Annotated in this window: 104 protein-coding genes, 3 rRNA genes, 3 pseudogenes and 2 riboswitches (2 of these 112 only partly in view); of the genes and pseudogenes, 54 read left to right on the forward strand and 56 right to left on the reverse strand. The window is 71.7% G+C overall.

Features of this window, described 5'->3' with window-relative positions:
• From JEK78_RS20570 to JEK78_RS20630, 13 genes are all read left to right on the forward strand, one after another.
• Positions 1–1,521: ribosomal RNA gene (locus JEK78_RS20570) — 16S ribosomal RNA — on the forward strand; it begins 4 nt to the left of the window's first position.
• A gap of 341 nt (positions 1,522–1,862) precedes the next feature.
• Positions 1,863–4,989 (forward strand): 23S ribosomal RNA (locus JEK78_RS20575).
• A gap of 82 nt (positions 4,990–5,071) precedes the next feature.
• Positions 5,072–5,188 (forward strand): 5S ribosomal RNA (gene rrf / locus JEK78_RS20580).
• The 16S, 23S and 5S rRNA genes sit together here, the layout of an rRNA operon.
• Positions 5,189–5,299: 111 nt before the next feature.
• Complete coding sequence (locus JEK78_RS20585) at positions 5,300–5,908, forward strand: CDP-alcohol phosphatidyltransferase family protein (RefSeq protein WP_200261651.1); 609 nt, start codon at positions 5,300–5,302, stop codon at positions 5,906–5,908.
• Positions 5,909–6,019: 111 nt separating this feature from the next.
• A complete protein-coding gene (locus JEK78_RS20590) occupies positions 6,020–8,515 on the forward strand; it encodes a mannose-1-phosphate guanyltransferase (RefSeq protein WP_200261652.1) in 2,496 nt (831 codons plus the stop codon).
• A 164-nt stretch (positions 8,516–8,679) separates the two neighbouring features.
• Entirely contained in the window at positions 8,680–9,582 is a 903-nt protein-coding gene (locus tag JEK78_RS20595) for a DUF881 domain-containing protein (protein ID WP_200261653.1), read from the forward strand.
• A complete protein-coding gene (locus JEK78_RS20600) occupies positions 9,579–9,911 on the forward strand; it encodes a small basic family protein (RefSeq protein ID WP_200261654.1) in 333 nt (110 codons plus the stop codon). The genes JEK78_RS20595 and JEK78_RS20600 overlap by 4 nt, the downstream gene beginning before the upstream one ends.
• Before the next feature lie 5 nt (positions 9,912–9,916).
• Complete coding sequence (locus JEK78_RS20605) at positions 9,917–10,726, forward strand: DUF881 domain-containing protein (RefSeq protein ID WP_242483156.1); 810 nt, start codon at positions 9,917–9,919, stop codon at positions 10,724–10,726.
• A gap of 493 nt (positions 10,727–11,219) precedes the next feature.
• Entirely contained in the window at positions 11,220–11,756 is a 537-nt protein-coding gene (locus JEK78_RS23720) for an FHA domain-containing protein (RefSeq protein ID WP_277953052.1), read from the forward strand.
• 42 nt (positions 11,757–11,798) lie between these two features.
• A complete protein-coding gene (locus JEK78_RS20615) occupies positions 11,799–12,539 on the forward strand; it encodes a MerR family transcriptional regulator (protein WP_200261657.1) in 741 nt (246 codons plus the stop codon).
• A gap of 141 nt (positions 12,540–12,680) precedes the next feature.
• Complete coding sequence (locus JEK78_RS20620) at positions 12,681–13,154, forward strand: bifunctional nuclease family protein (protein WP_200261658.1); 474 nt, start codon at positions 12,681–12,683, stop codon at positions 13,152–13,154.
• A gap of 195 nt (positions 13,155–13,349) precedes the next feature.
• Positions 13,350–13,976 (forward strand): MerR family transcriptional regulator, encoded by a 627-nt coding sequence (locus JEK78_RS20625; protein WP_200261659.1) that lies wholly within the window; start codon positions 13,350–13,352, stop codon positions 13,974–13,976.
• Between the two features lie 124 nt (positions 13,977–14,100).
• A complete protein-coding gene (locus JEK78_RS20630) occupies positions 14,101–15,540 on the forward strand; it encodes a DNA polymerase IV (RefSeq protein ID WP_200261660.1) in 1,440 nt (479 codons plus the stop codon).
• Here the strand turns inward: JEK78_RS20630 and JEK78_RS20635 are convergent.
• Complete coding sequence (locus JEK78_RS20635; RefSeq protein WP_200261661.1) at positions 15,462–15,833, reverse strand: PRC-barrel domain-containing protein; 372 nt, start codon at positions 15,831–15,833, stop codon at positions 15,462–15,464. The two genes, JEK78_RS20630 and JEK78_RS20635, sit on opposite strands and share 79 nt — an antisense overlap.
• A 122-nt stretch (positions 15,834–15,955) precedes the next feature.
• Positions 15,956–16,053, forward strand: a riboswitch (glycine riboswitch).
• A gap of 175 nt (positions 16,054–16,228) precedes the next feature.
• On the opposite strand from JEK78_RS20635, the gene gcvP reads away from it, so the two are divergent.
• Positions 16,229–19,111 carry an aminomethyl-transferring glycine dehydrogenase gene (gcvP, locus tag JEK78_RS20640; protein WP_200261662.1) on the forward strand — a complete coding sequence of 961 codons (2,883 nt, stop codon included), beginning with the start codon at positions 16,229–16,231 and terminating at the stop codon, positions 19,109–19,111.
• A gap of 109 nt (positions 19,112–19,220) precedes the next feature.
• On the opposite strand, the gene JEK78_RS20645 is transcribed toward gcvP, so the two are convergent.
• The 5 genes from JEK78_RS20645 to JEK78_RS20665 form a co-directional block, all read right to left on the reverse strand.
• Positions 19,221–20,240, reverse strand: a complete 1,020-nt coding sequence (locus JEK78_RS20645) for an ABC transporter ATP-binding protein (RefSeq protein ID WP_242483437.1) — start codon at positions 20,238–20,240, stop codon at positions 19,221–19,223.
• An 89-nt stretch (positions 20,241–20,329) separates the two neighbouring features.
• Entirely contained in the window at positions 20,330–21,205 is an 876-nt protein-coding gene (gene modB, locus JEK78_RS20650) for a molybdate ABC transporter permease subunit (RefSeq protein WP_200261663.1), read from the reverse strand.
• Positions 21,202–22,023: a molybdate ABC transporter substrate-binding protein gene (gene modA, locus JEK78_RS20655; protein ID WP_200261664.1), complete on the reverse strand. Its 822-nt coding sequence runs from the start codon at positions 22,021–22,023 to the stop codon at positions 21,202–21,204. The genes modB and modA overlap by 4 nt, the downstream gene beginning before the upstream one ends.
• A gap of 223 nt (positions 22,024–22,246) precedes the next feature.
• The gene (locus JEK78_RS20660) at positions 22,247–22,453 is read right to left on the reverse strand and encodes a DUF5999 family protein (protein ID WP_200261665.1); all 207 of its coding nucleotides are present in this window, start codon (positions 22,451–22,453) and stop codon (positions 22,247–22,249) included.
• Positions 22,454–22,834: 381 nt separating this feature from the next.
• Positions 22,835–23,419, reverse strand: a complete 585-nt coding sequence (locus tag JEK78_RS20665; RefSeq protein WP_200261666.1) for a hypothetical protein — start codon at positions 23,417–23,419, stop codon at positions 22,835–22,837.
• A 555-nt stretch (positions 23,420–23,974) separates the two neighbouring features.
• Between JEK78_RS20665 and JEK78_RS20670 the strand changes: the two genes are divergently transcribed.
• The 5 genes and pseudogenes from JEK78_RS20670 to JEK78_RS23545 all read left to right on the forward strand — a co-directional run.
• Positions 23,975–25,492 (forward strand): glutamate-cysteine ligase family protein, encoded by a 1,518-nt coding sequence (locus tag JEK78_RS20670; protein WP_200261667.1) that lies wholly within the window; start codon positions 23,975–23,977, stop codon positions 25,490–25,492.
• A gap of 240 nt (positions 25,493–25,732) precedes the next feature.
• Positions 25,733–26,554 carry a type II CAAX endopeptidase family protein gene (locus JEK78_RS20675; protein WP_200261668.1) on the forward strand — a complete coding sequence of 274 codons (822 nt, stop codon included), beginning with the start codon at positions 25,733–25,735 and terminating at the stop codon, positions 26,552–26,554.
• Positions 26,555–26,705: 151 nt separating this feature from the next.
• Positions 26,706–27,347: a PadR family transcriptional regulator gene (locus JEK78_RS20680; protein WP_200261669.1), complete on the forward strand. Its 642-nt coding sequence runs from the start codon at positions 26,706–26,708 to the stop codon at positions 27,345–27,347.
• Positions 27,348–27,487: 140 nt separating this feature from the next.
• On the forward strand, positions 27,488–28,513 hold the full coding sequence (locus JEK78_RS20685) for an EamA family transporter (protein ID WP_200264280.1): 1,026 nt from the start codon (positions 27,488–27,490) through the stop codon (positions 28,511–28,513).
• Positions 28,514–28,594: 81 nt separating this feature from the next.
• Positions 28,595–28,894 (forward strand): annotated as a pseudogene (locus tag JEK78_RS23545) (EamA family transporter); the annotation flags it as partial.
• A gap of 235 nt (positions 28,895–29,129) precedes the next feature.
• Here JEK78_RS23545 and JEK78_RS20690 read toward each other — a convergent pair.
• Both JEK78_RS20690 and JEK78_RS20695 read right to left on the reverse strand, forming a co-directional pair.
• On the reverse strand, positions 29,130–29,564 hold the full coding sequence (locus tag JEK78_RS20690; RefSeq protein ID WP_200264281.1) for a pyridoxamine 5'-phosphate oxidase family protein: 435 nt from the start codon (positions 29,562–29,564) through the stop codon (positions 29,130–29,132).
• A gap of 264 nt (positions 29,565–29,828) precedes the next feature.
• Positions 29,829–30,311, reverse strand: a complete 483-nt coding sequence (locus JEK78_RS20695) for a Rieske (2Fe-2S) protein (protein ID WP_200261670.1) — start codon at positions 30,309–30,311, stop codon at positions 29,829–29,831.
• A gap of 190 nt (positions 30,312–30,501) precedes the next feature.
• On the opposite strand from JEK78_RS20695, the gene JEK78_RS20700 reads away from it, so the two are divergent.
• The 6 genes from JEK78_RS20700 to JEK78_RS20725 all read left to right on the forward strand — a co-directional run bounded on the left by JEK78_RS20700 (position 30,502) and on the right by JEK78_RS20725 (position 35,008).
• Positions 30,502–31,257 (forward strand): HipA family kinase, encoded by a 756-nt coding sequence (locus tag JEK78_RS20700; RefSeq protein WP_200261671.1) that lies wholly within the window; start codon positions 30,502–30,504, stop codon positions 31,255–31,257.
• Complete coding sequence (locus JEK78_RS20705; RefSeq protein ID WP_200261672.1) at positions 31,254–31,652, forward strand: DUF3037 domain-containing protein; 399 nt, start codon at positions 31,254–31,256, stop codon at positions 31,650–31,652. The genes JEK78_RS20700 and JEK78_RS20705 overlap by 4 nt, the downstream gene beginning before the upstream one ends.
• A gap of 259 nt (positions 31,653–31,911) precedes the next feature.
• Positions 31,912–32,673 carry a 3-oxoacyl-ACP reductase FabG gene (fabG, locus tag JEK78_RS20710; RefSeq protein ID WP_200261673.1) on the forward strand — a complete coding sequence of 254 codons (762 nt, stop codon included), beginning with the start codon at positions 31,912–31,914 and terminating at the stop codon, positions 32,671–32,673.
• A gap of 18 nt (positions 32,674–32,691) precedes the next feature.
• The gene (locus JEK78_RS20715; RefSeq protein WP_200261674.1) at positions 32,692–33,459 is read left to right on the forward strand and encodes an SDR family oxidoreductase; all 768 of its coding nucleotides are present in this window, start codon (positions 32,692–32,694) and stop codon (positions 33,457–33,459) included.
• A gap of 162 nt (positions 33,460–33,621) precedes the next feature.
• Positions 33,622–34,305 (forward strand): uracil-DNA glycosylase, encoded by a 684-nt coding sequence (ung, locus tag JEK78_RS20720; protein ID WP_200261675.1) that lies wholly within the window; start codon positions 33,622–33,624, stop codon positions 34,303–34,305.
• 196 nt (positions 34,306–34,501) lie between these two features.
• Entirely contained in the window at positions 34,502–35,008 is a 507-nt protein-coding gene (locus JEK78_RS20725; RefSeq protein WP_200261676.1) for a hypothetical protein, read from the forward strand.
• A 647-nt stretch (positions 35,009–35,655) separates the two neighbouring features.
• On the opposite strand, the gene JEK78_RS20730 is transcribed toward JEK78_RS20725, so the two are convergent.
• The 8 genes and pseudogenes from JEK78_RS20730 to JEK78_RS20765 form a co-directional block, all read right to left on the reverse strand.
• Positions 35,656–36,168, reverse strand: coding sequence for a DinB family protein (locus JEK78_RS20730; RefSeq protein WP_200261677.1), 513 nt, complete (start codon positions 36,166–36,168; stop codon positions 35,656–35,658).
• 132 nt (positions 36,169–36,300) lie between these two features.
• Positions 36,301–37,836, reverse strand: a complete 1,536-nt coding sequence (gene lnt, locus JEK78_RS20735) for an apolipoprotein N-acyltransferase (RefSeq protein ID WP_200261678.1) — start codon at positions 37,834–37,836, stop codon at positions 36,301–36,303.
• 67 nt (positions 37,837–37,903) lie between these two features.
• Positions 37,904–38,374 (reverse strand): nuclear transport factor 2 family protein, encoded by a 471-nt coding sequence (locus JEK78_RS20740; RefSeq protein WP_200261679.1) that lies wholly within the window; start codon positions 38,372–38,374, stop codon positions 37,904–37,906.
• Between the two features lie 228 nt (positions 38,375–38,602).
• Positions 38,603–38,755 carry a hypothetical protein gene (locus tag JEK78_RS20745; protein WP_200261680.1) on the reverse strand — a complete coding sequence of 51 codons (153 nt, stop codon included), beginning with the start codon at positions 38,753–38,755 and terminating at the stop codon, positions 38,603–38,605.
• A 25-nt stretch (positions 38,756–38,780) separates the two neighbouring features.
• Positions 38,781–39,044 (reverse strand): integrase core domain-containing protein, encoded by a 264-nt coding sequence (locus JEK78_RS20750; protein ID WP_200261681.1) that lies wholly within the window; start codon positions 39,042–39,044, stop codon positions 38,781–38,783.
• 176 nt (positions 39,045–39,220) lie between these two features.
• Positions 39,221–39,409 (reverse strand): annotated as a pseudogene (locus JEK78_RS20755) (MarR family transcriptional regulator); the annotation flags it as partial.
• Between the two features lie 322 nt (positions 39,410–39,731).
• Positions 39,732–40,607 (reverse strand): undecaprenyl-diphosphate phosphatase, encoded by an 876-nt coding sequence (locus tag JEK78_RS20760; protein ID WP_200261682.1) that lies wholly within the window; start codon positions 40,605–40,607, stop codon positions 39,732–39,734.
• Between the two features lie 329 nt (positions 40,608–40,936).
• On the reverse strand, positions 40,937–41,827 hold the full coding sequence (locus tag JEK78_RS20765; RefSeq protein WP_347341193.1) for a VTT domain-containing protein: 891 nt from the start codon (positions 41,825–41,827) through the stop codon (positions 40,937–40,939).
• A gap of 297 nt (positions 41,828–42,124) precedes the next feature.
• On the opposite strand from JEK78_RS20765, the gene tuf reads away from it, so the two are divergent.
• The 5 genes from tuf (at position 42,125) to JEK78_RS20790 (ending at position 46,645) form a co-directional block, all read left to right on the forward strand.
• The gene (gene tuf / locus JEK78_RS20770; RefSeq protein WP_200261683.1) at positions 42,125–43,294 is read left to right on the forward strand and encodes an elongation factor Tu; all 1,170 of its coding nucleotides are present in this window, start codon (positions 42,125–42,127) and stop codon (positions 43,292–43,294) included.
• A gap of 168 nt (positions 43,295–43,462) precedes the next feature.
• Positions 43,463–44,308 carry a fused MFS/spermidine synthase gene (locus JEK78_RS20775; RefSeq protein WP_200261684.1) on the forward strand — a complete coding sequence of 282 codons (846 nt, stop codon included), beginning with the start codon at positions 43,463–43,465 and terminating at the stop codon, positions 44,306–44,308.
• Between the two features lie 136 nt (positions 44,309–44,444).
• Positions 44,445–44,906, forward strand: a complete 462-nt coding sequence (locus JEK78_RS20780; RefSeq protein WP_200261685.1) for a DUF4442 domain-containing protein — start codon at positions 44,445–44,447, stop codon at positions 44,904–44,906.
• A 114-nt stretch (positions 44,907–45,020) separates the two neighbouring features.
• On the forward strand, positions 45,021–45,776 hold the full coding sequence (locus JEK78_RS20785) for an acyltransferase (RefSeq protein ID WP_200264283.1): 756 nt from the start codon (positions 45,021–45,023) through the stop codon (positions 45,774–45,776).
• A gap of 296 nt (positions 45,777–46,072) precedes the next feature.
• Entirely contained in the window at positions 46,073–46,645 is a 573-nt protein-coding gene (locus JEK78_RS20790) for an XRE family transcriptional regulator (protein WP_200261686.1), read from the forward strand.
• A 264-nt stretch (positions 46,646–46,909) separates the two neighbouring features.
• Here the strand turns inward: JEK78_RS20790 and JEK78_RS20795 are convergent, their stop codons facing one another.
• Positions 46,910–47,320 (reverse strand): CoA-binding protein, encoded by a 411-nt coding sequence (locus tag JEK78_RS20795; RefSeq protein WP_200261687.1) that lies wholly within the window; start codon positions 47,318–47,320, stop codon positions 46,910–46,912.
• Positions 47,321–47,505: 185 nt separating this feature from the next.
• On the opposite strand from JEK78_RS20795, the gene JEK78_RS20800 reads away from it, so the two are divergent.
• The 3 genes from JEK78_RS20800 to JEK78_RS20810 all read left to right on the forward strand — a co-directional run bounded on the left by JEK78_RS20800 (position 47,506) and on the right by JEK78_RS20810 (position 52,427).
• Positions 47,506–48,132 (forward strand): YigZ family protein, encoded by a 627-nt coding sequence (locus JEK78_RS20800; protein ID WP_200261688.1) that lies wholly within the window; start codon positions 47,506–47,508, stop codon positions 48,130–48,132.
• A gap of 91 nt (positions 48,133–48,223) precedes the next feature.
• A complete protein-coding gene (locus JEK78_RS20805) occupies positions 48,224–49,387 on the forward strand; it encodes an exonuclease SbcCD subunit D (RefSeq protein WP_200261689.1) in 1,164 nt (387 codons plus the stop codon).
• Positions 49,388–49,430: 43 nt separating this feature from the next.
• Positions 49,431–52,427: an SMC family ATPase gene (locus JEK78_RS20810; protein ID WP_200261690.1), complete on the forward strand. Its 2,997-nt coding sequence runs from the start codon at positions 49,431–49,433 to the stop codon at positions 52,425–52,427.
• Positions 52,428–52,502: 75 nt separating this feature from the next.
• Here JEK78_RS20810 and JEK78_RS20815 read toward each other — a convergent pair whose 3' ends face one another.
• A complete protein-coding gene (locus JEK78_RS20815) occupies positions 52,503–54,191 on the reverse strand; it encodes a DUF885 domain-containing protein (protein WP_200261691.1) in 1,689 nt (562 codons plus the stop codon).
• A 135-nt stretch (positions 54,192–54,326) separates the two neighbouring features.
• The gene (locus JEK78_RS20820; RefSeq protein WP_200261692.1) at positions 54,327–54,809 is read right to left on the reverse strand and encodes an Lrp/AsnC family transcriptional regulator; all 483 of its coding nucleotides are present in this window, start codon (positions 54,807–54,809) and stop codon (positions 54,327–54,329) included.
• Between the two features lie 59 nt (positions 54,810–54,868).
• Here JEK78_RS20820 and JEK78_RS20825 point away from each other — a divergent pair, with 59 nt between their 5' ends.
• Positions 54,869–56,089, forward strand: coding sequence for a PLP-dependent transferase (locus JEK78_RS20825; RefSeq protein ID WP_200261693.1), 1,221 nt, complete (start codon positions 54,869–54,871; stop codon positions 56,087–56,089).
• Between the two features lie 17 nt (positions 56,090–56,106).
• Here JEK78_RS20825 and JEK78_RS20830 read toward each other — a convergent pair whose 3' ends face one another.
• Positions 56,107–57,402: a GNAT family N-acetyltransferase gene (locus tag JEK78_RS20830; protein ID WP_200261694.1), complete on the reverse strand. Its 1,296-nt coding sequence runs from the start codon at positions 57,400–57,402 to the stop codon at positions 56,107–56,109.
• 218 nt (positions 57,403–57,620) lie between these two features.
• On the opposite strand from JEK78_RS20830, the gene JEK78_RS20835 reads away from it, so the two are divergent.
• A complete protein-coding gene (locus JEK78_RS20835; RefSeq protein WP_200261695.1) occupies positions 57,621–58,061 on the forward strand; it encodes a hypothetical protein in 441 nt (146 codons plus the stop codon).
• Positions 58,062–58,199: 138 nt separating this feature from the next.
• Here the strand turns inward: JEK78_RS20835 and purB are convergent, their stop codons facing one another.
• The 7 genes from purB to bioB form a co-directional block, all read right to left on the reverse strand.
• Positions 58,200–59,642, reverse strand: coding sequence for an adenylosuccinate lyase (gene purB / locus JEK78_RS20840; RefSeq protein ID WP_200261696.1), 1,443 nt, complete (start codon positions 59,640–59,642; stop codon positions 58,200–58,202).
• Positions 59,643–59,719: 77 nt separating this feature from the next.
• Positions 59,720–60,493: an SGNH/GDSL hydrolase family protein gene (locus JEK78_RS20845; protein ID WP_200261697.1), complete on the reverse strand. Its 774-nt coding sequence runs from the start codon at positions 60,491–60,493 to the stop codon at positions 59,720–59,722.
• 113 nt (positions 60,494–60,606) lie between these two features.
• On the reverse strand, positions 60,607–61,620 hold the full coding sequence (locus tag JEK78_RS20850; protein ID WP_200261698.1) for a hemolysin family protein: 1,014 nt from the start codon (positions 61,618–61,620) through the stop codon (positions 60,607–60,609).
• Complete coding sequence (locus JEK78_RS20855; protein ID WP_200261699.1) at positions 61,617–62,963, reverse strand: hemolysin family protein; 1,347 nt, start codon at positions 62,961–62,963, stop codon at positions 61,617–61,619. Before JEK78_RS20855 ends, JEK78_RS20850 begins: the two co-directional genes overlap by 4 nt.
• 253 nt (positions 62,964–63,216) lie before the next feature.
• Complete coding sequence (bioD, locus tag JEK78_RS20860; RefSeq protein WP_200261700.1) at positions 63,217–63,933, reverse strand: dethiobiotin synthase; 717 nt, start codon at positions 63,931–63,933, stop codon at positions 63,217–63,219.
• A gap of 1 nt (position 63,934) precedes the next feature.
• Positions 63,935–65,221 (reverse strand): adenosylmethionine--8-amino-7-oxononanoate transaminase, encoded by a 1,287-nt coding sequence (locus JEK78_RS20865; RefSeq protein WP_200261701.1) that lies wholly within the window; start codon positions 65,219–65,221, stop codon positions 63,935–63,937.
• Positions 65,214–66,371, reverse strand: coding sequence for a biotin synthase BioB (bioB, locus tag JEK78_RS20870; RefSeq protein WP_200261702.1), 1,158 nt, complete (start codon positions 66,369–66,371; stop codon positions 65,214–65,216). The genes JEK78_RS20865 and bioB overlap by 8 nt, the downstream gene beginning before the upstream one ends.
• Positions 66,372–66,586: 215 nt before the next feature.
• On the opposite strand from bioB, the gene JEK78_RS20875 reads away from it, so the two are divergent.
• Together JEK78_RS20875 and JEK78_RS20880 are read left to right on the forward strand one after the other, a co-directional pair.
• Positions 66,587–67,735 carry an 8-amino-7-oxononanoate synthase gene (locus tag JEK78_RS20875; RefSeq protein ID WP_200261703.1) on the forward strand — a complete coding sequence of 383 codons (1,149 nt, stop codon included), beginning with the start codon at positions 66,587–66,589 and terminating at the stop codon, positions 67,733–67,735.
• Between the two features lie 251 nt (positions 67,736–67,986).
• Positions 67,987–68,487 (forward strand): ATP-binding protein, encoded by a 501-nt coding sequence (locus JEK78_RS20880; RefSeq protein WP_200261704.1) that lies wholly within the window; start codon positions 67,987–67,989, stop codon positions 68,485–68,487.
• A gap of 1 nt (position 68,488) precedes the next feature.
• On the opposite strand, the gene JEK78_RS20885 is transcribed toward JEK78_RS20880, so the two are convergent.
• From JEK78_RS20885 to JEK78_RS20925, 9 genes are all read right to left on the reverse strand, one after another.
• Positions 68,489–68,962, reverse strand: a complete 474-nt coding sequence (locus JEK78_RS20885) for a C40 family peptidase (protein WP_200261705.1) — start codon at positions 68,960–68,962, stop codon at positions 68,489–68,491.
• 3 nt (positions 68,963–68,965) lie between these two features.
• A riboswitch (cyclic di-AMP (ydaO/yuaA leader) is annotated at positions 68,966–69,180 on the reverse strand.
• Positions 69,181–69,754: 574 nt separating this feature from the next.
• Positions 69,755–70,975 (reverse strand): ornithine--oxo-acid transaminase, encoded by a 1,221-nt coding sequence (rocD, locus tag JEK78_RS20890; protein WP_200261706.1) that lies wholly within the window; start codon positions 70,973–70,975, stop codon positions 69,755–69,757.
• Positions 70,972–71,811, reverse strand: a complete 840-nt coding sequence (gene ddaH / locus JEK78_RS20895; RefSeq protein WP_200261707.1) for a dimethylargininase — start codon at positions 71,809–71,811, stop codon at positions 70,972–70,974. Before ddaH ends, rocD begins: the two co-directional genes overlap by 4 nt.
• A gap of 124 nt (positions 71,812–71,935) precedes the next feature.
• Complete coding sequence (locus JEK78_RS20900) at positions 71,936–72,472, reverse strand: Lrp/AsnC family transcriptional regulator (protein WP_200261708.1); 537 nt, start codon at positions 72,470–72,472, stop codon at positions 71,936–71,938.
• Positions 72,473–72,613: 141 nt separating this feature from the next.
• On the reverse strand, positions 72,614–72,781 hold the full coding sequence (locus tag JEK78_RS20905) for a hypothetical protein (protein ID WP_200261709.1): 168 nt from the start codon (positions 72,779–72,781) through the stop codon (positions 72,614–72,616).
• Between the two features lie 72 nt (positions 72,782–72,853).
• Positions 72,854–73,804: a cytochrome c oxidase assembly protein gene (locus tag JEK78_RS20910; protein WP_200261710.1), complete on the reverse strand. Its 951-nt coding sequence runs from the start codon at positions 73,802–73,804 to the stop codon at positions 72,854–72,856.
• A 130-nt stretch (positions 73,805–73,934) separates the two neighbouring features.
• Complete coding sequence (locus tag JEK78_RS20915) at positions 73,935–74,960, reverse strand: 6-phosphofructokinase (protein ID WP_200261711.1); 1,026 nt, start codon at positions 74,958–74,960, stop codon at positions 73,935–73,937.
• Between the two features lie 224 nt (positions 74,961–75,184).
• Positions 75,185–75,913 (reverse strand): glutamine amidotransferase, encoded by a 729-nt coding sequence (locus JEK78_RS20920; RefSeq protein ID WP_200261712.1) that lies wholly within the window; start codon positions 75,911–75,913, stop codon positions 75,185–75,187.
• A 22-nt stretch (positions 75,914–75,935) separates the two neighbouring features.
• Positions 75,936–77,174 carry a MurT ligase domain-containing protein gene (locus tag JEK78_RS20925; RefSeq protein ID WP_200261713.1) on the reverse strand — a complete coding sequence of 413 codons (1,239 nt, stop codon included), beginning with the start codon at positions 77,172–77,174 and terminating at the stop codon, positions 75,936–75,938.
• A gap of 169 nt (positions 77,175–77,343) precedes the next feature.
• Between JEK78_RS20925 and def the strand changes: the two genes are divergently transcribed.
• Positions 77,344–77,922, forward strand: a complete 579-nt coding sequence (gene def / locus JEK78_RS20930; protein WP_200261714.1) for a peptide deformylase — start codon at positions 77,344–77,346, stop codon at positions 77,920–77,922.
• An 18-nt stretch (positions 77,923–77,940) separates the two neighbouring features.
• Here the strand turns inward: def and JEK78_RS20935 are convergent, their stop codons facing one another.
• Positions 77,941–78,585, reverse strand: coding sequence for a TetR family transcriptional regulator (locus JEK78_RS20935; protein WP_200261715.1), 645 nt, complete (start codon positions 78,583–78,585; stop codon positions 77,941–77,943).
• Positions 78,586–78,742: 157 nt separating this feature from the next.
• Here JEK78_RS20935 and JEK78_RS20940 point away from each other — a divergent pair, with 157 nt between their 5' ends.
• A complete protein-coding gene (locus JEK78_RS20940) occupies positions 78,743–79,969 on the forward strand; it encodes an acyl-CoA dehydrogenase family protein (RefSeq protein ID WP_200261716.1) in 1,227 nt (408 codons plus the stop codon).
• An 88-nt stretch (positions 79,970–80,057) separates the two neighbouring features.
• Here JEK78_RS20940 and JEK78_RS20945 read toward each other — a convergent pair whose 3' ends face one another.
• Complete coding sequence (locus JEK78_RS20945) at positions 80,058–80,294, reverse strand: DUF6213 family protein (RefSeq protein WP_200261717.1); 237 nt, start codon at positions 80,292–80,294, stop codon at positions 80,058–80,060.
• 28 nt (positions 80,295–80,322) lie between these two features.
• A complete protein-coding gene (locus JEK78_RS20950) occupies positions 80,323–81,708 on the reverse strand; it encodes an NADP-dependent succinic semialdehyde dehydrogenase (protein ID WP_200261718.1) in 1,386 nt (461 codons plus the stop codon).
• A 268-nt stretch (positions 81,709–81,976) separates the two neighbouring features.
• On the opposite strand from JEK78_RS20950, the gene JEK78_RS20955 reads away from it, so the two are divergent.
• Both JEK78_RS20955 and JEK78_RS20960 read left to right on the forward strand, forming a co-directional pair.
• Positions 81,977–82,948 carry an NADPH:quinone oxidoreductase family protein gene (locus JEK78_RS20955; RefSeq protein ID WP_200261719.1) on the forward strand — a complete coding sequence of 324 codons (972 nt, stop codon included), beginning with the start codon at positions 81,977–81,979 and terminating at the stop codon, positions 82,946–82,948.
• 339 nt (positions 82,949–83,287) lie between these two features.
• Positions 83,288–83,482, forward strand: coding sequence for a hypothetical protein (locus JEK78_RS20960; RefSeq protein WP_200261720.1), 195 nt, complete (start codon positions 83,288–83,290; stop codon positions 83,480–83,482).
• Positions 83,483–83,487: 5 nt separating this feature from the next.
• Here JEK78_RS20960 and JEK78_RS20965 read toward each other — a convergent pair whose 3' ends face one another.
• From JEK78_RS20965 to JEK78_RS20980, 4 genes are all read right to left on the reverse strand, one after another.
• Positions 83,488–84,732: a phosphodiester glycosidase family protein gene (locus JEK78_RS20965; protein WP_200264284.1), complete on the reverse strand. Its 1,245-nt coding sequence runs from the start codon at positions 84,730–84,732 to the stop codon at positions 83,488–83,490.
• Positions 84,733–84,820: 88 nt separating this feature from the next.
• On the reverse strand, positions 84,821–85,186 hold the full coding sequence (locus JEK78_RS20970; protein ID WP_200261721.1) for a DUF779 domain-containing protein: 366 nt from the start codon (positions 85,184–85,186) through the stop codon (positions 84,821–84,823).
• A 135-nt stretch (positions 85,187–85,321) separates the two neighbouring features.
• The gene (locus tag JEK78_RS20975; RefSeq protein ID WP_200261722.1) at positions 85,322–85,711 is read right to left on the reverse strand and encodes a luciferase family protein; all 390 of its coding nucleotides are present in this window, start codon (positions 85,709–85,711) and stop codon (positions 85,322–85,324) included.
• A 176-nt stretch (positions 85,712–85,887) separates the two neighbouring features.
• The gene (locus JEK78_RS20980) at positions 85,888–86,751 is read right to left on the reverse strand and encodes a universal stress protein (protein WP_200261723.1); all 864 of its coding nucleotides are present in this window, start codon (positions 86,749–86,751) and stop codon (positions 85,888–85,890) included.
• Between the two features lie 297 nt (positions 86,752–87,048).
• Here JEK78_RS20980 and JEK78_RS20985 point away from each other — a divergent pair, with 297 nt between their 5' ends.
• Together JEK78_RS20985 and JEK78_RS20990 are read left to right on the forward strand one after the other, a co-directional pair.
• Positions 87,049–87,651: an AAA family ATPase gene (locus tag JEK78_RS20985; RefSeq protein WP_200261724.1), complete on the forward strand. Its 603-nt coding sequence runs from the start codon at positions 87,049–87,051 to the stop codon at positions 87,649–87,651.
• 134 nt (positions 87,652–87,785) lie between these two features.
• Positions 87,786–88,271, forward strand: coding sequence for a pyridoxamine 5'-phosphate oxidase family protein (locus JEK78_RS20990; RefSeq protein WP_200261725.1), 486 nt, complete (start codon positions 87,786–87,788; stop codon positions 88,269–88,271).
• On the opposite strand, the gene JEK78_RS20995 is transcribed toward JEK78_RS20990, so the two are convergent.
• The 5 genes from JEK78_RS20995 to JEK78_RS21015 form a co-directional block, all read right to left on the reverse strand.
• Entirely contained in the window at positions 88,245–88,631 is a 387-nt protein-coding gene (locus tag JEK78_RS20995; protein WP_200261726.1) for an STAS domain-containing protein, read from the reverse strand. The genes JEK78_RS20990 and JEK78_RS20995 overlap by 27 nt on opposite strands.
• A 151-nt stretch (positions 88,632–88,782) precedes the next feature.
• Positions 88,783–89,187, reverse strand: a complete 405-nt coding sequence (locus JEK78_RS21000) for a cold shock domain-containing protein (RefSeq protein WP_200261727.1) — start codon at positions 89,185–89,187, stop codon at positions 88,783–88,785.
• A gap of 188 nt (positions 89,188–89,375) precedes the next feature.
• Entirely contained in the window at positions 89,376–90,800 is a 1,425-nt protein-coding gene (locus tag JEK78_RS21005) for a radical SAM domain-containing protein (RefSeq protein ID WP_200261728.1), read from the reverse strand.
• Between the two features lie 163 nt (positions 90,801–90,963).
• A complete protein-coding gene (locus JEK78_RS21010) occupies positions 90,964–92,373 on the reverse strand; it encodes an FAD-dependent oxidoreductase (RefSeq protein WP_200261729.1) in 1,410 nt (469 codons plus the stop codon).
• A 245-nt stretch (positions 92,374–92,618) separates the two neighbouring features.
• Positions 92,619–93,236 carry a CDP-alcohol phosphatidyltransferase family protein gene (locus JEK78_RS21015; protein ID WP_200261730.1) on the reverse strand — a complete coding sequence of 206 codons (618 nt, stop codon included), beginning with the start codon at positions 93,234–93,236 and terminating at the stop codon, positions 92,619–92,621.
• 152 nt (positions 93,237–93,388) lie between these two features.
• On the opposite strand from JEK78_RS21015, the gene JEK78_RS21020 reads away from it, so the two are divergent.
• From JEK78_RS21020 to JEK78_RS21035, 4 genes are read left to right on the forward strand one after another with little or no spacing between them, the layout of a single operon-like run.
• On the forward strand, positions 93,389–94,660 hold the full coding sequence (locus JEK78_RS21020; RefSeq protein WP_200261731.1) for an ABC transporter substrate-binding protein: 1,272 nt from the start codon (positions 93,389–93,391) through the stop codon (positions 94,658–94,660).
• Entirely contained in the window at positions 94,657–95,529 is an 873-nt protein-coding gene (locus JEK78_RS21025; protein ID WP_242483157.1) for an ABC transporter permease subunit, read from the forward strand. Before JEK78_RS21020 ends, JEK78_RS21025 begins: the two co-directional genes overlap by 4 nt.
• Complete coding sequence (locus JEK78_RS21030) at positions 95,526–96,365, forward strand: ABC transporter permease subunit (RefSeq protein WP_200261733.1); 840 nt, start codon at positions 95,526–95,528, stop codon at positions 96,363–96,365. Before JEK78_RS21025 ends, JEK78_RS21030 begins: the two co-directional genes overlap by 4 nt.
• A complete protein-coding gene (locus JEK78_RS21035) occupies positions 96,362–97,438 on the forward strand; it encodes an ABC transporter ATP-binding protein (protein WP_200261734.1) in 1,077 nt (358 codons plus the stop codon). The genes JEK78_RS21030 and JEK78_RS21035 overlap by 4 nt, the downstream gene beginning before the upstream one ends.
• Positions 97,439–97,574: 136 nt before the next feature.
• Here the strand turns inward: JEK78_RS21035 and JEK78_RS23815 are convergent, their stop codons facing one another.
• Both JEK78_RS23815 and JEK78_RS23820 read right to left on the reverse strand, forming a co-directional pair.
• Positions 97,575–97,940 carry a prolyl oligopeptidase family serine peptidase gene (locus JEK78_RS23815; protein ID WP_347341194.1) on the reverse strand — a complete coding sequence of 122 codons (366 nt, stop codon included), beginning with the start codon at positions 97,938–97,940 and terminating at the stop codon, positions 97,575–97,577.
• A gap of 95 nt (positions 97,941–98,035) precedes the next feature.
• Positions 98,036–99,469, reverse strand: a pseudogene (locus JEK78_RS23820) (DPP IV N-terminal domain-containing protein); the annotation flags it as partial.
• A gap of 622 nt (positions 99,470–100,091) precedes the next feature.
• Here JEK78_RS23820 and JEK78_RS21045 point away from each other — a divergent pair.
• Together JEK78_RS21045 and JEK78_RS21050 are read left to right on the forward strand one after the other, a co-directional pair.
• Positions 100,092–100,454, forward strand: a complete 363-nt coding sequence (locus JEK78_RS21045) for a hypothetical protein (protein WP_200261735.1) — start codon at positions 100,092–100,094, stop codon at positions 100,452–100,454.
• On the forward strand, positions 100,451–101,110 hold the full coding sequence (locus JEK78_RS21050; protein WP_200261736.1) for a nucleotidyl transferase AbiEii/AbiGii toxin family protein: 660 nt from the start codon (positions 100,451–100,453) through the stop codon (positions 101,108–101,110). Before JEK78_RS21045 ends, JEK78_RS21050 begins: the two co-directional genes overlap by 4 nt.
• Before the next feature lie 277 nt (positions 101,111–101,387).
• On the opposite strand, the gene JEK78_RS23555 is transcribed toward JEK78_RS21050, so the two are convergent.
• The 4 genes from JEK78_RS23555 to JEK78_RS21065 all read right to left on the reverse strand — a co-directional run bounded on the left by JEK78_RS23555 (position 101,388) and on the right by JEK78_RS21065 (position 104,173).
• Complete coding sequence (locus JEK78_RS23555) at positions 101,388–101,705, reverse strand: hypothetical protein (protein ID WP_242483158.1); 318 nt, start codon at positions 101,703–101,705, stop codon at positions 101,388–101,390.
• 11 nt (positions 101,706–101,716) lie between these two features.
• On the reverse strand, positions 101,717–102,013 hold the full coding sequence (locus JEK78_RS23560; RefSeq protein WP_242483159.1) for a hypothetical protein: 297 nt from the start codon (positions 102,011–102,013) through the stop codon (positions 101,717–101,719).
• Between the two features lie 40 nt (positions 102,014–102,053).
• Positions 102,054–103,757, reverse strand: a complete 1,704-nt coding sequence (locus JEK78_RS21060) for an IS1634 family transposase (protein WP_200261737.1) — start codon at positions 103,755–103,757, stop codon at positions 102,054–102,056.
• An 83-nt stretch (positions 103,758–103,840) separates the two neighbouring features.
• Positions 103,841–104,173, reverse strand: coding sequence for a transposase (locus tag JEK78_RS21065; RefSeq protein ID WP_200261738.1), 333 nt, complete (start codon positions 104,171–104,173; stop codon positions 103,841–103,843).
• Positions 104,174–104,344: 171 nt separating this feature from the next.
• Between JEK78_RS21065 and JEK78_RS21070 the strand changes: the two genes are divergently transcribed.
• Positions 104,345–104,788, forward strand: coding sequence for a hypothetical protein (locus JEK78_RS21070; RefSeq protein ID WP_200261739.1), 444 nt, complete (start codon positions 104,345–104,347; stop codon positions 104,786–104,788).
• Between the two features lie 1,439 nt (positions 104,789–106,227).
• A complete protein-coding gene (gene panD, locus JEK78_RS21075; protein ID WP_200261740.1) occupies positions 106,228–106,647 on the forward strand; it encodes an aspartate 1-decarboxylase in 420 nt (139 codons plus the stop codon).
• A gap of 479 nt (positions 106,648–107,126) precedes the next feature.
• Here the strand turns inward: panD and gndA are convergent, their stop codons facing one another.
• The gene (gndA, locus tag JEK78_RS21080) at positions 107,127–108,566 is read right to left on the reverse strand and encodes an NADP-dependent phosphogluconate dehydrogenase (RefSeq protein WP_200261741.1); all 1,440 of its coding nucleotides are present in this window, start codon (positions 108,564–108,566) and stop codon (positions 107,127–107,129) included.
• A gap of 479 nt (positions 108,567–109,045) precedes the next feature.
• Here gndA and JEK78_RS21085 point away from each other — a divergent pair, with 479 nt between their 5' ends.
• Positions 109,046–110,260, forward strand: a complete 1,215-nt coding sequence (locus JEK78_RS21085) for a peptidoglycan DD-metalloendopeptidase family protein (protein ID WP_200261742.1) — start codon at positions 109,046–109,048, stop codon at positions 110,258–110,260.
• On the opposite strand, the gene JEK78_RS21090 is transcribed toward JEK78_RS21085, so the two are convergent.
• Positions 110,250–111,350 carry a DMT family transporter gene (locus tag JEK78_RS21090; RefSeq protein WP_200261743.1) on the reverse strand — a complete coding sequence of 367 codons (1,101 nt, stop codon included), beginning with the start codon at positions 111,348–111,350 and terminating at the stop codon, positions 110,250–110,252. The genes JEK78_RS21085 and JEK78_RS21090 overlap by 11 nt on opposite strands.
• A 575-nt stretch (positions 111,351–111,925) precedes the next feature.
• Here JEK78_RS21090 and JEK78_RS21095 point away from each other — a divergent pair.
• Complete coding sequence (locus JEK78_RS21095) at positions 111,926–113,269, forward strand: wax ester/triacylglycerol synthase family O-acyltransferase (protein WP_200261744.1); 1,344 nt, start codon at positions 111,926–111,928, stop codon at positions 113,267–113,269.
• Between the two features lie 103 nt (positions 113,270–113,372).
• A protein-coding gene (locus tag JEK78_RS21100) for an SDR family NAD(P)-dependent oxidoreductase (RefSeq protein ID WP_200261745.1) crosses the window boundary here: on the forward strand, positions 113,373–113,444 show its beginning. 1,413 nt of this gene lie beyond the right edge of the window; only the first 72 of its 1,485 coding nucleotides appear in the window; it begins with the start codon at positions 113,373–113,375; its stop codon lies off the right edge, out of view.

The following is a 113,444-nucleotide window of genomic DNA, read 5'->3' on the forward strand; positions in this document are numbered from 1 at the left end:
CGGAGAGTTTGATCCTGGCTCAGGACGAACGCTGGCGGCGTGCTTAACACATGCAAGTCGAACGATGAACCATTTCGGTGGGGATTAGTGGCGAACGGGTGAGTAACACGTGGGCAATCTGCCCTGCACTCTGGGACAAGCCCTGGAAACGGGGTCTAATACCGGATATTGACTGTCACGGGCATCCGTGGTGGTGGAAAGCTCCGGCGGTGCAGGATGAGCCCGCGGCCTATCAGCTTGTTGGTGAGGTAGTGGCTCACCAAGGCGACGACGGGTAGCCGGCCTGAGAGGGCGACCGGCCACACTGGGACTGAGACACGGCCCAGACTCCTACGGGAGGCAGCAGTGGGGAATATTGCACAATGGGCGCAAGCCTGATGCAGCGACGCCGCGTGAGGGATGACGGCCTTCGGGTTGTAAACCTCTTTCAGCAGGGAAGAAGCGTGAGTGACGGTACCTGCAGAAGAAGCGCCGGCTAACTACGTGCCAGCAGCCGCGGTAATACGTAGGGCGCGAGCGTTGTCCGGAATTATTGGGCGTAAAGAGCTCGTAGGCGGCTTGTCGCGTCGGTTGTGAAAGCCCGGGGCTTAACCCCGGGTCTGCAGTCGATACGGGCAGGCTAGAGTTCGGTAGGGGAGATCGGAATTCCTGGTGTAGCGGTGAAATGCGCAGATATCAGGAGGAACACCGGTGGCGAAGGCGGATCTCTGGGCCGATACTGACGCTGAGGAGCGAAAGCGTGGGGAGCGAACAGGATTAGATACCCTGGTAGTCCACGCCGTAAACGGTGGGCACTAGGTGTGGGCAGCATTCCACGTTGTCCGTGCCGCAGCTAACGCATTAAGTGCCCCGCCTGGGGAGTACGGCCGCAAGGCTAAAACTCAAAGGAATTGACGGGGGCCCGCACAAGCGGCGGAGCATGTGGCTTAATTCGACGCAACGCGAAGAACCTTACCAAGGCTTGACATACATCGGAAGCGCTCAGAGATGGGTGTGCCCTTGTGGTCGGTGTACAGGTGGTGCATGGCTGTCGTCAGCTCGTGTCGTGAGATGTTGGGTTAAGTCCCGCAACGAGCGCAACCCTTGTCCCGTGTTGCCAGCAACTCTTCGGAGGTTGGGGACTCACGGGAGACCGCCGGGGTCAACTCGGAGGAAGGTGGGGACGACGTCAAGTCATCATGCCCCTTATGTCTTGGGCTGCACACGTGCTACAATGGCCGGTACAATGAGCTGCGATGCCGTGAGGTGGAGCGAATCTCAAAAAGCCGGTCTCAGTTCGGATTGGGGTCTGCAACTCGACCCCATGAAGTCGGAGTCGCTAGTAATCGCAGATCAGCATTGCTGCGGTGAATACGTTCCCGGGCCTTGTACACACCGCCCGTCACGTCACGAAAGTCGGTAACACCCGAAGCCGGTGGCCCAACCCCTTGTGGGAGGGAGCTGTCGAAGGTGGGACTGGCGATTGGGACGAAGTCGTAACAAGGTAGCCGTACCGGAAGGTGCGGCTGGATCACCTCCTTTCTAAGGAGCTTTCTCCTGTGCCTCCCCTTGGTTGTGGGGGGTGTGGGCAGAGGCCGGTTCATCAGCGAGTGTCTGGTGCCGGTGTGCTCGTGGGTGGAACGTTGACTATTCGGTCGGGTTTTCTGTTCCGGGTGTGTTTGTACTGCTTCCTGCTGTGGTGGGGGGTGTGGAAGGCATGTTCGGGGTGGGGGTTCGGTCGGGCACGTTGTTGGGTGTCTGAGGGTGCGGCCGTGTGGTCGTGGTCTCGGTTGTGCCGGTCCTGGTGAAGCATCGTCGGTGGATGGTGTGTGACGGGTGGCTGGTCGTTGTTTGAGAACTGCACAGTGGACGCGAGCATCTGTGGCCAAGTTTTTAAGGGCGCACGGTGGATGCCTTGGCACCAGGAACCGATGAAGGACGTGGGAGGCCGCGATAGGCCCCGGGGAGTCGTCAACCAGGCTTTGATCCGGGGGTGTCCGAATGGGGAAACCCGGCAGTCGTCATGGGCTGTCACCCTTGCCTGAACTCATAGGGCGAGTGGAGGGAACGCGGGGAAGTGAAACATCTCAGTACCGCAGGAAGAGAAAACAACCGTGATTCCGGGAGTAGTGGCGAGCGAAACTGGATGAGGCCAAACCGTATGCGTGTGATACCCGGCAGGGGTTGCGTGTGCGGGGTTGTGGGATGTCTTTTTTCATGGTCTGCCGGCTGTGAGGCGAGTGAGAAACCGTTGATGTAGGCGAAGGACATGCGAAAGGTCCGGCGTAGAGGGTAAGACCCCCGTAGTCGAAATGTCAGCGGCTCGTTGAGGATTTTCCCAAGTAGCACGGGGCCCGAGAAATCCCGTGTGAATCTGGCGGGACCACCCGTTAAGCCTAAATATTCCCTGGTGACCGATAGCGGATAGTACCGTGAGGGAATGGTGAAAAGTACCCCGGGAGGGGAGTGAAATAGTACCTGAAACCGTGTGCCTACAAGCCGTGGGAGCGTCGCATGCGAGCCTTTCGGGGTTTGTGTGTCGTGACTGCGTGCCTTTTGAAGAATGAGCCTGCGAGTTTGCGGTGTGTTGCGAGGTTAACCTGTTGTGGGGTAGCCGTAGCGAAAGCGAGTCCGAAGAGGGCGTTGGAGTAGCATGCTCAAGACCCGAAGCGGAGTGATCTAGCCATGGGCAGGTTGAAGCGGAGGTAAGACTTCGTGGAGGACCGAACCCACCAGGGTTGAAAACCTGGGGGATGACCTGTGGTTAGGGGTGAAAGGCCAATCAAACTCCGTGATAGCTGGTTCTCCCCGAAATGCATTTAGGTGCAGCGTCGTGTGTTTCTTGCCGGAGGTAGAGCACTGGATAGGCGATGGGCCTTACCGGGTTACTGACCTTAGCCAAACTCCGAATGCCGGTAAGTGAGAGCGCGGCAGTGAGACTGTGGGGGATAAGCTCCATGGTCGAGAGGGAAACAGCCCAGAGCATCGACTAAGGCCCCTAAGCGTACGCTAAGTGGGAAAGGATGTGGAGTCGCAGAGACAACCAGGAGGTTGGCTTAGAAGCAGCCATCCTTGAAAGAGTGCGTAATAGCTCACTGGTCAAGTGATTCCGCGCCGATAATGTAGCGGGGCTCAAGTGTACCGCCGAAGTCGTGTCATTCACATGGTTGCCTTAACGGGTGTGTGGATGGGTAGGGGAGCGTCGTTTGCCGGGTGAAGCAGCGCCGTAAGGCAGTTGTGGACGGTTGACGAGTGAGAATGCAGGCATGAGTAGCGATTCAAACGTGGGAAACGTTTGCGCCGATTGACCAAGGGTTCCTGGGTCAAGCTGATCTGCCCAGGGTAAGTCGGGACCTAAGGCGAGGCCGACAGGCGTAGTCGATGGATAACCGGTTGATATTCCGGTACCCGCTGTGGAGCGTCAAACGTCGAATCTGGTGATGCTAAGCCCGTGAAGCCGTTCCGGACCCTTCGGGGGATGGATTGTGGTGGAGCCGGTGGTCCGAGCTGGTAGTAGGCGAGTGATGGGGTGACGCAGGAAGGTAGTCCATCCCGGGCGGTGGTTGTCCCGGGGTAAGGGTGTAGGGCGTTGCGTAGGTAAATCCGCGTGACATGTGTCTGAGACCTGATGCCGAGCCGATTGTGGTGAAGTGGATGATCCTATGCTGTCGAGAAAAGCCTCTAGCGAGTTTCATGGCGGCCCGTACCCTAAACCGACTCAGGTGGTCTGGTAGAGAATACCGAGGCGTTCGGGTGAACTATGGTTAAGGAACTCGGCAAAATGCCCCCGTAACTTCGGGAGAAGGGGGGCCATTTCTGGTGATGGGCTGTGCGCCTTGAGCTGGGGGTGGCCGCAGAGACCAGCGAGAAGCGACTGTTTACTAAAAACACAGGTCCGTGCGAAGCCGTAAGGCGATGTATACGGACTGACGCCTGCCCGGTGCTGGAACGTTAAGGGGACCGGTTAGTTCCATTTCGGTGGGGCGAAGCTGAGAACTTAAGCGCCAGTAAACGGCGGTGGTAACTATAACCATCCTAAGGTAGCGAAATTCCTTGTCGGGTAAGTTCCGACCTGCACGAATGGCGTAACGACTTCTCGACTGTCTCAACCATAGGCCCGGTGAAATTGCACTACGAGTAAAGATGCTCGTTTCGCGCAGCAGGACGGAAAGACCCCGGGACCTTTACTATAGTTTGATATTGGTGTTCGGTTCGGCTTGTGTAGGATAGCTGGGAGACTGTGAAGCCTGTACGCCAGTGTGGGTGGAGTCGTCGTTGAAATACCAGTCTGGTCGTGCTGGATGTCTAACCTGGGTCCGTGATCCGGATCAGGGACAGTGTCTGATGGGTAGTTTAACTGGGGCGGTTGCCTCCTAAAGGGTAACGGAGGCGCCCAAAGGTTCCCTCAGCCTGGTTGGTAATCAGGTGTTGAGTGTAAGTGCACAAGGGAGCTTGACTGTGAGACCGACGGGTCGAGCAGGGACGAAAGTCGGGACTAGTGATCCGGCGGTGGCTTGTGGAAGCGCCGTCGCTCAACGGATAAAAGGTACCCCGGGGATAACAGGCTGATCTTCCCCAAGAGTCCATATCGACGGGATGGTTTGGCACCTCGATGTCGGCTCGTCGCATCCTGGGGCTGGAGTCGGTCCCAAGGGTTGGGCTGTTCGCCCATTAAAGCGGTACGCGAGCTGGGTTTAGAACGTCGTGAGACAGTTCGGTCCCTATCCGCTGTGCGCGTAGGAGTCTTGAGAAGGGCTGTCCCTAGTACGAGAGGACCGGGACGGACGAACCTCTGGTGTGCCAGTTGTTCTGCCAAGGGCATGGCTGGTTGGCTACGTTCGGGAGGGATAACCGCTGAAAGCATCTAAGCGGGAAGCCTGCTTCGAGATGAGGGCTCCCACCTACTTGATGGGGTAAGGCTCCCAGTAGACGACTGGGTTGATAGGCCGGGTATGGAAGCACTGTGAGGTGTGGAGTTGACCGGTACTAATAGGCCGAGGGCTTGTCCGTAGGTGCTCGCGTCCACTGTGTTGGTTCTGAAACCACGAACGGTTGTCCCTGTTGTGGGGTGCTGGTTGTTGTTTCGTTGTGTTTCGGTGGTTTTGGCGTAGGGGAAACGCCCGGTTACATTCCGAACCCGGAAGCTAAGCTCTACAGCGCCGATGGTACTGCAGGGGGGACCCTGTGGGAGAGTAGGACGCCGCCGAACAAATCTTGAAAATGGCCCTGTGTGTCGGGAGTACTCCCGACACACAGGGCCATTTTGCGTTGAGGTAGGGTCAGGGGGAATTGTAGGTCCGTTTCCCCAGGAGGCCCCCGGGTGGAGGTCCAGGAGACCCGCGTCCAGACCGACCGGGTCCTCACCATCCCGAATCTGCTCAGCATGGCGCGCCTCGCGGGTGTGCCCCTGTTCCTCTGGCTTGTCCTCAGGCCCGAGTTCGGCGGACCGCAGAGCGATGGTTGGGCTCTGTTGGTACTGGCGTTGAGCGGCGTCAGCGACTATCTGGACGGCAAACTGGCCCGACGGTGGAACCAGGTCAGCAGCCTCGGCAGACTGCTGGACCCCGCCGCCGACCGGCTCTACATCCTCTCCACCCTGGTGGGGATGACCTGGCGTGACATCCTGCCGCTGTGGCTGACCGCGGCGTTGATCGCGCGTGAGTTGGTCCTCCTGGTGATGGTGGGGATCCTGCGCCGGCACGGCTATCCCCCGCCACAGGTGAACTTCCTTGGGAAGGCCGCCACCTTCAACCTGATGTACGCCTTCCCTCTGCTGCTCCTCAGTGACGGCACCGGTTGGATCTCGTCAGTGGCCGCCGTTTTCGGATGGGCGTTCGCCGGATGGGGTACAACGCTCTACTGGTGGGCAGGAGTTCTCTACATGGTGCAGGTCCGTCGACTGGTTCGGGCGGACCCCGTGGCCGACTGAAGCTCCACGCCCGGCCGTCGCGGCCGGATGGCCCGTGTCGAAGAAGTGCGGGATAATCCAGGGCGGGTGAAGTCGGCCGACCGTCGTCTCTTGGAGGAGGACTCTTCCGACATGAAGGCCGTCGTGATGGCCGGAGGCGAAGGCACACGCCTTCGTCCCATGACCTCGAGTATGCCCAAGCCGCTCCTGCCGGTGGCCAACCGGCCGATCATGGAGCATGTCCTGCGCTTGCTCAAGAGGCACGGGCTCAATGAGACCGTCGTGACCGTCCAGTTCTTGGCCTCGCTGGTCAGGAACTACTTCGGGGACGGCGAAGAGCTGGGGATGGAGCTCACCTACGCCAACGAGGAGAAGCCGCTCGGCACCGCCGGGAGCGTGAAGAACGCCGAAGAGGCGCTGAAGGACGACTCCTTCCTGGTGATCTCCGGTGACGCGCTCACGGACTTCGACCTCAGCGAGTTGATCGAGTTCCACAAGGAGAAGGGCGCCCTCGTCACGGTCTGCCTGACGCGGGTCCCCAACCCACTGGAGTTCGGCATCACCATCGTCGACGACGAGGGGAAGGTCGAGCGCTTCCTGGAGAAGCCGACCTGGGGACAGGTCTTCTCCGACACGGTGAACACGGGCATCTACGTGATGGAGCCCGAGGTCTTCGACTATGTGGAGGCCGACGTCCCCGTCGACTGGTCGGGTGATGTGTTCCCCCAGCTGATGAAGGACGGAAAGCCGATCTACGGCTACGTCGCCGAGGGGTACTGGGAGGACGTCGGCACCCACGAGAGCTACGTCAAGGCCCAGGCCGACGTCCTGGAGGGCAAGGTCGCGGTCGACATCGACGGTTTCGAGATCTCCCCGGGTGTCTGGGTCGCCGAGGGGGCCGAGGTACACCCGGACGCGGTTTTGCGCGGCCCTCTCTACATCGGCGACTACGCCAAGGTGGAGGCCGGGGCCGAGATCCGTGAGCACACCGTGGTCGGTTCGAACGTCGTGGTGAAGAGCGGTGCCTTCCTGCACAAGGCGGTCGTCCACGACAACGTCTACGTCGGCCCGCACAGCAACCTGAGGGGTTGCGTCGTCGGCAAGAACACCGACGTCATGCGCGCGGCGCGTATCGAGGACGGTGCGGTCATCGGGGACGAGTGCCTGATCGGCGAGGAATCCGTCGTGCAGGGCAACGTCCGCGTCTACCCCTTCAAGACCATCGAGGCGGGCGCCTTCGTCAACACCTCCGTCATCTGGGAGTCACGCGGACAGGCGCACCTGTTCGGGGCGCGGGGTGTCTCCGGCATCCTGAACGTCGAGATCACCCCGGAACTCGCCGTGAGGTTGGCCGGGGCGTACGCCACCACCCTCAAGAAGGGATCCACGGTCACCACCGCGCGGGACCACTCCCGTGGCGCGCGGGCGTTGAAGCGCGCGGTCATCTCCGCGTTGCAGGCGAGCGCCATCGACGTACGCGATCTGGAGAACGTGCCGCTCCCGGTGGCGCGGCAGCAGACCGCGCGAGGCAGCGCCGGCGGGATGATGATCAGGACCACCCCCGGGGTGCCGGACTCGGTCGACATCATGTTCTTCGACGGGCGCGGCGCCGACCTGTCCCAGGGCGCGCAACGCAAGCTGGACCGCGTCTTCGCGCGCCAGGAGTACCGGCGGGCCTTCCCGGGAGAGATCGGTGATCTGCGGTTTCCCGCCAGTGTGTACGACTCGTACACCGGCTCCCTGCTGCGCAACGTGGACACCACCGGTGTCACCGAGTCCGGCCTGAAGGTCGTCGTCGACGCGTCCAACGGCAGCGCGGGCCTCGTGTTGCCCAGTCTTCTCGGAAAGCTCGGGGTGGACTCCCTCACCGTCAACCCCGGGCTCGACGAGTCGCGTCCCACGGAGACGTCGGAGATGCGGCGGGCCGGTCTGGTGCGGCTGGGCGAGATCGTGGCGTCGTCGCGGGCCGCGTTCGGTGTGCGGTTCGATCCTGTGGGGGAGAGGCTGTCCCTCGTCGACGAGCGGGGCCGTATCGTCGAGGACGACCGGGCACTGCTGGTGATGCTCGACCTCGTCGCGGCCGAGCGGCGGAGCGGCCGGGTCGGGCTTCCCGTGACCACGACCCGGATCGCCGAGCAGGTCGCCGCCTACCACGGCACGCAGGTGGAGTGGACCACGACTTCCCCCGATGACCTCACCCGGGTCGGCGGGGAGGAGGGCACGGTCTTCGGCGGCGACGGGATGGGAGGCTTCATCGTCCCGGAGTTCAGCAGGGTCTACGACGGAACCGCGGCGTTCGTGCGACTCATCGGGCTCGTGGCTCGGACCCAGCTCACCCTCAGTCAGATCGACGCCCGCATCCCTCGGGCGCACGTCCTGAAACGAGATCTGGCAACGCCTTGGGCGGTCAAGGGCCTGGTGATGAGGAGAGTCGTCGAAGCCGCCGGAGACAGGACCGTCGACACCACGGACGGTGTCCGGGTGGTCGAGCCGGACGGACGTTGGGTGATGGTGCTCCCCGACCCGGCGGAAGCCGTGACCCGGCTGTGGGCCGAGGGGCCGGACGACGCCTCCGCGCAGGCGCTGCTGGACGAGTGGTCCGCGATCGTGAAGAGCGCCGGTCACTGACGACGTGCCGGGCCGAGCCCCGCGCGCCCACGCGGGGCTCCGTCCGGACGGCGACACCCGGGGTGTCCCGGGCGGCGTCGGACAGTACCCGAAATCGCCGCTCCCCCCCGCCGTTTTGGAGGGAGGCGGGGGGCGTTGGTGGGCAGCCGCCGGGACGTGCGACGATGTGCGGCATGCCGCAGCACTCCCCCGATCGGAGCACGTCCGCGCGGCCCGCCCGCCCGGACGCGTCCATGTCGTTGCTCACCAACGTCATGGACCACAGCCTCGACGACGGCTACGCCGAGGCGGCGGCGCGCCGCCGGTCGGAAGTCCCCGGCGGCCTTCCGAAGACGCTTCGGGCGAAGTTGGGTCTGTCCGTCGGACTCGTGCTCGCCGCCCTGGTGGTGACGGTGGGCGCCGCTCAGGCGCGGGTCGCCGCGCCGATGATCGCCAAGGAACGCGAGGAGCTCATCGACCGCATCGACCGGCGGACCGCGGAGGCCGACGAGGTCGAGGAGGCCATCGACGCGCTCAGAACGGAAGTCGGCGACCGGCAGCTGGCGGCGCTGCGGCGTACCGGGGACGACGGCGGGTCCGATCTCGTCGGCGTCATGGCCGGCGCGGTGGCGGTGCGCGGTCCGGGCGTGAGGCTTGTGGTCGACGACGCCGAGGGCGCGGGCGCGGGCGAGGGTGGTCCTCGCGGGACGTCCGGCTTCGCCGACACCGGACGCCTGCGCGACAGGGACCTGCAGCGTGTGGTCAACGGACTCTGGGTGGCCGGTGCGGAGGCGATCTCCGTCAACGGACAGCGACTGACCGCGCTGTCCGCGATCAGGGCGGCGGGGGACGCGATCCTGGTCGACAACAGACCGCTCGTGCCCCCCTACACCGTGCTCGCGCTGGGGGACGGCCCGAAGTTGGAGAACCGTTTCCAGGAGGGGGCGGACGGGGTGTACCTGGACGTCCTGCGGGAGAACTACGGTATCCGGGCCGGTCTGACCGTCGAGGACGACCTGGAACTCGCCGCCGCGCCGCGGGTCATCGTACGTTCGGCGCAGCCGATATCCGAGAAGGGCACATCGTGATCGCCGTACTGGGCCTCGTCGTGGGAGTCGTGGTCGGTCTGCTGGTTCGACCGGAGGTCCCGGTGGCCGTCGAGCAGTATCTGCCCATCGCCGTCGTGGCGGCGCTCGACGCCGTCTTCGGTGGTCTGCGAGCCATGCTCGACGGCATCTTCGACGACAAGGTGTTCGTGGTGTCGTTCCTGTCGAACGTGGTCGTGGCGGCGCTGATCGTCTTCCTCGGGGACGAGTTGGGCGTCGGGGCGCAACTCTCGACCGGGGTCGTCGTGGTGCTGGGGATCCGGATCTTCTCCAACGCGGCGGCGATCCGTCGCCACGTCTTCCGGGCGTGAGGCGGGTGAGGAGTTCGGAGGACACGTCGCCGACCCGGGAGCCCCGGGAGGGAGCGCCCGGGGCGGAGGCATCGGTGGCGGCCGACCGTGGGCCGACCGGTCGAGAGCGGTTGGTGAAGGCGTTGTGGCCGCCTCGACTCACCCGCGCGCAACTCGTCGTGGCCCTGCTGCTGTTCGGCCTGGGTTTCGGGCTCGCCGTGCAGGTCGCCTCGCACAGCACGGGCGACGACGCCTTGCGGGGCGCGCGTCAGGAGGATCTCGTGCGCATCCTCGATGAACTCGACGACCGCACGGAGCGTCTGGAAGAGGAGAAGCGGGGATTGGAGCGGCAGCGTGAGGAACTGGAGAACAGCTCCGACCAGGCCGAGGAGGCCCGGAAGCAGACCGAGGAGCGGGAGCGACGACTCGGCATCCTGGCCGGCACGGTGGCCGCGTGGGGACCGGGGATCACGGTGACCATCGCGGACGCGGAGGGTGCCGTGGAGGCGGACGACCTGCTCAACGCGGTCCAGGAACTGCGCGCGGCCGGGGCCGAGGCGATCCAGGTGAACGACGTGAGGGTGGTGGCGGGCACGTGGTTCGCCAACTCGGGCGACGGGGTCAACGTGGACGGGAGCCGCATCGCGGCGCCCTACCGCTTCCAGGTCATCGGCGAGCCACAGGATCTGGAACCCGCGCTGAACATCCCGGGAGGTGTCGTCCAAGCATTGGAGAAGGAGCAGGCCACGGTGGAGATCGAGCGATCCGACAAGATCGTCGTGGACGCCTTGCGACCGGAGGAGCGGGCTGACTACGCTCGGTCGTCCTCCCGGTGATCCGCGGGTGCGCGTCGTCGTCCGCGGATGGTCGGCCGCGACGAGAGCTCGCGGGGGGTCGACGCGCCGAACGGGTGGCGTGTGAGGGAAACTGTCCGGTGGCGACGGGCGTTGTGAGGGTGTCCGGGTCGGTCAGTAGGTTGAGTCAGCGTTCGTCCTGCCCCACGGGCGGGTCTGTTTCGTTCAAGGGGAATCGCCCGTGAAGTTGTTTGCGAAGTTGTTCGGCAAGAGCGCGCGAGAGGGTGGGGCCGACGAGACGGCCAGGTTCCGCGCGCGGCCCGACGACGGGGAGCCTCGTCCGCTCTACCGGGACGAGGTCGCCGGTACGGGCGGTGACGTTCCGGTGGGCGAGGGCGCGCCGTCAGTTGACCCTGCCCGGTCCGCCGACATAGGTTTCGGCCAACCGTCGACCTCAGGTACGGGTGGAGGGTCGGTCCCGGACCCGTACGCGTCCCATGCCCCGGCGGGGCAGCCTCGGCAGGAGGATCCGCCCATGTCGGCCCTGGTCTGTACGAGGTGCGGCAACCGCAACGCGGAGACCAGTCGCTTCTGCTCCAACTGCGGCGCGCCGCTGCGGCCCGGAGTGACCGCCGAGCGTCCGTCGGAGACCACGTCCTCGATCTCCATCTCCGGGCTGGAGGCGTACGACTCCGAGGCCACCGGCCAGACCCCGATGCCGACGCTTTCTCCCGAGGCCCAGGCCGCCGTGGACGCGTTGCCGTTCGGCTCCGCGCTCCTCGTCGTGCGGCGGGGGCCGAACTCGGGCAGCCGCTTCCTGTTGGACAGTGAGCTGACCACGGCCGGGCGCCATCCGCAGAGCGACATCTTCCTGGACGACGTGACCGTCTCGCGACGGCATGTGGAGTTCCGTCGCGATCGGGACGGCGTCTTCGTCGTGGCCGACGTGGGCAGCCTCAACGGCACGTACGTCAACCGCGAGCGGATCGACCAAGTCGCCCTGTCCAATGGCGACGAGGTGCAGATCGGCAAGTACCGACTGGTCTTCTACGCGGGCCAGCGGGGCTTCTGACCGTCCCCGGGGCCGTCCCCGGGGACCACCCAGGGAAGGTCCATGGTTCACACACCTCCCGGCGGCGAGGGCCGTGGGACCGCCGCGGCGGACGCCGGCCTGATGAGCATCGGCGCGGTGTTGGGAGCGCTTCGCCCGGAGTTCCCCGACATCACCATCTCCAAGATCCGGTTCCTGGAGTCCGAGGGACTCGTGGAACCGCGGCGGACCCCGGCCGGCTACCGGAAGTTCAGCGAGCGGGACGTCGAGCGGCTCGGACGGGTCCTGCGCATGCAGCGGGACCACTACCTTCCGCTGCGGGTGATCAGGGAACAGCTGGACACGGGGGAGCCCCCCGAGGTGGTCGCTTCCGCGGCGGCGGACGGTGGCCGGTCCCACGGTTCCCCCCGGGCTCCCGAGCCCCCGGTCACCACCCCCGCGCCCGTCGGGCGGGCGGAGTTGCTGGCCGAGACCGGGACCGCCGAGCGGCAACTCGTCGAGTGGGAGTCTTACGGACTGATCACGCCCCTGCCCGACGGGACCTACGACGGCGGGTCGCTCGCCGTCGCGGCGCTTGTCGGGGAGCTGGGGCGGTTCGGCATCGAGCCACGACACCTGCGGGTGATGAAGGCGGCGGCGGATCGGGAGGCCGGGTTGGTGGACCAGGTGGTGGCTCCCCTGCGGCGTCACCGCAATCCGCAGACCAGGGCCCACGCCGAGGCTCGGACCAGGGAGATCGCCGGTCTCGCCGTGCGGCTCCACGCGGCGCTCGTGCAGTCGGCGCTCGGCGTGCGCCTGCCCTGAGGGGCCGACCCGGACGGGTGAACGGGCCCGGCCGAGTGGTGGCGGTCACAGCGTGGAAACGGGTGGTCGCACTGCGCCGGATCGGCCACCCGTTCCCGGCTCGACTACCCAAACGTCCCGGGCACGGCCTAGGGTTGCTGTGTGAACGAGCTCGATGTCGTAGGTGTCCGGGTCGAGATGCCCTCCAACCAACCGATCGTTCTGCTGCGTGAAGTGGGAGGCGACCGGTACCTCCCCATCTGGATCGGTCCGGGGGAGGCGACGGCGATCGCCTTCGCCCAGCAGGGGATGGCACCCGCCCGACCGCTGACCCACGACTTGTTCAAGGACGTCCTGGAGGCCGTGGGACAGGAGCTCACCGAGGTCCGCATCACCGATCTGCGTGAGGGAGTCTTCTACGCCGAGCTGGTCTTCGCCAGTGGGGTCGAGGTGAGCGCTCGACCGTCCGACGCCATAGCTTTGGCGCTCCGCACCGGGTCCCCGATCTACGGGAGCGAGGCGGTGCTCGACGACGCCGGGATCGCCATCCCCGACGAGCAGGAGGACGAGGTCGAGAAGTTCCGCGAGTTCCTCGACCAGATCTCGCCGGAGGACTTCGGCAGCAGCAACCAGTGACTCGGGCGGCGATCCGGCCGCCGCGGCGGTGTCGCTCGGATCCGCGGCAGCGCGTTCGGCTAGCCTTTCCCCGTGGGAGGGCACGGGAAACCACTCCCAAGGTGATTATCACTCGGCGTGCCGAGTGTGGCGATCGTTGACGCACCTTGGGCGACTGCCTACCTTCGAGGAGGCAGGTCGAGGACGGAGGTCGGCGTGAGAATCAGCGGCGACAGCGTGGTCGGGGGCGCGCCCGAATCCGCTTCCCGGGCGGACGACCGGCCCCGCCCGCTTTCCCCACGGCCCAGGGCTGTTCCCGGTGTCCCAGAGACGTCTACTCCCGACACGACCGAGCGGCTCGGCTACCGAGGCCCGACGGCCTGCGCCGCGGCGGGGATCACCTATCGACAGCTGGACTACTGGGCTCGCACCGGTCTCGTGGAGCCCGGTGTGCGGCCGGCCCACGGTTCGGGGACGCAACGGCTCTACGGTCTTCGGGACGTCGTCGTCCTGAAAATCGTCAAACGCCTCCTCGACACCGGTGTGTCGTTGCAGAACATCCGCGGCACGGTCCGACATCTCGCCGACCGAGGCGCCGGCGACCTGGAACGGATGACGCTCATGAGCGACGGGGCCACCGTCTACGAGTGCGCCTCGCCCGACGAGGTGCACGCGCTTCTCCAGGGGGGCCAAGGCGTCTTCGGTATTGCCGTGGGCGTGGTGTGGCGGGATGTCGAGGCCGCACTGTCGCAGCTGCACGGCGAGCGGATCGACACGGGCGAGACCCTCGTCCGGCACAACCCCGGCGACGAGTTGGCCCGCCGGCGCAACCGCGCGGGCTGATCGGTCGGGGGCGCCGGGCGTGGCGCTCCGGGTCGGCCCCGGAGCGGGCCGTTCCCGCCGCCGGGTTCCCGTTCGGTCGGCCGCTCCGGTGGCGTTGTCGGTGGTCTGCGGCAGCATTCGAGGTGTGCGAACCGAGCCCACCATCCTCCACCTCGACATGGACGCCTTCTTCGCGTCGGTCGAACAGGCGTCCAAGCCGAGTCTTCGCGGGAGGCCCGTGGTGGTGGGCGGGTTGGGACCCCGAGGGGTGGTCGCCACCGCGTCGTACGAGGCCCGCGCCCTCGGGGTGCGCTCGGCGATGCCGATGGCCCAAGCGCGCCGGCTCGCGCCGCACGCCGCCTACCTGGCGCCGCGCTTCGCGTTCTACCGGACGATCAGCGAGCGGGTCATGGCGAGGCTGCGGGAGTTGTCGCCGCTGGTGGAGCCGTTGAGCCTGGACGAGGCCTTCGTGGACCTGGAGGTCGGTGCCGTCGCCTGGAACGCCGCCTCGGCCCGAGAAGCCGCCGTCGGGCTGCGGGCGGACATCCGCGCGGCGACGGGGCTGACCGCCTCGGTGGGACTCGCCGCGTCCAAGATGGTCGCCAAGATCGCTTCGGAGAAGGCCAAACCCGACGGACTCGTGGTGATCACTCCGGGAACCGAGCGCGCCCTGCTCGGCCCGCTGAGCGCGCGTGTCCTGCCCGGAGTGGGCCCGGCGACCGGAGACCACCTGCGGCGGGCGGGGATCCACACGGTGGACGAGATCGCCCGGGCCGGCGAGGCCGAGTTGGTGCGCCTGTTGGGCGGGGCCCACGGCAGGGCGCTGTTCGCCATGGCGACGGCCCGTGACGAGCGGCCCGTGACGGCCGATCGGGAGGCCAAGTCGGTGTCGGTCGAGGACACCTACGACGTCGATCTCCACGACCGGACCCGGGTGGCCCTCGAAGTGCGGCGACTCGCCGGGCGCTGTGTCCACCGCCTGCGCACGGCCGGTCTGTCCGGCCGGACCATCGTGCTCAAGGTGCGCCGCTACGACTTCGCCACCCTGACCCGATCGGAGACCCTCCGGGGGCCCACGGACGACCCGACCGTGGTGCGGGAGGCCGCGGCGCGACTGCTGGACTCGGTGGACACCACGGGCGGGGTCCGTCTGCTGGGGGTGGGCGTCAGCGGACTGGCCGACTACACCCAGGAGGACCTCTTCGCGCAGGCCGCGGGCGGACCGGAGCAGACCGAGGACGAGGAAGGCGGCGCCGAGGAGCCCGACGGCGCGCCGGAGCCGGCGGGCGAGCGGCGCTGGGTTCCCGGACACGACGTGTGTCACGCCGTCCTCGGACCCGGGTGGGTCCAGGGGAGCGGGCTGGGTCGGGTCACCGTGCGCTTCGAGAGACCGGACGGGGAACCGGGCCGGGTCCGGACCTTCCTCGCCGACGACCCGGCGCTCGAACCCGCCGAGCCGCTTCCTCTGACGGCTCCCGCCGCCACGCCGCCCTCCTCGCGATGTTCTCAGTTCTCCTCGGAACCGGCCAGCCTGCCGAACTCGGAGTCCGGTTCCTCGGACGCCGCGGACACCTCGAGTCCGTAGTGGTGGTAGAGCTGCAACTCCTGCTCGGGGGAGAGGTGCCGCCCCACGCCGAAGTCCGGGGCCTCCTTGATCAGGGCCCGTGCGAAGGGAACCCGGAGCACGCCCTCGACCAGTTCGCTCGGGTCCAGCGGCACGAACGCGTCCCTGCTGAACAGACCGGTGCGGATGGCCGCCCACTCGGGTACGCCGGTGGCGTCGTCGAGGTAGACCTCGTCGATCGTGCCGATCTTGGTGCCGTCGCGGTCGAAGGCCTTGCGGCCGATCAGGTCGCGTGGATCGATGTCGGTACGCACGGTCCCTCCACGGGTCGCACTCATTCGATGAGTCATCCGTAAGCACTACAGAACGGCAGAATCCGGGCGGCGGCCACTCGAGGGCCTCGGGCCGGACCCGCTGGTAGGCTGAGATCGGCCGCTGAACCCGTGCGGGAGAGTCCCCCGACCGCCGTCGGAGGGCGCCGAAGGAGCAAATCCTCCCCGGAATCTCTCAGGCATCCCGTACCGCACGGACGAGGTCACTCTGGAAAGTAGGGCGGGTGTCGACGGTTTCCGCTCTCACCGACGGGGAAAGCCGGGTCTCACGGGCGCCCGGTGAAGCTCTCAGGTGGAGATGACAGAGGGGGAGGCCGTCCGGGCACCCGCGCCGTGGTGCCCCTCGAAGGTCGTGTCAGACCAGGAGGCCTCCGCCCATGACCGCCCATCGCATTCCCCTCTCCCGCCTCGAACGGGGAACCCCCTTCGAGCAGCGCCACATCGGCCCCGATCACGAGGCCATGGCCAAGATGCTCGCGCAGGTGGGCTACGGCTCGCTGGACGAACTCACCGCCGCCGCCGTCCCGGACGTGATCAAGAACACCGAGGCGCTGGACCTGCCGGACGCGCGCACCGAACCGGAGGTCCTCGCCGAGCTGCGCGAACTCGCGGGCCGGAACCAGGTCCTCCACTCCATGATCGGCCTGGGGTACCACGGCACCTTCACCCCGCCGGTGATCCTGCGCAACGTGCTGGAGAACCCGGCCTGGTACACGGCCTACACGCCCTACCAGCCGGAGATCTCACAGGGCCGGCTGGAAGCCCTGTTGAACTTCCAGACGATGGTGGCCGACCTCACGGGGCTGCCCACCTCGGGCGCCTCGCTGCTCGACGAGGGCACCGCGGCCGCGGAGGCCATGGCGCTCTCCCGCCGCATGGGCAAGAACAAGAGAGGGCTGTTCCTCGTCGACGCGGACGCGCTGCCGCAGACCATAGCGGTGCTCCGGACGCGGGCCGAGCCCGCCGGGGTCGAGGTCGTCGTCGCCGACCTCGCGGACGGCGTCCCGGACGAGATCGCCGAACGGGAGATCAACGGGGTGCTGATCCAGTACCCGGGGGCCTCCGGAGCGGTTCGCGACATCAGGCCGCTCGTCGATCGCGCCCACGAACTCGGCGCCCTCGTGACGGTGGCCGCCGACCTGCTGGCCCTGACACTGCTGAAGTCGCCCGGCGAGCTGGGCGCGGACATCGCGGTCGGCACCACCCAGCGCTTCGGCGTTCCGATGGGCTTCGGAGGACCGCACGCCGGCTACATGGCCGTGCGGGAGAAGATGGCGCGAAGCCTGCCCGGCCGTCTCGTGGGCGTCTCGGTGGACGCGGACGGCGACAGGGCCTACCGCCTCGCGTTGCAGACCCGGGAGCAGCACATCCGCCGGGAGAAGGCCACGAGCAACATCTGCACCGCGCAGGTGCTGCTCGCGGTCATGGCCGGTATGTACGCGGTCCATCACGGACCCGAGGGCCTGCGGACCATCGCCCGTCGCACCCACCGCTACGCCGCGGTGGTGGCGGCGGGGCTGCGCGCCGGGGGGGTCGAGGTGGTGCACGCCGCCTACTTCGACACCGTCACCGCCCGCGTCCCGGGGCGCGGCGCCGAGGTGGTGGCCGCCGGCAGGGAGAACGGCGTCAACCTTCGCCTCGTCGATGCCGACCACGTCTCCCTCGCCTGCGACGAGACCACCGGGCGGGCCCAGGTGGCGGCGGTGTGGGCGGCCTTCGGCGTCGGGGGCGACATCGAGGCGCTGGACGCGACGAGCGAGGACGCTCTGCCCGAGGACCTCCTTCGCGACGACGCGTACCTCACCCACCCGGTCTTCCACGCCCATCGCTCGGAGACGGCCATGCTGCGCTATCTGCGTCGCCTGGCCGACCGGGACTACGCGTTGGACCGCGGCATGATCCCGCTCGGCTCCTGCACGATGAAGCTCAACGCCACGACGGAGATGGAACCGGTGACCTGGCCCGAGTTCGGGCGGATGCACCCCTTCGCGCCCGTCGAGCAGGCCGAGGGCTACCTGACGCTCATCCGGGAGCTGGAGGAGCGTCTGGCCGAGGTCACCGGCTACGACCGGGTCTCCCTGCAACCGAACGCGGGCTCCCAGGGAGAGCTCGCCGGTCTCCTCGCCGTCCGCGCCTACCACCGGGCCAACGGCGAGGAGCGGCGGACCGTGTGTCTCATCCCCTCCTCGGCGCACGGCACCAACGCCGCCAGCGCCGTGATGGCGGGGATGCGGGTCGTCGTCGTCCGCACCGCCGAGGACGGCGAGATCGACGTCGCGGACCTCCGGGACAAGATCGCGGAGCACCGGGAGGAACTGGCCGTCCTGATGATCACGTATCCGTCCACGCACGGCGTGTTCGAGGAACACGTGGCCGACATCTGCGCCGCCACGCACGACGCTGGTGGGCAGGTCTACGTGGACGGGGCCAACCTGAACGCGCTCGTCGGCCTCGCCAAGCCCGGCCACTTCGGCGGGGACGTCTCGCACCTGAACCTTCACAAGACCTTCTGCGTCCCCCACGGCGGCGGTGGGCCGGGGGTCGGACCGGTCGCCGTGCGCGCCCACCTCGCCCCCTACCTGCCGGGCCACCCCGCGCTCCCCGCGAGCCCGGACGGCGGGGTGGGTCCGGTGTCGTCGGCTCCCTGGGGTTCGGCCGGAATCCTGCCCATCTCCTGGGCGTACGTCCGCCTGATGGGCGGCGAGGGTCTGCGCCGGGCCACGCAGGTGGCGGTGCTCTCCGCCAACTACATCGCCAAGCGCCTCGAACCGCACTACCCGGTCCTCTACACCGGGCCCGACGGCCTCGTCGCCCACGAGTGCGTCGTCGACCTCCGTCCGCTCACGAAGGCGACCGGGGTCACCGTCGACGACGTCGCCAAGCGTCTGATCGACTACGGCTTCCACGCGCCGACGATGTCCTTCCCGGTGGCCGGCACGCTGATGATCGAGCCCACCGAGTCGGAGGACCTCGTGGAGATCGACCGCTTCTGCGAGGCGATGATCGCCATCCGAGGTGAGATCGACAAGGTCGGCTCCGGCCACTGGCCGGCCGACGACAACCCGCTGCGCGGCGCCCCGCACACCGCGAGCGCGTCGACCGGCGAATGGGCGCAGGCCTACACCCGCGAGGAGGCCCTCTTCCCCGGCGGAGTGTCCCCGGCCGACAAGTACTGGCCGCCGGTCCGTCGGATCGACCAGGCGTTCGGCGACCGGAACCTGGTGTGCTCCTGTCCCCCGCTCGACGCCTACGAGGACTGAGCCGGTCGCCCGTCCGACCGACGAGAGGGACGTTTCCCCTCGTCGGTCGGGCACCGGCGCCCGGTCGACGTCGCCGCCCACGGGGGGGCCTCGCGTCCGGATCGGCCCTCTACGCCGGGTAGGCGCGGACCTCCTCCGTCCGAAGCGACGCCCAGACCTCCACTCCCGAGCGAAGCCCCAGTTCCGCCGCCTCGACCGCGGTCGGCTCCGCGGTCAGCCTCTGCTCGCCGTCGAGTTCGGCGCGGATCCGGTCGCCGTGGGGTTCCAGTCCGACGACCCTGCAGCGCCACCGGGGCCGGTGGGGGGAGGCGGCCGGGAGTGCGCGGTGCAGCGTGACGGCCCCGGGCGGGAACGCCGCCAGCGCCGGACCGCGGCCCTCCTCGGGAGAGGCCAGCGTGAACCCGCCGGCGAGCCTGACGCCGCGGCCTTCCGCCCTGCCTCGGAGGAGGTTCAGGCCGACGAGCCTGGCCACGTAGTCCGTGCGCGGGCGGTGGGCGACCTCCTCTGGGGTTCCCCGCTGCACCGCCCGCCCCCGCTCGACGACCACCAGACGGTCGGCCAACACCATCGCGTCCGACGGATCGTGGGTCACCAGCACGGCCACGGCCTCGAACTCCGCGAGGTGACCTCGCAGCACGGTCCGGACGTCCAACCGGGTGCCGGCGTCCAGCGCGGCGAGCGGCTCGTCCAGCAGGAGCAGCCGCGGGCCCGTGGCCAGCGCGCGGGCGAGCGCCACGCGCTGGGCCTGGCCTCCGGACAGCGCGCGCGGCCTGCTGTTCGCGTACCCGGCCAGATCCATCCGCTCCAGCCACTCCGCCGCCCGCGCGCGGGCGGCGGCCTTCGAGGCCCCCCGGCAGCGTGGGCCGAAGGCGATGTTGTCGAGCGCGCTCAGATGAGGGAACAGCAGATGGTCCTGGAAGACCATGCCGACCGGCCGGGACTCCGGGGGAGCTCCCTCCAGCGCGACTCCGTCCAGGCCGAGGTGACCGTCGGTGAGGGGAAGGAGACCGGCGAGCGCGCGCAACGCCGTGCTCTTCCCGGCTCCGTTCGGCCCCAGCAGGGCCACCACCTCGCCGGGGGCGGCCCGAAGCACGAGGTCGAGCCGGAAGTCGCCGCGGTCCACGACCAGGTGGGCGTCGAGGCCCTCGGGACATGGGCGGACCGCCCCGGGCCGGTTGTCGACGCCGCCGGGGGCGGCGGCGGTCTCCCAGGGCCGGATCACGACGGCGTGCCCATCCAACGGCCGCGAAGCCCTGCCAACACGGCGACGGACACGGCGAGCAGGACGAGGCTGAGCGCCATCGCCGCCGCCGGGTCCCGCTGCAGCGCGAGGTAGACGGCCAAGGGCATCGTCTGGGTGCGGCCGGGGAAGTTGCCCGCGAACGTGATCGTCGCCCCGAACTCGCCGAGAGCCCGCGCCCAGGCGAGTACGGCTCCGGCGGCGATCCCCGGGGCGGCGAGGGGGAGGGTGACGCGCCGGAAGGCGGTGAGGCGGGAGGCTCCCAGGGTCGCGGCGGCCTCCTCGTAGCGGTGATCGCCGGCTCGCAGCGCGCCCTCGACGCTGATCACGAGGAACGGCATCGCCACGAACGTCTCGGCCAGGACGACACCGGCGGTGGTGAACGGCAGCGTGATCCCGAACCACGCGTCCAGCCGCTCTCCGACGATCCCGTTCCGGCCGAAGGCCAGCAGCAGCGCGACACCGCCCACCACCGGCGGCAGGACCAGCGGAAGCGTCACCAGGGACCGCAACAGCCGGCGTCCTGGGAAATCGGTACGGGCCAGCAGCCACGCCAGCGGGACGCCGAGGAGCAGGCTGAGAGCGGTGGCGCAGGTGGCGCACACCAGGGACAGACGCAGTGCCGGCCACACCACCTCGCCGGACCACCCTCCGGCCGGCTCCGCCCAGGGGGTACGGACGAGGAGGGCGCCGAGAGGGAGGATCAGGAAGGCGAGGCCGACCAGGGCGGGGATCAGCAGGACCGGCGGCACGTTCCGGCCCCGCCCGCCGCCGGGCGCCGTCGGGCCGCCACGTCGCGGGCGTCGTGCGACCGGTGCGGCGCCGCCGGTCCTGTGGCGATCGGCGCGACTCACGGTGCGAGGAACCCCGCCCCGTCCAGTACACGCCGGCCCTCCGCCGAGGTGACCAGGTCCAGGAATGCCTGGCCGGCGTCGGGGTTCTCGGACCGCCTGAGCCGGGCGATCGGGTAGTCGTTCGTCGCCTCCGCGGCCTCGGGGAAATCCACCCCGCCCACGGCGTCGCCGGCCGCCGCGACGTCGGTGCGGTAGACGAGCGCGGCATCCGCCTCGTCCAACCGGACCTTGGTCAGAGCGCCGCGGACGTCTTCCTCGTACGAGGAGGGTGTGAGCCGGACTCCCCCGGCGGACAGGGCCTTCCTCGCCGCGGATCCGCACGGCACGGTCTCGGCGCACACCACCACCTTCAGGTCCGTCCTGGCGAGATCGCCGAGAGAGGTGATCCCGTCCGGGTTGCCCGGTCGGGTGGCGATCTCCAGCCGATTGCGGGCGAACACCACCGGGGCGCCGGCGGTCTCCCCGGCGTCGGCGACGGTCTTCATGGTCACGGGATCGGCCGCGGCGAACACGTCGGCGGGGGCCCCGGCCGCGATGCCCGCCGCTAGCCCGTCGCTGCCGCCGAGACTCAACGTCACCTCGGTCCCGGGGTGGCTCTTCTCGAAGGTCTCGGCGAGCGCGGCGAAGGTCTCTTCCAAGGAGGCGGCGGCGAACACCGTGACCACACCGCCGATGCTCGGGGCGACGTCCCCCGCGCGGGCGTCGCCCGAGGGGCCGGCGGGGGAACAGGCGCCCAGCAGGAGCAGGGCGGCGACTCCGGCCGCCGGGCCGGCGGCCCTCGGGACACGGCGGGACCGAACCGCCGCGCGGCTCGTCATGGGGCACTCCTCTGCGTCGGCGGCGGAGGTACTCGCGAACGGGCTGCCGGCGTGGCCTCCGCAACGGCGGACTGACGGCGCGTCCACGAGGCAGGTGCCCCGCTTCGTCGCACGAGCGAGGGTATCCGCTCGCCCGCGGCGGGTGTGCGGGGGGCGACTTCGCCGCGGACCTCGGGTGCGGACGCCCGGCCGGCGACCTCGGTGCTCGGCCGATCCGGCACCCTCAGGCGGGTGTCGCCGATCGGGCTCCGTCGGCCGCGCGATGCGGCGGGACGACCCGGCCGTCGGGCAGGATCTCGCCGGTGTCCTCGAAGAACACGACGCCGTTGCACAGCAGGCTCCAACCCTGCTCCGGGTGGTGCGCGGCGAGGCGGGCGGACTCCCGGTCGGCGGAGTCGGCGGACGGACAGGGCGGCTGATGTGGGCACATGGCGGGGATCTCTCGGTCTGACCTCGGGGGAGAGACCGCCGTGCGCGGTGTCCCGGACGATGAACCGTCGTCCACGGCCGCACCCCCGTCGGTGAGTCGGTCGGTTCGACCCCAGTGTTGCCTCGCGGGCCCTGTTCCGCAGGGATTTCGCACGACCGCCGCCCCGGCTTCCGGACGTCTCACCCTCGCGGGCGGGTCGCGGTCCCCGGCGCGCCCGGAAGGGCGGCGAGTCACGGTCGGCAGGGGGGAGCGCTGTCGGCGTCCTCGCCTGACGGAAACACGCGCGGGCGGCGCCGGCCGGTGAGCACTGGCCGGCGCCGCCGCACCCCGGTCGCGGACGTGGCGAATCGGGTCGGCTCGGAGGTCCGTTCTTCCGGTGGGTCAGGCGGGCGAACCGAGGAGGCCGCCCGTGCGGTGTCGTGCCGTGAGCACGGGGAGGAGTTCGGTGACGGGGCGTGGCCGATCGGCCACGATGCCCGGTGGGGCCGGGGCCAGCGGGACCAACAGGTCCGTCGGGTCCGGGTGTCCGGTCGCGGCGTCCGCCCCGCCGTCGTGGTGCAGCCACAGGGCGAGCATGTAGAGGCCGGGTACGGAGAGCAGGCGTGGCTGGGTCTCGCGTTCCGCTTCCTCCGCTCGGCGGAGCGCGCGCTCGGTCGCCGGCACGTAGGGACCCTCGAAGAAGTGCGAGAAGGCCCAGCCGTCCGGGGTCAGCGTGGTCTCCGCGGCGGCGATCGACGCCCCACCGCCCCGGATCAGGAAGCGCCAGCCGGTCAGCCGCGTCACGGGTGTGCCCTCGGCGGTGACCCGCTCGAGCGTGTGGACGGGGAGAGGGAGGTCGGGGGCGAGTGGACCCTCCTCGCGCGGCAACGAGGAGGTGCGCGCCTCGCGGACGGCCGTCGGCGAGGCGAGGGCGACGAGGACCGAGCGGAGCGCGGGCGAGGGGGGCGGGGGGAAGCGGAGCGGCATGGCGGGATCGCCTCTCGTTCGAAGGGGCGTGGCGCGGGAAGGGTGCGGCGTGGCTTCGCAGGAGACGGGGCGGAGAACGACGGCCGGTGACGCGGCGCGGCCGTGAGGGGGGCCGGTCGAGGTCCGTCCTGGGTCCACGCGGCGACCGGATCCCGCGCGTGGGGACGTCGACCCACTACCCCGACCCCGAGCTTATACGAGGGCGTGTAGCGGGAGATCGGACTACCAGTTCCCGTTCGATCAGGCAAGGTCGCATCGCGTCGTCGATTCGCGGAAATCATCCCGATTCCCGAGGGCGAGGGGTCCGATCGGCCTCGCGAAAGGCGACCTGCGGGGGTCGGCCGGTTTTGGTCGGCGCTTTTGGCCTCGCATCGATCGGGTACTGGTGACTCGGGCGGAAAGCCGAGTGTGCCACCGATCACACAGGGGGAGCGTAACCGTTCACGCGGTGTCTCGCCCGCGTTATCGATCGCTCGGACTGGGCAGCATCATCCCACCTGACCCGTACGCCGACGGTCCGCCCGATGGTCCGCCGATCCGAGAAGGGACGCCTCCATGGGGGAGAAGGTCGAGGCAGGTCGGTTCGACCTGTCCGATCGCCGGCGCTACCGGGACAAGCTCAGGCGATGCCTGAGGGGGCTGGAGCGCCTCCTGGCGGAGCAGCGGTTCGACAGCCCCAGGAACCTGATGGGTGTGGAGATCGAACTCAACCTCGTCGGTGCCGACGGCATGCCGAGAATGTTGAACGCGCAAGTCCTGGAGCGCATTGCCAGTCGCGACTTCCAGACCGAACTGGCCATGTTCAATCTGGAGGTCAACGTCAGTCCGCACCGCTTGGCGGGGCGGGTTCTCGATCACCTCGCCGAGGAAATTCGCACCTCGCTGGCATATGCCGACCGGAAAGCCGGTGAACTGTCGGCGAGCGTGGTGATGATCGGTATTCTTCCCACCCTCGACCGTGACGACCTCGTCTCGTCGAACCTCTCCGCCGTCGATCGCTACGCCATGCTCAACGAGCAGATCGTCACCGCGCGAGGAGAGGACTTCGAGTTGGACATCGACGGGGTCGAGCGGCTCGCCTGTACCTCGAAGTCCATCGCGCCCGAGGCGGCCTGCACGTCGGTGCAGCTCCACCTCCAGGTCACTCCCGAGCGGTTCGCCGACGTCTGGAACGCGGCGCAGGCGGTGGCCGCCGCGCAGATCGCGATCGGTGCCAACTCCCCCTTCCTCTTCGGTCGGGAGCTCTGGCGCGAGTCCCGGCCCCCGCTCTTCCGGCAGTCCACCGACACCCGCCCGCCGGAGTTGCGGGCACAGGGGGTCCGGCCCCGCACGTGGTTCGGCGAGCGGTGGGTGAACTCCGCCCACGACCTCTTCGAGGAGAACCTCCGGTACTACCCGTCCCTGCTGCCGATCTGCGACGAGGAGGACCCCCTCGACGTGCTCGACCGCGGCGGTGTGCCGTCGCTGGCCGAGCTGGCGCTCCACAACGGCACCGTCTACCGCTGGAACCGCCCCGTCTACGACGTCGCCGACGGAGTGCCGCACCTGAGAGTGGAGAACCGGGTTCTGCCGGCCGGCCCCACCGTCGCCGACGTGTTGGCCAACGCCGCCTTCTACTACGGCGTCGTGCGGGCCCTCGCCGACCAGCCGCGTCCGCTGTGGGGCCGGCTGCCGTTCGAGGCGGCCGCCGCGAACTTCGACGCCGCGTGCCGGGAGGGCATCGAGGCCGTTCTCACCTGGCCGCGTCGGGGGCGTCACGGAGGAACCGCGCCAATCGACGCCGCGACACTGGTGCTGGAGGAGTTGCTGCCGCTGGCCCACGCGGGCCTGGACGCCTGGGGTATCGAGCCTGCCGATCGGGACCTGTACCTGGGTGTGGTCGAGGAGCGATGCAGGCGCCGGGTCAACGGGGCGTCCTGGCAGGCGTCGACGTTCCATCGCGCCCTGGAGTCGGGGATGTCGCGCGAGGCGGCGCTCGCCGCGATGACCCGCCGCTACCGCGAGTTGGCCTGTCTGGGAGACCCCGTCCACCGGTGGCCGGTGGGACTGCCCGACCCGGTGCCGTTGGCGTGACCCGTCCGGTCGCGCGGGCGCGTGCCGTTCGCGCCCCACACGACGACCCGGCCGGGCCGCCCGCGCGGTGAGGAGCGGCGCGGCCGTCCCCGCCGACGACTCCACGTGTTTCCCCTTCGCGCCCACCCTGGGCTTCGACCGGATGCGCGAGCCGGGCCCCGGCGGGAAACGCCGGTTCGCCGCCGAGGCTCGCCGGCGTCCATACTGACCGGGCAAGCGGCGGCGACTTCCGGTGGCGTGATGGAGGCTGGTGTGCAGGCGGAGGCGGACCCGTTGGGCGACCCCCTTTCCCCATGGCGTCCGGAGCGGCCACCACGGCGCGTCCTGCGCGACGAGACGCTGCTCGTCCTGGCGCTCTCTCTGGGCGCGAGCGGCGTCGCCGCTCTGATCAGCTTCGTCGGATCGGTCACCCGGCCGGGCGGGCTCAAGGACCAGGCGGCCACACTGAACGCGTCGGCCGCCCCCGGCCGCCCCTGGCTCGACCTGGCCTGGCAGCTCTTCGGAATCGCCACCGCCCTGGTTCCGGTCGCCCTCGTCGCGCACCTGCTGTTGCGGGAGGGGAAGGGCCTACGGGTGCTGGGGTTCGACCTGCGACGGCCTTGGACCGACCTGGGGCGCGGCGCCGCGGTCGCCGCCGTCGTCGGAAGCACCGGCATCGCCTTCTACCTGGCCGCCCGCGCACTCGGCTTCAACCTCACCGTGGTGCCCGAGGCGCTTCCCGAGGTGTGGTGGAAGTACCCGGTGCTCGTGCTCTCGGCGGTACAGAACTCCGTGCTGGAGGAGGTGATCGTCCTGGGCTATCTCCTGCGTCGGCTGGACCAGGCGGGGTGGTCGCCTCGGGCCTCCATGGCCACCAGTGCCCTGCTGCGCGGTTCCTACCACCTCTATCAGGGCGTCGGCGGGTTCATCGGAAACGTCGCCATGGGCGTCCTCTTCGTGTACTTGTACCGGCGCTGGGGACGGGTGGGCCCGCTGGTCGTGGCCCACGCCCTGCTCGACATCGGGGCGTTCGTCGGGTACGGCCTTCTGGCGGGCAAGGTGGGCTGGCTGCCCACCGCGTGATCGGGGAGTCGCCCGGCGACGCCCGCCGCTCCCCGGGTCGACGCCTCCCCTCGCCGCCCCCGGGCGAAGTGTCACGGAACTCTGGCGGATGACCCTTACGCGATATATCGTTGAGTATCTCGATAGGTCGGCGATCAGGGAGGTGAGCGCGATGGGCGCACACGGACACGAGCGTGGCCGCGGCGGTCGGAGCGGTGGTCAGGCGGGCCACTGCGGATGCGGCAGAGACGGGTTCGAGGCGCGCCGTTCCGCCTTCGGCGCGGGTGGACACGGCGGCCGCGGCGGGCCGTTCGGGACCGCCTTCGGGCCGGGCCCCTGGGGTGGTCGCGGACGAGGCGGGCCGCGAGGTCGGGCGCGCCGTGGCGACGTGCGCGCCTCGCTCCTGGCCTTGCTGAGGAGTCGGCCCATGCACGGCTACGAGATGATCCAGGAGATCGCCGAACGGAGCGACGGTGCCTGGAAGCCGAGCCCCGGATCGGTCTACCCGACCCTTCAACTCCTCGAGGACGAGGGTCTGATCGTCAGCGAGAGCGAAGGCGGCAAGAAGCTGTACTCGCTGACGGAGCAGGGTCGCGCGGCGGCCGAGGACGGGCCGGAGGCCCCGTGGGAGGAGGCCTCCCGCGGGGTGGACTGGGAAGGGCTCAACGACATCCGTCAGGCCGGCTTCGGTCTGCTGGAGGCCTTCGGTCAGGTCTGGAAGACCGGAAGCAAGGAACAGCGGGAGAAGGCCCTCGCCGTCGTCGGGGACGCGCGAAAGAGGCTCTACCTGATCCTCGCGGACGAGGACCGGTAGGGACGTCCGTCGGTCGACCAGACCGACGGAGCGCGCTTCGTCCGGGCGTCCGGGGGTCGCGCCGCCGAGCCCTCGGCCCCCAGGGCGCCGGTTGTCGCCGTGCCCACGTGGTGGGACAGGTGTCAACCAGGGTGACGCTCATGACGTCGGCCTGTCATCATGGGCCGGTGTTCACGTCAGACAGTGCGCCCGGTGGCCGGGCCAAGGGCGCGGGTGTCGGTTTGGCCCTGGCGTCGGCGGTCGCCTTCGGCGGCTCCGGTGTCGCCGCCAAACCCCTCATCGAGGCGGGTCTCGACCCGCTCCACGTGGTGTGGCTCCGCGTCGCCGGAGCGGCGCTGGTGATGCTCCCGCTCGCCTGGCGCCACCGCTCCCTGGTGCGCCGCCACCCGGGTCTGCTCGCGGGCTTCGGGTTGCTGGCCGTCGCCGGCGTGCAGGCCTGCTACTTCGCGGCCATCTCCCGGATCCCGGTCGGCGTGGCGCTCCTCGTCGAGTATCTCGGCCCCGCGCTGCTCCTGGGCTGGGTGCGCTTCGTCCAGCGCCGCCCGGTGACCCGGGCCGCCGCCGTCGGCGTGGTCCTGGCCGTCACGGGGCTCGCCTGCGTCGTGGAGGTCTGGTCCGGGCTCGGTTTCGACGCCCTCGGTCTGCTCTTCGCGCTCGGCGCCGCCTGTTGCCAGGTCGGCTACTTCGTCCTGGCCGATCGGGGCGGTGACGCGGGCGAGGGCGCTCCGGAGCCGCTCGGCGTCATCGCGTACGGACTGCTGACCGGGGCCGCCCTCCTCACCGTCGTCGCCCGGCCCTGGAACATGGACTGGACGGTGCTGACGAGGGACGTTCCGATGAACGGCACACCGGTCGCCGCGTCGCTCCTGCTCGCCTGGACCGTGCTCATGGCGACCGTGCTGGCCTACGTCACCGGTGTGCTCGCGGTACGTCGACTCTCACCGCAGATCGCCGGCGTGGTGGCGTTCCTGGAAGCGGTCGTGGCCGCGACCCTCGCGTGGGTACTGCTCGACGAGCGACTCTCGACCCCGCAGCTCGTCGGTGGCGTTCTCGTCCTGACCGGCGCGTTCGTCGCCCAGACCGCGACCCCGGTCCGAGCCGCACCGCAACCGGTGGCCTCGGGCGGGCCCCGTCGGGAGTCCTCCGCCCGGGAGCCCGCGGCGTAGGGTGCCCGCGGATTCTCCGGTTCTTCCGCCTCCGGCCCGCTGAGGCGGGCTCCTCGCGCGCGTTCTCGTGGTGTCCGCCGAGCGTTCGTCGTCATCAGTGGGCCGCTGCTTCCCCTGGCCGTGGCGGAGGGGCTGCTGCCGCGCTCTGCCGAAACCGGCCTCACCGCGGCACTCGTGGTCCGCGTCGCCGCGGTGCCCACCGCACTCGCCTACGGGCTCCACTTCGCCACCGTTTCGGTGATCATGCTTCTGGAGCCCGTGAGCGCGGCCGTCCTGGCCGTGCACCTGCTCGGGGAGCGCCTCACCGTCGCGATGGTGACCGGCACCGTGCTGATGCTCGTCTCGGTCTCGGCCGTGGCGCTCGGCGAGACGCGAAGGGCACGGGACGGAGGCCACCGGCGGCGGTCCGCCTGGGAGGACACCGCCCCGGTGGGTGAGAGGCCCCCCGCCGCGCGCGAGTGCGCAACCGGGCACCGGCGCTTGCCACGTGCGCGGCCTCCCGGGCTCCCGGTGGTGGGTCGCCTCCACGGGCGGCCCACCACGGGGGTGGGGGTGGCGCCCACTCGCGCGGTGCCCCGCCTCGGCGGCGGCCGGGCCGGATTCCGTGAAGGGGGTCCTACCGGGGGCCCAACTTGCGGAAGTCCCAGGACACCACCTTCCGCGGGGTCAGCCGCAACCAGGCGTGCCGGCCGTCGTGCGGCATCTCCTCCAACCCGAAGTTCTTGCGGGCGAACAGCGTCTCCGGGACGTCCAGCTCGGCGCAGAGTTCCCCGGTGCGCGGAACCTCGCCCACCCGCGCGACCGTGCCGGACAGCTCGGCGCCGCGCAGCTCGTCGTAGTCCTCGCCGGTGTCCACCACGATCGCCACCCTCGGGTCACGAGCGAGGTCGACCCAGCGCTTGCTGCGCACCACCGAGTACATCCACAGGGAACGGCCGTCCCAGGCGAACCACAACGTGCTCACATGGGGAGCGCCGTCCGCGGAAACGGTGGCCACCCGACAGGTCCGTTCGGCGGTGAGGAAGGCGTCCAGCTCACCGGGCGTCATCATGATCTTCCGGCCGCGACGCTGGCTGGCGGTGGTCAATTCTCACTCCTCGCTGGAGGGGTGCCGCGGTCGTGCGCGCCCCCGACTCGACTGACGGAGCGTCAGTCAATGATGCGGCGTTCTCCGTGCCCGGGCAACGGAGCGGAGCGGAGCAGGGGCCGGGGAACCTCGCGTTCCGGCCCCCTTCCCCGCTCTTCCCGCCACGGGTGCGGCGTCCGCCCGACGCCACCGGACCGCCGGGGGCGGAGCGCCCGCGCGTACTCGGGGTCAGGCAAGGGCGATCGAGTCGCCGGTCACGGTGATTCGCACCGCGGGCAGCGGTTCCGTCGCCGGGCCACTGCGCACACTGCCGTCCGTCGCGGAGAAGTTGCTGTCGTGGCACGGGCAGTTGATGACCCCGTCGGCCACGCTCTTGACCGCGCACCCCTGATGGGTGCAAGTGGCCGAGAAGGCCTTGAAGTCGCCCGCGACCGGCTGGGTGACCACCACTTTCCGGTCGGGGAACACCTTGCCACCGCCCTCGGGGATGTCCGACACCGAGGCGAGCGGGGCGGCGGCGCTCCCTTCGGTCCCCGACCCCGCCTCGGCGGACGCTCCGTTCGATTCCTCGACGACGCCCGAGCCCTGGGCCGTCCCGGAGTCCGCACCCGAACACGCCGAGAGGGCGGCGGCGATCCCCGCCACCCCCGCCGCGGCGACGACGGTGCGCCGAGCCGGTCCGGTTCCTGGCTGAAGCGGTGTGCTGGTCACTGGTCGTTCCCTTCGGTGCGCGGACGCGGATCACCGAGTGGTACGCGCCGGAGTGGGAAGCCGTTCACGGCGGTCGGAGCGCACCGTCGAGGGGCCGACGACCTGACGAGGCTGTCGGCCCACGCGATGGCCCGGGTCGTCGCCCGGAGTGACCGGAGGGCCTCCGTCCGGGCCGGGGTAGCCTGGGGCGATGCTCAACCATGTCTGTGCGACCCGCTACATCGCGCCGCTGCGCGAGGGCGGCTCGCTGCCGGGACTGATCGAGACCGACGACCTGGACACGTACGTCCTCAAGTTCACCGGCGCGGGCCAGGGACGCAAGACCCTGGTCGCCGAGGTGGTCTGCGGTGAACTCGCCCGGCGCTTGGGGCTGCGGGTCCCCCGACTGGCCACGGTGGACCTCGACCCGGTCCTCGGCCTCGGCGAGGCCGACCCGGAGGTGCAGGAACTCCTCAGGAACAGTGGTGGTGTCAACCTCGGTGTGGAGTACCTCTCCGGTGCCCTGGGTTTCGATCCGTTGGCCTTCTCCGTGACCTCGGAGGAGGCGGGGCGTGTCGTGTGGTTCGACGCTCTCGTCGGCAACGTGGACCGATCCTGGCGCAACCCGAACCTGCTGCGACACGACGGGGAGATCTGGCTCGTCGACCACGGAGCGAGCATGATCTGGCACCACAACTGGCCCCGCGCCGGGGTGTCCGCCGCCCGACCCTACGACGCGTCCGACCACGCCTTGCTCCGCTTCGACCCGGATGTCGCCGGCGCGGCGGCCGACCTCGCGCCCCGGGTCACCGCGGATCTCCTCGCGGAGGTCACGGGGCTGATCCCCGACGCCTGGCTGGCCGACGAGCCGGGCTTCCCGACCCACGACGACGTGCGCCGTGCCTATGTCGGCCCCCTGCTCGCCCGCGCCGCCACCGTGCACACCCGCATCGAGGGGGCGTCGTGACCGGAGCTCCGGACGGGGGGCGCCACGTCTTCGAGTACGCGCTCCTTCGCGCCGTCCCCCGGGCCGAGCGGGGCGAGTGTCTCAATGTCGGGGTTCTGGTGCACTGTCGGGCCCGCTCCGCGATCGTCGCCCGGACCCATCTCGACGAGGCCCGAGTCCTGGCCGTCGACCCGCGGGTGGACATGGCTTCCCTCCGGGCCGCGTTGAGCGCCGTGGAGAGGGTCTGCGAGGGTGGGCAGGCCGCCGGTCAGGCGGCCGGGGAGGACCCCGGCAGGCGATTCGGCTGGTTGGTCGCGCCGCGCTCCACGGTCCTGCGGCCGGGGCCCGTGCACACCGGCCTCACCGTCGACCCCGTCGCGGAGGCGGAGCGGCTGCTGGACCTGCTCGTCCGGTAGCCGGCGCCTCCGGGCGGCGCGTGGCCGCTCCGGACCGAGCGGACGCGCCGGCACGACGGGCGCCGAAGCCCGGAGTCGAGGTCGCGCGGGGTCGGCGCCGGCGGGGGAGCGCCGCACCGGGGGGCGTCGATCACAGCCCCAGGTGTCCCGTTGACACGTGGTTCCGGTGCTTCTAGCGTCACGTCTGCCGAAGGTACTAAGCGGTCGCTCACCATGGGCGGTCCGCTGCGGACGCATCCCCGGACAGAGGAGAAGCAGCATGCCCACCACCGAGCAGCGGGTCGCCGTCGTCACGGGCGCCGCGCGCGGCATCGGCGCGGCCACCGCCGTACGGCTCGCGGCGGAAGGTCGCGCCGTCGCCGTGCTCGACCTCGACGAGGCCGCCTGCGGCGACACCGTGGAGCGGATCAGCGCCGCGGGAGGCCGGGCCATCGCCATCGGCTGCGACGTCTCGGACGCCACGCGGGTGGACAGCGCCGTCGCGCGGATCACCGAGGAACTCGGCGCGCCCACCATCCTCGTCAACAACGCCGGCGTCCTGCGGGACAACCTGCTCTACAAGATGAGCGTCTCCGACTGGGACACGGTCATGAACGTCCACCTGCGCGGCGCCTTCCTGATGACCAAGGCGTGCCAGAAGCACATGGTGGACGCCGGCTTCGGACGTGTCGTCAACCTCTCCTCCTCGTCGGCCCTGGGCAACCGCGGCCAGGTCAACTACTCCGCTGCCAAGGCGGGCCTCCAAGGCTTCACCAAGACCCTCGCCAAGGAACTGGGCAAGTTCGGTGTGACCGCCAACGCGGTCGCCCCGGGCTTCATCGCCACCGACATGACCGCGGCCACCGCCGAACGCGTCGGGATGGGATTCGAGGACTTCAAGACGGCCGCCGCGTCCCAGATCCCCGTCCAGCGGGTGGGCGAGCCGGACGACATCGCCAACGCCATCGCCTTCTTCACCGGCGACGCCGCCGGCTTCGTCTCCGGCCAGGTGCTGTACGTCGCCGGCGGACCGCTCGACTGACCGGACAGGACGGACACCATGACTTCGCAGCAACCTCCCGAACTCTCGGGGAAGGCGGCCCTCGTGACGGGGGCCAGCCGGGGCATCGGCTACGGCATCGCCGAGGCGCTGGTGGCGCGCGGCGACCGGGTCTGCATCACCGGCCGCGACGAGAAGACCCTCCGTGAGGCCGTGGAGCGACTGGGCGCCGACCGGGTGATCGGAGTGGCGGGCAAGGCCCACGACGAGGCACACCAGCGAATCGCCGTCGACCGCGCCATGGAGGCCTTCGGCCGCCTCGACCACCTCGTCAACAACGCCGGCACCAACCCCGTCTTCGGCCCCATCGCCGACCTGGACCTGAACGCCGCCCGCAAGGTCTTCGAGACCAACGTCCTCTCGGCGCTCGCGTTCTCTCAACGAACCTGGCACGCCTGGCAGAAGGACAACGGAGGCACGATCGTGAACATCGCCTCCGTGGCGGGCCTCGCGCCCTCCCCGTTCATCGGGGCCTACGGTGTCAGCAAGGCGGCCCTGGTGAATCTGACACTGCAACTGGCGCACGAGTTCGCCCCCGCGGTGCGGGTCAACGCCATCGCCCCGGCCGTCGTCAAGACCAGGTTCGCCCAGGCGCTGTACGAGGGCCGGGAGGCCGAGGCATCGGCCGGCTATCCGCTCAAGCGACTCGGCGTTCCTTCCGACATCGGCGGCGCCGCCGCCTTCCTCACCTCCGAGCAGGCCGACTGGATCACCGGCCAGACTCTGGTGGTCGACGGTGGGCTCTTCCTCGACGCCGGGATGTCCTGACCGTCGCCGTTCCCCGGGCACGCGCCGAGTCGACGCGTGCCCGTCGGGTGGCTCGCGTGGGGCGCCCCGACGAGACCCTGCCGTCAGGCGAGGAGGAGTGTCGGTGCCCGAAGGTAGGTTCCTCCGTGACGACAAGTGACAGCGCACCGTGAGGACGTCGACGTGACCGATATGGCCCTGCTTCCCGAATCCTGGCGCGAGGTGTTGGGAGACGAGCTCCGCCGACCCTATTTCGAGAAGCTGATGGACTTCGTCGAGGAGGAGCGGGCTCGCGGCCCGGTGTACCCGCCCAGGGAAGAGGTCTTCGCGGCGCTGGAGGCCACCCCGTTCGACCGGGTGAGGGTCCTGGTGCTCGGCCAGGACCCCTATCACGGCGAGGGGCAGGGACACGGCCTCTGCTTCTCGGTCCGTCCCGGCGTGCGCGTCCCGCCGTCCCTGCGGAACATCTACAAGGAACTCCACGCGGATCTCGGCGTCCCCGTCCCGGACAACGGCTGTCTCCTTCCCTGGGCCCGGCAAGGCGTGCTCCTCCTCAACGCGGTGCTCACGGTCCGCGCGGGCGAGGCCAACTCGCACAAGGGCCGGGGCTGGGAACAGTTCACCGATGCCGTGATCCGCGCGGTGGCGGAGCGCCCCGACCCGGCGGTGTTCGTCCTCTGGGGCAACTACGCGCAGAAGAAGGCCGGGCTGATCGACGAGACCCGCCACGTGGTGGTCAGAGGCGCACATCCCTCCCCCCTGTCCGCGCGGCGGTTCCTCGGCACCCGGCCGTTCACCCGCATCGACGAGGCGGTCGCTCGACAAGGGCACGAGCCGATCGACTGGAGCCTGCCCTCTGTGGGGTGAGGTCGGCTCTCCCCGGGGGCGACGGCGCCGCCGGAGAGAGCCTCCCGCCGGGGCGTCCTCGACCCACCGGAGGCCGGCCGGGGCTCGCGTCCGAGGGTCCGGGCGAGGCGTCGGCTCGGCCGGGACGCCGCTCCCGCCGTTCCCTCCCCCCTGCCGATACCGTCGCCGGGGACGGTCGACGCGGGCGGAGGACAGGGTGGCGGAGGACAGTGAGCGCATCGGCGCGGACGCCGTGATGACACGGATCGGACAGACGGTGCTGCTGCATCACGCGGGCGACCGGGCGGAGGCTCGGGAGCGGTTGTGGGGACTCTGGGGAGAGATCGGCGTCGACGCGGACCCGCTGCACCGCTGCACGCTGGCGCGCTTCCTGGCCGACACGCAGGACGACCCGGCGGACGCGCTGGCGTGGGACCTCAGGGCGCTGTCCGCGGCCGAGGAACTCTGCGACGCCCGGTTCGCGGATCACGCCGCCGTGCCCGCGGTCCGCGTGCTGTATCCGGCGCTCCACCTGGACCTCGCCGCCGACTACCATCGACTGGGCCGGTCCGACGCCGCCCGACAGCACCTGCGGTGGGCTCGCGCGGCGTGCGGAGTCCTGGCCGACGATCGGTACGGCCGGAGCGTGCGGGCGGCCATCGGGCGGTTGGCCGGCCGACTCGAGGACGATCTCCCCCCGGGCGACTCCCCGCCCCCGGCGTGACCGTACCCCGCCCGACACCATCTCAACGCCCGTAGGCGCGCTCGCAGACACGGGCCTGCGCGCTGTCGGCCGGCCATCGGCCGTACCGTCCGCCCAAAGCGCAGAGGTCCGCCTCCCCGGCCCCGAGCGCCCCCCAGTCCCGATCTTCCGGGGGCGCCAGGAGGGGCGGCGGCACCTGCCCGTGGCCGGGGACTCGTGGCGGGGAACTCCGCGCCCCGGCCGGATCCGTCGGGATCCCGGTCGGTGGCGCGGTCGGTGTCGCCTCCGGTGGTGTCCTTCCCTGCCCCACCGGGGCGGAGGCGCTCGGGGAGGCCGTCCCGGGGACGCGGGTGCCGGGGGAGGGAGCGATCAGCTCCAAGGCCTCGTGCGCCGGGGCTCGTACGAGACGAGGGTCGGCCGCGTCCTGCCGGTGTGGTGGCGAGGCCGCCGGGTGCGTCCCCGGCGTCGACGGCGTTGCGGTCGGAGCCTGGACGGTGACACAGCTCGCCAGGGTGGCGAGAGCCGTGATCACCAGAGGTGTCGTGGTCCACGTTCGATGCACGCGCGCCACTTTGCTGCTTGGCGGGCCCCCGGCGACAGCCGAGAGGCGGAGGATGCCCCGCACGGGTGATCCCCGCGCGGCGGACGCCTCGCCTCGGACGGTGAAGTCAGTCGCCGGTGACCCCGTCCAGGCTCTCGCGGAGCAGGTCGGCGTGGCCGTTGTGCCGGGCGTACTCCTCGATCATGTGGGTGTAGATCCAGCGCAGGGTCGTGGGACGTCCTGTCGCCCGGGCCACGCCCAGCGAGGGCTCGTCCAGCGTGAACCGCGCCGCCCGCCCGCGCGCGGCGTCCACTTCGCCCCGCCAGGCGATGGACGCCTCCGCCCAGGTGTCGGCTTCCGTCATGTGGAACTCGCCGTCGGGGTCCTCGTCGTCGAAGTAGAGGGGCCCGGCGTCCTCGGCCGCGAGCACCCTACGGAACCAGATGCGCTCCACCTCGGTCATGTGCCGCACCAAGCCCATCAGGGTGAGCTCGGAGGGAGGAACGGAGGCGGTGCGCAGTTCGGCGTCGGTCAGATCCGCGCACTTCCAGGCGAGGGTCTCGCGGTGGTAGTCGAGCCAGCCTTCCAGCATGCGACGCTCGTCGGCGTCGGCGGCGGGTTCGTGTCGTTCGATCGTCATGGGGAGATCGTCACCCAGCCCAAGCGTCCCACGCCAGCGAGTTTCCGCGTCTCCGGCGTTCGTGCGGCGCAGAGGCGTTGGGGCCGTTTCCGCGCCAGCGGGGTGAAGTGGTGTACCGGGGCGGAGAGCGCGTCAGTCACGCGCCGGGTTCGTCCCCGACGCGCCGTCGGTCCGGCGGGCGCGCAGCGCCCGCCCACCGTCGACCGCCCCCCAGACGGTCAGTACCAGCAGCGCCCCGTACACCACCCAGGCGCCCATCCGGACGTAGGGAGTCGTCCCCCGGGCGAGGGGAACCTCGTACAGGTGCGAGGTGACGGCGTCCGTGCCCAGCGTCGGTCCGACGCCGGCGCCCTCGGCGTCGAACACCGCGGAGACCCCGGTCAGGGTGGCGTGGACCATCGGGCGTCCGGTCTCCGCGGCGCGCAGCGCCGCCAGCGACGCGTGTTGGGAGGGCGCCCAGCTTCGCTGGAACGTCGACGTGGCCGACTGCGCGACCAACACCTGCGCGCCCTCGGCGGCAAGACGCCGGCTCATGTCCGGGAAGGCCGTCTCGAAGCACACGGTCACCCCGATCCGGAGTCCACCCGCCGTGGTCATCACCACCTGCTCGGTGCCCCGCCGCCGGTCCTCGGAAGCCGCCTCGCCGACGAAGGCGGCCCATCCCAGCAGGGAGCGGAAGGGGATGTACTCGCCGAACGGCACCAGACGCATTTTGTCGTACCGGTCTCCGGTCGGTCCGTCGGGACCCACGAGCACCGAGCTTTTGAAGATGCCGGGCCGCCCCGACCGGCGGGCGTCCACGTTGACCAGGATCTCGGCCCCGGTCTCGCGCGACAGTGCGGCCAGCCGTCGGGTCAGGTCGTTCCGGTCGTCCAGGTCGAACCCGACGCTGCTCTCGCCCCAGACGATCAGGTCCGGATCCCGACCGACGAGCCCGCGGGTGAGCCGTTCCTCGCGGTCGAACCGTCGCTCGGGCCCGTCGACGACGCCGGGTTGCACGATCGCCACGGCGACCCGACCCTCGGCCCGCGGCCGAGGCGCCCAGATCCATGCGGCGGAGATCGCCACCGCCGTCGCGGCCAACCCGGCCAGGGCGGGGACGCGGGCTCGGCGCACCGAGACCAGGACCGTGACGCCCACGTTGATCGCTACCAGCAGAAAGCTGATCGCCCAGACCCCGCCGACGGAGACCACTCGCAGAGCAGGCGAGACCTGCCACTGGCTCGCCCCCAGCATGCCCCACGGCCCGCCGAGCCCCTCCCAGGAACGGATCGACTCCACCATGAGCCAGCCGGCGGGGACGACCAGCATGGCCGCCGCGGCACGGACACGCGAGGGCTCGCCGCCCAGCATGCCGCGGACCGACCACCCCCACGGTGCCCAGAGCGATCCGAGCAGCGCCGCCACGACGAAGGTGAAGACGTGGAGGTTGGGAAGCAGCCAGTGGTGCATCGCCAACATGAAGCCGAACCCGCCCCACCATCCCTCGGACGCGGCCCGGCGCCCGGTCGGAGCCGTCCGGACGAGGAGCAGCCAGGGAACGAGGCAGAGGCAAGCCCACCACCACAGCGCCGGAGCGGGAAAGGCCAGAACGGGCAGGGCGCCGCACAGAAGCGCCCCGACACGCCGGGACCAAGGGGAACCGAGCCGTCGCTCCACCGTCCGCACGTGGTCTCCTCCCCATCGAGCCCCCGACGGTCACCCGCTGGTGTGGGTCGGGGGTCGCCCCAGTCGATCACATCGGGGTCGCGGCTCCACCGAGGCGCCGCCACTTCTCCCGTACCACCACGCGGGTCAGTCGCCACCCCTGCGCCGTCCGCAGCAACGCGAAGGAGCAGCGGCCACCGGAGACGACCTCCGGCCCCGTGACGCCCCGCCCCCCGGGGACCAGTGGGCTGACGTAGTCGGCGTCCGCCTCGGCCGTGTCGCCGACGTCGCGTGCCCACTCGCCCAAGCGCACACGACGGTTGACGACGAGGTGCTGCCGGACCGGGAACGGGCCCAAGGCCTCGGCCAACCAGTCGGCCACCGCCGCCGCGTCACCCTCGACGCCTCCCGCCGACCGATAGTCGGCGCGACCGCCCGGCGCGAACAGGGCCAGGTAGCCCGCCCAGTCCCCGTCGTCCACGGCGACCGCGTAGTCGGTGACCAGCCGGTCCACCGCCATGCGGTCCCTGGTGTCGGCGAGATCGATGCGCTGCGTCATCACCCCAGTGTTGGCCAGGGCAGGGGCCGGGCCAAGAGGTCCGGCGGCATTCGCCGGCCCGGCGTCGCCCACATGGCGCAGACCGGGCCGCCGAAGACCCCGCCGGAATCGGCGTGGGCCTGGTGCTCGATCGGAGGGCCGCGCCGACGAGGAGCGGCCGATGTCTCCAAGTCGACCGCGACGGGCGACCGCCGCCGGGCATGGACAAGGTCGACTGCTCGCCAGGCATCACCGCCAGGGTGGGCGCTCCTCGGGGTCGGACTTGTCCGCGATCAGGCAGGCGGGTGCGGGCCCGTACTTCGGCGACTCCAGGGCCACAGCGGATCGTCCGGGTGATGCGCGGTGGGCCGCCACCAGGTCGAGGTTGACGTCGGCTGTCAATCCCCTGGTTTCGTAGAGACCTCTCCTATGCGGCCTGGCACCTCTGGTCGCTCTTCTTGCGTGCTTCGGTGATGCTCCGTTCGAACTCCTCCGGCGGCAGGCCGCCGGCCGCGCTGTGCCTGCGTCGTGGGTTGTGGAACCCGGTAATCCAGGTGGCGATCTTCAGGCGGGCCTCGGTGCGGGTGGCGAACCGGTGCCGGTGGATGTACTCGACCTTGATCAGCGACTTGAACGACTCCGCGGCGGCGTTGTCCAGCGCGGAGCCCACCCGCCCCATGGACTGCACCACGCCCAGGCGGTCACACAGGGTGTTGTACGCCTCTGACGTGTACTCGGCGGATTCAAGTGGTCGTCGCGCACTTCGGCGACCATGCGCACCGCACAACGGCGGAGCTCAAGCGGGCAACGGGAGGGTCGTGCCATGACTCAATCCTTACATGGAACCGAGCCTCCACTTCACCCGGGGCGGTTCATGAGAACCCAGTACTGCGGCTGCGTGACGTCGATCCTGGCCATGGCGTCACGCAGATGCCGGGTGCCGGCCGTCTGGGTCAGGCCGCACCAGTAGCCGACCGGCTGAGTAGCCAGCATGTCATCGGTGGCGGCCGGGTTCGCCGGTGCCTGGTCGGTGGTGGATCCGGCCAGTATTTCCATGATCGCGACGCTACATTCCTCCGGCGCGCCGGACCACGGGAATGCCGCATCTGCCGCAACTCGCCCCCGGGTGTACATCGGAGCCGTCGGCCGCCGTACTTTCCGTTCCGTTGCGGCCCGCGCCGTCATGCAGAAGCCCACCGCGACCTGTGCCGACGATGGCTCACCCCCGCAGCCGTCGGGTGCGTCACGAAACCGCATTGGAGTACTCGTGGGGAGTATCCCGTCTCCCAGGTGGGAGACGAGTGGGAGATGATCATGGCGTGGTGCTGCGATCAGGCGCTGGGAAATGCCAGATAGCGCTACCTGTGCGGGCCCGGTTTCAGCCGCCGGATTCGCCCGCGTGCGGGCTCAGCACACCCATGCTGACCAGGACGATGATGACGATTCCGAGGGCGACGCGGTAGTACACGAACGGCATGAAGCTCTTCGTCGAGATGAACTTCATGAACCACGCGATGACCGCGTAGCCGACGCCGAAGGCGACGAACGTCGCGAAGATGGTGGGTCCCCAGGAGACATGATCGTCGTCCATGGCGTCCTTGAGTTCGAAGAGCCCGGAGGCGAGCACCGCGGGGATGGCCAGGAGGAAGGAGTAGCGTGCCGCCGCCTCCCGTCGATACCCCATGAAGAGGCCGCCGCTGATCGTCGCCCCCGACCTCGACACCCCGGGGATCAGGGCCGCCGCCTGGCACAGCCCGTAGATCAGTCCGTCCTTGACGCCGAGGTCCGTCAGTTCCTTGCGTGGCCTGGCCGCCCGGTGCCGCCCGCCACTCTCGTCGCGTGCGGCCATCCGGTCGGCGACACCGATGACGATGCCGACGACCACCAGCATCGTCGCGGTGATCCGCAGGTCGCGGAAGGGGCCTTCGATCTGGTCCTTCAGCGTCACTCCGAGCACGCCGATCGGGATCGAACCGATGATCACCAGCCATCCCATGCGCGCGTCGGGGTCGCGGCGCATCCCCTTGTCGGTCAGCGACCGGGTCCACGCCGCGAGGATCCGGCCGATGTCCTTGCGGAAGTAGATGAGCACGGCCGCCTCGGTGCCGATCTGGGTGATCGCCGTGAAGGCGGCGCCGGGGTCCTGCCAGCCCGAGAACGCAGCGGTCAGCCGCAGGTGCGCGCTCGACGACACGGGCAGGAATTCGGTCAACCCCTGGACGAGTCCGAGGATGAGGGATTCAAACCAAGACATGAAGAACGGAGTCCAAGTGCCGATCGTGAAACGGTCGATGGACACACTCCGGACGCCGCGAGCGGGAAATCGGGTGCGAGCGTGTCGGGGGCAGCGTAGCGCCCTCGGGTGACGGGTCGCGCACAGGGGCGGGAGCGTGCTCGGCGAGGGGAGAGATCCCGGAGGCGCCGAAGCCGGGACGCGCGCCGGCGGGGGGGCGAGGCGGGGCGGCGGTGCGCGGCCGGGGTTCGCGGGGCCGTGCCCCGGTCCCGCCGCGCTCGGGTGCCTGGTCGGCGGTGCCCGATCCCGGTGGCGGGCGCGATCCCCGAACGGTGTGGACGGGCGATGTGTCAGCTCTTCCGGAGCCGGTGCCGCTTGCTCCAGGCCACGAGGGCGCCCGCGAGCCCCGGCACGGCGACGCAGGCGAGCGCGATCAGGAAAGTGGGCGACGCGGGGGCGGTCGCGCCGGCGCCCGCGACGGCGTACGCCGCGGTGTTGGGGATCGATCCGACGCCCGTGGCCAGCAGGAAGGGCGTCAGACCCATCCGGGACACCGAAGCGCAGTAGTTGGTGACGGCGAACGGCACGCCGGGGAACAGCCGAGCGGCCAGGACGGAGCGGAAACCGTGTCGGCTGAGCTGCCCGTCGGCGGCCCGCAGCCACCGGCCGCGCAGCAGGGAGCGCAGGGCGTCCTGCCCGAGGGCGCGTCCGATGCAGAAGGCGATCCCCGCGCCCAGCACGGTTCCCACCAGGGCGGCGGCCAGGCCGAGCCCACCCCCGAGGAGGGCGCCCGCGCCCAGGTTGAGCAGCGGGCGTGGGACGAACGCGACGGTGAGAACCCCGTACGCCGCCGCGTAGGCGAGGGCCGCGGCGGCGCCACCCTGAAACGAGGGTGGGCCGACCGTGAGCAGCCGCTCCGGACCGACGGACACGGCCGCGAAGGCGGCCGAGGCGAGCAGGACGAGGAGGACGGCCAACCGCGGCCACGGGGCCCGAGGCACGGCGACGTCCGCCGTGTGGCGGGTGTCCGAGCCGGCGTCGGTGCCGGCGGTGGCTCCGTTCCCCCCGGCCCCGGGGCCTGTTCCCCCGACGTGGCGGAACGGGCCCGGGGTGTCCGGGCAGAGGGCGGGGGCGGTCCGTGTGACGATCGGGCCGGCGATCGCTCGGGGCACGGTGGTGGGGTCGAGCATCCGGCGACAGTAGCCCAGGGGTCGGGCGGCGGGCCCTGTGGCGCTTGTCATGGCTCTCCTGGTGAGCACTTCCTGCGGAGGGCGCGTGTTCGGGACCGGCCCCGCAGAAAAACCTGTCGACGACCTCAAGCCGGGTCGGCACCATGGACGTCATGTTCCGGCACGCCTTCCTCCTCGACGCGTCCGCCCTCGCGGCGGACGCCCGGAAGGCTGCCGTGATCGCTTCCGCGGCCTCCGGCGGCGCCCGAAGCTGACCCTCCCCGGATCGTCCGGCGGACCCCGCAGGGGGAGGGTCGGCCAGTCACCGGGGGTCCCGCTTCCCACCCAGCTTCGAGGGATCGCATCGCCATGTCCAAGACGGCGTACGTCCGCACCAAACCACACCTCAACATCGGCACGATGGGCCACGTGGACCACGGCAAGACCACGCTCACCGCCGCGATCACCAAGGTGCTCGCCGACCGCGGCGCCGGAACGTTCGTGCCGTTCGACAGGATGGACCGCGCGCCCGAGGAGGCCGCGCGCGGCATCACGATCAACCTCGCCCACGTCGAGTACGAGACGGACACCCGGCACTACGCCCACGTGGACATGCCGGGCCACGCCGACTACGTCAAGAACATGGTCACCGGCGCCGCCCAACTCGACGGCGCGATCCTGGTCGTGTCGGCGCTCGACGGGATCATGCCGCAGACCGCGGAGCACGTGCTCCTGGCGCGGCAGGTCGGTGTGGACCACATCGTGGTCGCGCTCAACAAGGCCGACGCGGCGGACGAGGAGCTGACCGACCTCGTGGAGATGGAGGTGCGTGAGCTGCTGGAGTCGCACGGCTACGGCGGCGAGACAACGGCCGTGGTGCGCGTCTCCGGGCTGGGCGCCCTGCGCGGGGAACCTCGGTGGACGGCGGCGATCGAGGCGCTCCTCGACGCGGTGGACACCTACGTGCCCATGCCCGAGCGCTACCTGGACGCCCCGTTCCTGCTGCCGGTGGAGAACGTGTTCACCGTCACCGGCCGGGGCACGGTGGTCAGCGGCGCGGTCGAGCGGGGGGCCGTCCGGCTCGGCGACCCCGTCGAGGTCGTCGACGCCGGGCTCCGCACGGTGGTCACCGGTCTGGAGACCTTCGGCAAGACGATGGCGGAGGCGCGGGCCGGAGACAACATCGCCCTGCTGCTGCGCGGCGTGCCGCGGGACGCCGTCCGACGCGGACACGTGGTCGCCGCGCCTGGTTCCACCACCGTGTCCCGGCGGTTCACCGCCCGGGGGTACGTGCTGACGGCCCGTGAGGGCGGTCGTTCCACGCCCGTCGTGACCGGCTACCGGCCGGAGTTCCACCTGCGTACCGCCGATGTCGTCGGCCGAGTCGACCTGGGTGACACCGGTGTGGCACGGCCCGGTGACAGCGTGGCCATGGCGGTGGAGCTCGGCCGTGCCACACCCCTGGAGCCCGGTCTGGGGTTCGCCGTCCGCGAGGGCGGCCGGACCGTCGCCTCGGGCACCGTGACCGCCGTGGGGTGAGGTCTCCCGCCCGGGGAGTGGGGCCTCGGCGCCGGAGTCGGCCGTTCCTGGTCGTCGAGGCCGCCCGACAGGGCGTCGGCGGCCCCACTTCGACGCCCGCGCCGCCCGGTCCCGGGCCGTGACCGGGGCCGGAGCGGCGCGGCCTCGGCCTCGCGGCACAATGGAGAGGTGACAGAGTCGACCGCCGTCAGCCGGACCGTCGATCGCGGGACCGCCCGGCTGTTGCCCGACGTGGACCGGGCGCGGGCCTGGCTGCTGACCGTCGACGGAGCCCCGCAGTCCTACGTCGACCTGGACGCTCCGGAGCATCTGGAGTTCGAGTACACCCGGCGGCTCGGGCATGTCCTGGACGTGGTCGCGCCCCCCGGGCTGCCCCTGGACGCACTCCACCTCGGCGGTGGGGCCCTGACCCTGCCCCGATACCTGGCGGCCACCCGGCCGGGTTCGCGACAGGACGTGGTGGAGGTGGACAGGCGTCTGTGGGAGCTGGTCGCGGAGCGGCTGCCCTTGCCGGACGCCTGTGGCGTCGCCCTGCACGTGGCGAACGCCCGCGCCTGGCTGGCCGACGCGCCGGAGAAGTCGGCCGACGTGTTGGTCGCCGACGTCTTCGGCGGCGCCCGGGTACCGGCCGAGGTCGCCTCGCTGGGGTACGCCCGCGAGGCCGAGCGTGTGCTGCGAGGCGACGGCGTCTACCTGGCCAACCTCGCGGACGCCACGCCTTTCGCGTTCGTCCGTTCCCAACTGGCCACCTTCCGAACGGTATTCGAGGAGGTACTGGTCATCGCCGAGCCCGGCGTGCTGCGCGGTCGCCGGTTCGGCAACCTGGTGCTCGTGGCGGCCCACCGGCCCGTCGACACGGTGGGCCTGTCCCGAAGGATCGCCGCCGACGCCTTCCCGGCCAGGGTGGTGCGCGGCGACGCGTTGCGGGACCTCGTCGGGGGTGCGGCCCCCGTTCGAGACGAGGACGCGGTCCCTTCGCCGGAGCCGCCGGAGGGGGCGTTCCGCCTCGGTTGAGGGCGGGTCGATCGCGGCCGTGCTCCTCCGCGCCACCGCTCGGCGACCGGGCTCGCGGCGGGGGCACCGCCGTGGTGGGCGCCCGGTGAGGGACGAGGTCGGAGAGGGCTGGCCGGCGTTACTACCCGTCGGTAATATGTCGTGCATGACAGTCGACAGCTCCTCGATGGGCGAAATGCTGGCCACAGCGGTCCCGATGGTGCGCACCCTGAACCTGGAGTTCGTCGAGGTGACCCCGGAGCGGGCCGTGCTCCGACTCGCGGACCAGCCCGCTTACCACAACCACCTCGGCGGCCCCCACGCCGGCGCCATGTTCACGTTGGCCGAGTCCGCCAGCGGGGCCATCGTCCTCACCGCCTTCGGCGAGCAACTCTCGCGCGCGGTCCCGCTCGCGGTGCGGGCCGAGATCGACTACAAGAAGGTCGCCATGGGGCCGGTGACGGCCACGGCGACGCTCGGACGCCCGGCCGGGGAGGTCGTCGCCGAGCTCGACGAGGGCAGGCGCCCGGAGTTCCCGGTGAGCATCGCGATCACCCGGGAGGACGGTGCCGTGTCGGGCGAGATGACCGTGATCTGGACCCTGCGCCCCAACTCCTGACCGATCGGGACGAGGCCTGCCCCGCCAGGCCGGGGCCCGGGCCCCGTGGGGTGAAGATCACAGCCTTCTCCTCGCCCGGCCGAGAGGCGCGCTGAGTACCGTGAGCGGGTGCGGATGCCCAAGAACACGTTCTCGTCCTGGTGGCGCGGCCTCGGGCAGCGCGCCGTCCACGCGAGCTGGGCCTGGGTGCAGCGCACCGGCTCGGTCACGGCCGAACACCCCGGGCGCCTCCGCTTCCGCTCGCTCGGTCCGGGCACCCGGCTGGCCTTCCCCCTCGGCACCGTCTTCGGCGAGCCGTGGATCGAGCTGGGCGCGCATTGCGTCATCGGCGAACAGGTCACGCTGACCGCCGGCCTCATGCCCGACCTCGACCTCGGCCCCGAGCCGATCCTGCGCATCGGCGACGGCGTGGTGCTCGGCCGCGGCAGCCACGTGATCGCCGATACCACCGTCACCGTGGGAAGCGACTGCTACTTCGGCCCCTACGTCTACGTGACCTCCACCAACCACTCCTACGACGACCCGCATCAACCCATCGGCAAACAGTGGCCCCGGATGAGGCCGGTGGAGATCGGCCCCGGTTGCTGGGTCGGTACCGGCGCCACGATCCTGCCCGGCGCCCGGATCGGACGGAACGTGGTGGTGGCGGCGGGAGCCGTCGTCCGGGGCGAGGTACCCGACCACGCGGTCGTGGCGGGCGCGCCCGCCCGAGTCGTGCGCCGATGGAACCCGGAAACCGGCTGGCAGCCCCCGCTGCGCACGCCGGCACCCGTCCCCATACCCGCCGGCATGACGCCGGAGCAGCTTTGCTCCCTGGCGGCCCCGGCTCCCTCCGCGTCCGACCCGACCCCGCTCGACGCCGACGCCTGAACCCCCGGACCGAGGCCGTACGACGTGACGCGGTGTCGGAGGTCCGCGCCTTGCGACAGGACCCGACCGGCGGGCCCCGGTCCGCCGCCGTGCCCCGGCACCGCGGGGCTCCCTCCCTCGAGGTGCCGGGGCACGGCCGGGCACCCGGTCGGCCATCCCGCCCGGAGACTCGCGGGATGGCGCCGACCGACCGCGACTGTCCCGGTCTCGGCGCCCCGCAGTAGAGTGCCGAGGACGACCGACGTCCCAGGGGCGGTCCCCGGTCGTGGACCATCTCGGCGACAACTGGACGGAACGTGGCGGACCTCGACCTGCTGGCCCAGTCCCTGGCACGCAACGTCAAGCGCTGGCGGGCCGACCGGGGCTTCACCCTGGAGACGCTCGCCGCGCGCGCCGGGGTCAGCAGGGGCATGCTCATCCAGATCGAGCAGGCCCGCACCAACCCCAGCATCGGCACCGTGGTGAAGATCGGCGACGCGTTGGGCATCAGCGTCACCACCCTGCTGGACTACGGGCAGGGGCCGACCGTCCGGGTCGTCCCCGCCGAGCGTGCCGTACGGCTCTGGCAGACCGATGCCGGGAGCCACAGCCGACTGCTCGCCGGAGCGGAGGCGCCCGGCCCGCTGGAGCTGTGGGACTGGCGCCTCGTGCCGGGCGAGAGCAGCGCCTCGGACCCGCATCCCGCGGGCACGGTCGAGTTGGTGCACGTCACCGTGGGGGAGCTGACCCTCACTGTGGACGGGTCGGCCCACCGCGTACCGGCGGGCGCGAGCGCCACCTTCGCGGCCGACACGGACCACGCCTACGGCAACGAGGGCGACGTCCCGGTGGAGTGGGTCATGGCCGTGTCGGTTCCACCCGTCCGCTGAGCGACCCCGGCGCGGGGCATGAACTCCGGCCACCGCACTCCGGCTCGCGGAACATCGGCAAGACGCGCACCGAGTGCCCATCCGGCCGGGCCCGACGTCCTCCACACGACCGGAACCGAGCGGCCTCGCCCTCTTGGTCTCGGACACCCGAGGACGCGACCCACCGCGGCCACGACCTCATGCGGCCCGGGAACGTCCGGCAGGACCTCTCGTCCGCGTCGAGGGCCGAGCCCCGGCCCGGGGCGCGGTCGGTGACCCGCCGGGTCACCGACTCAGGGCGCCGAGTTCGACGGCCGCGCACCGGTCCATCACCATCTCCAGCCCGGCGGCGCGGGTCCGTGCGAAGGCGGCCTCGTCGACGACGCCCAACTGGAACCAGACCGCACGGGCGCCCTTGGCGACGGCCTCGTCCGCAACACTCCCCGCCAGCGAACTGTTGACGAAGACATCGACGACGTCGACGTCGAAGGGGATGTCCGCCAGCGAGGCGTAGCCCGGTTCACCGTGCACCGCCTCCGCCCGGGGGTGCACCGGTACGACCCGCTTGCCGTGCCGTCGCAGCACGCCGGCCACGCCGTACGCGGCGCGCCGACGGTTGCCGGACAGACCCACCACCGCCCAGGTGTCGCCCAGCTCTGTGAGGATCCTGCGGACACTCGTGTCGTCGCCGTACACCGGCACCCTCCTTCGTCTGCCGTCGTCCGTACAACGGCGAGGGTGCCTCGGGAGTTCCCGTCTCCGGAGTGCCGGGGACGCCGCCGGGGGCTTCCCTCGACTCGGGGAACCCGCGGCCGGGGTCCGGGTTTCGGTCGAGACCATGGGGAAGCGTCGCGGGGCGGGCGGGAGGCTAGGGTGTTCGGATGGACGAGTACCGCACGCTCGCGCGCGCGGGCGTGCACGAGATCGAGGTCAACCGGTCGCGCTTCCGCTGCGCGCTCGCACCCGCCGCCGACGAACAGGCGGCCCGGGATTTCGTGGCGCGGGTCGGCAGGGAGCACGCGGACGCCTCCCACAACTGCTGGGCCTACGTCGTGGGCGCGGACGCGGCCGTTCAGCGCTCCGGCGACGACGGAGAGCCGGGGGGCACCGCCGGCCTCCCGATGCTCCAGATGCTGCTGCGGCGGGACATGCGCTACGTCGTGGCGGTGGTCACCCGGCACTTCGGTGGAGTCAAGCTCGGCGCGGGAGGGCTGATACGGGCCTACGGTGGCGTGGTCGGTGAGGCCCTCGACGCGGTGGGCACCCTCACCCGGCGCCGGTTCCGACTGGTCGCCGTCGTGGTGGACCACCGGCGGGCGGGCAGGCTCCAAAACGACCTGCGGGCCGCCGGCCGGGTCGTCAGGGACGTGCGCTACGGGGAGTTCGTCACCCTGGAGCTCGGGTTGCCCGACGCCGAGCTGGAGGCGTTCGGGTCCTGGCTCGCCGACGCCACCGCCGGCACGGCGACGCTCGCCGTGGGCGGCGAGGTGTTCGCCGACGCCCCGTGAGCCACGCGCGAGAGCGGGGGGCCGCCTCTCCCCGAGAGGGGAACCGAAGGGGAGGACGATGGTCGGAACCGGCGGCTAGTCTCGGGGGACCATGAGAATGCTGCACACGTCCGACTGGCATCTGGGCCGGTCCTTCCACCGGGTGAACATGCTCGACGCCCAGGCCGCGTTCGTCGACCACCTGGTCGAGACGGTGCGGGAGCACGACGTCGACGTCGTGCTCGTCGCGGGCGACGTGTACGACCGGGCCGTCCCCCCGCTCGCGGCCGTCGAGCTCTTCGACGACACCCTCCACCGGCTGGCCGCCCTGGGCGTCCCCACGGTGATGATCTCCGGCAACCACGACTCCGCGCGCCGCCTGGGAGTGGGTGCCGGGCTGATCGGGCGGGCCGGGATCCACCTGAGGACCGCCCCCGCGGACATCGGCGCTCCGGTACTCCTGGGCGACACCCACGGCGACGTCGCGCTGTACGGGCTGCCCTACCTGGAGCCGGGGCTGGTGGCGGCCGAGTTCGGGGTCGACCGAATCGGCCACGAGGCCGTGCTCGCCGCCGCCATGGACCGGGTCCGCGCCGACCTGGCCACGCGGCCCGCGGGCACTCGCTCGGTCGTCCTGGCCCACGCCTTCGTCACCGGCGGCGCGCCGAGCGACAGCGAACGCGACATCACCGTCGGAGGCGTCGCCGCCGTTCCCCTGGGCGTCTTCGAAGGGGTCGACTACGTCGCGCTGGGCCATCTGCACGGCTGCCAGACCCTCACCGACCGGATCCGGTACTCGGGGTCGCCGCTGCCGTACTCCTTCTCCGAGGCGGACCACCGCAAGAGCGTGTGGCTGGTCGACCTGGCCGCCGACGGAGCGGTCCGCGCCGAGCGCGTCGACTGTCCGGTGCCACGGCCCTCGGCGCGGCTGCGCGGCCACCTGGAGTGGCTGCTCTCCGCCCCCGAACTGGCCCGTCACGAGGACTCCTGGGTGGAGGCCACCCTCACCGACCCGCTCCGCCCGGACGAGGCGATGACCCGGCTCACGGCGCGCTTCCCGCACATCCTGAACCTCGTCTTCGCCCCCGAGCGCCCCGACGAGGAGCCCACCGTCTCCTACGCCCGCCGACTGGCCGGTCGCGGTGACCGACAGATCGCGGAGGACTTCGTGGCGCACGTCCGAGGCGTGGCAGCCGACCCGGAAGAACGTGCCGTCCTGGGCGAGGCGTTCGACGCCGTTCGGGCCGACCGCGTCCGACGGGAGGTGGCCGGGTGACCGCCCGCTTCCCCGCCTCGCACGACGGACGCGAGGGGCCCCGATGAGGCTGCACCGTCTGGAGATCACGGCGTTCGGCCCCTTCGGCGGTCACCAGACGGTCGATTTCGACAGCCTCTCCGCCGCGGGCCTGTTCCTCCTCCACGGACCCACGGGCGCGGGCAAGACGTCCGTCCTGGACGCGGTCTGCCACGCCCTGTACGGATCGCCGCCAGGCGCTCGTCAGGGCCACCAGGCGGCGCACCTGCGCAGCGACCACGCCGCTCCCGGGGTGCGCACCGAGGTGCGCCTGGAGCTGACCGTCGCCGGGCGCCGGCTGGAGATCACCCGCCGACCGCCTTGGGAACGCCGCAAGACGCGGGGTTCGGGAACCACCGTGGACAAGGCGCAGACCTGGCTGCGCGAGTACGACGCCGAGGCGGGGAGGTGGCGGGACCTCAGCCGCTCCCACCAGGAGGTGGGGGAGGAGGTCGTCTCCCTGCTCGGGATGAGTCGCGACCAGTTCTGCCAGGTGGTGCTCCTGCCGCAGGGTGACTTCGCGCGTTTCCTCCGGTCGGACGCCGAGGCGCGCGGGAAGCTGTTGGGGCGTCTGTTCGACACCGGTCGCTTCGCCGACGTCGAGAGACATCTGGTCGATCTCCGACGCGCCGCGGAGGGGCGGGTGACGGAGGGTGACACCGCCCTGATCGCCGACGCGCACCGCATGCGGCAGGCGGCCGGCGGGGCGATGTGGCTGCCCGAACTCTCCCCTGGCGATCCCGGACTCGCCGAGGAGATTCTCGCCGCGGCGGCGATCGCCCGCACCACCCTGCGTGAGCGACTGGCCGTCGCCCGCAGTCGCCTCCGGATCGCCGAGGCAGCCGAGGCCTCCGCCGAGCGTGAACTGGCCCTGGTCCGCGAGCGACACCGTCTCCAGGGGGAGTACGCCCACGCCCGCGAGCGCGCCGAGAAGCTGGCGGAGCGAGCCGAGGCGTACCACGAGGACCAGCGGCGGCTGGAACGCGCGCACCAGGCGGGAACGGTGCGGCCCGCCCTCGCGCTGAGGGCGACGGCCGAGGCCGAGCACCGGCGCGCCGCCGCCGCCGAGGCCGACGCGCGTACCCGGCTGCCGGCGCGGTACGCCGAGGCCGACGCGGCCTCCCTGGCCGCCGCGGCCCGCCGGACGGCCGAGGAACTCGGCGCCCTGGACGCGGCGCGCCGCGCCGAGGATCGGCTGGCCGAATTGCTCGTCGAACGAGCCGACCTGGACCGTGCCGAGGACGCCGATCACGCTCTGCTGACCGAGACTCGGGATCGACTGGCCGGGTGGAGCAAGCGCCACGAGTCCCTCCTCCGGCGCGTCGACACCGCGCGGGAGGCGGCAGACCGGGTCGATCGGCTCGCCGACCGGTCCGAGGACACGCTGATCCGGCTCACCGCCGCCGTCCGGCGGGACGAACTCGCCGTCGAGTGCGAGGCGCTGGCTCGGGCGGCCCTCGACTCCGCCGAGCGGGCGTCCGAGGCGAAGCGACACTGGCTCGACCTCAAGGAGCGTCGCCTGGAGGGCATCGCCGCCGAGCTGGCCGCCACTCTCGCTCCCGGGTGTCCCTGCCCCGTCTGCGGTGCCGCGGAACACCCCGCTCCCGCCCCGAGAGGAACCGGTCACGTCGATCGCGCCGGCGAGGAGGCCGCCCTCTCCGCCCACCAGGCCGCCGAGGATCGGCACGTCGCGGACCGGCGGCGGCTCGCGCTCCTCCGGGAGGAACTCGCCTCGGCGTCCGCCACGGCCGGGGACGCCCCCCGCGAACGTCTCGCGGCGGAAGCCGAGGAACTGCGTGCGCTGCTCGCGCGAACTCGCGACGAGGCCGCCGACCTGCCCTCGGCGCGCGAGGAGACCCTCCGTTCGGAACGACGACGCGAGCAGCACGAGGCCGGCCTTCGGGAGGTGGCCCTGCGGTCCGCCTCGCGTTCCGCGCGGCGTGAACGCCTGGAGCAGGAGCGGGCCGTACTGGAGGAGGAGCTGGCGCGCGCAAGGGGCGAAGCGGAGAGCGTGTCCGCGCGCGCGAGCCGACTGGAGACGTCGGTCGGGTGGCTCTCCGAGGCGGCGGAGAGCACGCGTGTCGCCGAGGAGGCCGCCGAACGCCTCAAGGACGCCGACGCCGGGCTCGCCGACGCGGCGTACCGGGCCGGTTTCGACACCCCGGGCGACGTGGTCGGCGCGCTGCTCGACGACGCGGACCGGCGGGTCCTGCGCGATCGGTCGGAGGAGTGGCGTCGAGAGGAAGCCGCGGTGCGACTCGTGCTCACGGACGAGGCCACGGCACTGGCCGCGAGCCACCCACCCGTCGACCCGGCCGAGGCCGAGCTCGGCGCGGCGCGGGCGCGCCGGCGCGCCCGCGAGGCGGCCTCCGCCCACGATGCCGCGGACCGGTGCCGGGCCGAGCTGGACACCCTGTCCGCCCGCGCCTCGGAGGCGGTGCGCGCCCTGGCGCCGCTGCGCCGGGAACACGACCGGGTGGCGCGAGTCGCCTCCCTTGTGGCGGGTACCTCGGCGGACAACGTCCGCAGGATGCGGCTGGAGACGTACGTCCTCGCCGCCCGACTGGAACAGGTCGCCGCCGCCGCCGGTGCGCGCCTGCTGCGGATGTCGGCGGGGCGCTACACGCTCGTCCACTCCGACGATCGCACCGGTCGTGGCCGCAGCGGTCTCGGCCTGCGCGTCGTCGACGCCTGGACGGGGCGGGAGCGGGACACCTCGACCCTCTCCGGAGGCGAGACGTTCTTCGCCTCGCTGTCCCTGGCCCTCGGGCTGGCCGATGTGGTCACCGACGAGGCGGGTGGCGTCCGTCTGGACACCCTCTTCATCGACGAGGGCTTCGGCAGCCTCGACGAGGAGACCCTCGACGAGGTCCTCGACGTCCTGGACTCCCTGCGGGAGCGGGACCGCAGCGTCGGTATCGTCAGCCACGTGCCCGACCTGCGGCGGCGCGTCCACGCGCGACTGGAGGTCGTCAAGGGACGCTCCGGCTCGGAGCTTCGCCGCCGCGGCCCGGGTCGTTGAGCCAAGGCCCGCCCCGGACCTCTCCCGGCCGTTGCTCCGTCCTTCGCCCGGCGGGGTGGAGCGAACCTCAAGCCGTCAAAGAGCCGCCAGTTCGTCGACCAGGTCGTCGAGGCCGAGCGAACCCTGCGACAGGGCGGCCATGTGCCAGGCCTTGAGGTCGAAGGCGGCGCCGTGCCGGGCGCTCGCCTTCTCCCGGCCCGCCAGCCAGGCCCGCTCGCCCAACTTGTAGCCGATCGCCTGACCCGGGATCGACAGGTAGCGCGTCAGTTCACTCTCCACGTAGTCGGGCGGCCGGCTGCTGTGCGCGCCGAAGAACTCCTCGGCCAGCGCCGGCGTCCATCGCTCACCGGGATGGAAGGGGGAGTCGGATGGGATCCTCAGCTCCAGATGCATGCCGATGTCGACGATGACCCGGGTCGCCCGCATCATCTGCGCGTCCAGGTACCCCAGCCGCTCCTCGGGGTCGGTGAGGAAGCCGAGTTCGTCCATCAACCGTTCCGCGTACAGCGCCCATCCCTCGGCGTTGGCGCTGACCAATCCGACGGTGGCCTGGTAGCGCGACAGGTCACCCGCCACGTGCACCCACTGCGCCAACTGGAGATGATGCCCGGGCACGCCCTCGTGGTACCAGGTCGAGACGAGGTCGTAGACCGGGAAGCGACGCTGCCCCATCGTCGGCAGCCAGGTGCGTCCCGGGCGTCCGAAGTCCTCCGAGGGCGGTGTGTAGTACGGTGCCGCCGCGCTGCCGGCCGGCGCGATCCGCGACTCCACCCGGCGGACCCGGTCCGCGAGCTCGAAATGCGTGCCGTCGAGTCGTTCGATGGCCTGTTCCATCAGGCTCTGGAGCCATTCCCGAGCTTCCTCGACGCCCTCGATGTGCCGGCCGTGCTCGTCGAGGTGCGCCAGCGCCGTCCAGGGGGACCGCGCTCCGGGGAGGACCTTGCGCGCCTCCTCTCGCATCTCGCCCATCAGACGGTGGTACTCGGCCCAGCCGTAGGCGTACGCCTCGTCCAGATCCAGGTCGGTGCCGTTGTAGTAGCGCGCCCAGCGTCCGTAGCGCTCCCGGCCCACCGCGTCCGGCTCACCCTCGACGGTCGGGGCGTACTCCTCGCGCAGCCACGTGCGCAGATCCGCCAGCGCCCCGGTCGCGGTCTTCGCCGCCGCGTCCAACTCGCCCCGCATGTCGTCCGGGCCGGGGGTGACGAACTCCTCGAACCAGCCTCGCCCACCGCCTACGTCGGTCCATTCCCCGAGCTGCCCGATCAGCGCGGCGGTGGGGCGCGGTGCGGCGAGCGCGCCGCGTTCCAGGCCCAGTGCCAGGGACTGCCGGTACCCGGCCAGCGCGGCGGGAACGCCCCGCAGCCGTTCGGCGACCCGCGCCCAGTCGTCGTCGGTCTCCGTGGGGGTCAGTGCGAAGACCTCCCGCACGGCGTGCGCGGGCGTCTCCATGTTGCCCGTCGACCGGAGGGCCTCGCCCGCATCGTGCACGGCCAACTCCGCGGTGAGTCGCTCGCGCAGCAGACGGGCACACCGCCGCTCCACGTCGCGATCCCCGCCGGGCCGGCTCTCGGCCGCCCCCAGAGAGGCGAGTGTGGAGCGGGCCAACGCCGCGAGTGCCTCCCGGCCTTCGGGCGAGTAGTCCGGGAGCCGCGCCGAGCTCTCGGGTACTCCCAGATACGTGCCGGTCACCGGGTCGAGGGCGACCAGTTCGTCGAGGTGGGCGTCGGCCACGTCGCGGGGCAGCGGGTGCTTCTCGTGCGTCATGGTTCTCCGTGGTGTCGAGAGGCCGGCGGCTTGTGCGCCACCGGGAGGGGGAGGGTCGGCGGCCATGGTCCTACAGGGGGAGGCGTGCTGTCCGCCCGACCGCCTGGGCTCGGTGCCGTGCGTGACCGATTCCGTTCAGCGGGTGGCGGACGGGGGCAGCAGCGGTCCGCACTCCCACTGTTGGAAGATCAACCGGGTCTCGACCCGGGCCACCTCGCGGCGCGCCGTGAACTCGTCCAGGACGAGACGCTGCAGATCCGCCGCGTCGGCCACCGCGACGTGGACCAGGTAGTCGTCAGGGCCTGTCAGGTGGAAGACCGTCCGGGACTCCGGCAGTGCGCGAATCCGGTCGACGAACGGACCCACCAATTCCCGGCGGTGCGGACGGACCTGGACCGACAGCAGAGCCTGCAAACCTCGGCCGATCCGGGCCGGGTCCACCTCCAGCCGATGGCCCAGGACGACCCCTGCCCGGCGCAACCGGTTGACCCGGTCGAGGCAGGTGGAGGGGGCGACGCCGAGCTGGGCGGCCAGATCGCGGTACGTGGTCCGCGCGTCGTTCTGCAACCTCCGCAACAGATCGAGATCGACCGTGTCCAGTTCGACGGAATCGCTCATTCGTCGAACGTAACACGGAAAGTAAGCATGACTGATCGAATTCTGTTCACCCTACGCGCATGGACACTGCGCGCGCTCACCCTCCCCACCTCGATTCCACCGCGCCGGCGGGGGGCCGCACCCGGGCCCTGGCCACCGAGGCGGTGCACGCCGGACGAGACGACCTGGCCGCCCAGGGTCTGCACGCCCCGCCGATCGACCTCTCCACGACCTACCCCTCCCACGACAGTCGCGGCGAGGCCGAGCGCATCGACTCCTTCGCGACCACCGGTGCCGAGCCGGAGGGCCCGCCCGTCTACGGAAGGCTGGGCAACCCCACCGTCGCCCGCTTCGAGACGGCCCTCGCCAAGCTGGAGGGCACCGAGTCCGCGGTGGCCTTCGCCAGCGGCATGGCCGCGCTGAGCGCCGTGCTGCTCGCACGCGCCTCCATGGGGCTGCGACACGTCGTCGCCGTCCGGCCGCTGTACGGTTGCAGTGATCACCTCCTCACGGCCGGACTGCTGGGTTCCGAGGTGACCTGGACCGACCCCGCGGGCATCGCCGCCTCGCTCCGCCCCGACACCGGCCTCGTCCTCGTCGAGTCGCCCGCCAACCCGACGCTGGCGGAGATCGACCTGGAGGGCGTCGCCGATTCCTGTGGATCCGTGCCGCTGCTGGTGGACAACACCTTCGCCACCCCGGTCCTCCAGCGGCCGGCCGAGCACGGCGCCCGAATGATCCTGCACAGTGCCACCAAGTACCTGGGCGGCCATGGTGACGTCCTCGCCGGTGTCGTGGCCTGCGACGAGGAGTTCGCCGGCCGGCTTCGACAGATCCGGTTCGCCACCGGTGGCGTCCTGCACCCGCTCGCCGGCTATCTGCTCCTGCGCGGTCTGTCGACCCTGCCGGTCCGGGTGCGCGCCGCCTCGGCCAACGCCGCCGAGCTCGCCGCGCGGCTCGCCGCCGACCCCCGCGTCGAACGGGTCCACTACCCCCGCATCGGAGGCGCCATGGTCGCCTTCGAGACCTACGGGGACCCGCACCGGGTGACGGCCGGAGTCCGGCTCGTCACGCCCGCGGTCAGCCTCGGCAGCGTCGACACCCTCATCCAGCACCCGGCCTCGATCAGCCACCGCATCGTGGACGCGGACGACCGCCGCGGCGCCGGCGTCGGCGAACGGCTGCTGCGGCTGTCCGTCGGGCTGGAGGACGTCGAGGACCTCTGGGCCGACCTGGACCGGGCGTTGGGGGAGCCCCAGGCGGCGATCCGGCTCCGGGAGGCGCTGTCGGCCGTCGAATGACGGGTGTCGCGGGGCAGTCAGCCTCTGACCACGGGACCCTCCGGCCGGTGCGGTGAACCGGCCGGAGCGGCGGCCTCCAGACGGGCGGTGACGACGAGGGTCCCGTCGTCGAAGCGGTAGTCGAGCGGCAGGCCAAGCCCGCGCATGCTCGCGATCATCCCGGTGTTGGAAGGCTGCGTCACGGCGTACACGCTCCCACACCCCGCGTCCGCCGCCATCGAGACCAACCGTGCCAGCAGCGCGCGTCCGACGCCGCGCCGCTGCCAGGCGTCCTCGACGAGCAGCGCGATCTCCGTGTCGTCGCCGTCCCACATCATGTGGCCCAATCCGACGATCCGGCCGGAGTCCGTCAGGACCGCGAGGGTCCGGCCGAAGTGCGGACCGAGCAGGTGACGCAGATAGCGATCCGCGTCGTGGACGGGGCCGTGGTAGCGGAGCCTGAGGGAGGCGCGCGAGCAGCGTCGGTGCATGTCCCCGGCCGCCCTCAGGTCGCCGATGCCCGCGCGTCGCACGGTCACGTCCCCGCCTTCGCACAGCGGGAGGTCCTCCTCCCGACCCGGTGGCGTCCGCGGCCCCAGTCGTGCGTCCAGGCCGACCAACGCGCGCGCCCGGGCGAACTCGGTCGGGGTGAAGGGCGGATCGGACCGCTCGACGCTGATCACCTCTCCCTCGGGCGAGGGCAGCAGCATCCGCGTCTCCTCCAACACCCCCTCCGGCGGCACCTCCTGGATTCCCCGGGAGGCCGCGGCCCCGAGTCTCCCGGTCGACCGGACCACGCATCGACCCAGCAACCCGCGGAGCGCGGAGGGGAGTTCCGCGGGGTCCAGCGCGGTGCGCGTCGCGAGTGCCAGGACCTGTGTGGGAGTGTCCACCAGTTCGCGTGCCTCGGCCGGTTCCGTTGCGACATCGCGACCCCCCGCCGCCGTCACCGCGTGGACCAGGGCCGTTGTGCACAACCCCCCGGGAGCGCGCAGCACGAACTCGTCCACCGTGCCGACTTCCAGTGGATGCGTCTGGAGGCTCAGCACGTCCACCCGCAGCGCCGCCAACGCCGCGCACAGCGTGGCCAGGGAACCGGGCTCGTCCCTGACGGTGGCGCGCAGTCGCCACAGGCGCGTCGGATCCGGCCCCACCTCCGGCGCTTCACCGGCCGGATCCGGCCGGTGAAGCGAGGGGGACGAGGTCGCGACGCCCGCGGTCCCCGCGAGGGGAGGGGAGGCGCTTCGGCGCGACCACCACGATCTGGGCGCCGTCGCGAGGGAGAGGACGACGCGCTGGTAGCGGCGGGCCACTTCGGATGCGTCTCGACTCATGAGTCGACGGTGGACGAACCCTGTTGCGTGATCACGAACGGTCGATGACCGACGGGTAAAAAGTCCATCTGGGTGCATTTGTTGAGCTTTCTCGCGTCGACGGTGCTCGACGGAGCCCCGGACCGTCCGACACCGCCACGAACGGGGGAAGCCGGTGCGCGCGGGTGGCCGGGGCTGACACGCCGCCAACTGTCGGTGCCACACGCTTTACTGACTTCGTGGACATCGCCCGACACCTGGCTCTCATCGACGCGCTGTGCTCCCGTCCCTTTCCGGCGGGGCCGGGCCCGACCCCGTTCGGCACCGGCGGCCCCGGTCGCCACGTGGCCGTGTTGGAGAGCAGCCACGGCCTGCGTGCCGGTGACGCGGCCCTCCGGCCGGCGGCGGTTCGGCGGTGCGAGGACGCCCGCGAAGCGGTTCGAGACCGATTGGACGCCCGCTGGGGCGAGGCGCCGCCCTGGAACCTGCAGACGGTGCTGTTGCGCACGGAAGGGGAGGAGATCCCCGAACCCTGGGCGGAGTTGAGTGCCCGCGCGCGGGTGGCCGGCCTGTGGGAGGCGGCCGGGACGGACCGCTGGGTCGCCGTCGCCGTGGCCGACCTGGACGAGGCCGACGAGGTCCAACTCCTCGCCGTGGTCACCACGACCGCGCCGCCGTGACCGGCGGCCGGGCCCGGCCGCCGGCGTCCGCGCGACGGTCCCCGAAACCGGGCCCGGGGACCGTGGCGACCGGGACGGAACCCGTACGCGGCGAGCCGACACGCGGGCCGCGAGGTCGCCCCCGCCGCCCGGTGCTCGTCAGAGAATCGCCCCCGGGGTGTATCCCGCGGCCTCGGGACGCCGCTCGACGATCTCCCCGACGCGCGCGGCCACGGCGCCCACCTGGTCCGCCGCGGCGCCGGTGAAGGACAGAGCGTCCGCCATCAGCGCGGCCAACCGCTCGCGGTCCAGGGGAATCCGCTCGTCGTCGGCGAGTCGGTCCAGCAACTCGTTGCGCTCGGTGCCCCGCTCCCGCATCGACAGAGCGGCGGCCACGGCGTTCTCCTTGATCGCCTCGTGCGCGGCCTCCCGTCCGACTCCGGCGCGCACCGCCGCCATCAGCACCTTGGTCGTGGCCAGGAAGGGCAGGTACCGGTCCAACTCGCGGGCGACGACGGCGGGGAAGGCCCCGAACTCGTCCAACACGGTCAGGAAGGTCTCCAAGAGCCCGTCCAAGGCGAAGAACGCGTCCGGAAGGGCGACGCGGCGTACCACCGAGCAGGACACGTCCCCCTCGTTCCACTGGTCGCCCGCCAACTCCCCGGTCATCGACGCGTAGCCGCGCAGGATCACCATCAGCCCGTTCACCCGCTCGCAGGACCGGGTGTTCATCTTGTGCGGCATCGCCGACGAGCCGACCTGTCCGGGCTTGAAGCCCTCGGTGACGAGATCGTGCCCGGCCATCAACCGGATCGTCTTCGCCAGCGAAGAGGGCGCCGCCGCCACCTGCACCAGCGCGGTCACCACCTCGTAGTCCAACGACCTCGGGTACACCTGCCCGACCGAGCCGAACGTTCGGGAGAAGCCCAGGTGGGAGGCGATCCGACCCTCCAACTCGGCGAGCCGGTCCCCGTCGCCCCCCAGCAGGTCCAGCATGTCCTGGGCGGTGCCGACCGGCCCCTTGATCCCTCGCAGGGGATAGCGCCCGATCAACTCCTCCAGGCGGCCGTAGGCGACCAGCAACTCGTCCGCCGCGGTCGCGAACCGCTTGCCCAGGGTCGTGGCCTGGGCCGCCACGTTGTGGGAGCGGCCCGCCATCGCCATCTCCGCGTACTCGCCGGACAACCGACCCAGCCGGGCCAGCACGGCCACCGTGCGGTCGCGCACCGCCTCCAGGGAGAGACGGATCTGCAGCTGTTCCACGTTCTCCGTCAGGTCCCGCGAGGTCATGCCCTTGTGGACGTGCTCGTACCCGGCGAGGTCGTTGAACTCCTCGATGCGCGCCTTCACGTCGTGGCGGGTGACCTTCTCCCGCTCGGCGATCGAGGCCAGGTCGACCTGGTCCAGCACACCCTCGTAGGCCGCGACGGCCGCGTCGGGGACCTCCACCCCCAGGTCCTTCTGGGCGCGCAGGACGGCCAGCCAGAGTCGCCGCTCCAGCCTCACCTTCTCCTCGGGGGACCAGAGGGCGGCGAGTTCGGCGGACGCGTACCGGCCGGCGAGGACGTTCGGGATGCGGGGCTTGGCGGGAGCGGAAGTCACGACACCGGATCCTACCGGGCCGGCCGGACCCGGCCTCCGTGCCCACCGCATGACGGCCCCCGCACCGGAACGCGCGCTCAGCCCTCGAACGTCGACAGCTCCGGTCGCTTGGGCGGTAGCCCGTCCCCCGAGGAACGGCCGGACACCCGGCGCCCGATCCACGGCAGCAGATGGTCCCGGGCGAACCGCGCGTCGGCCGCCCGTCGGGACACCCACCCCGGAGGCGGGCCAGCCGGGGCCGGCTCGCGCCAGTCCTGGTCCCGCGGCTCGTATCCCAGGGCCTCCCACACGGCCTCCGCCACCCGCCTGTGGCCCTCGCCCGTCAGATGCAACCGGTCGTCGGCCCACATCCGGGGGTCGGCGAGCGACGGCGCGCCGTACAGGTCGACGACGACGGCGCCGTGCCGCGCGGCGAGATCGTCGACGCAGGCGAACAACGCCTCCATCCGAGGCCGGAACCGCTCCATGACGGGGCCCCGACGGCCCGGACTTCGCATGAGCACCAGGCGGTCGCAGGCGGGCGCCAGCCGTTCCACGGCCTCGGTCAGGAGGGCACGGACCCGCCCCATGTCGCACGTCGGGCGCAGTGCGTCGTTGAGTCCGCCCACCAGCGTGACGACGTCCGCGCCCATCGTGGCGGCGGTGTCCACCTGCTCGTCCACGATCTGCCCGATCAGCTTGCCCCTGACCGCGAGGTTGGCGTAGCGGAACCCCGGCCTTCCGGCGGCCATCCGGGCGGCCAGCAGATCGGCCCATCCGCGGTAGGTGCCGTCGGGCAGCCGGTCCGACATGCCCTCGGTGAAGGAGTCGCCGACGGCGACCAGGCTGGAGTGCTCGGGGATCTTCCGCATGGCGCGGACATGCTAGCGCCCCGGGCGTACCCGACGGTCGGCGGCCCTTCCCCGCGCCGCCACGCCGTCCGGCCGATCGTGGAGGGGCGGCGGGCGGGGAGCGCGAGGCCGGATCAGGCGCGCCGGCCGAGCAGTTCCCGCAACACGTCCTCCATGGTCACCATCCCGGCCAACCGGCCGTCCGAGCCCGTGACGGCCGCCAGGTGCGTCCGGCCGCCGCGCATCGCCGACAACGCGTCGTCCATCGGGGTGGTCTCCCGTACCCGCGCGATGGACCGGATGTCCCCGACGGCGAACGGCGCGTCCCGGGGAACCGCGTCCAAGGCGTCCTTGACGTGTAGGTAGCCGACGATCCGTCGGCCGTCGTCGACCACGGGGAAGCGGGAGAACCCGGACCGCGCGGACAGCCGCTCCAGGTCGTCCGGCGTGACGCCCACCCGGGCGTACACCACGTGCCCGAGCGGCACCACCACGTCGCGCACCGGGCGTCGGCCCAGTTCCAGCGCGTCGTGCAGCCTCTCGCGGGCGCGCTGGTCGATCAGCCCCGCCTGGCCGGCGTCCGTCACGATGTCGGCCAGCTCCCGGTCCGAGAACGTCGCCGCGACCTCGTCCTGCGTCTCCACCCGCAGCAGCCGCAGCACCCCGTTGGCGAACGCGTTGACCGTGAAGATCACCGGACGGAGGGCACGGGACAGTGCGACCAACGGGGGGCCCAGCAGCAGCGCGCTGCGCAGCGGCTCCGCCACCGCGAAGTTCTTCGGGACCATCTCGCCCAGCAGCATGTGCAGGTAGGTGGCGAGGGCCAGCGCCAGCACGAAGGACACGGCGTGTCCGAGCCGGGACGGCACGCCGGCCGCCTCGAAGGCCGGTTCCAGCAGGTGCGCGATGGCCGGTTCCGCCACGATGCCCAGGACGAGGGTGGTCAGGGTGATGCCGAGTTGAGCCGTCGCCATCAGGGCGGAGACGTGCCTCAGCGCCCACAGCACGCTCTTGGCCCGCCGGTCGCCCTCCTCGGCGTAGGGCTCGACCTGACTGCGCCGCACCGAGATCAAGGCGAACTCGGCGCCCACGAAGAACGCGTTCAGCACCAGCATCGCCAGACCGACGAGCAGTTGCGCGGCGATCATCGGCGCCCGCCCGGGTCGTCGTGGTCGCGCCGCTCGTCGTGCGGGGGCGCGTGCAGCAGCAGGCGGGACGCGCGGTGTCCCGCGGCGTCGACCACCTCCAGCCGCCAGCCAGCCACCTCCACGACGTCGCCGGTCCGGGGGATCCGCCCCAGGGCGGAGGCGACCAGGCCGGCGAGCGTCTCGTAGGGCCCCACCGGCACCCGCAGTCCGACCTCGGCCAACTGGTCCAAGCGGGCCGCGCCGTCGGCCCGGAACAGGGCTCGACCGTCCCGGCCGGTCCCCGCCGGGTCGAGGTCGGGAGTCTCCTGGGGGTCGTGCTCGTCGCGGACCTCGCCCACGACCTCCTCGACGATGTCCTCCAACGTCGCCACGCCCGCCGTCCCGCCGTACTCGTCGATCACGACGGCCATGGTCCGCCGTTCGGAGAGCCGATCGAGCAGCCGATCGATGGTGAGCGACTCCGGCACCAGCAGTGGCTCGCGCAGCACCTCGGACACCGGGACTCGGTGTCGACGGCCCGCCGGTACCGCCAGCGCGTCCTTGACGTGGGCGGTGCCGACCACGGCGTCCAGGCTCTCCCGGTAGACGGGGAAGCGCGACAGCCCCGTGGCGCGGGTCGCGTTTGCCACGTCCTCGCAGGTGGCGCGGTCCGCCAGGGCGATCACCCGCACTCGCGGTGTCATCACGTTCTCCGCTGTCAGGTCGGCGAGGCGGAGGGTCCGCAGGAACAGCTCGGCCGTGTCCGCCTCCAGCGCGCCCTCCCGCGCGGAGTGGCGCGCCAGCGCCGCCAGCTCGCGCGGGCCACGCGCCGACGCCAGCTCCTCGGCCGGTCGCACGCCGAAGCCCCGCACGATCCTGTTGGCCATGTCGTTCAGATGCCCGATGAACGGACGGAACAGGATGCCGAACCACCGCATCGGCGACCCGACCACCCTGGCAACGGACAGCGGCGAGGAGATCGCCCAGTTCTTCGGCACCAGCTCGCCGACCACCATCAGGACCACCGTGGACAGCGCGACACCCAGTACCAGGGCCAGCGAGGAGGCGACGGACGGAGAGACCCCCAGGTCACCGAGAGGGCCTCTGAGCAGCGCCGCGACGGACGGTTCCGCGAGCATGCCGATCACCAGATTGGTCACGGTGATGCCGAGCTGGGCCCCGGACAGCTCGAAGGTGAGGTTCCTCACCGCCTTCAGGGCGCCCGCGGCGCCGCGCTCGCCCCGGGCCGCCGCGCGCTCCAGTTCCCCTCGCTCGACCGTGGTCAGGGAGAACTCGGCGGCCACGAAGGCGCCGCAGGCCAGCGCCAGGGCGATCGCCACCAGCAGTAGGAGCGTCTCGGTCAAGTCGACCTCTTTCGGCCCTCTGGGGTGGGGAGGGTGTCAACTGGCCATGATCGGCCAGACCGCGGCTCTCCGCGCGTCGTCGGCTCCAGCACTCTGCCGGATGGCGGCCGGCGTCCGCTCGATCGCGTGGGCAGGGGCCCGAACGGGCACGCCGGTCACGCTCGACACCGCCCCCGCCCGCGTCCGAGGACGCGCGGTGGGACGGCGCCCCGGCGCGGGCCCTCGGGGGGCCGGTGTTCCGGGGGTCCGGTGCTCAGAGAGCCCGGCCCGCCCGGAACCCCGCCGTGTCCCACCTGCCGCCGAGCCGGGGAGCCAGCCAGTCGGCCGCCGCGGCCCGGAAGGCGGCGGGCGCCAGCTCCCCCGCCCCGGCGGGAACGGCTCCGAGCAGGGGGGCTCCGGTCACGTCCGGCAGATCGGCCAGATTGCACCGAGCCGCGAGATCGGCGGGTTCCGGCCAACTGCCGATCACCAGGCCGGGCAGTTCCAGACCCCTGGAGCGCAGTTCACGGGCGGTCAGCTCGGTGGCGTTCAGGGTGCCCAGCCCGGCCTGGGTCACCACCAGCACGGGGGCGCGCAGGAGTCCCGCGACATCGGCCAGGGTGCCGCCCTCGGCATCCAGGCGCACCAGCAGCCCGCCCGCCCCCTCGACCAGCACGAGGTCGTGCACCTCGGCCAGTTCGGAGGCGGCGGCCGCGATTCGGCCGGGGCGCACCGGCGCGCGGCCCTCCCGGCGGGCCGCCGTGGCCGGGGCCAGCGGTTCCCGGTAGCGGGCCAGCTCGGTCGTCGTCAGGGGGCCGGCCAGTCGCGCGACCTCGTCGACATCGCCGGGCTCGTCGTCGCGGACTCCGGTCTGGGCGGCCTTCAGGACCGCCACGGACCGGCCGGTGGCGCGCGCGGTGGCGGCCAGCGCGGCGGTCACCACCGTCTTGCCGACGCCGGTGCCGGTGCCGGTGACCATCAGGACGGACATCTCACCCCTCCCCGGCCGCCGCGCGCACCGCGCGGGTGACTCGTCGCAGGTCCTCGTCGCCGGTGACGTAGGGCGGCATGGTGTAAACGAGGTCGCGGAAGGGACGCAGCCACACGCCCTCGCTCACGGCCGCCGCCGTGGCGGCCCGCACGTCCACGGGTCGGTCGAGTTGCACGACGCCGATGGCTCCGAGAACCCGCACGTCCGTCACCCCGGGCAGATCCGCCGCCGGGGCGAGCCCCTCGCGCAACCCGGCCTCGACGCGCCGGACCTCCGCCCGCCAGTCCTGGCCGAGCAGCAGCTCGATCGAGGCGCACGCCACCGCGGAGGCCAGGGGGTTGCCCATGAAGGTCGGCCCGTGCGCGAGCACGGGTACGTCTCCCCGGGAGATGCCCTCGGCCACACGGGTGGAGCACACGGTCGCGGCCAGAGTCAGGTAGCCGCCGGTGAGGGCCTTGCCGAGGCACATCACGTCCGGGGCGACGGCCGCGTGGTCGGCGGCGAAGAGCGCGCCGGTCCGGCCGAAACCGGTCGCGATCTCGTCGAACACCAGCAGGACGTCGTGGGCGTCGCAGGCCTCGCGGAGCACCCGCAGGTAGGCGGGGGAGTGGAACCGCATGCCCCCCGCGCCCTGCACCACCGGCTCGACGATCACCGCGGCCAACTCGTCGGCGTGCCGGGCGACCAACGCGCGCAACCGCTCGGCGTAGTCCTCGCGGTACGTGACGGGCGGCACGTCGGCGAAGACCTGCCGCGGCAGGGCGCCGGCCCACAGCTCGTGCATCCCACCCTCGGGGTCGCACACCGACATCGGGTGCCAGGTGTCCCCGTGGTATCCGCCCCGCCAGGTCAACAGGCGGCGCTTGCCGGGGTGGCCCGTCGAGCGCCAGTACTGGAGGCACATCTTGATCGCCACCTCGACCGACACCGATCCGGAGTCCGCGAGGAAGACGTGCTCCAGACCGTCGGGCGTGGCGTCGACCAGCAGCTTGGCCAGTCGAACGGCGGGTTCGTGGGTGAGGCCACCGAACATCACGTGGCTCACGCGATCCAGCTGACCGCGCGCCGCCTCGTTGAGGACCGGATGGTCGTAGCCGTGGATCGCCGACCACCACGACGACATCCCGTCGATCAACTCGCCGGTTCCGTCGGCGAGTCGCAGCCGCACGCCGTGCGCCGACTCCACCACCAGAGGATCGTCGGTCCCGGGCATCGGGCCGTAGGGGTGCCAGACGTGTCGACGGTCCAGGGCCAGGAGTTCGTCCAGGCTCAGCCGGGGATCAGGCATTGGGCGCGACGTCCGTGCCCGCTCCCCGTCGCCGTACGGCGATCAGGTCGGTGCGGGGCTCCCCGCCCGGCTCCGGTTCCGGCGATCCGTCCGCACGGCCCGCACGCGCCTCGGCGCGGGCGACACCGGAGCCCTCCGTGCCCCTGGACCGGTGGCCCGGCAGGGTCGTGGTGTCGGCCCCCTCGACCTCGAACCCGGCGTCGGCGATCATCTCCAGATCGGCGCGGCCCGCCTGGCCCTCGCTGGTGAGGTAGTCCCCGAGGAAGATCGAGTTGGCGATGTGCAGGGCGAGTGGTTGCAGCGTGCGCAGGTGCACCTCGCGTCCGCCGGCGACGCGTACCTCCACGTCCGGACAGACGAACCGCACCATCGCCAGGATGCGCAGGCACCGCTGCGGGGTGAGATGCCACTCGCCGGCCAGCGGTGTGCCCTCCATCGGGATCAGGAAGTTGACGGGGACGGAGTCCGGATCGAGTTCGCGCAGCGAGAACGCCACGTCGACGAGGTCCTCGTCGGTCTCGCCCATGCCCGCGATGAGGCCGGAGCACGGCGACAACCCCGCCGAGTGCGCCTTGTGGACGGTGTCCACCCGATCGGCGTAGGTGTGGGTGCTGGTGATGTCGGCGTAGCCGGCCTCGGAGGTGTTGAGATTGTGGTTGTAGGCGTCGGCCCCCGCCCGGCGCAGGCGTTCCGCCTGGCCGTCCGAGAGGAGACCCAGGCAGGCGCAGACCTCGACGTCCTCGTTCTTCTCCTTGATCGTCCTGATCGTCTCCGACACCCGCTCCACGTCCCGGTCGGTCGGACCGCGTCCGCTGGCCACCAGGCACACCCGCTTCGCGCCCCCGCCGACCCCGGCCGCGGCGGCCTCGGACGCCTGATCGGGCTTGAGCCAGGTGTACTTCAGGATCTCGGCCTTCGAGCCGAGCCGCTGGGAGCAGTAGGAACAGTCCTCGGGACACAGCCCGGACTTGAGGTTGACGAGGTAGTTGAGTTTCACCCTCCGCCCGAACCAGTGTCTGCGTACTCGGCCCGCCGCGGCCACCACGTCGAGCAGGGCGTCGTCCGACGTGGCGAGAACGGCCCGGGCCTCCTCGCGGGTCGGCGTCTCGCGGCGCAGCCCCTTGTCCACCAGCGTGTTCAACAGGTCCATGGGAGCCGATCCTGTCCTACCGGGGTGCCCCGGGCCAAGAAGCCCCCCGCCTCATGGGCACGCGCGGTGGTGTGTGCATCGCCACATGCCGTCCCCGCCTGCCGCCGCTAAGGTCGCGGCGGGTAGACGTCCATTCCGTCGTGGCGGGTACACGTCGCCCGACCGGTGCCGGGGCGGGTGTCGGTCGACAGGACCTATCGCGGGGAGCGGCGTTCGTGGCGTTCGACTGGATCGACGAGCAGGCGGCACGGCGTCGCCGCGCGGGACTGACGCGCGGCCTGCGCCCCCGTTCCGCGGACTGCCGGTTGCTCGACCTCGCCGGCAACGACTACCTCGGACTGGCGCGGCATCCGGAGGTCGTCGCCGGAGCGGTCCGGGCGGCGCGAACCTGGGGCGGCGGCGCCACCGGGTCCCGCCTGGTCACCGGGACCACCGAACTCCACGGCGAGTTGGAGCGCGAGTTGGCCGCCTTCTGCGGTTTCGAGGCGGCGCTCGTCTTCTCCTCGGGGTACGCCGCCAACCTCGCGGCCGTCACCGCGCTCGCGCCGCACGGCTCCCGCATCGTCTCGGACGCCGGCAACCACGCCTCGCTCATCGACGGTTGCCGGCTGGCCGCCGGAGGCGTCCAGGTCGTCCCGCACGCCGACCCGGACGCCGTGGACAAGGCACTGTCCGGCCACGACGGGCCGGCGGTCGCCGTGACGGACACCGTCTTCTCCGTGGACGGGGACGCCGCCCCGTTGGTCGCGCTGGCACGGGTGGCCCGGACTCACGGGGCCGGACTCGTGCTCGACGACGCGCACGGCCTCGGCGTGCTCGGCGCCGGGGGACGCGGCGCCCCCCACGCGGCCGGGCTGGCCGGCGACCCCTCCGTGGTGGCCACGGTGACGCTGTCCAAGTCGCTCGCCGCGCAGGGCGGCGCCGTCCTCGGACCGACCCGCGTCGTGTCCCACCTCGTCGACACGGCCCGCACGTTCATCTTCGACACGGGGCTCGCGCCCGCGTCGGCGGGCGCGGCGCTCGCCGCCCTCCGCGTGCTGCGCCGCGAACCCGAGAGGGCGGTCCGGGCCCGGACGGTCGCGGCGGGGCTGCACGCCCGGCTCACGGCGGCGGGCCTGCCCTGCGCCCGACCGGACGCGGCCGTCGTCTCGGTACGGGCTCCCTCCGCCGAGGACGCGGTGCGCTGGGCGTCGGACTGCCGATCCGCAGGTCTTGCCGTGGGCTGCTTCCGCCCGCCGTCCGTGCCCGACGGAGTCTCCCGGATCAGGCTGACGGCGCGCGCGGACCTGGACGACGCCCGAGTCGAACAGGCGGTGACCACTCTCCTCACGACGGCACCCGGATCCGGCGTCCGCCCGGGGTGAGGGTCCCTCCCGCCCCGGCCCCGCCGGCAGCCTCCCGGGATGTCGGGCCGCTGCCGCGGGAACGGGGGCGACGCCGTCCATACGGGCGGAGTTCACCGCTTCGAGGGACAGGGGCGGGCGCATCCCGGCGGATCGACGCCCCCGGCGCCGCCGTGATGGCAGTCTGGCGTGTGAAGCACCGGTCAGGGACCGTACTCGCACCATCCGACCCGTGTCGGACCGCGGTCCCGTGGGAAAGGGACCCCCGCGCGATGGCAGACCACCTGGCAGCATCCGTCACTCTGCCGACCGATCCGGCCTCGGTCTCCACGGCTCGCGGCTACGCCGTCGGCACGTTGGTCGAATGGGGTCTCGGCGTGGACACCGACGCCGCCGAGACCATCAGGCTCGTCGTCTCCGAACTCGCGACCAACGCGGTGCGGCACACGCTCGGACAGTCGCCCAGCTTCACCGTGGAACTCGTCCTCGACCGAGACGAATGGCTGTACGTGGGGGTGACGGACAGCCACCCCCGATTCCCCCGGCGACTGCCCGCGACCGGTCAACAGGACAACGGCCGGGGCATGGTGATCGTCCGGTGTGCCGCCGCCGAACGCGGGGGCAGGGTCCGGGTCAAGCCCACCCGTGAAGGTGGCAAGACGGTCTCCATCGAGCTTCCCTGGACCGGGCCGGACGGCCTGGCCGGGGGTCCCGAGCCGACGGGCCGGAGGGTGGCGGTCGGCCTCGGGGCACCGGCCACCACCCCCGGATGAATCAACGCACGCGGCCGTACCGGACGCTGCTGGTCCAGATCCGTTGGAGGCGGACCACGTCCCCCGTCTTCGGCGCATGCCAGATCCGTCCGCGCCCCGCGTAGATGCCGACGTGGTACACGCCCCGACCCGAGTGGAAGAACACCAGGTCCCCGGCCTTGCGCTGGCGTGCCGACACGTGTCGGGTGCGGTTGTACTGCTGGGCGGCGGTGCGCGGCAGCCGCTTGCCCGCGGCCTTGAAGGAGTACAGAGTCAGGCCGGAGCAGTCGAAGCGGTGAGGCCCGGTGGCCCCGTACTGGTAGGGGGCGCCCTTCTTGGAAGCCGCCACCCGGAGCGCCTTGGAGGCCGCCGCCGCGGCCGCGGCCTCCGAGGCCGCGCCGGGGACCACCACGGAGCCACCCACGGCGGCGAGAGCGAGAGCGGAGGCGGTACCCGCTCGGGCGAGAAACGTCGGGACACGATCGAGCGCGGTCATGCGCAACCCTTCGTCAGCCGCCTGTGAAGGATGACCTGTCGGATTCGGGCCGGCGAAGTTGCCCGGCCGCACACGTGCGGCTTCACCCCAAGGACCGCTCGGGCTCCCGTCCGTGACGGCCGTCCCGGCGACCCGTCGTGCTCGGGTCCTCCACTCCTGCCGATCCACTCCTGTCGACCGGTCATCCGGACGGCGGCAGGACTCGGCGTCCGCCCGAATCGCCCCGCCGCGGCGGCGAGGGCTTGTCGTCAGTCACGGATCTTGCTGCACCGCGAAGCGAAAGTCCCGGCGGGACGGGGGAGCTGTGTTGTCGGCCACCCTCGGTCCGATCGGGTGGACAAATCGGCGCACCGCGCCACGCCGGCACCCCGGCCCACCCTCGGACCAGCGACGACCGGCCACGCGCCCGTCCCCCGGCGGACGTTCCGCGCAACTCGGACCGGTCGGTGGCGGGGCTGGGGGGTGGTCCGTTCGGGGGTAGGCCATTCGGCCCGTTCGGCGCCTCCCCGCGTCGTCGGGGGCGTCGGCGGGGAACCCGGTGGGACGGCCCCGGCCGTCCCGCTCGGGGCCTTCTGTGGGCGCAGCGCCCTCACCGGTGTGACGATTCCCCGTCCCCGCGCCCCCGAGCCGGTGGCCCGGCCCGGCGTACGCCCCGCACGAGAGGCCGCCGGAGCACGCCGAGCGGGATTCCCCCCCCGCACGGCCCCCCGACGGGACGCCCCGCCCGACGACCCGGCCCCGAAGGGCCCGCGGATGGGTCGGCCGGCGCGCGAACGCGTGGCCCCTCGCGCGTCAGTCGGTCAACACCCGCTCCAGCGCCGCCAGCCCCTCGTCCAGTTCCCCGGCGGCGATGGTGAGCGGCGGCGCGATCCTGATGGTGGACCCATGCGTGTCCTTGACCAACACGCCCTCCCGCGCCAGCCGTTCTCCGACCTCTCGCCCGGTGCCCAGCGCGGGGTCCACGTCCACGCCCGCCCACAGCCCCCGCGTCCGGAAGCCGACGACGCCCCGCCCGGTCAACCGAGCGAGTCCGACGCGCAGCCGCTCGCCCAGCTCCGCCGCCCGGCGCTGGAAGTCGCCCGTCTCCAGCAAGCCCACCACCGCCTCGCCCACGGCGGCGGACAGGGGGTTGCCGCCGAACGTCGACCCGTGCTCGCCCGGGTTGAGCACCCCGAGCACCTCGCGGCTGCCGACGACCGCCGACACAGGTACGATGCCTCCGCCCAGCGCCTTCCCGAGCAGGATCAGATCCGGGACGACCGACTCGTGCTCGACCGCGAGCGTGCGTCCGGTGCGGCCGAGTCCGGACTGGATCTCGTCCGCCACGAACAGGCACCCCGCTTCGCGGGTCACCTCCCGCACCCGGGTCAGGTAGCCGTCGTCCGGGACGATCACCCCTGCCTCGCCCTGCACCGGCTCGACGAGCACGGCGGCCGTCGACTCGTCGACGGCCGCTTCCAGCGCGGCGGTGTCGTTGTACGGCACGACGCGGAAACCGGGGGTGAAGGGGCCGAACCCGGCACGCGCCGTCTCGTCGGTGGAGAACCCGACCACGGTCGTGGTCCGGCCGTGGAAATTGCCGGCCGCGACCACGATGGTCGCCCGGCCCCCGCGTACGCCCTTGACCTCGTAGGCCCACTTGCGGGCCACCTTGATGCCCGTCTCCACGGCCTCCGCTCCGGTGTTCATGGGCAACACCATGTCGGTTCCGGTGAGCGCCGCCAGCCGCTCGGCGAAGGAGGCGAGGCGGTCGTTGTGGAAGGCGCGGGAGGTCAGCGTCACCCGGTCCAGCTGGCGGTGCGCCTCCCGGACCAGCGTAGGGTGCCGGTGCCCGAAGTTGAGGGCCGAGTAGCCGGCCAACAGGTCCAGGTAGCGGCGGCCCTCGACGTCCTCCACCCAGGCGCCCTCCGCACGGGCGACGACCACGGGCAGGGGATGGTAGTTGTGGGCCAGGACGTGCTCCTCGGCCCGGATCAGGTCGGCCGACGAACGGGTGCGGGCGGGCGCGGTCATCGTCGGTCCTCCCGGATCTCCTGGGTGCAGCACTTGATGCCGCCCCCTGCCTTGTGGAACTCGGACAGGTCGACGGGGACGGGGACGTATCCCCGCTCGGCGAGTCGGCCCGCCAGGGCGGTCGCCGCGGACGAGATGAAGACGTGTCGGCCGTCCGACACGGAGTTGAGCCCGAAAGCCAGGGCGTCATGGCGGGTGGCCGTCACCGCGTCGGGATAGAGCCGCGCCAGCACCTCGCGGCTGCCGGGGGAGAACGCCTCCGGGTAGTACGCGATGTTCGCCTCCGTCCCGGCCTCGGGGTCGTCGAGGACGAACAACGCCGTGTCCAGGTGGTAGAAGTAGGGGTCCACCAGGGTCAGACCGATCACCGGCGCGCCGAGGTATTCCTGGGCCTCCCGATGGGCCTCGCGGGTGGTGCGGAAGCCGGAGCCCCCCAGGAGCCACCGTCCCGCCGGCACGAGGTCGCCCTCGCCCTCGCAGACCGACTCGGGTTGGTGTACGTCGTAGCCGCGCTCCTTGAACCACGCCGTGTACGGCACGGACTCCGGTCGGCGTTCCGGCGCCAGGAAGCGGGAGCCGAGGACGCGCCCGTCCACGACGACGGCCGCGTTGGCGGCGAACACCATGTCGGGCAGGCCCGGCACCGGCCGGATGGTCTCGACGGTGTGGCCGTGCGCGCGGTACGCCGCGGTCAGGGCGCGCCACTGTGCCATGGCACGGACGGTGTCGACCGCGGCGTCCGGCCGCATCCACGGGTTGATGGCGTACCGGACGGCGAAGTGATCGGGGTCGCAGAGCAGAAAGCGACGCGGGCGCGCTGGACGGGAGTGGCTCACGGACTGCCTCCGCTTCGCTCACGGGGGGTGATGGGGCACTGACACCACGGTAGAAAGCGGTACCAACGGGCGACAAGGAACGAGAGCTGCGTGTTGACGCAGGATCGTTGCGCCTGGACCTGGCTCAGCGCACGTCCGATGCGTGGTCCGGAGGGGGGCCTTCGGGTGTCGCGTCGCCGTCGGCACCCAGTCGGTTCGCGCCCGCGTCCGGGCTGTCGGGGATCAGATGAGACAGGACCATCACGCTGATCGTCTTGCGGATGAACGGCTCGGTGCGAATCCGCTCCAGCACCTCCTCGAAGTGCTCCACGTCCCGCGCCCGCACGTGCAACAGGGCGTCAGCGCCGCCGGTGACCGTCATGGCGGCGGTGATCTCGGGATGGTTGCGCACCACCTCCGCCAGGCGCCGCGGCGGGGCGGCGCCCTCGCAGTACACCTCCACGTACGCCTCGGTCCGCCACCCCATCGACGAGGGCCGCACGGTGGCGGTGAAACCTGTGATCACACCGGTCTCCCGCAGGCGGTCCACGCGACGCTTGACGGCGGTGGCCGACAGTCCGACGTCCGCGCCGATCTCGGCGAAGGAGGTCCGGGCGTTCGCCATGAGGGCGCGGACGATCTTCCGGTCGAGGGGGTCGAACTCGGTGGGCCGGTGAGTCATCGATACCGTCCTGGGTGGGCTCGGCCCGGCCCTCGGACCGGGAGGGGAGGGGCGGCCGGTCCGCCGGAGGGCGCGCGGGGCCGCCCTCGCGCGCGACGGGGCTCGGGTCGGTGCGGTGGGGTCGTCCGGGCGGGGCCCGCCTCAGGACCGGGCGGAGATCGTCGCCAGGGTGAGCAGACCCAGTACCACCCAGGCGAACCAGAGCCAGCCGTTGCCGCCGAGCGCCACCGAGTAGGCGGTCACCGCGACCAGTCCGCCGAGCGTCAGAACGCCCATCGCCTTCGTGGAACCGTCCAGGGAACGGGGCATCGTGACACCCTCCTCGTAGGCCGTTCCCCCCATCCTGCCCCAGCCCGGGACGGATGCCGAACGCTGCGGACGTCAGCCGCTTCGGGCGTGCAGCGACGCCAGGTAGGCGTTGTAGGCCTCCAGCTCCCGCTCGCCGTCGCGGTCGGCGGCGCGGTCCGTGCGACGGGCCTGACGCTGATCGGAGGCGTACCACTGGAACAACAGTGCGATGAGGACGAGGACGGAGGGGATCTCGCTGAAGGCCCAGGCGATCCCGCCCGCCGCGTTCTGGTCGGCGAGCGCGTCGATGCCCAGCGAGGCGGCGGGGTTCGCGTAGGTCTCCACCATCGGGGCCGTGGCCATCATCAGCGCGATCCCGAAGAAGGCGTGGAAGGGCATGCCCGCGAACAGTTCCAACATCCGCATCAGATGTCCGGGACGGTGCGGCCCGGGGTCGACGCCCATGATCGGCCAGAAGAAGACGAGGCCGACGGCGAGGAAGTGCACCATCATCCCGACGTGCCCGGCGCGCGACCCCATCAGGGCGTCGAAGAGCGGCGTGAAGTACAGCCCGTAGAGGCTGGCGATGAACATCGGGATGGTGAAGGCCGGATGGGTGACGATCCGGATGTATCGGCTGTGCAGCAGCCTCAGCAGCAGTTCGCGCGGGCCGGTGCGGCCCCGGCCGGCCGGTGGAAGGGCACGCAGGGCCAGAGTGATCGGCGCGCCCAACAGGATCAGGATCGGCGACACCATGCTGATGATCATGTGCTGCACCATGTGCACGCTGAACATGGCCATGCCGTAGTCGTTCAGCGCCGTGCACATGGTCAGCACGATGCTCGCCACGCCCAGCGCGAAGCCCACGGTCCGTCCCACCGGCCATCGGTCGCCGCGCCGCACCAGACGGGCGACGCCCCAGGCGTACAGCGTCAGTGCCAGCAGGCAGGACACCAGGAACACCGGATCCGGAGACCACTGGAGTCCTCGGGCCAGCGTGAACGGCGGCAGGTCCATCATCATGCCGTGCCCGCTGTGATCCATCCGCCGGCTCCTGATCCGTAGGGTTCGCGCGTTCCGCGACACGCCGTCCGACGACGGCATTTGTCCGCACCAGAGTAGAACCGCCCCCGGTCGCGCCCGCGACCGGGGGCGGTTCTGCCGCCGGTCGGGGCTAGAGCACGCACTCCGCCTCGGCGTACCGGCCCTCGGGGACGGTCTTGAGGGACTCCACCGCGTCGGCCAGTGGCACCGTGACGATCTCCGTGCCGCGCAGCGCGGTCATCCGGCCGAACTCGCCGCGGTGGGCGGCCTCCACCGCGTGCCAGCCGAACCGCGTGGCGAGCACCCGGTCGTACGCCGTCGGGGTGCCGCCGCGCTGGACGTGTCCGAGGATCACCGGGCGCGCCTCCTTGCCCAGGCGTCGCTCCAGCTCCAGCGAGAGCTGGCGGGCCACCCCCGCGAAGCGTCGGTGGCCGTAGACGTCCTCGCCGCCTTCGTCGAAGGCCATCGTGCCCGGCTCGGGCTTGGCGCCCTCGGCGACCACGACGATCGCGAACCGCTTGCCGGCGGCGAAGCGCTCACCGACCTTGGCGGTGAGCGCGTCGATGTCGAAGGGGCGCTCGGGAACGACAACGGCGTGCGCCCCTGCCGCCATGCCGGAGTGCAGCGCGATCCAACCGGTGTGGCGGCCCATCACCTCCACGATGAGCACGCGCTGATGGGACTCGGCGGTGGTCTTCAGCCGGTCCAGCGCCTCCGTCGCCACCGTGACGGCCGTGTCGAAGCCGAAGGTGACGTCCGTCGCGGAGATGTCGTTGTCGATGGTCTTGGGCACGCCGACTATCGGCAGGCCGTGGTCGGACAGCAGCCTGGCCGCCTTCAAGGTGCCCTCGCCGCCGATCGGGACGACGGCGTCGAGCCCGAGATCCCGTACGTGCCCCCTGGCCCGTTCCACGCCGTCCCGGAGGTGCTCGGGACGGACCCGGGAGGAACCGAGGATCGTGCCGCCGAGCGCCAGGATGCCGCCCACGGCGTCCAGGTCGAGCTTGAGGTAGTCGCCTTCCAGGAGGCCCTTCCAGCCGTCCCGGAAGCCGACGACCTCGTCGCCGTGGTCGGCGACGGAGCGGTGTACGACGGACCGGATCACGGCGTTCAGGCCGGGACAGTCGCCGCCGGAGGTGAGGACACCAATGCGCATAGCCCGCTATACCTTCTCCACATGGGCTTGGGGACCGGACCGCGCTGTCCGGCTCGATCCCCGCCACCCTAGCGGCATCGGCGGGTCGCCCCGAACGGTGTGTCCGACAGCTGGACCCACCCGCTCACCTGTGCGGACGGGCTGTCGAATGCGCCTGCCGCACCTCGACGGAACGTCCCGGTGTCCCCGGCGGACGAGGCCGTTGCCCGCCGGTCGACCGTGACCTAGGCGGGCTGCTCGGCGGCCGCGATGCGTTCCTCGCGCAGCGCCTCGTACCACCGGTCGTCCGTCGGCGGCAACGCGTTGACGTCGAGGGCCAGCTTCAGCAGCAGGTCGGCGATCTGAGGGTTTCGGGCCAGCACCGGTCCGTGCATGTAGGTCCCGAAGACCGTGTCGTTGTAGGCGCCCTCGGTGCTGTCGCCCGTGCCGTTGCCGTTGCCGAAGCGGACCCGGGCCAGGGGGCGGGCGGTGGGGCCCAGGCGGGTGACGCCTTGGTGGTTCTCGAATCCGGTCAGCGGTGGCAGGCCCAGGCGCGGGTCGATGTCGCCCAGGACGTCGCCGACGCATCGCTCGCCCTCGCCGCGCATCGAGACCACATCGAGCAGCCCGAGACCCTGCTCACGTCTGCCGAGGTCGTTGACGAACTCGTGGCCCAGGATCTGGTAGCCGGCGCAGACGGAGAAGAGGATGGCGCCGTTGCCCGCCGCCCGCTCCAGCCCGCCGTCGCGGCGGAGTCGCTCCGCGGCCAGGCGTTGGGGGCGGTCCTCGCCCCCGCCGATCAGATAGATGTCGCCGGAGGTGGGGATCTGCTGGTCGCTGCGTACGTCCACCCGGGCGACGTCCAGGCCGCGCTGCCGGGCCCGGCGTTCGATGACGAGGACGTTGCCCTGGTCGCCGTAGGTGCTGAGCAGGTCCGGGTAGATCCAGACGACCCGGAGTTGGTTGTCGCTCACGAGACTCCCTGAGGTGCGGTGGTCAGTTGCCGACCCGGCGGCGCAGATCCTGGAAGGCGGTGTAGTTGGCGATGACCTCGATCCGGCCCGGCGGGCACAGCCGCACCGCCTCGTCGAGGTTCTCGCACACCTGGAACCGCTGGTCGGCGACCTCCAGTCGCACGGCCAGGTCCAGCCTGCGGTCGCCGACGACGCAGATGGGGTGGCCCGAGAGCCGACCGTAGTCCACGTCCCAGAGCCAGGAGGTGTCGGTCCCGTCGGCGCCCCGCGCGTTGACCGACAGGATGACCGGCGTCGGGGGCGGGTCGATGAGAGAGAACGTCTCCAACCAGCCGGCCGGGTTCTTCGCCAGCAGAAGGCGCAGGTCCCGGTCCTGGAAGCGCACCACGTCGTAGCGCCCCGCCACCGCCTCCACCTCGTGCATGCGTTCCAAGGCGACCTGGGGCGGTACTCCGAACACGGCGGCCACCGCCGCGGAGGAGGCGGCGTTGGCCTTGTTGGCCCGCCCCGGCAGTCGCAGCCGGATCGGCCACGCGGACCCCTGGGGGTCGAGCACGTGGTCGCCGGAGAGCGCCCAGGTCGGCCGCGGTCGACGGAACCCGCACTCGCCGCAGAACCAGTCTTCGCCGGGGCGCTGCATCACGCCGCCACACGACGGGCAGGACCAGGCGTCGTCCTTCCACATCTGGCCCGCGGCCACCCAGACGACGTGCGGCGAGGAGGACGCGGCCCACACCACCAGCGGATCGTCGCAGTTGGCCACGACCACGGCCTTCGAGCCGGCCAGTCCCTCCCGCCAGTTCTCCGCGAGCATCCGGGTCTCGGCGGCGCGGTCGAGCTGGTCGCGGGAGAGGTTCAGCAGGGCGATGCACTTCGGATCCGTGTCGCGGGCCACCCCGGCGAGGTACTTCTCGTCCACCTCGATGACGCCGAAACGGGCGTCGGAGTTGCCCGCCAGCGCGGAGGTGATACCGGCCGGCATGTTGGCGCCCAGGGCGTTGGAGACGACCGGCCCGGCCGCCCGGAGGGCCTCCGCGATCAGTCGGGTCGTCGTGGTCTTGCCGTTGGTCGCCGAGACCAGGACGACGTCCAGGTTCTGGGCCAGCCGGGCGAGCAGGTCGGGATCGAGTCGGAGCGCGATCCGGCCGCCGATCACCGAGCCGCTGCCGCGTCCGGCGGCGCGGGACGCCGCCGCGACCGCCTTGCCCGCGGTCACGGCGAGCTTGGCCCGCGGCGTGAGCGGGTCCGAGTTGCCTGCCATCAGTTCTCGATCCTCCTTGCGTACGCGCCGCGCCCGAAGCCTGTGGAGATGGCCGGCCACGTGGTGTGGACCTCAGCCTATCGAGATCATCGCGCACTCCCGAATCCCGCCTCCGCCCCCGGCGGACGGGGCGACGTCCGCCCCTCCCCGGCCCCGTAGCCTGAGGCGCATGCGATACGGCTCGATCCCGGGCGCCCACGGGCGCGTGCGGCCCCTCACCCTGCTCGGCGACCCGGTCCTACGGGAGCCGAGCCGTGACGTCACCGACTTCGGGCCCGGGTTGGGCCGCCTGGTGGAGGACCTGTTCGCGACCATGTACGCGGCGGGCGGTGTCGGCCTCGCCGCCTGTCAGGTCGGCGTGCCGCTGCGGGTGTTCGTGTACGACTGCCCGGACGACGAGGACGTCCGACACCTGGGCCACCTGGTGAACCCGAGGACGGTCGCCACCGACGGGGTGGTGGTGCGCGGTCCCGAGGGCTGCCTCTCGCTACCGGGTCTGGAGGGCGCGACCGAGCGCCATGACCGTGCCGTCGTGGAAGGCCTCACCCTGGCCGGAGAAGCGGTGACGGTGCGGGGCACCGGCTTCTTCGCCCGGTGTCTCCAGCACGAGTGCGACCACCTCGACGGTCGTGTCTACGCGGACCGCCTGGCCGGGTGGCGCGCGAGAAGGCTGGAACGCCGGATCGCCAAGGCTCCGTGGGGTCGTGGCCGGACGCGGGACCGGGGAGGCCCGGCGCGGGGGGAGTGAGCCGGACCTGGCGGTCCGCTATCGGGCCGGGGCGTCCGCGCGGTCGTCCACCGCCGCCAGTCGGCCCCAGAGCAGATCGGCCAGGCATCGCACCAGCTCCCGCCGGGTGCCGGGCCGCTCGCCGAGCCACCAGTCGCCCGCCGCGTGCATCATGCCGACGACGCCGTGCCCCCACACCCTGGCCAGGCGCGCTCCCTCGGGCCCCAGGTCGAGACGTTCCTCGATCACGGTGCCCAGTTCCTCCCCCATCCTCCGCAGCAGGGGGGCGGAGTGTTCGCCGACGTCGAAGCGTGGTTCGTTGGCGTGGCCGCCCTCGGCCGGGTGCATCAGGAAGCGGTACACCTGCGGCTGGGACTCGATGGCCGCCAGGTAGGCGTCCAGGGTGGCCTCGACGCGCTCTCGGCGGTCGCCCGGTCCGTCGAGGGCCGCGCGCAGCGAGTCCAACAGGGCGTCGGTGTGTCGCTCCGCGAGTGCCGCGTAGAGCCCGCCCTTGTCGCCGAAGTGGCGGTAGAGGATGGGCTTGGTGATGCCGGCCTCGGAGGCGATGGCGTTCATCGAGGCACCGGGGCCGTCCCGCAGTACCACGCGCTCGGCGGCCTCCAGGAGGCCTCGACGTCTGTCGTCGGCCGGGCGCCGCCCGTTCTGCCCCGTCGTGGCGTCCATGCGCTCCCCACCCCACTCGCCCGTGCCCCCGTCGAAAGTAGCACCCGGCGGTCCGGCGCGTCGGCCGGGTGGCCCTCCTCGTGGGGAGTTGACTTCCGTACTGGCGGGTAACAGACTCCCGTTACCGCAAGTAACGTCCGGCGCGGCTGGAGGAGACATGGCCGAGTTCACCATGGAGCTCAACGACGATCAGAAGCAGGTTCGGGACTGGCTCCATGGCTTCGCGGCCGATGTCATGCGCCCCGCCGCCGCCGAGTGGGACGAGCGCGAGGAGACCCCCTGGCCCATTCTCCAGGAGGCGGCCAAGGTCGGGATCTACTCCCTCGACTTCTACGCCCAGCAGTACTTCGACACCACCGGACTCGGGATCCCGATGGCGACGGAGGAACTGTTCTGGGGGGACGCCGGCATCGCCCTGTCCATCGTCGGGACCGGTCTCGCCGCCGTCGGCGTCCTCGCCAACGGGACCGAGGAGCAGGTCGGGACCTGGGTCCCGCAGATGTACGGCGACCCGGGAGACGTCAAGGTCGCCGCCTTCTGTTCCTCCGAGCCGGACGCCGGGTCGGACGTGGCCGCCATGCGTACCCGGGCCGTGTACGACGAGGCCAAGGACGAGTGGGTGATCGACGGGACGAAGACCTGGGCCACCAACGGCGGTATCGCCGACGTCCACGTGGTGGTCGCCGTCGTCGATCCCGACCTCGGATCGAAAGGTCACGCCTCCTTCGTCGTCCCGCCCGGCACCCCCGGTCTGTCGCAAGGGCAGAAGTTCAAGAAGCACGGCATCCGCGCCTCGCACACCGCCGAGGTCGTCCTGGACGGCGTCCGGGTCCCCGGCTCCTGCCTGCTCGGCGGCAAGGAGCGGCTCGACGAGCGGCTCGCCAGGGCGCGCGAGCGGGCGACGAAGGGCGGCGAGCGGGTGAAGAACGCCGCGATGGCCACGTTCGAGGCCTCGCGCCCCGCGGTGGGGGCGATGGCCGTCGGTACCGCGCGAGCCGCGTACGAGGTCGCTCTGGAGTACGCCGGTACACGCCGGCAGTTCGGCCGTCCGATCATCGACAACCAGGGCGTCGCCTTCCAGCTCGCCGACATGAGGACCTCCGTGGACGCGGCCCGGCTGCTGGTGTGGCGGGCCTCTTGGATGGCTGCCAACGACAGACCGTTCACCGGGGCGGAGGGCTCCATGTCCAAGCTCTTCGCCAGTGAGACGGCGAAGCGCGTCACCGCCCAGGCCATGCAGATCCTGGGCGGCAACGGCTACACGCGGGAGTACCCGGTGGAGCGGATGCACCGCGACTCGGCCATCTACACGGTCTTCGAGGGAACGAGCGAGATCCAGCGACTGGTCATCGCCCGGACGATCTCCGGGATGCCGATCCGCTGACCCGGCGACCGCGCCGCCCGAGAGTCCGGCCCCGCGCCGCGCCACGGCGGGTCCGGTGCCGCCTCGTCGGGTGGCCGGTCCCGCCCGGTCAGCTCGGCCGCCCGCTGCTGTGGGCGATGCAGGCGACGTCGATCCGGTCGGCCAGCTTCGCCAGCTCGATGGTGAGCGCGGCCACCGTGTCCTCGTCCAGATCGCCCTGCCCGCTCTCCACCAGCCGCACCCACCGACCCCCGACGGTGCGCAGCAGCTTGCTCACGTCGGCGGCGGGCACCTGCAACACGCCGCGGTCGTCCACGATCAGAGGGAGGGTCACTTCGCGGGTCACGGGAAGGGATCGTATCGCCCCCGTGGGCCTACAGCCCCTGCCACACCGTCGTGATGTTGCAGAACTCCCGGATGCCGTGCTCGGACAGTTCGCGCCCGTATCCCGACCGCCGTACGCCCCCGAAGGGGAAGGCGGGATGGGACACCGTCATCCCGTTGACGAACACCCCACCGGCCTCCACGTCCCGGACGAATCGGTCGACCTCGTCCGTGTCGCGCGTCCACAGATTGGAACTCAGCCCGAAGTCGGTGTCGTTGGCGATCAGCAGGGCCTCGTCGAGGTCCGCGGCCCGATAGACCGTGGCCACCGGCCCGAACGCCTCCTCGCGGTGGATGCGCATGTCGCGGTCGATGCCGGTCAGCACGGTGGGCGGGTAGAACCAGCCGGGGCCTTCCGGGATCCGACCGCCGCATCGCGCGTCCGCCCCGCCCCGCACGGCGTCGTCGACCAGTTCGGCCAGGTCGGTGTGGCCCTGTTCACTGGAGAGCGGGCCGACGTCGGTCTCCTCCAGCAGGGGGTCTCCCATTCTCAGGGCCCGCATGCCCTCCGTGAAGCGGTCGGTGAAGGCGTCGTGGACGTCGGCGTGCACGATGAACCGCTTGGCGGCGATGCAGGACTGTCCGCAGTTCTGAGTCCGCGCCGTGACGGCCACCTGCGCGGCCCTCTCCAGGTCCGCGGAGGGCATGACGACGAAGGGGTCGCTGCCGCCCAGCTCCAGCACCGTCTTCTTGATCATTTGGCCGGCCGTCGCCGCCACCGCGCGACCGGCCGGCTCGCTTCCGGTGAGGGTGGCCGCCTTGACCCGCTCGTCGCGCAGGACGCCGTCGACGGTGCTCGAACCGATCAACAGCGTCTGGAAACAGCCCTCGGGGAACCCCGCGCGCCGGAAGAGGTCCTCCAAGTACAGCGCCGTGCGCGGCACGTTGGAGGCGTGCTTCAGAAGGCATACGTTCCCGGCCGTCAGGGCGGGGGCGGCGAAACGGATCACCTGCCACAGGGGGAAGTTCCACGGCATCACCGCCAGCACCGGGCCCAGGGGCCGGTAGCGCACCAGCACCCGGGACGCCCCGGAATCGCGGACGTCCGCCGCGTCGGGCCGCTCGTCCGCGAGCAGGTCCGCGCCCCGGTCGGCGTACCAGCGCATGGCCTTGGCGCACTTGGCGGCCTCCGAACGGGCCTGTGCCACCGGCTTGCCCATCTCCGTGGTGATCACCCGGGCGATCTCGGCCCGGTCCTCGTCGAGCAACTCGGCGGCTCGGCGGAGTGGCGTCGCCCGCTCCGCGAAGGTGGTGGCGCGGTAGGTGCGGAAGGTGGCCTCGGCGAGCAGGAGTCGGCGCTCGACCTCCTCCTGACCCATGGCCTGGTATGTCCTGAGCGTCTCGCCGGTCGCCGGGTTGACCGTCGCGATGGGCATGGTCCGGCCTCCTTGGTCGTCACCCGGTCCCCCCGACGGCGGGGCGCCGCCCACGAGGACCGTCCGTCGCCCGAGTGCTCCGAGGACCGTCCGGGAAACGCGCGCCGAGCGGGAGATCGATCGACGTGCCCGCCGCGGCGAGGTCGCGAGCGGCGGGCAGGGCTCGGTCGCCGCCGAGGCCGGTGGTCCCCGAGTGTTCCCCGACTGGCAAGCGACTGCTTAGTATGCGCGTGAATCGTCCGGACGACGCAGTCGGTGGAGGCCCCGCATGCAGGCATGGCAGGTGCACGAGAACGGCGAGCCGAGCGAGGTGATGCGGCTGTGCGAGGTGGAACCCCCGACACCCGGTGACGGCCAGATCCTGCTGCGGGTACGCGCCGCCAACGTCAACTTCCCCGACGCGCTGCTGTGCCGCGGTCAGTACCAGACACGTCCACCGCTCCCCTTCACGCCCGGCGTGGAGATCTGCGGCGACACCCCGGACGGGCGCCGGGTGATCGCCAACCCCGTCCTGCCCCACGGCGGTTTCGCCGAGTACGCCCTCGCCGACGAGGCCGCCCTGCTCCCGGTGCCCGACGGCCTGGACGACGCCGAGGCCGCCGCGCTGCACATCGGCTATCAGACCGGGTGGTTCGCGCTGCACCGCCGCGCCGGCCTGCGGGCGGGGGAGACGCTCCTGGTCCACGCCGCCGCCGGCGGCGTGGGCAGCGCGGCGGTCCAGCTCGGCAAGGCGGCCGGTGCCACGGTGATCGGCGTCGTCGGCGGTCCGGGGAAGGCGTCCGCGGCGCGGGAACTCGGCTGCGACACGGTGATCGACCGGACCGCCCAGGACGTCGTCGCGGCCGTGAAGGAGGCCACGGCCGGTCGAGGCGCCGACGTGATCTACGACCCGGTCGGCGGCACCGCGTACGCGCAGTCGACCAAGGTCGTCGCCTTCGAGGGGAGAATCGTCGTCGTCGGCTTCGCCGGTGGCGTGATTCCCAGCCCACCCCTGAACCACGCCCTGATCAAGAACTACACCATCATGGGCCTCCACTGGGGCCTCTACGCCGCCCGCGACCCGGAGTCGATCCGGCACTGTCACGAGCGACTCACCGAGCTGGCGCGCCGGGGGGCGATCAGGCCCCTGGTGAGCGAACGGGTACCGCTCACCGACGCCGCCGGCGCGGTGCAACGCGTCGCCGACGGCACCACCACCGGCCGCGTCGCCGTCCTGACCGGTCCTCGGGCCACCTCTTGACCGAGGTCGCCGGGCCGTGGCGGGCGAAAGCGGACCGGCTCGCCCGAGAGCCCGCCGGCGCGCGCCACGAGACGCCCGAGCCCTGACACGGTGGCGGGCCCGCCGCGGCCCGCCACCGTCCCGCGTGTCGCGCGGTGCGAACCGGGACGACGAGGGGACGCCCGACCCGGGCACGGCGAAGGCGCTGGGGCGGGCGGTGTCTGCGCCGCGGCGCGGTCACCCGCCTCCCGGCGGGACAATCACGCGATCGGAGGACAGGTCGGCCCCTGGAACGACCCCCCGCCTACGCGACACTTGCGGCCGGACGCCGCGAAGCCGACGTGGCGGAGGAGGGTGACGATGGCCATCACGATTTCCGTGGTCCTGCTGCTGGCGATCCTGGCGGTGATCTTCCTCCGCAACGGGGGGTTGAAGTTCTCGCACGCCCTGGTCTGCGTGCTCCTCGGCTTCTACCTGGCGGGCAGCGACATGGCACCGACCATCCACGGCGGCTTCGCGGCGACCGCGGACATCGTCGGCAGCCTGAGGCCCTGACCCTCTCAGGCCCACGGAGGAGCGAGGAAGACCCCGATCCCGTTCGCCACCGGTCGCTCGGCCCCGGCGCTCGGTGTGTTGCGGACGGAGACCCGGGGCGCGCCGGGTTCCCGGGTCACGAGGGTGGACGATCCGCCACCGTCCAGGTTGAACCCGTCGACCGCGCCGAGCGCCCGCAACGTGTCCGCCAGTTCGGCGACGGTGAGGCCGGCCCGGTGGCGGGGCGCCCCGTCGAGGACGAGGAGGAGCACGAGACGCCCACCGTCCGCCAGGCCCACGGCGGTCCGCACGGCGGAGGTCCGGTCGTCGAGGCCGGGAACCGGCCGTCCGTCCTCCATCAGCGGGTGGCCGCCCAGCGCGAAGCGGAACGGCACCCGGGAAGCCGAGGCGACCAGCCGATAACCCACCCGCACGGGTTCACCGGGTGTCATCGCCCGCAGCCGCTCCGCCCCCGCCTCCCGCCCCACGAGCACGGTCGTGCCCGGGGGGATCGGCCCTCCGCCCGGTGTGGTGGACGAGGTCACGACGCGTCCGCCGCGGACCGTCACCTCGTGTGTGTCCGCACTGCACGGCGCCGAACGGTGGGTGTCGTCGCCACAGGTGGCCCGTCGCCGTGGGGCGGTCCCCCAGACCGTGGTGAAGGCGCCCACCGAGTCGACCGGGAGGGCGTACTGGTTGAGCCCTCCCAGTGGAACCGTCTCCGACCGGGCGGCGACCGTGCCGTCCAGTTCCAGCCGGTCCACTCGCGCCCTGCGGTCCACTCCCACACCGATCACCTCCCGACCGGTGGCCCCCGGGGGCGGGGCGGGGCCGAAGCGTTGGCCGGAGGGGACCGCGGCCTTCAGCGGCCGACCCTCGGCGATCATCGGCCCCACGCCGGCACCGGTCGCCGGGCGGTCGGGGCGTCGTGCGTCGCCGATGTCGAAGAAGTCGCCGTTGACCCCTGCCACGGCGCCGCGCTCGTCCGCCAGGCGGGACACCGCGGTCCGCTGCGCGACGAAGCCCCCGTGCAGCGGCCCCAGCCGCACCCGGGGGTCGTGAAGATCGACGCGGAGGAGGTGGGCATGGGCCGTACCGCCCGCGGCGTACAGGTCGAACTCCCGGTACGCCACGCCCGGAGCCACGATCGTCCACCGGGGCGCGCCCCCGGGCACGGCCCCTGCCGACCCCGCGCCGGCCGTCGTGCCGAGGACGGTCAGCAGGGCGACGACGGAGCGGGCCGCCCGCGACCGGTCGCGGCGGAGAGCGATCCGCCCCACGGCACCACCCCCGAAAAAGGTCGTCGACGCCGCCACGCGAGCGGTGGTGACGCGGCAGAGAATGGCCTCCCAAGGGCCGCTACCCGTCGACGACGCGCGAGCGGATGAGAAAGCGCACCCCCTCGGGCGCTTCCAGGGAGAAGCCGCTGCCGCGACCCTCCACGACGTCGACGATCAGCCGGGTGTGGCTCCACAACGCGTACTGACTGCGCGACATCCAGAACGCCACCGACTCCGAGACACCCGGCACCTCCAGCTCCGCGAGCAGGACGTCCGCGTCTCCGGTACGGAACTCGCCCGCCGGATAGCACATCGGGGAACTGCCGTCACAGCAGCCACCCGACTGGTGGAACATCAGGGGACCGTGGGCCTCGCGCAGCCGACGCAGCAGTCCGGCGGCGGCGGGGGTGACATCGACACGGGGAATCTCGTATGAGTCCTGCATGCCCGTATGTCAGCACGGGGAACGTTGCGACAGGGTTGCGCCGCGGGCACACGTCGACCCGGGCGCGCGCTCTCCGTCCCCGTCCGGTGGGTCGTCCGGGCGAGGAGGTGCCGCCGGCGACCGTCGCCGGCCGTGTCAGCCGCCCGGGACGCCGTCGCGTGGAAGGACCGTGACGCGGTGGTGGTTGCACCCGGTGGGGGGTTCCGGGACCGGGTGTGTCTGGTGGGCCTTGAGTGCGATGCTGACCAGGCTCAACAGCAGGTCGACATCGGCGTCGCAGTCCAGGTGGACCGTCACCCAGCGGGAACCGGGCAGGAGGTGGAGTGCGCTCGACGCGCCGAGGTCGTAGTGGAACCGTTGGATGATCCGGCGGGTGAGGTTCAGGTCCACGTCACGGTCGGAGTGGAAGTGGACGATCTCGTCGCGGGAGCAACGGAGCGCCTGCCCGATGCCGCAACCGGCGGGTCCGACGGTGAGGTCGGGCCAGGACTGCAGCCGCTGGAGGGCGCGCTGGGCCAGTGTCATGCCCCCATCCTCGTCCGATCACCGGGCCGCAACCAGGGGTTGAGGGATTCGTAACCGGCGCGAGAGGCCCGGGAGGAGGGAGGCCGGCCGAAACCCCGTGGAGCCCCGCCGGCCCACCGCCGGTGCACACGGGGTTCGCCGGAGTCCGGCCAACGCCGGGGGGCCTCCCGCCGTGCTCAGCCCCGGACGACCGCGACGGGGCAGTGGGCGTGGTGCAGCAGGGCCTGGCTGACGGAGCCGAGTAGCAGGCCGGTGAAGCCGCCCCGTCCCCGGGTGCCGGCCACCATCAGCCGTGCCTCCCGGCTGGTCTCGATCAGGGTGTTGCGCACTCTGGCTTGTACCAGCCGGGTCTCCACCTCCACCTCGGGATGGGCCGCGCGGGCTTGGGTCAAGGCTTCTTCGAGAAGGTCGCCCTCGGCCTCGCGGATGCGGTCGATGTCCGCCACGACGGCGGCGAGGGGGTCGCCGGGACCGGCGTAGGCCCGCTCGTTCCAGGTGTTCCAGACGTGCACGGCCACCAGCGGGGCTTTCCGCAGGGCGGCTTCCGCGAACGCGAACTCCACCGCGGCCTGCCCGGCCGGGGAGCCGTCCACGGCGAGCACGACCGGCCCGGAGGGGTCGGGCCGTCCCCGGACCACGACCAGCGGGCAGTGCCCGTGCGCGGCGAGGTGCACGGCCGTCGAGCCCAGGAGCAACTCGGAGAATCCGTTGAGGCCCCTGCCGCCGACCACGGCCAGAGCCGCGGACCGGGTCTCGGACTCCAGGGCCTCGGTAGCCCCGCCTGTGACGACGGACCGTTCCACCCGTACCCCCGGAGCCGCCTTCTCCGCCTCCGCGGCGGCTCGGTCGAGAGTGTCCCCGACCATCGGCTCGTGATCTCCGTCGCCCCGGTACTCGGACCCCCCGGGCCGAGCGGGCCCGCCCAGGGCGTGCACCAACCGCAGCGGCACGTTTCTCAGGGCTGCCTCGCCCGCCGCGACACCGACCGCGTCGAGGCTGGAGGGGGAGCCGTCCACCCCCGCGATCACCGGATGACTCATCGTGCGTTTCCTTCCCGGGGCCGTCCACGCGTCCCTTCGGTGACCGAGGCTCCACCCCCCCGAGGTCCGGTGCCCAGGGACCGTCCGGGCCGTCACCCGGGCCGACCGGCCCCGCTTGGGTCGACGCCCGAACGCCGCCCCGGGGGTTCGGGAGCGCGGACGAGTACAGATCGGCGCCCGTGACCGAAGCGGCCCGGACCCGTCACGAACACGGTGAACGGACCCAGGACCGGTCCGAGAAGATCTCGACCCGACGCTCCCGAGATCCGGGACGGTGCGATGTGTGATCATATTTCCATGCGGCCTGGGCGTATCATCTTCCTCAACGGCACGTCCAGTTCGGGCAAGTCCTCCATCGCGAGAGAACTGCTCGACATCCTCGACGACGGGGTGTTCTTCCACCTGGCGGTCGACGATTTCAACGCCATGCGGACCAGGCGTCCGCTCGCGGCCGGGGAACTCGACGCGGCGTTGCGGCGGACCCGGATGGGATTCCACCGCTCGGTGGCCGCCATGGCGGAGGTGGGCAACGACATCGTCCTGGACCACGTCCTGAGCGAGCCCTGGAGGCTGCTGGACTGCCTGACGGTACTGCGGCCCGACGACGTGCTCTTCGTCGGCGTCCACTGCCCGCTCGCGGAACTGACCCGCCGCGAAGAGGCTCGGGGCGACCGCCCGGCGGGCCTCGCCGCTCGACAGTTCGATCTGGTGCATCGGCACGGCGACTACGATCTGGAGTGCGACACCGGCGACAGCGACCCCCGCGAGTGCGCGAGGCGCATCGCCGAGTTCCTTCCCGAGCGCCCCCGGCCCACCGCCTTCGCCCGGCTGCGCCGACGCCATTTGGGGAACGACGGCCGGCCCGCGGAGTGCCGGCGCGGCGGCGCGGGAGCCAGGTGATCGCTCCCCCGACGGGCACGGGTCCGTCGGGGAGACGTCCCGGGACATCGGGGTCGGACGGCCCTCCCGTTCGCGCACCCGCTCGCAGGACGATGGCGGCGGCCACGACAACCGGAGACGAGGACGGTCCGCTGGTGTATCGCAACGACGGCTTCCGGGAACTCGACCGTCGGGAGAGCTTGTGCCTGCTGGCGACGGCGACGGTGGGGCGCGTCGTCTACACCAGTCAGGCGCTGCCCGCCATCCAGCCGGTCGCCTTCGAGTTGGACGGAGACGGTGCCGTGCTCCTGCGGGCGTCCGCGCACTCGGACGTTCCCGACGCCGTCGACGGGGCCGTGGTGGCCTTCGAGGCCGACGAGGTGGACCTCCTCGCCCACACGGGCTGGAGCGTCGTCGTGACCGGGCCCGCCTCCGTCCTGCGCGCGGCGGGCGGGCCCCGGCGGGCCGGGCGGGGAGAACCGCCCGAGGGGGACCGTCGATCCCCCTCTGTGCTCGTTCGTGTCGAACCCGACCTCGTGGCGGGTCGGATGCTGGTGGCCAGGCGTGGCCCACACGGTTCGGCCCCGCTCGACTCGGCGTCTCCGCCCGACGTCTCAGCGGGTCGCCGCTGTCTCGGCTGAGCGAGTCGGCCGGCCGATCCCCTCCGCCCACCGGCACGGCTCGAACATCGTGTCGAGCCCTGTCGCGCGCAGCAGTCGGGGCACCTGCCCGCCCCCGGTGATCAGCCGGCACCTGCCGTGACGCAGCAACGCGCGGTTCCGGGCCCGGCACAGCAGGCCGAGACCCGTGCAGTCCATGAAGGTCACTCCGCGTACGTCGATCACGAGGTCGGGACGGGAGGCGTCGGTCAGCGCGTCCAGCCTGGCTCTGACCCGCGGTGCCGAGCCGAGGTCGATCTCTCCCCGGAGTTCCACGAAGGTGGTCTCCCCGTCCCGGCGCGCGGTGACGTGTGTCGTGGTGCGGTCGCAGGTGAGGGTCATGACCCGAGCCAACTCCACCGCGGGCGCGACCGGTAGGGGCTTTGGGCCCTATGTCGTCCTCTTCGCCACGCATCGGGACCCCGGCCACGAGGTGACCCGTCCGGCGCCGTCACGGCGGGAGCGATCTCGGCGGTGCCGGAGGGAGGGCGGTTCAGCCGTCCGTCCATCCGCGATTCTTGGCGAAGTGCAGCAGGCCACGTCGGACCTGAGTGATCTGCTCGCCGGTCAGCGTCGGACAGGCGGACAGCAGCACCTCCGTCACCTCGTGCACGTACTCCTGGGCGGTCAGCACGTCGCACAGCGGGTCGTCGCCGTCCGGCTGCCGCCCCGGCCCGGGGAGAGCGGCCACCACTCCGGGCGCCAAGCGCACGTCGGACGCCTTCAGCCCCCGGTCCCCCTCCTCGACGTCGAACTCGACGAGAATCCCGGGCCGCACCTGGTGCTCGGGGATCTCCAGGTCGTTGGCGTGCAGGAAGACGTCCTCCCCACCGTGGTCCGGCGTGATGAACCCATAGCCCCGTACGGCGTCGAACCGCACCACACGACCGGCGACCATGACCGCAACCCCTCACCACGAACACCGGGCGTACCCGGATCGACGACGACACCGGGCGCGGTGCCCGGACCGACGACGAGGGCGGGCACCTCGCCCGGATCATCGTCGGGCTCGAAGCGTACGCCGAAGCCGAGGCCCGGCCAAACGGGCCGTGTCGCCGCCTCGGTGGACCGCGACCGCGCGCCGCCTCAGAGCCGCGCCGACCGCCCCGAGCCGTCCTGGGAACGGACCTCGACGACCGGCAGCAACCTGCGCAGGGCGGCGTTCTCCGCCGGATCGAGCAGGGCGTGCTGGACACAGGCCGGGACGAGGGTGCCGTCCGAGGGATGGGCCATCGTGTAGTGACAGGCCGCCAGTCGCTCCTGGGCCTCACGGATGTGGGGCGGCCTCGCCCGCTCCCCACGCCGGGTCGCCGCCCAGGCCTCGGCGACGACGTCCGCGTCCATGAACTGGTGCATCACGAAGGTCACCGGCCGGACGCGCATCCGGTGACGACACAACCGGCCGACGCCGACCCGGCGTACGGCGCGGACCAGCCACCCCAGCGCCGTCACGACCGTCGAGGGGTGCCGGGCCACCACCCGCAGAATCCGGGCGACGAGCAGGGCCGGCGGCGTGCCGGTGAAGGTCGTCCGGCCGAAGTACCGGAAGAACGCGTCCCTGACGCCCAGGTCGCGTGGGTCGTCGCCGTCGAGGACCGGGTACCACCGCCCGCCCACGAAGAAGCCGTAGGCCGTGCGGTTGCAGCGCACGTCCCCGTGCTCCAGTACCCGGTGGTCGAGACGCGCGCCGGCCCCGCGCTCGATCTCCGCCCACACCGCGTCCGGCGTGGCCTCGCGGAACCGCTGCCGCCACCGGCGTTCGTCGCCGAGGAAGGCCGCGGGTTGGAAGGAGAACATCCGGTAGCCCATGGCGTGGCAGTCACGGATCACCCCGGCGATCTCGTCGAGGTTCCCGGGTGTCACGGTCATGTTGTGGGCGAGGAAGAACCGCACGCCGTGCTCCTTCCGGAGCCGGTGGAACATGGCGGCGAATCTCTCGCGGTACGGGTTGAGGGAGCGCTCGTCCGGGGGCCGTTCGATGCCGCGCCGACCGTACATGAACCTGTCGAAGTGGGCGGCGAAGGAAAGCCTCCGGAACCGGGGGACCCCGTCGTGGTCGAGGGCGAGGCGGGAGAGGTACTCGGCGTCGAAGTCACCGTGGGTGAAGCTCATCGGCTCCCGACCGTGGTCGCGCATGATCCGCAGGGCCGCCGCGTGGTCGTCCGGGGCGAGCAGGCTCACCTCCCCGCCGATGAGTTGGGCGTGCGCGCGAGGGCCCCGCGAGGCTCTCAGCACGCCCAGCTGGGCGGCCACCTGCTCTCGCGTGTGAGGGCCGTCGACGCGCACCCGGTTGGCGTCGCGCGAGTGGTAGCAGGGAGCGCACTTGAGGTCGCACTTGGGGAAGACGCCGTGGGTTCCCTCACAACCGACCCCGTGACGCCCGAGGACCTGCCCGGGAGTCCTGGCCGTCTCGGGTAGCTCGGCCCACCGGCGCTCCATGGCCTCGGCGAACTCGACGTCGTACGGGCGGGTGGCTCGTTCCAGTGCGCGCAGGGCGCGGCCGATGCGCATCGGGGCGTTCCTCCTCGGACGGAAGCGGATGGGACGGGCCCCGGACCCGGAGCGCCCGGCGAGGCGCACTCCCCCCGGGCCCACGACGCGGGGCGCGGGCGTCGTCGCGGACGCTCGCGGGGAAGGCGCCCCGAGCGACGCCGGATCCCGGGGACCGGCCCCGTCACCGGAACACCCGTGCGCGCGCCCTCAACAGGGAGCCGACGAGCCCCCTGCCGCGATCCAGCCTGCGGTGCACGTCGGCGAGCGCGGCGTGCCAGGGACCGTCGGCGTAGGTGGGGTACGGGTGGGTGGTGCGTGCGTACTCCGAGGGGGTCCACCCCAGGCGCACCGCCGCGGCCAGGTGTCCGATGGTCTCGCCGGCCCTCGGCGCCACCACCGTCGCCCCGACGATCCGCCCGCGTGGCCCCAGCACCAGCGTGGTGAAGCCCTCGGTCCGGCCGTCGGCGACCGCGCGGTCGACCCGGTCGTTCGCCAGGGTGTGGACGCGCGTGGTGCCGCCGTACCGCTCCCGGGCGGCCGTCGTGGTCAGACCCACCCTCGCGATCTCGGGGTCGGTGTAGGTCACGTGGGGGACCGCGCGGTAGTCGATGGGCCGGCGCGCCCCGAGCAGCGCGTCGGCCGCGGCGGCGGCGCCCTGCGTACCACCCAGATGAGTGAACGCCGAGCGGCCGGTGACGTCTCCGGCGGCGTAGATCCGATGGTTGGTGGTGCGAAGTCTCCCGTCGGTCCGCACGGCGCCGCCGGCGGACCGTGCCACGCCCGCCGCCGACGTGCCCAGCCCCCGGGTGGCCGCGCGGCGACCCGTCACGGCCAGCAACGCGTCGTAGGGCAGAGGGCCGTCGGGTCCGAGGACCGTGCCGGAGTCGACCCGTTCGGCGCGGTGGCCGGTGCGCACGGTGACCCCCTCGCCTTCGAGCCGGGCCCGCAGTACCCGGGAGGCCTCCGGTTCCTCACCGGGGATCAGGCGTTCCTCGGCCTCCAGGATCGTGACCCGTGAGCCGAGGCGGGAGAACGCCTGCCCCAGCTCGCAGCCGACCGCGCCGCCCCCCATCACCACCAACCGGTCCGGCAGTTCCGTCAGATCCCAGACGGTGTCGCTCGTCAGCGGCCGGGACTCGGCCAGACCCGGGACCGGCGCGAGGTCGGGGGAGGACCCGGTGGCGATCACCGCGTACCGGAAGGAGACCTCCCGTCCGGCCACAGTCAGGGAACGTGGACCGGTGAAGGCGGCCGTGCCGTGCTCCACCTCGACCCCGTGGGACGCGAGCGTCTCGGCGGAGTCGTGCGGCTCGATCGCCCGCACGGCCCGTGTGACCTCACGCATGACCGCCGTCAGGTCGGCGGCCCCGGCGACGGGGGCGAACCCGTACACCTCGGCGCGCCGGGCCGCCCGGACCTCCGCGGCCACGCTCAACAGCGCCTTGCTGGGCACGCAGCCGGTCCACAGGCAGTCCCCACCGAGGCGGTCGCGTTCCACCAGAAGGGCGCGTGCGCCGAAGCGGCCCGCCGTGCGGGCGGCGGTCAGGCCGGCGCTTCCTCCGCCGACGACCACCAGGTCGTACCCATTCAACGGGGTTGCCTCCCAGCTGTTGGTGGTCGCACGAGAACGGAACGGGGGACAGGGTGAACCCTCCCACGGGCCGACTCTCCTCGCCGTCCGCCCGTGATCCCGTGTCTGCCCGCGACCGGGTCGCGACCACCCGCGGCCACCGCTCCCTGACGACCCGCGTTCCCCCGACACAGGGGTGGATCCGCGCGGTGTCGTGACGTCGGGGTGGCCGAGCGCCTCACGGTCGTCGCCACCGTGTGGCCCGGTCAGCGCAGCCGCCGGTATCCGGTCGCGACGCGGTGGGCGGCGGTCACGCCCACCGCCCCGGCCCAGAACCAGGCGATGCCGTGCGCGTGAGCCGGGAACACGCACCAGAGCAGGTGCACGAGAACGGTCTCGGTGCCCTCGGCCAGGCCGCCCAGGAAGCTCAGCGAGCGCCCCCGGGACAGATCGTCGTCGGGCACGCGGCCGGTGCGTTCGGCGATCGAGGAGAAGGCGAGGAAGACGGTGCCGTTGACGTAGTAGGCGAGCAGGACGAGCAGGAACGGCAAGGCCGGACCGCCCACGCCGACGGCGACGCCCACGACGAAGGAGCCGTAGACCAGGAAGTCGGCGCTGATGTCGAGAAAGCCTCCCGCGCCGCTGTCTTCGGCCGTACCCCTGCGGCGCGCCAGCGGCCCGTCCAGGCCGTCGGCGAGTCGGGAGAGCACCCACAGCGCGGCGGCGGTCGCCCACCAACCCACCGCGGCGAGCCCGGCGGCGGCCACCCCGGTCAGCGCACCGACCACGGTCAGACCGGCGGGGGTGATCCCCGGGCGGTCCAGGATCGAGGCGGCGCGCGCCAACGGGCCGCTCAGCGCCTGTCTCACTCGCACGTCCAGCATCGTTCGCTCCCTCCACCACTCCGGCACCGTACCGGCGGGCGGGCGAGGAGGACCGTGTGCCCCACGTCGAACCCTCTTTCCCCGGAGGGATGTTCACGCGACCCGGTGGAGGGGAAGCGACATCCGAGTAGCCGGCCGAAGGAGCGGGACGCATGCGGACACGGACACGGACGCGGCACGGCGGGAGGCTCGCTCACCCCACCACCAGGTCCCTGGTCGCGGGCGTCGCGGCGGTCGTCCTGGCGACCGGAGCCTGCTCCGCCCCCGGCACCGCCTCGCCGCCGGAGAAGGACTGGGACCTGCTGCGCGAAGCGGCGAGAGGCCAGAGCGTCAACCTCTTCATGTACGGCGGCGACCGCGGTGCCAACGCCCACGTGGACGACGAGGTCGTCCCGGCCGCGAGGGCGTTGGGCATCACCGTCGAACGCGTCCCCGTGGCCGACACCCAGGACGCCGTGCAGAAGATCCTCGGCGACCAGCGGGCCGGCAAGGACAGCGGCGGGGCGGTGGACCTGGTCTGGGTGAACGGGGAGAACTTCCGCGCGGGCAAGGAGGCGGACGCGTGGCTGTGCGGCTACACCCCACTGATGCCGAACCGGAAGTACCTCGACCCCGACGACCCGACGCTCGCCCGTGACTTCGGCATCGATATCGACGACTGCGAAACCCCCTGGAGCCGCGCCCGGTTCGCGTTCGTCCACGACTCGGCCAGGCTCCCCGAGCCTCCCCGCACCACCGCCGAGCTGCTGGAGTGGATCGAGACGAACCCGGGGCGCTTCACCTATCCCGCTCCGCCGGACTTCACCGGGTCGGCCTTCGTCCGGCACATGTTCCTGACCTCCCTCCCCGAGGGGACCCGCACTCCGCCCGCCTTCGGAGAGCAGGCCTACGAAGTGCTCACGCCGCCCTTGTGGCGGCGACTGAACGCGCTCACCCCCTCGCTCTGGCGCGGGGGGACCACCTATCCCAGGGACCGGGCGGCACTCGACGAACTGTTCGCCGACGGTGAGGTCGACATGACCATGACCTACAACCCGGCCGAGGTGCCGGCGCTCGTGGAACGGGGCGTGTTTCCCCCGGAAACCAGGGTCTTCGTGCCCGAGGAGGGATCTCTCGGCAACACCAGCCACCTCGCCGTCCCCAAGAACGCCGCCCACCGCGAGGCGGCGCTGGTGCTGTCGGACCTGATGCTCTCGCCCGAACTCCAGTACGCGAAGGCGCGACCCGGAGGCTGGGGCGCGTACACGGTCCTGGACCGGGACCGGCTGCCCGAGCCCTGGAAGCGGAGGTTCGCCTCCCTGACCACCCCGGAGACCACCATCCCGGCCGAGGACCTCTCCGTCGGCGCCCTCCCGGAGCCGGGCGGCGACTGGGTGACGCCCCTGGACAAGGGATGGAAACGAGAAGTCGCCGGCGCCTCGTGAAGCGCTTCGCCCCCTCTCCCGGCCGGCGGGGCCTGCTCCTGACCGCTCCGGCGCTCGCCGTCGTCGCCGCCGCCGTCGCCGCGCTGCTGTCGGCCGCGCGCGGCGGCCTCACCGACGACCTCGGGCACGGCTGGTCACTCTCCGCCTACACCGACCTACGACACCGTCCGGCGCTCCTCGAAGCCCTCCTCCTCAGCCTGCGGATCGCCACGCTGAGCACCCTGGCGTCGGCCGTGCTCGCCCTGGCCGCCGTGACCGCGGCGGGAGCCACACGCCGAGGGCGGGTCCTCCTGGACATCACCGCCCGTGCCACGCTCGCCGTCCCGCACCTGCTCGCCGCCGCCGCGTTCGGGACACTGCTCGCCGGGTCGGGGCTCCTCTCCCGCCTCGCCCACGCCACCGGCCTGAGCGACGGACCGGCGGACTTCCCCGCGTTCGTCGGTGCTCCCACGCCCACCGCCGTGCTCCTCGCCTACGCCTGGAAGGAGACCCCCTTCGTCGTCGTCATGCTCCTCGCGGCGTACACCCCGGCCGTGCGCGACCTGGAGGACGCGGCGCGAACCCTGGGCGCCGGGCGGTCGAGCCGGTTGCGTCACGTCACCCTGCCGCTGCTCGCCCCGGCTCTCACCGAGGCGTGTCTGCTGGTCTTCGCCTTCACCTTCGCCGCCTACGAGGTACCGGCGCTGCTCGGGGCCACCTCGCCCCGCGCTCTCCCGGTGGAAGCCGTGGACGCCTACCGGTCGATCGAAGCGGGCGACCGCCCGACCGCCCTCGCCCTGGCCACGGTGATCGGGCTGGTGGTCGCCCTGGCGGCGAGCGCCGCCGCGGTCGTCTCACGTCGGTTGCCGCGAGCCGGGGGGCCGCGTTGAGCCGGCTCCTCGGCGCGGTGGGTTTCGCCGCCGCGGCCGTGTGGACCGCGGCGCCCCTCCTGCCCCTGCTGCTCTGGGCGTTCGCGGGTCGGTGGGTGTACCCGGCGCTCCTGCCCCAGGAGATCTCGGCGCGGGAGTGGAGCCGCGTCGCCGACCCCGAGGCACCGGTGATCACCGCGTTGGGCACATCCCTGGGCCTCGCGCTGACCACCGCCGCGGGCGCCACCCTTCTGGGCGCCCTGGCCGCCCGGGGGCTCGTCCTGCACCGGCCACCCGCTTCGGACGCGATACGGCTCGCGCTGCTCGCCCCGGTCCTGGTGCCGCCGTTCGCCCTGGCGGTCGGCGTCCAGGAGGTGTTCGTCAGGGTCGGGCTCTCCGACCACCTCGCCGGGGTCGCGCTCGTCCACCTGGTGCCCGCCCTTCCCTACGCGGTCCTCGTCCTGCTCGGCGCCCACGCCACCTACGACCCCCGAGAGGAGCAGGCGGTCAGGACGCTCGGCGCCTCGCGGGCGGCCGTCCTCCGCCACGTCACCCTGCCCGCCCTCGCCCCGGCGCTGACGGCGGCGGCGACTCTGGCGTTCCTGGTCTCGTGGAGCGAGTACCTGATGACCGTGTTGGTCGGCGGGGGCGTCGTCACCACCCTGCCCCTCCTGCTCTTCTCCACCGCCGCCGGCAGCGGCAACCGGACCGCGACCGCCGTCCTCGGACTCCTCGTCGTCGTCCCGCCTGTCCTGCTCTTCACCGGGGCCTCGGCGCTGCTCCGCCGACACCGGACGCTCCGCGTCGCCTCCGGTCCCGGACCGACGCCGTCGCCGCCCGAAGGCACCAGCGGATGACGCCCCCACCTCCGGACCGTCCCGCCGGCCTCCGCCTGGAGGGTGTGACGGCCGTCTACCGCGACCACCCGAATCCGGTGCTGGACGGTCTCGATCTCGCCGCCGACGACGGGCGACTGCTGGCGTTGCTGGGCCCCTCCGGATGCGGCAAGACGACCGTCGTCCGCGTCGCCTCCGGCCTCCTCGCACCCGCCCGCGGCACGGTCCGCCTCCGCGGCGCCGACGTGACCCGAATCCCACCGGAACGTCGTGGCGTCGCCGTGGTCTTCCAGCGACCGATGCTCCTTCCCCACCGCACGGCGCTCGACAACGTGGCGCTGCCTCTCCGGTTGCGCGGTCGGTCGCGTCGAGCGGCCCGCGCGGGTGCCCTGGTCCACCTGGATCGGGTCGGCCTGGCACCCCTCGCCGACCGACACCCCCGCCGGCTCTCCGGCGGGCAGGCCCAACGCGTGGCCCTCGCCCGCGCCCTGGCGGCCGAACCGGCCGTGCTGCTCCTGGACGAACCCTTCAGCGCACTCGACCGGGAGTTGCGACACGCCATGGGCGACCTGCTCGTCGCGGTCCAGCGCGAACTGGGGGTGACGACCCTTCTGGTCACCCACGATCAGACGGAGGCCGCCGCCGTCGCCGACGATGTCGCCCTGCTCGACGCCGGCGCGATCCTCCAACAGGCCCCGCCCACCGAACTGTACGCCCACCCCGTCTCAGTGGCGGTGGCCCGGTTCCTGGGCTGTGCCACGGCGCTCCCCGGGCACGTCACATCCGGAGGGCGCTTCGCGTGCCCGCTGGGGGAACTCGCCCTGCCCGATTCCGTCACCCATCGTGGCCCCGGGCATCTCGTGATCCGGCCGGAGGTCGTCTCACTCGGCACCGGGCCGGAGACGGTGACCGGCGTGGTCCTGGGCCTCCGGCCGGAGGGCGCCTTCACCGCCCTCACGGCCGCCACGGCCGCCGGAACCGTCCACGCGCTGCTCCCACCGGGCGCGCGGCCCGCCCCGGGGGAGCGGGTCGGGCTCCACCTGCCGCTCGCGCGGCGCTGGGTGGTCCCTCGTGCCTCCGGCGAACCCGTCTGAATCCCCGACATCTCCTCCGAAGGCCCTGGGCCCCGCTGTCGGGAGACTCTACCGCCCCGCGAACACACAGCGTGATGGCGGCAGGAAGCCCGCGGAAGTCAGGCGCGGACGGGCGCCCGGCCGTGGCTTCGGGAGGTCAGGCCTGGCAGGGCACCGTGGCGGGTCGGACCGCCAGGTGCCGCCGGAGGAATTCCAGTTGGTGCCCCAGCAGCCGGGCGAACGTGTCGTCGGTCGGTGCGGCATGGGCCATTCCGCTCAGCGGAAGTACCTCGTGGGGCTTCCCGGCTGCCAGCAGAGCGTCGGAGAGCCGGAGCGTATTGGCCACGGAGACGTTGTCGTCCGCCATCCCGTGCGTCAGCAGCAGCGGACGGCCGAGTCTCGGAGCGTCGGCGAGCAGCGAGGACATCTCATAGTGCTCCGGGTATCGGGTCGGCGGGCCCAGAAAGCGCTCTTTCCAGCAGGCGTCGTAGAGCCGCTGATCGATGAGTGGTGCTCCGGCCACCGCTGCGTGGAAGGCGTCGTGACCGGCGTACCGCCGATGCTCAGGTGGCGGGTCTCGTCACGGTCGAGGTAGTCGACGAGCAGCCCGGTGGATGTCCGCGCGGGGACTCCGGGTACCAGCAACTCCACCCAGCGCTCGTCGTGCCGCTCGGCCAGGAGGCTGGTCGTACCGTCCGTCGGGTCGACGGCAAGAACCTGGAGCGTGCGCTGGTCGCGGCTGAGGACGGCGGCGAACGGACCGTGCCTGTCCCAGCCGGCGGCGGGCAGGTACTCGAAGGCCGCCCGGTCCCAGCGGACCTCCGTGCGGTTGCCCACCAGATCGGCGATCCAGAGTGTGACCTCGGCGTTGGCGGTACCAACCCGCGGATAGCGCATGGTGCGCGGCGGCTTGGCGGGGTCCGCCGGATCGGCGAGGTACCAGAGAGCGACCCCCCGGTTGTCGACCCTGGTGGTAAGCAGCCGCTCCCCGTCCGGTGCCCACCAGTACGCCCTGTGGCGGTCCATCGACTCGCTCGCCACATGCTCCGGAAGGCCGAAGAAGACATCCGGACCTTCCGCCGACTCAGGCGCGGCCACTGCTCGGTCGCCACCACCGTCGGCGCCGATCACCCGGAGCGCGCCACCGGATACGTAGGCGATGTACCGGCCGTCCGGCGACGGGCGCGGGTCCACTACCGGCCGGCGGGCGGGCAACTGCCGGACGGCGCCGGAGTCCGTATCCACCGTCCACAGCCGCCCGGCGAGGGCGAAGGCGGCCATCCGGGCGGCCGTGTCGGTGGCGTAGTCGGTGATCCCGGAGGCCTGCTGCCGGGCGCGCTCTCGCCGGATGCGCTCCTCTTCCGGCACTTCATCGGCCGTGTCACCGAGCAGCACGGTGGGGTCGGCCAGCAGGTGCTCCGAACCGGTCGCCAGGTCGAGCCTCCACAGGCAGCCGACCGGATCGTCCCCGGCCTTGCTGCGCAGGAACAGGACACCGGTGCCCTCCGGTGCCACGGAGAAGCGGGCGGGTGCGCCGAGGGTGAAGCCTCGGGTGCGGGCGAGCCGGCGCAGAAGTGGGGAAGTCACCTGATGCCTCCTGGGGTGCCCCGGCCTTCGGGCCGGGGAGGAATCGGACCCCCGCGCTGCGGGGCGAGGAAAGAGCGATCGCGGTCGGGGCGATCGGTCGTCTGACGACGCGCCCTGGAAGCCGGCCCCCCTCAGGGTCCAGCCGAGTGCCTCGATGCGCGCGGCGCGCATGCGCTGCCGGAAGGACTCGTGCGCCGCGGTGAGAACACGGTCGCTCTCCCAGGTCTCGGAACGGCTCGCCTTCACGGTACGGATCGCCCTCAGAGCACCCTCCAGAATGCCGCCCAGCCGGCCGATCGCCGCTTGAGCCTCCTGCTGGGCCGCCGTGAGCGGGCGCATGACCAAGCCGATCACAGCCGCGATCGCGATGATCGCACCGGCCATGACGGCCGGCAACACCCAGTCGAGCGTCGCCATCAGGGCGAGCGAGCCGAGGATGGTGATCACCGCGCTGAAGAAGTCCATACGAACAGGCACCTGGCGGAGGCGTCACAACAGCCTGGTCGGCGCGGAAGCAAAGGCAGGGAGCCTTCTCCTCGTGGAGAGGCGATGTTCCTCAAGATCGTCGACTTCGACGCGTGCCCGTCTAGAGTGAAGAACGCCCTTGACCTGCAGAAAGTAGGCAGGGAGCCGTCTTCCGGGAGTCCGAAGTGCTGCGTACCATGTTCAAGTCCAAGATCTAGTATTTGGGTGTTTTTGCAGGTCAGAAGCTTGATGGCCCCGCTCGGGTCAGCAAACGGTCAGCATCGGGCGCGGGAGCGTCCCAGCTTGCTGGCCAGGCGGCCGCCATGACGGGTGACCTCGACAGACCTCTGGCTCCCACCAGGCCGCAGCCGGACCCACCGCGGCGGTTCTCCGCGTGACCTGCTGCGTCATGATCGCCCGCGCCCACGATCGGGGCTGGTTCCGGGTCTGCAGGGCTGCCGGTTGCCGCGCGACCCGGGGGCCGGCGCGGGTAGGCGATGTTGTGCCAAGCGCCCACTGGGCCAGATGTCCGAGTGAAAGGCGGGCGGCCGCCCGACCCGTACGTACGACAGGGGCCCCCGCATCCGCCATGCCGCCGCCTCTCAGCAGCGATACTGGATGCATGGACGCGACGATCACCGCCCCCCGCGCCGAAGTGCTGCGGGACCGCTACCGCAGCCGACTGCCCGAGCGCTTGCAGGAGCTGGCCGGCCCCGTCGAGGGCGGCGTGGACCTGCCGCTCCACATCGTCTGGTCCGGGCGGACGAGCTACAGCCTGGACCGTCCGAAGTCCCGCATGACGCTCTACCGGACCGTCCTCGCCGAAGGACTGCGCGAGGACCTGATGACCCTCCTGCACCACCGACTGCTCGCCGAGCAGTGGCCCGTGCTGCGGCGCTTGATCAGTCCCTACATCCGCGAGGTCTGGGAGGACGCCTTCCCCGAGCTGCTCCGCAGCGCTCCGGCCGACACGACCGCCGCGTGAAGCTCACTCCGCTCCACGAGCGTCTCCTCGCCGACATCCTCGACCTCGGCTCCCCCTACCCTCTGGTCCTCACCGGCGGATACGCCGTGCAGGCCCACGGCCTGGTCGAACGCTTCAGCCGCGACCTCGACGTCGCCACCGAGAACCCTGCTCCGATGCAGGAGATCGTCGCCTCACTCACAGCCGGCCTCGGCGCGCGCGGATGGAGGACCACGCACGTCCAGACCGATCCGCTCAGCGGCCGGTTCCTCGTCACCGATCCGGACACCGGCGAGGAGTGCGAGGTCGACGTCCTCAAGGAGGCGTTCTGGGCTCCGCCTGCCCAGACCCCCTACGGCCCCGTTCTCTCCCTCGACGACGTGATCGGCACCAAGGTCCGTGCCCTCGCCGACCGCGGCACCGTCCGCGACCTCATCGACGTCCAGGCTGCCTCCCGCCACCGCTCCACCGCCGACCTCGAATCCCTGGGCCGCCGTCGCGCCCACGACGAGTTCAGCCTCGAAGACCTCCGGGACCGGCTGATCGGCGCGGACTGGTACGAGGATGAGGACTACACCGCGTACGGGCTCACCCCCCGACAGATCGAAGAACTCAAGGCGTGGGCGCTGGAGTGGGCGGAGGACCTGGGCGCCCGGATTCATGACGAGAACGCCTGAGCCTCGATCCACCGTGTGAGTTCTGATCACGGGTGTCGGGCGGGCTCCGGGTGTTCCTTCGGGTTGCGGGCAGCGGTGAGTGCCGGGTGGCCGTCCGGTGTGGGGTCTCCGAGGTTCCTCCGGGTCGTGGGCGGACAGGGTGGTCGCGTGGGTCAGGTGACCATGCGTTGTCCGGTTGCGGCCCACAGGTCGGTGAAGTCGTCTTCCCAGCGCCAGTGTTGGGGCAGGTGGAGGGTGAGGCGGCGGGCGCCGGTGGCGATCCGGGCAGGCGTGTCGATCAGGTGGCGGCGGATCGTTCCGGTACGGGCTCTGGCGTGGAAGACGGAGGCGAGGTGGCCGGCCGCGCGGGTGAGGTTGTAGGCGGTGGCGGCGAGGGTGAGCCAGGCGGCGTTCGCGGTGAACTTGCCCGACGGCAGGTGGGCGAGCGCGGGTCCTCCAGGTCGGCGAAGACCTGCTCGACCTGGGCGTGTTCGCGGTGCATGGGTTCGGCCTGGGCGAGAACGAACGGGCTGTCGGTGAAGATGACGTGGTGGCGCCAGACGCCGAACAGTTCGGCCTGTCCCTCGGGCACGGACTTGGGGTTCAGGCGTTTCACGCGGCGCACGATCAGCCGGGGGTGGTGTGGAACGCCTTCTTCTTGCTGGTGAACGCGGTGAAGGGGACTTCGGAGATCTCGGCGTCGGAGATCCGGCGTTCCTCGTCGGCGTCCCAGATGGCGGCGGCGTACTTGATCGGTGTCCAGGCGTCCTCGGGGATGGCGGCGATGGTCTCGCGGATCTTCTTCCTGACCGCGACGGCGAGGGAGAAGCGTGCGCCGGCCTTGCGGCAGCCTGAGTTCCACAGTTGGTGGTGTCGGGTAGGGAACGGAAACGTGGGTTGACCTGCGGAAATGCCTGTGAGCACGCCGAGATGGCGTGTCACTAGGCGGGGGGATAGTGCCTGGTCAGCGGCCTGTGGTCAGATCGATGATCTTCTTGGGCGGGGTGACGTTCAGGGCGGTGAAGATGTCGCGCTGGGGCTTGGTGAGGTCGGTGGACTGACGGAAGGTCCCGGCCGGGCCGGTGTAGGTGACCGCGTGCAGGCGCTGGAGTTCGGCGCGCAGGCGGTTCCAGGTCTGGCCGGTGGAGGTCTCGGCGACGCGGATCAGGAGCAGGGCGAGCCAGCACAGCAGGACGTGGGCGCGGATGCGGTCTTCGCGGCGGTGGTAGACGGGGCGGAGATCGAGAATTTGCTTCATATCGCGCCAGCCGCGCTCGACTTCCAGGAGCTGTTTGTACCCCAGCGCGATGTCCTCGGCCGCCAGCTTCGGATCGGAGGAGCGCAGGAGGTACTTCCCGTCGAGGTTGGCCTCGGCGGCGATCTTCTTCTTGTCCACCCGCAGCAGCCCGCCCGGGGTGGTGCGCAAGAACCGTTTCAGGCCGGGCTTGGTGGACAACATCCCGGCCAGCTTGTCGCGTTCGGGCCTGGCTAGCTTGTCAGTGCCCTCGATCGCCTCGGTGAGCTGGGCGACCATCCGCTGACGGATCGCGGCGTCGCGGGTGGCCTGGTCGGGGTTGAAGCAGATCACGAACCGGTCGTCGGTTCCGATGTTGACCTCCTTGACCTGGAGGTTGTCGCGCACGGTCGCATAGCGGCCCTGTCGTGAGAGGGCGGCGCGGACTTCGGGTGATCCGGTGCGGAGTTTCTCGCCGATGATGTAGCCGCCGCCTCCGCGCATCAGCGCCCGGCGGTTGGCGGCGGAGGTGAAGCCGCGGTCGGCGACCCACACGATCTTCGACAGCGTCCACTCGCGCAGGTCGTCGCGGACCTGCCGGATCAGGGCCTGGTCACCGGTGTTGCCGGGCCAGGACCACACGCGCACCGGGATCCCGTCCCGGGTGACGGCCATGCCGATGACGACCTGGGGCAGATCGTCGCGGGAGTCCTTGGACCTGCCGTGGGTGCGGAACCCGTCGTGCCGCACCGCGTCTTCGGCCGTCGCGTCGGCGGCCAGGCGCTCGCCGCGGTCGTCGCGGACGACAGGATCGTCGGCGTCCTCGGTCTCGAAGTACGTGGAGGTGGTGTCGAAGAACAGCAGGTCCACCTCCAGGTTGAGCAGGTCGGTGACCTGGAAGCACGCCTCCTTGGCCAGGGCCGGTTCGATGGCCAGCAGGTAATCCATGGCCCGGTAGCAGGCTTCGTCACCGATCGCCTCCAGGCCGTCTATGTGGACGTCGTCGGCGATCCACTCGGTCGCGGCGAGCTTGCTGGAGGCGGCCAATGCCCGGTTGGCGACCAGCGCGAACAGCACCCGCTCGACGCGCGGATCCAGCCGCCGCCCGGCCAGTTGGCGGTGCACGACAGCGTCGAGGCCGAGCCGGTGCCACAGTCCGTCCAGCGCGTGCACCCCGCCCCACGGCCTGGAACCGATCAGTGACAGGTCTGTCGAGCCGGTAGCCGACAGCGCGGACGCGGGGTCCAGCAGCTTCGACAGCGCGCCGACCAGTCGGCGCACCGCCTCGCGGTCGAGTTCGTCCTCCCGGCCGAAGGAGTGCAGCACCTTCGTACGCGAACGCCCCACGGCCGGGTCCCACTCGTTGTGGGCCAGCTGCAGATACCGGACCGTCTGCCCGTCCTTGTTCCGCCGGGACGTCGTCTTCACGTACATGCCGCTAGACGATACGCACATCATTGCAGGTCGCAGACATGGGGTCACCACATCGTGCCACTAGGCGTTTTCGGCCTTTCGCACTAGACGCAACCGTCTGACCTGCACCGATGCCCTGCCGCACCCCCGAGAACCCCGCTCAACTGTGGAACGCAGGCGTTCGCCTTCCTGACCTCGGCCAGCTCACGGCACAGGCGCCGAAGCTCGTCACGCTCATCGCTGGTCAGCGCGCCCGTGGGCCCCTCGCCCCGGTCGATCCGCGCCTGCTTCACCCAGCCGCGGAGCCCTTGGGGGCTGACCCCCAGTTCCCGGGCGATCTCGGTGACGTTCCGATGCGGCGATGAACGTACGAGCGAGATCGCGTCGCGCTTGAACTCGGCCGTGTACCGCTTGCTCATGTTGCTCTTGCCACTCAACCTGGACTGCTTCCTCCGGGACGATCCGTCCCAGTATCAGGCTGTCCACTTCAGTGGGGGAACTTCAGCACGAAGGGCACCCGCGAGTACGACTGGGCCTGGCTCGATGTTCGCCCCGACGACACTCCCGACGAGAACCGCAACGAGGAGCAGGCCGGGACAAGTGTGCTGGTGGCGCGGCGGCACCGCTACACCAGCGAGGTGTCCTACTTCCGCTGCTGGGCACCCGGCGACGTCTCGCTCGGCGCGCTGGTGGAGGTGATCTGTCGCAGGTGGCGGATCGAGGAAACCTTCCAGCTCGCCAAGGGTTTCACCGGACTCGACCAGGGCCAGGTGACCTGCTGGAACTCCTGGACGCGCTGGTCACTGTTCTCCCTGATCGCCGCCGCCGTCCTCGCCCTCACGGCCACCGCCGTCCACGACGCCGCCGAACACGAGCCCGCGCTCGTCCCGCTGAGCCGCCCCGAGCTCATCCGGCTCCTGCGAGCCCTCGTGCTGCCGCCACCCCTCCGCGACCGCGAGCACGTCCTGCACTGGACCGCCTGGCGACGCCATCACCAAGCCGTCGCGACCGCCTGCCACCAGCAACGACACCACCGTCACGACCAACCGTGATCAAGAACTACAGCTGCCGTGATTGAGGCTCAGAAACCGCTGCCCAGCGTGTGAAAGGGACCTGGAACGCGTGGATGGCCGCGCTGGATCCGGTCTCTCGCTGGATGTTCGGTTATCGGCCAGCAGATTTGACCGTTGACGCCCAACTTGATGGTCCGACTTTGTCGGCCCATCTGCTGCAGAGAGACGAGGACACCGTCCCCGGACTGGCCGTTCCATTCGCGAAGCGATACGCGCGAGACTACGGACCGGCGCGTAATTCCTGTTCGGGCATTTCACGGAACAGTCGCAATTGACTATGGTGCATGGTCTTGGCAGTGGCCTCTGACACAAATATCCAGCGCGCTGGACTGGGTGTGTGAGGCTCAAGTTCTGAGAGTTTCAGGATGCCCTTCTTATGATGCCGAGCGAACCTGGGTCGTCGGGAAGGCCCTCCTCAATCAATACGCAACGAACCACACTCCGCTACCGGCAGAGCAGGTCCTTGAGGTATTGCGTCAGCGTCTGAGGCTGTTCAAGACCACGACCCCGCCCGTTCGCTCCACCATCAATGGGGTGGACGCCAGTGGGGAGGAGCTGATCCGTCTAGCCGACCAGTTGGAGGAAGGTTGCTGGATAAAGCCCGACGGTTATATTCACCGCCCGTACGTAATGCCCGACTGTGATCGGATGTACATCGACTGGATCTGGGAACATTACAGCCCTGACCAGCGCAGGTTGCTGACGGACCAGGTCTTGACCGCAGCCTTGGAAATCTACACCGGTTTGGTTGAACAGTGGTTCCCAGCACTGCGTCTGACCCTCGGCCTCGCCAGTATCACGCCCGTCTGTATCGATGGAAATCTCCTGGTATCCCGTGCATCTGGATATGACCAGGCCCCCACTCTTCACGTGCGACTGGAACCGCGACTCCAGCACGTCAATCGAGTCAATCTGCGACTTGTCACAGCCGAGGGCCTCCGCACGTACCAGCCGGAATTCGACCTGGGAGCGCGAAATGTCCGCCCTCTCGAAAATGGAAGCTGGGGTCGCCCATGCACGGCGGTTGTCGAGTCAGAGCCGCAGGTCTTCAGGAACACGCCGGCCATCGACTACGCATATGAGTGGCTTCATCAGGACCTTTCCCATCTCCACCTTGCGCGCAGGCGCCCCTGGGATGCTGGCCTCTGAAAGTCCCGCCTTGTCTGGAGGCGGCCAGGCCGATGTCTTCTACCCCCGAGCATGTCCTCGACCGGTCGTCGTTACGGGAGGTAGTCGAAGGGATGTGGGTGAGTCACCACACCCTACTGACGGTGCGTCGGAAGAGTCAGCAATCGGTCAGCATGAGTCCTGAAAGACCCGGGGAAAGCTGACCGAACATGCGAATCGTTGTAGGGTGCCGGAGACAGCCCTTGACCCGAAAAAAGTGGGCAGGGAGCGGATATTTCGGGAGTATTGTCATGTTTCGTACGATGATCAAGTCCAAGATCCACCGTGCCACCGTGACCCAGGCCGACCTGCACTACGTCGGGTCGGTGACCATCGACGCCGATCTGCTGGAGGCAGCCGATCTCCTGCCCGGTGAGCTGGTCCACATCGTCGACATCACCAACGGTGCTCGCTTGGAGACCTACGTCATCGAGGGTGAGCGGGGCTCCGGCGTGGTCGGGATCAACGGTGCCGCCGCACACCTCGTGCACCCCGGCGACCTCGTGATCATCATCAGCTACGTCCAGGTCGACGACGCCGAGGCGAGGTCGCTTCGACCTCGTGTCGTGCACGTGGACCGGGACAACCGGATCGCCGCCCTGGGGTCGGACCCGTCGGAGCCGGTGCCGGGGTCGGACCAGCAGCGTGCCCCGCGATCCGCGGCGGGCTGAGCCCACCGCCTGCTCCCGGCGAGACCGCTCCCACGGGGCGCGGGGTGGACGGGGCCTGCCGGACCGGAGCCGCAGGGCGGTGCCTGCCCGAACGGCCCTTGCGAGGGTGCGTGAGGCCGGTGGGGCCGGGTAGGCGAGAGTGGTAGCGCAGAGTCGACGTCCGACTGTTCGGAGGCAGGCTCCATGATCACCGCGAACCGGGCCCGCCTGCCGGTGTCCCCCTCGGCAGGCGAGGCCCGCCGTCCCGATCCGCCGCCGGGCCCCACGCCGCCGCCCGAACCTCCGGGACCGGTCCCTCGGCCGCCGCCGAGTCCGGGCCCGCCCGGGCCCTCTCCCTCGCCGGTGCCCCCGGACCCCGAGCCCGTGCCTCGGCCGGAACCGGGACCACCCCTGACGTGACCCCCCCCCGCCGGAGACCGGGGCATCGACCGGTCGCCCGGCTCCGGCCGGCGGGGCTCCGTCTCAGCAGGGACGGTCCCTCACGCCGGCACTTCGGACCGGTCCCCGCCCCACAGGGTGTGGTAGGAACCGTCTCGGTCCGTCCGTCGGTAGGTGTGGGCGCCGAAGTAGTCCCGCTGTCCCTGTGTCAGGGCTGCGGGCAGCCGCTCGGCGCGCAGGGCGTCGTAGTAGGCGAGGGCGGCCGAGAAGCCGGGGGTGGGGACCCCCTGCCGGGTCGCAGTGACCACGACCTCGCGCCAGTCGTCCTGCGCGGCGGCGATCTCCTGGGCGAAGGTGTCGTCGGCGAGCAGGCTCGGCAGTTCCGGCCGGGAGTCGTAGGCGGCGCGGATGCGGTCCAGGAAGGCCGCGCGAATGATGCACCCGCCGCGCCAGAGGGCCGCCACCGCGCCGGGGTCGACCCGCCATCCGTACTCGTCGCCGCCCGCCGCGATCTCGTGGAAGCCCTGCGTGTAGGAGACGATCTTCGAGGCGTACAGTGCCTGCTCCACCCGGTCGGCGAAGGCGGCGGCTCGGGTCTCGTCCAGGGGGGTGGCGCGCGGCCCCGCCAGTCCTCGCGCCGCGCGGCGCAGCGCGTCGTGGCCCGAGAGCGACCGGGCGAAGACCGCCTCGGCGATGCCGGACACCGGAACCCCCAGGTCGAGGGCGATCTGGACCGTCCAACGACCCGTGCCCTTCTGCTCGGCCTGGTCCAGTACGACGTCGACGAACGGCTTGCCGGTCGCGGCGTCCACGTGGGCGAGGACCTCGGCCGTGATCTCGATGAGGTACGAGTCGAGTCGCCCGGTGTTCCAGGTGCGGAAGATCTCCGCGATCCGGGCGGGCGAGTACCCCGCGACGTCCCGGAGCAGTTGGTACGCCTCACCGATCAGCTGCATGTCGGCGTACTCGATGCCGTTGTGCACCATCTTGACGAAGTGCCCGGCACCGTCCGGCCCGACGTGGCTCACGCAGGGGGCCCCGTCGGCGGCCTTGGCGGAGATCCTCTCCAGCATGGGGCCGAGCGAGGCGTACGACTCCTCCGACCCGCCCGGCATGATGCTCGGCCCGTTCAGCGCGCCCTCCTCGCCTCCGGAGATTCCCGCGCCCACGAAGTGGATCCCCGTCTCGCGCAGGTCGCGTTCCCGGCGTCGGGTGTCGGCGAAGTGCGCGTTGCCACCGTCGATGATCATGTCGCCGGGCTCCAGCAGCGGCGCGAACTCCCGGATCACCGCGTCGGTCGGTTCACCGGCCTTCACCATGATCACCAGACGGCGTGGGCGTTCCAGCGCCGCGACGAACTCCTCCGCGCTCTCGGCGGCGACGAAGGCGCCCTCCTCGCCGAACTCCTTCACCAGCGCGTGCGTGCGGGACGCGGTCCGGTTGTGCACCGCGACCGTGTAGCCGTTGCGGGCGAAGTTGCGGGCCAGGTTGCGGCCCATGACCGCGAGGCCCGTGACCCCGATCTGCGCTGTAGTGCTCATTGCCTTGGCTCCTCATGGCCTCGGTGACGGTGGTGCCGTTCGGTGACCGCGGGCGGCCCCACCCGCCAGTATCACTCTCGATCATCCTGGCGCGCCGGTGGGCCCGGCCGCGCATCACCGCCCGCGGGCGCGCCGCGGACGAGTGCTGTGCCGTCAGGTACGGATCGGGGAGCCCGCCGACTCAGCCGGTTCGGCGCGGCGTCTCGGTGGTCCCGGCCGGACGGTGCGTGCGGCGGCGGAGGTCGACGGGGCTTCGTGGGCTCTCGGCCGGCGTCGCCCCGACGCTTCGGCGGCTCGATGCCGTGGTGCGATCGAAGTCGACTGATTCGGCATGCCTGGTGTCCGTGTTCGACTTTTCCGGTCAACCAGGAGGGATTATCGGCCAGATGGCGCGGTCCTCGGGGCCGATCGCGCCCTTGTCATGGCTCGTTACCGGCGCATACTTTTGCCCCTCCTGACGGATGTCGAGGGAGATGGTCATGGCCGCACGCGGTCGACACCGCCGGTACCAGCCGAACAGGTTCAACCGTGCCTCGCTCACCGTCACCGCGAGCGGGGCCGGCATGGCGATTCCCCTCGTGGGCACCGCTGGTGCCCACGCCGCGGACACCGACGCCTGGGAGCGCGTGGCCGAGTGCGAGTCCGGCGGGGAATGGGGCGTCGACTCCGGCAACGGCCACTACGGCGGGCCGCGGTTCACCCAGTCGACCTGGGAGGCCTTCGGGGGCACGCGGTACGCGCCGCGAGCCGATGCCGCCTCCCGCGCCGAACAGACGGCCGTCACGGAGCGGGTTGTCGACGGCCAGTGGCCGGGAGCCTGGCCGGTCTGCTCCGGGCGAGCCGGACCGACCCGGGGCGAGACCGGAGGGGACGCCCGTTCGCCGGCTTCCGCAGAGGATGAGGCCGCCGGCGGGAGCGAGAGTTCGGCCCGGAAGACCCGCGCCCGTGATTCCGGCCCCGACGTCCGTCCACAGACCACCCCGCAGTCCCGGGCCGGGACGACGCGGACGTACACGGTGGTCGCCGGCGACACGCTGTCCGGCATCGCCGGAAGCCGCGAGGTTCGGGGAGGGTGGCAGCGGTTGTACGCGGCGAACCGCGCGATCGTCGGCGAGGACCCGGACCGGATCCTCCCCGGACAGCGTCTGCGGCTGGACACCGACGCCGCGCCCGGCGCATCGGGGCCCTCCGCCGAGGGAGCCGATCGCTCCAAGACGCCCGACCGCGAGGACGCGGGGTCCGCCTCCCGGACGGCGCCACGCGAGGCGAGCGGAGGCGCCTCCGCCGGGGCTTCGCTGGTCAGTCCTGTCGAAGCGGCCACGGGAACCCCCTATCACCAGGCGGGGTCGGCCTGGTCGAAGGGCTACCACACGGGTGTGGACTTCCCGGTGCCCACCGGTAGTGCCGTACGGGCGGTGGGCGCGGGTCGGGTCGTCTCCGCCGGGTGGGCGGGGTCCTTCGGCTACCAGGTGGTGATCCGGCACTCCGACGGGCGCTACAGCCAATACGCCCACCTTTCGGCCATCTCCGTGCGGGAAGGGCAGGGCGTCGAGGCCGGCCGGCGCATCGGCCGCTCGGGATCCACCGGCAACAGCACGGGCCCGCACCTCCATTTCGAGGTACGGACGGGCCCGGGGTTCGGCAGCGACATCGACCCGGTGGCCTATCTGAGAGCGGGCGGGGTCAGGATCTGACTCCCTCCCGGTGCGAGGCGGGCGGCACCGGTGCGGTGTGGGGTGGCCGGTTGCTTCGGGCCCGGTCCGGCCTCGGTGCCCGTGGGGGCGCGCCGCTGCCCGCGCTCCGTGCGGGGCCCCGCTGGGCCGGCGGGGTGGCGAGGGGCGCGGGCCGGCGGCAGGGTTGCCGGACCGTCGTGGGCGCGGTCGTCCGGGCGTTCGACGTCGCTTCCCGCGACCTCGGCCCGCCGCCGGGGCCCGGTACCTCGGCGTGGCTTTCGTCCGCGCTCCGCCGCCGGGCCGTGAGCGAGGCCAGTCCCCCCGCCGCGACCAGTCCGCTGACCACGGCCAGCGTGGCCCCTTGGGCGCCGTGGCGGAAGCCCTCGCCGAAGGACGCCACACCGACTGCCGAGGCCACCACGGGGTTGGCCACCGTGAGCGTGGCCAGTGGGGCGGCGAGCCCGGCGCCGCGGTAGGCGGCCTGGGAGAGCAGAACACCGGAGGTGGCGAGGACACCGATCACGGTGAGGGAGGCCAGTCCCGTCGCCGTGATCCCCTCGGACCAGCCGACCGTGACCGTCTTGGTGAAGACCGACGCGATGCCGAAGGCGACGCCGGCGGCGAGAGCCAGAACCATGGAGCGAGCCGCGGGCCGTCCCCTCAGGGCACGTGCGGTGATCATCAGGGTCAGGACGGCGCAGACGGTGACGGCGGCCGTGCCCGCGCGCTCCGCCGCGGCGGGGGCGCGCGTTCCCGTCCCGTCGACCAGGGCCAGCAGCCCGACCAGGCCGAGGGTCGCGGTGGCGCAACCGCGCCAGGCGCCGGCGTCCGCCCTCGCGCCGGCGAACAGCCGCGACATCGGCAGAGCCAGGACGATCGTCAGCGCGCCCAGCGGCTGCACCACGCTCAACGGACCGTAGGAGAGGGCGGCCACGTGCAGGAGGGCGCCGACGCCGTGCAGGCCCACCGCCACCCACCAGCGCCTCTGGCGCACGGGAGCGAAGCGGGGGGCGCCCGTGGTGGCCGCCACCCGCTCCTGAGCGACGGCACCGGCCGCGTACGCCACCGCGGAGGCAAGCGAGAGCAGTACGGACCACGCGAGCGCGCTCATCGGCGACTCCGTCGTGGTCGACGGTCGTGAGCGGCGCCGCGCTCGGGCGTGCGCGGCGGGAGACGATCGATTGCCATGGCATCACCTTGCCGCGCCGGTCCGCGCCCGTCGTCGTCCCCGAGGACCCCGCCTGTCCTACCGCCGATGGAGGAGTGCCGGGACGGGGTCGTCCCATGGGAGGGGTGGGGGAGCGGCTCGGGTCGGGGTCGGAAGGTTGCCGAAGCCTCGGGGTCGGGCTCTCGGGTTCCCTCGGCGGGCGTGTTCAGACCCGGGGCGGCCCGCGCGGGCCGCCGCATCGGGGAAGCGGTCCCGGTCGGTCCCTCGTCGTGACCGGCGCACCCCGCGGGTGGCGGGCGGGTGCGCGGCGGCGCGGTCGGAGTACGGCCGTACGGGTGGCTGATGCTTGGGACGGCATCGCCTCTGACCTGGGCGGACCGCCGCTCCGTCCGGTGTCGACCGGGCGTCGGGCGCCGGGTGCGATCCCCTCCGGTGGGCGACGGTCAGTAGCCTGATCGTACTTGACCGTGACCGGAGGCGATCATCGGCCGCCGGTTCCCCGCTCGCGAGGCACGCCCTTGACTTCCGAACTGCTCGCCCCGCTCGACTTGGCGTTCTGGAACCTCGAGTCCGCCGAGCATCCCATGCACCTTGGTGCCCTGGGGGTCTTCGAGGCCGACTCCCCGGCCTCGGCGGCCCGGGCGGCGGATCTTCTCGCCGCCCGCGCCGCCGGCGTGCCCGGTCTGCGCATGCGCATCCGGGACGTGTGGCGCCCCCCGTCTCCCGAGCGTCGCCCGTTCTCCTTCGGCGGCGCCACCCGGGAGCCCGATCCCGGGTTCGATCCCCTCGACCACGTCCGCCTGCACGCGCCGGTCGACGAGTTCCAGGGGGCGGCGGGGCGGCTCATGGAGCGCCCGCTGGCGCGGTGTCGGCCTCCCTGGGAGGCGCACGTGCTGCCGAGGACGGCCGGCGGGTCCTTCGCCGTGCTGTTCAAGTTCCACCACGCCCTCGCGGACGGGTTGAGGGCGCTCACCCTCGCGGCCGGCGTCCTCGACCCCGTCGATCTGCCCACCGGTCGCCCCCGGCCGCCAGAGGGGTCCCGCGCCACCGGGTTGCCCGATGTGCGACGGCTGCCGGAGATGTTGCGCGGCGCGCTCTCGGACGCGGGTCGCGCTCTCGACATCGGCGCGGCGGCGGCCCTGTCCGGGCTGGACGTCCGCTCCTCGCCCGCGCTGGTCGCCGAACCCTCCGGCACCCGCCGCACCGCCGGGGTCGTCCTGGACCTCGACGACGTCCACCGCGTCCGCAAGGCCGAGGGCGGCACCGTCAACGACGTGCTCATCGCCGTGGTCGCCGGGGCGCTGCGTCGGTGGTTGGAGGGGCGGGGCGACGACAGCGACGGCCTCGCCCCCCGGGCGTTGATCCCCGTGTCCAAGCGTCGCCCGCGTGGTGCCGAGCCGCCCGGCAACCGCCTCTCCGGCTACTTGATACGACTCCCGGTGGGAGACCCCGACCCGCTGGGTCGCCTGGGCGCGGTCCGCACCGCCATGGACCGCAACAAGGACGCCGGGCCGGGGCGCGGCGCCGGCGCCGTCGCGCTGCTGGCCGACCACATCCCGGCTCTGGGACACCGGCTCGGCGGGCCGCTGGTCGGCGGGGCCGCGCGGCTCTGGTTCGACGTCCTGGTCACCAGCGTCCCGCTCCCCGGGATCGGGCTTCGCCTCGGAGGGACGCCGCTCACGGAGGTCTACCCGTTCGCCCCCCTGGCCCGCGGGCACTCCCTCGCGGTCGCGGTCTCCACCTACCGAGGCCGGGTCCACTACGGCCTGGTCGCCGACGGACGCGCCGTACCGGACCTGGGTCTGCTCGCCGCCGCCCTGTCGACCGAACTGGCGGAGTTGATCGCCGTGTGCGAGCGATGAACGGGCCGTGGTGCCGGTGGGAGGCGTCGCTCGCGTAAAATCCTGCGTTCGACCGCGGACGCGAGACGGCGCGCCGCGACGGACGAGCAGGAACGGCAGCGCGATGACGGTGACACAGGACGGCCCGGCCGGCACGGACGGCGCCACCGATTCCGGATTCGGGCCCGGCATCGAC

It is taken from the genome of Streptomyces sp. HSG2 (genome assembly GCF_016598575.1).
Classification (GTDB): Bacteria; Actinomycetota; Actinomycetes; order Streptomycetales; family Streptomycetaceae; genus Streptomyces.

Coding starts and splice junctions, on each gene's coding strand:
- gndA (WP_200261741.1), bottom strand. CDS start 108,566: ATGAGCACTACAGCGCAGATCGGGGTCACGGGCCTCGCGGTCATGGGC.
- JEK78_RS20925 (WP_200261713.1), bottom strand. CDS start 77,174: ATGGCAGGCAACTCGGACCCGCTCACGCCGCGGGCCAAGCTCGCCGTG.
- def (WP_200261714.1), top strand. CDS start 77,344: ATGCGATACGGCTCGATCCCGGGCGCCCACGGGCGCGTGCGGCCCCTC.
- JEK78_RS20660 (WP_200261665.1), bottom strand. CDS start 22,453: ATGTGCCCACATCAGCCGCCCTGTCCGTCCGCCGACTCCGCCGACCGG.
- JEK78_RS20670 (WP_200261667.1), top strand. CDS start 23,975: ATGGGGGAGAAGGTCGAGGCAGGTCGGTTCGACCTGTCCGATCGCCGG.
- JEK78_RS20950 (WP_200261718.1), bottom strand. CDS start 81,708: ATGCCCATCGCGACGGTCAACCCGGCGACCGGCGAGACGCTCAGGACA.
- JEK78_RS20885 (WP_200261705.1), bottom strand. CDS start 68,962: ATGACCGCGCTCGATCGTGTCCCGACGTTTCTCGCCCGAGCGGGTACC.
- JEK78_RS20675 (WP_200261668.1), top strand. CDS start 25,733: ATGGAGGCTGGTGTGCAGGCGGAGGCGGACCCGTTGGGCGACCCCCTT.
- bioB (WP_200261702.1), bottom strand. CDS start 66,371: ATGGACCTGTTGAACACGCTGGTGGACAAGGGGCTGCGCCGCGAGACG.
- JEK78_RS20680 (WP_200261669.1), top strand. CDS start 26,706: ATGGGCGCACACGGACACGAGCGTGGCCGCGGCGGTCGGAGCGGTGGT.
- JEK78_RS20730 (WP_200261677.1), bottom strand. CDS start 36,168: ATGACGATCGAACGACACGAACCCGCCGCCGACGCCGACGAGCGTCGC.
- JEK78_RS21035 (WP_200261734.1), top strand. CDS start 96,362: ATGACGCCCCCACCTCCGGACCGTCCCGCCGGCCTCCGCCTGGAGGGT.
- JEK78_RS21045 (WP_200261735.1), top strand. CDS start 100,092: ATGGACGCGACGATCACCGCCCCCCGCGCCGAAGTGCTGCGGGACCGC.
- JEK78_RS20700 (WP_200261671.1), top strand. CDS start 30,502: ATGCTCAACCATGTCTGTGCGACCCGCTACATCGCGCCGCTGCGCGAG.
- JEK78_RS20740 (WP_200261679.1), bottom strand. CDS start 38,374: ATGACGCAGCGCATCGATCTCGCCGACACCAGGGACCGCATGGCGGTG.
- JEK78_RS20850 (WP_200261698.1), bottom strand. CDS start 61,620: ATGATCGCCGCGCAACTGCTCGTCGGTCTGGCGATGCTGGTGCTGAAC.
- JEK78_RS20830 (WP_200261694.1), bottom strand. CDS start 57,402: ATGAGTCGAGACGCATCCGAAGTGGCCCGCCGCTACCAGCGCGTCGTC.
- JEK78_RS20985 (WP_200261724.1), top strand. CDS start 87,049: ATGCGGCCTGGGCGTATCATCTTCCTCAACGGCACGTCCAGTTCGGGC.
- modA (WP_200261664.1), bottom strand. CDS start 22,023: ATGACGAGCCGCGCGGCGGTTCGGTCCCGCCGTGTCCCGAGGGCCGCC.
- JEK78_RS21060 (WP_200261737.1), bottom strand. CDS start 103,757: ATGTACGTGAAGACGACGTCCCGGCGGAACAAGGACGGGCAGACGGTC.
- JEK78_RS20800 (WP_200261688.1), top strand. CDS start 47,506: ATGGACGAGTACCGCACGCTCGCGCGCGCGGGCGTGCACGAGATCGAG.
- JEK78_RS20995 (WP_200261726.1), bottom strand. CDS start 88,631: ATGACCCTCACCTGCGACCGCACCACGACACACGTCACCGCGCGCCGG.
- JEK78_RS20615 (WP_200261657.1), top strand. CDS start 11,799: ATGGTTCACACACCTCCCGGCGGCGAGGGCCGTGGGACCGCCGCGGCG.
- panD (WP_200261740.1), top strand. CDS start 106,228: ATGTTTCGTACGATGATCAAGTCCAAGATCCACCGTGCCACCGTGACC.
- JEK78_RS20865 (WP_200261701.1), bottom strand. CDS start 65,221: ATGCCTGATCCCCGGCTGAGCCTGGACGAACTCCTGGCCCTGGACCGT.
- JEK78_RS20970 (WP_200261721.1), bottom strand. CDS start 85,186: ATGCAGGACTCATACGAGATTCCCCGTGTCGATGTCACCCCCGCCGCC.
- tuf (WP_200261683.1), top strand. CDS start 42,125: ATGTCCAAGACGGCGTACGTCCGCACCAAACCACACCTCAACATCGGC.
- JEK78_RS20595 (WP_200261653.1), top strand. CDS start 8,680: ATGTGCGGCATGCCGCAGCACTCCCCCGATCGGAGCACGTCCGCGCGG.
- JEK78_RS23720 (WP_277953052.1), top strand. CDS start 11,220: ATGTCGGCCCTGGTCTGTACGAGGTGCGGCAACCGCAACGCGGAGACC.
- JEK78_RS20980 (WP_200261723.1), bottom strand. CDS start 86,751: ATGAGTCATCCGGTGATCGCGGGGGTGGACGGCTCCCCCTCCAGCCTC.
- JEK78_RS20760 (WP_200261682.1), bottom strand. CDS start 40,607: ATGTCTTGGTTTGAATCCCTCATCCTCGGACTCGTCCAGGGGTTGACC.
- JEK78_RS20805 (WP_200261689.1), top strand. CDS start 48,224: ATGAGAATGCTGCACACGTCCGACTGGCATCTGGGCCGGTCCTTCCAC.
- JEK78_RS20910 (WP_200261710.1), bottom strand. CDS start 73,804: ATGGATCACAGCGGGCACGGCATGATGATGGACCTGCCGCCGTTCACG.
- JEK78_RS20845 (WP_200261697.1), bottom strand. CDS start 60,493: ATGCGGAAGATCCCCGAGCACTCCAGCCTGGTCGCCGTCGGCGACTCC.
- JEK78_RS20905 (WP_200261709.1), bottom strand. CDS start 72,781: ATGCCCCGTTCCCTGGACGGTTCCACGAAGGCGATGGGCGTTCTGACG.
- JEK78_RS20685 (WP_200264280.1), top strand. CDS start 27,488: ATGACGTCGGCCTGTCATCATGGGCCGGTGTTCACGTCAGACAGTGCG.
- JEK78_RS20815 (WP_200261691.1), bottom strand. CDS start 54,191: ATGACGCACGAGAAGCACCCGCTGCCCCGCGACGTGGCCGACGCCCAC.
- JEK78_RS21020 (WP_200261731.1), top strand. CDS start 93,389: ATGCGGACACGGACACGGACGCGGCACGGCGGGAGGCTCGCTCACCCC.
- bioD (WP_200261700.1), bottom strand. CDS start 63,933: ATGTCCGTCCTGATGGTCACCGGCACCGGCACCGGCGTCGGCAAGACG.
- JEK78_RS20810 (WP_200261690.1), top strand. CDS start 49,431: ATGAGGCTGCACCGTCTGGAGATCACGGCGTTCGGCCCCTTCGGCGGT.
- JEK78_RS20935 (WP_200261715.1), bottom strand. CDS start 78,585: ATGGACGCCACGACGGGGCAGAACGGGCGGCGCCCGGCCGACGACAGA.
- JEK78_RS21000 (WP_200261727.1), bottom strand. CDS start 89,187: ATGGTCGCCGGTCGTGTGGTGCGGTTCGACGCCGTACGGGGCTATGGG.
- JEK78_RS21085 (WP_200261742.1), top strand. CDS start 109,046: ATGGCCGCACGCGGTCGACACCGCCGGTACCAGCCGAACAGGTTCAAC.
- JEK78_RS21015 (WP_200261730.1), bottom strand. CDS start 93,236: ATGCTGGACGTGCGAGTGAGACAGGCGCTGAGCGGCCCGTTGGCGCGC.
- gcvP (WP_200261662.1), top strand. CDS start 16,229: ATGACCGCCCATCGCATTCCCCTCTCCCGCCTCGAACGGGGAACCCCC.
- JEK78_RS20765 (WP_347341193.1), bottom strand. CDS start 41,827: ATGACAAGCGCCACAGGGCCCGCCGCCCGACCCCTGGGCTACTGTCGC.
- JEK78_RS20960 (WP_200261720.1), top strand. CDS start 83,288: ATGGCCATCACGATTTCCGTGGTCCTGCTGCTGGCGATCCTGGCGGTG.
- JEK78_RS20590 (WP_200261652.1), top strand. CDS start 6,020: ATGAAGGCCGTCGTGATGGCCGGAGGCGAAGGCACACGCCTTCGTCCC.
- fabG (WP_200261673.1), top strand. CDS start 31,912: ATGCCCACCACCGAGCAGCGGGTCGCCGTCGTCACGGGCGCCGCGCGC.
- JEK78_RS20825 (WP_200261693.1), top strand. CDS start 54,869: ATGGACACTGCGCGCGCTCACCCTCCCCACCTCGATTCCACCGCGCCG.
- JEK78_RS21090 (WP_200261743.1), bottom strand. CDS start 111,350: ATGAGCGCGCTCGCGTGGTCCGTACTGCTCTCGCTTGCCTCCGCGGTG.
- JEK78_RS20785 (WP_200264283.1), top strand. CDS start 45,021: ATGCCCAAGAACACGTTCTCGTCCTGGTGGCGCGGCCTCGGGCAGCGC.
- JEK78_RS20900 (WP_200261708.1), bottom strand. CDS start 72,472: ATGACTCACCGGCCCACCGAGTTCGACCCCCTCGACCGGAAGATCGTC.
- JEK78_RS20820 (WP_200261692.1), bottom strand. CDS start 54,809: ATGAGCGATTCCGTCGAACTGGACACGGTCGATCTCGATCTGTTGCGG.
- JEK78_RS20915 (WP_200261711.1), bottom strand. CDS start 74,960: ATGCGCATTGGTGTCCTCACCTCCGGCGGCGACTGTCCCGGCCTGAAC.
- JEK78_RS20880 (WP_200261704.1), top strand. CDS start 67,987: ATGGCAGACCACCTGGCAGCATCCGTCACTCTGCCGACCGATCCGGCC.
- JEK78_RS20975 (WP_200261722.1), bottom strand. CDS start 85,711: ATGACACTGGCCCAGCGCGCCCTCCAGCGGCTGCAGTCCTGGCCCGAC.
- rocD (WP_200261706.1), bottom strand. CDS start 70,975: ATGACCGCGCCCGCCCGCACCCGTTCGTCGGCCGACCTGATCCGGGCC.
- JEK78_RS20780 (WP_200261685.1), top strand. CDS start 44,445: ATGTCGTGCATGACAGTCGACAGCTCCTCGATGGGCGAAATGCTGGCC.
- JEK78_RS20665 (WP_200261666.1), bottom strand. CDS start 23,419: ATGCCGCTCCGCTTCCCCCCGCCCCCCTCGCCCGCGCTCCGCTCGGTC.
- JEK78_RS20690 (WP_200264281.1), bottom strand. CDS start 29,564: ATGATGACGCCCGGTGAGCTGGACGCCTTCCTCACCGCCGAACGGACC.
- JEK78_RS20955 (WP_200261719.1), top strand. CDS start 81,977: ATGCAGGCATGGCAGGTGCACGAGAACGGCGAGCCGAGCGAGGTGATG.
- JEK78_RS20715 (WP_200261674.1), top strand. CDS start 32,692: ATGACTTCGCAGCAACCTCCCGAACTCTCGGGGAAGGCGGCCCTCGTG.
- JEK78_RS20940 (WP_200261716.1), top strand. CDS start 78,743: ATGGCCGAGTTCACCATGGAGCTCAACGACGATCAGAAGCAGGTTCGG.
- JEK78_RS21005 (WP_200261728.1), bottom strand. CDS start 90,800: ATGCGCATCGGCCGCGCCCTGCGCGCACTGGAACGAGCCACCCGCCCG.